Here is a 115,343-nt window from a genome sequence, read left to right as displayed (position 1 = left end):
GGCGCCTTCGTGGCAGCAGCTACCCCGGCTCCCAAGCCGGCCGCCGCACCCGCTGCGGACGCTCCTGCCCCGGTGGCCGGCGGTTCAGGTTCCACCGCCACCACGAAAGCGGACGTGCTCCCGGCCAGCGTGAAATAGACCTGCCCTGAATTAGCACACGACGGCGGCTGTCCCTTTTGGGGATGGCCGCCGTTCGCGTTTTTCCAGAAGACGTCAGCACTGCCGCCGGCATCGGCCTTCTAGACTGGGCAGCATGACTGGCGAGAAGAACCTACAGGCCCTGCTGGCAGGGATGCGCCCGGTCCGGCGCGCGGGTGAGTACGTGTACGTCCTGTGGCCGCACGGGCGGCCTTTGACGTCGGGCATCGAAGCTGCCGTACGGGAACCTGAGGGCCTCACTGTGGTCCTGCCCCGTTCGCAGGCTGACAAGGAAGGATTGTCCTACGACTTCGTGGGCGCCTGGATTACCTTGCAGATCCACTCCGCCTTGGAAGCCGTGGGACTCACCGCCGCCGTCAGCAAGGCACTCACGGATGCCAGGATCAGCTGCAATGTCCTTGCCGGGTTCCACCACGACCACCTCCTGGTGCCAGTGGCCGACGCCCCCCGCGCCCTCGAGGTGCTGGCAGAACTCGCGGCGCAGAATGCGCCTGGGCAGGGCCGCGGGCAGGTGCCCCGGCCTGAACTCCTGCTGCGCGAGGAGACCCGCGAGGACCGGGATGCGATCCTCGCCCTGACAGCGGAGGCATTCGCCATCTCGCCGGCCACCGGTCTTCCGGCGGACGGGGAGCCGGTGGAGGTCAACGTGCTCCGGGAGCTCTTTGACGCCCAGGAGTACCTCCCCGGTTTCAGCTTGGTCGCGGTCCTGGACGGCGAGCTGGTGGGGCATGTGATCAGCACGCGCGGATGGGTGGGCGGACAGGAACTGCTGGGCCTCGGCCCCATTGGTGTCACCCCGCGGCTCCAGAGGCACGGCATTGGTTCTGCATTGATGAAGGAGAGCATTGCCAGGGCAAACGATGCGGGGGAGATCGGTATCGCCCTGCTCGGCAGCCCCGATTACTACTCCCGCTTTGGCTTTGTCCCGGCCGCAACGTTGGGCGTGCTTCCGCCCGAGGCCGAATGGGGCGATTATTTTCAGTTGTTGCCGCTTGCCCTGTGGCCTGGCGGCATCCGTGGCACGTTCCGGTATGCCGAACCGTTCTCACGCCTTTGACGGGATACCATTGAGCCGTTGCCCCAGTAGCCCAATTGGCAGAGGCAGCGGACTTAAAATCCGCGTGTTGTGGGTTCGAGTCCCACCTGGGGTACGTGGCAGAACCGGCCGCCAGGGGCCGCCGAAAGAGGAAGCCGTCCGCACCGCGGGCGGCTTTCCTGCGTTTGATTCCACATATGCAACGACTGTTATGTAAGTGTGACCTCTCTCACTTATCTTCCCCGGGCATATGCATTAGCTTGAAAGCTAAATCAGGAACACCTGATTTTTCGTGTCAAAGGCCGTTCGCACCTTTAGATCGAGGAGCTCGTAAATGACTTTATTCCCCCAGGCGGGAACCCGCGTTGCCAAGCTGACAGTGCTTGGCATCGGCGTCGCCTTTATGGCAACGGCTTGCGGCGGTTCGTCCACACCCACGGCGTCCGAAACCGCCACCGGGTCAGCGGCAGGCATCGCCTGCCCGGCGCCCGGCACCACCAGTAGCAGCGCACCGGCTGCTGACGCGGGCGGCGCAGTCCCTCCGTCCAAGGGCACAACCAAGACTCCGCTGAAGCTCGGCTCTCTCCTGCCCACCACCGGTTCGCTGGCCTACCTGGGCCCACCGGAAATTGCCGGCGTCAACCTTGGTGTTAAGGAAGTCAACGATGCCGGCGGCGTCCTCGGCAAGCCTGTTCAGGTGGTCCACCGCGACTCGGGCGACACCAAGACGGACATCGCAACCCAGTCCACCTCTGCTTTGCTCGGCCAGGGGGTCAACGCCATCATCGGCGCAGCCTCCTCCGGCGTTTCCAAGACGGTCATCAACCAGATCACGGGCGCCGGTGTACTGCAGTTCTCGCCCGCCAACACCTCGCCGGACTTCACCACGTGGGACGACAAAGGCCTGTACTGGCGTACGGCGCCCTCCGACGTTCTCCAGGGCAAGGTCCTGGGTAACTACATGGTCACCTGCGGTGCCCAAACCGTCGGCATGATCGTCCTGAACGATGCCTACGGCACGGGGCTGGCCACCAACATCAAGGCAGCGTTTGAGTCAGCCGGCGGCAAGGTGGTGGCTGAGGAGCTCTTCAACGAGGGCGACACCCAGTTCAGCAGCCAGGTGGACAAGGTTATTGCAGCCAAGCCCGATGCAATCGCCCTGATCACCTTTGACCAGGCCAAGAGCATCGTGCCGCTGATGACCGGCAAGGGTGTGAAGGCCAGCCAGATGTTCCTGGTGGACGGCAACACGTCGGATTACAGCAAGGACTTCCAAGCGGGCACGATGGAAGGAGCCCATGGTACCTTCCCGGGAACCTTCGCCAACGAATCCTTCACCAAGAAGCTTCTTGAAGTGGACCCGGCACTGAAGGACTTCACCTACGGCGGCGAATCCTACGATGCCGTGAACCTGATTGCACTGGCATCCGAGGCCGCCGGCAGCACCAGTGGAGTTGAAATCGCCAAGCAGCTCAAGGGAGTTTCGGAAGCCGGCGAGAAGTGCACCAGCTTCCCCTCCTGCGTCACCCTGCTGCGTGAGGGCAAGGACATCGACTATGACGGCCAGTCCGGCCCTGTAACCTTCTCCGACGCCGGTGACCCGACAGAGGCCTACATTGGCATCTACGAATACACCAACGACAACAAGCTCAAGCCCCTCCAGTCGGAGTTCGGCAAGCTGTAACGCCACCCGCAACACCAAAGAGCCCCTGTCCAACCGGACAGGGGCTCTTTGTGTGGCGTTTGCCTTTACTCGACAGTGTCGGCCAGCGTGCCAAGATACAGCTGAATGACCTTGGGGTCCTTCATCAGTTCACGGCCGGTGCCCGTGTACGCATCCCGGCCCTGATCCAGGACGTAGCCGCGGTCGCAGATCTGCAGGCAACGCCTGGCGTTTTGTTCCACCATGATCACCGAGACGCCCGCGCGGTTGATCTCATGCACGCGCAGGAAGGTTTCGTCCTGCTTGACGGGGGAGAGGCCCGCGGACGGCTCGTCGAGCAACAGCACTGCCGGATCCATCATCAACGCCCGTCCCATCGCCACCATCTGGCGCTCGCCGCCTGAGAGGGAGCCGGCGCGCTGGGCCCGGCGCTTGCCGAGTTCAGGAAACAGGCTGGTGACGAAGTCGAACCGTTCGGCGAAGTCCTTGGGACGCTGGAACATGCCCATCTGCAGGTTTTCCTCGATGGTCAGGGTGGCGAAAACGTTGTTGGTCTGGGGGACGAAACCTACGCCCCGGCTTACCAGCTTGTTCGCCTTCAGGCCTGTAATGTCCTGCCCGCGCACCACCACTGTTCCGGAATGGACCTTGACGAGGCCGAACATTGCCTTCAACAGGGTCGACTTGCCGGCTCCGTTGGGCCCGATGATGCCGATCAGTTCGCCTTTGCGGGCCTCGATGCTGCAGCCGTTCAGGATGTTGACGCCGGGAAGGTAACCGGCCACCAGATCGGTGACCTTGACCACCGAGTCGCCGTCGCTGACGGGCTGGGCGGCGGGTGCTGCGCTGGTGCTGCTCATTGACTGTCCTTCTCTGTGGTGCCGGTCTCCGTGCTTCCGTGACGGCCGCGCGGTTGGTCGCGCTGAGGCTGGCCTTCCCCGGTGTGAACGGGGCTGTCGCCCTCTCCGGCCACGACGTCGACGGCGATGATGCCCGCATTCTCTGTTCCGACGATGGATTCTTCGTCAGCCACCAGTTCTGCTGCAAGTTCCTTGATGCCCTCGGAGTCGCCGAGGTCCACGTCATGGTGGGCGCCCAGGTAGGCGTCGATGACAGCGGGGTTCTTCATGACCTCCCCCGGGGGACCTTCCGCAACCACCTTGCCCTCGGCCATCACCACCACCCAATCGGCGATGTGCCGGACCATGTGCATATCGTGTTCGACGAAGAGAACCGTCATGCCTTCGGCTTTGAGGTTCTTGATGTGATCGAGCAGGGACTGCGTCAACGCAGGGTTGACTCCTGCCATGGGTTCATCAAGCATCACCAGCTTGGGCCGCACCATGAGGGAACGGGCCATTTCCAGGAGCTTGCGCTGGCCGCCGGAAAGGGACGCTGCATAGTCGTCCTTTTTCGCGTCCAGCTTGAACTTCTCCAGCAGGACATCGGCCTCGGCGGTAATCTGCTTCTCCCGGCCGCCCCAGATGCCCTTGAAGAGTGCCTTGGCGAGGCTCTCACCGGGTTGGTTCGCAGCGCCGAGGCGCATGTTTTCCATCACGGTGAGCTTGCCCATGACCTTGGTGAGCTGGAACGTGCGGACCATTCCCATCCGGGCCACCTTGTATGGGGACACCCCTGCCAGGCTCTGGCCTTCGAACTGCCACTTGCCGCTGTTCGGCGTATCAAAACCGGTCAGCAGGTTGAACAAGGTTGTTTTGCCGGCTCCGTTGGGGCCGATCAAAGCGGTGATTTTGTGCCGGGGAATTTCCAGGTAGTCGACGTCCACCGCATTGATGCCGCCGAAGCTTCGCGTGACGTTTTCGGCCACCACGATGGGGTCCCGCTTCTTGCACCCGGGGCCGGTTTCGCCGGCGGCTATGGGACGGATGTCCGTCATGTAGTCCGTTTCCCCGGCCTGTGTGGTGGGGGATTCTTCGCTGTGCTTGCTCATGCGAACGCCAGCTCCTTCTTGTTTCCGAAGACGCCCTGCGGCCTGAAGATCATCAGCAGCATGAGGGCGACGCCTACCAGGATGTACCGCAGCTGCCCGGCCTGGACCGTGTTGAGCCACGTGATGGCACCTGATTCGATCAGGCCGTAGAGGATCCCCTGGGTCAGGGAGAGGACCACCCAGAAGATCATGGCGCCGATGACCGGTCCGAGGACCGTGGCCATGCCACCGAGCAGGAGGCAGGTGTAGAGGAAGAACGTGAGTTCCGTTCCGTAGTTTGCCGGCTGCACCGATCCTCGGGGAAGGGTAAAGACCATGCCGGCGAGGGCGCCCAGCACTCCGCCGATGATGAGGGCCTGCATCTTGTAGGCATAGACGTTCTTGCCCAGTGACCGTACGGCGTTCTCGTCTTCGCGGATGCCTTTGAGCACCCGGCCCCAGGGGCTGCGCATCAGCAGCCACACGAGCGTGCAGCAGAGTGCCACCAGGGCCCATCCCACCACGCGGATGAAGAAGTCACGGTTATTCATGCCGAAGTAGTCGCCTTCCGGGAACGGGTTCATGGAGTAGAACCCGCCTTCGAAAGCCGCCAGGCCGTTGGCTGATCCCGTGACCGAGGTGAGCTGGTTCGTGGTGACGATATACCGCACGATTTCCGCTGCCGCAATGGTGACGATGGCGAGGTAGTCCGCGCGGAGCCTCAGGGTGGGAATGCCAAGCAGCAGCGCGAAAATGGCCGAGGCAATGACGGCGATCAGCAGACCCACGAAGAACGGGACGCCGAAACTGAGGGTGGAGATGGCGAAGCCGTAGGCACCCACGGCCATGAAGCCCGCCTGGCCGAAGTTGAGCAGCCCCGAGTAACCGAAATGTACCGCGAGGCCGAGTGCGGCCAAGGCGTAGGCGGCCGTCGTCGGGCTGAAAATCTCAGCGGCGGCGCTGGCAAGAATGAATCCAAAGTCCACGGCTGTCTCCTAACCCACGCGCTCGCGTCGGCCCAGGATTCCCTGCGGCCGGAACAAGAGGACAACGATCATGATGAACAGGGCTCCCACGTATTTGAGGTCGGCAGCGAGGCCGAACACGGTGGTCAGCTCCACAAAGATGCCGACGATGATTGATCCGATCAGGGCGCCGAACACGGTGCCGAGCCCGCCGAGGGTGACGCCGGCAAAGATCAGCAGCAGGATGGCGGAACCCATGTCGAACGTGACGCCGGGACGGTAATAGGCCCAGAGAATGCCACCGAGCGACGCCAGCATGCCACCGGTGATCCAGACAAGCCGGATCACGCCGTCGACGTCGATTCCCGACGCCGCCGCGAGGGCGGGGTTGTCCGCCACTGCGCGGGTTGCTTTGCCCAGCCTGGTTTTCAGCAGCACGATGCCGATCAGGGCGATGACTACCGCGCTGATGCCCAGGGACCAGAGGTTGTTGGGTGAGATGGATACCGGGCCGAGCTGAATCTCAGGGCTTTGGGCGAACGGCAACTGCTGGGTGGCGCCGCCGAAGAAGAACTGGATGACATACCGGACGGCAAGGGCAAGGCCGATGCTGACGATCATCATGGGCACCAGGCTGGTGCCGCGGCGCCGCAGGGGCCGCCACAGCCCCCTGTCCTGGACGTAGCCGAACAACCCGCCGCCCAGCAGGGAGAGGATGATGGCCAGCCAGAACGGAAGGCCGATTGCATTGAAGGCAAACACCAGCACGGCGCCGAGGGTGACCATCTCACCGTGGGCAAAGTTGGTCAGTCCCGTAGTACCGAAGATCAGCGAGAGGCCTACGGAGGCCAGCGCCAGCAGCAGCCCAAAACTCAATCCGGCCACCAGGCGGTTGAGCAGGTTCTGGCCGAAGTCCTGCTGCTGGACCACGATGCCTTTGCCGAAGGCGAAGATGACAGACAGGTTGGACGTCTGGCTGAACGTCACCTCACGGGGATTCTCCTGGCCCTCGGCCAAGGTTATGCCCTCAGGCAGGGTTGATTCGTCCAGCTCCACCGTGTAGGTCCCCTGCTCGGGCACACCGATACTCCAGGACCCGTTCGCGGACGACTTGGCGGTGCCCGTGAAGTCGCCGCTCCTGGCGGTGATGGTCACGTCCGCCAGAGGTGCACGGGTATCGTCGCGGAGGAATCCGCTGATGTTGTTCTGGAAGGTTTGGTTCGACGGGGATGGTGTCGGTGACGGGGAAGTGGCCTGGGATGCCGGGGCCACCACGAGGAGGATTGCCAGGATGGATGCGCTGATGGCTCCCAACAGTCTTAGCAACCCGCGGCGTCCTCCGGCCGGCAGGCCTTGGGATGTACTTCTCAAATTGAAAACCTCCACTTGGGGGGCGGTCTCGGCTGCTCCATTGCAGCCGCTGCGAACGGATGCAGGGCTGGGATGATGCCATAACGCCCTGCACCCGTCACGCATGTGAGTTCCGTCACCCTGCTTGGCTTATGCTACAGCCCGGAAGAACCGATAAATGCCGCGATTGGGGGCGTCAGGATAGCGATCAGGTAACAACTGGGCGGCGCCGGGAGCCCGAACCGCAGGGAAAGCCGGAGGAAACCTTTGTTGATTCATGGTGCTTCCTGCCGGCTGCCACCCTGCTGGAGTCCGTCATGAAACCGCGTGGCCCGCTTCAACACGTCACGGTTGGGTTGCACCCGCCTGCGGCGGGGAACTTTTAGCGGTGCAAGGACGTGAAAATTGGTAGCGTAAACCATAAGGTTCACAACACATCCCCTATTGGAGGAATCCCGCAATGGCACTTGGCGGCAACCCGATCTTCAACGGAAGAAGCTTCCGTGGAGCCACCCAGGCACCGCCTGTCCCGCAGGCTCCGTACGGCCAGCAGCCGTACGGCCAGGCTCCCTATGGCCAGCAGCCGTACGGCCAGGCTCCCTACGGCCAGGCTCCGTACGGCCAGCAGGGCTACGGACAGCAGCCCATGACCGACGAGCAGCTGCAGCAGATGTACAACCAGCCTGCAGCCGGCCCCGCAGACACCGGCCGGATGACGTTCGACGACGTTATCGTCAAAACGACCCTCTGCCTCGGCGCCGTCATCGTTGGCGCCGCCGTCACGCTGACCGTTGGCTTGGGCCTTGCCTCGCTGCTGATGATTGTGGGCGCCCTTGGCGGCTTCGTGCTGGCGCTGGTCAACACGTTCAAGAAGCAGCCCTCCCCGGCGCTCATTCTTGCCTATGCCGCACTGGAAGGCCTCTTCCTCGGCGGCCTGACCCGCATTCTGGACACCCAGTACCCGGGTGTCGGCCTGCAGGCAGTGGTGGGTACTCTCTCCGTGTTTGCAGTGACGCTGCTGCTCTTCAAGAGCGGCAAGGTCCGCGCCACGCCCAAGGCAATGCGCTTCTTTATGATCGCGATCGCAGGCTACGCCCTGTTCTCCGTGGTCAACCTCATCATGATGCTCACCGGAGTAACGCAGGAGCCGTTCGGCCTGCGCAGCGGCATCATCGGCGTCCTCATCGGCGTCTTCGCCATCGGTCTGGCTGCCTTCTCGCTGATCATGGACTTCACCAGCATCGAAGCAGGCGTCCGCAGCGGCGCCCCGCAGCGCTTCTCCTGGACCGCCGCCTTCGGCCTCACCGTCACCCTCGTGTGGCTCTATGTGGAGATCATCCGCCTGCTGGCGATCCTCCGCGGGGACGACTAACCCCCACAGCGGCCTCCCGCCGTCGGACGCAAAGCAGTAGCCAGCTAAAAGCTGAGGGCCCCACCGAATGGTGGGGCCCTCAGCTGTTTTGGGGAACTAGGCAATCCGCATGGCGCCGGCTGCCGGAGTCACGGTGAAGATATCCGGCGCAGTGAAACCGGCAGCAGCGAAAGCCTTGGCGACGGCGTCGCGCACCTTTTGCTCCGAGCCCACCGGTGTGAGCGCGATGGCCGCGCCGCCAAACCCGCCACCTGTCATCCGGGCGCCGATGGCGCCGTTGGCACGGGAGGCCTCCACCGCCAAGTCGAGTTCCGGGCACGAGATTTCAAAGTCGTCGCGCATGGACGCGTGGCTCGCGTCCAGGAGTGGGCCGATTGACGCCGGCCCCTCAGCCGCGAGGAGGTCCACACTCTGGAGGACGCGGTCGTTCTCGGTGACCACATGGCGCACCCGGCGGAACGTCACTTCGTCCAGCAGCCCCGAGGCTTCCTCCAGTTCACCTACCTGGACATCCCGCAGTGCCCTAACGCCCAGCACCTCAGCGCCCAGCTCGCAGGATGCGCGCCGGGACGCGTACCCGCCGTCGGCATGGGAGTGGGACACCTTGGTGTCGATGACCAGCATCACCAGGCCTGCCGGCTCCGTTTCGAACGGAACCAGGCTGACGTTCTGGTCCCTGCAGTCCAGGAAGACGGCGTGGCCCTTGGAGCCGCGTAACGAGGCGGATTGATCCATTATCCCTGTGGGCGCCCCCACGAAATCGTTTTCGGCCTGCTGCGTGGCCAGGACCATGTCCTCCGCCTGCAGCCCGGCGCCGGTCAGTTCATTCAGTGCCGAGATGACGGCGCATTCGATGGCATGGGAGGAGGAGAGCCCCGCGCCGAGCGGGACGTTCGAGTCCAGCAGCAGGTCAACGCCCGGCACCTCGATGCCCTTCTGGCGAAGCGCCCACATGACACCCAGCGGATACTTCGTCCAGCCTTTCGCCGAGCCGGGCTGCAGGGAATCCAGCGTGGTGGTCACCACGCCCTGGTCCCCGTACGTGGACAACAGCCGCACGGAGTTATCAGGGCGCACTGCTACTGCCACGCGTGCTGTCCGGTCAATCGCGAAGGGCAGGACAAACCCCTCGTTGTAGTCCGTATGCTCACCGATCAGGTTCACGCGGCCCGGCGCCTGCCAGATGCCGGCGGGAACCCCGCCGAACTCCCGGGTGAACCGGGCGGCCAGGTCCTCGGTACAGGTGCCTTCCGGTACGGTCAGCGGGTCAGATGCGGCACTCACGCGGAAGCTCCTTGGGGCAGGGCTGCCCGGAGGGCAGCGCTGGATGGTGTTGAAGCCGGAACGGTGACGCTGCGCAGGCGCTCGGCCACGCTTTCCGGGGTGGTGTCATTAATGAAGGCGCCCATCGCAGCCTCGGAACCGGCGAGGAACTTCAGCTTGTCGGCAGCCCGCCGCGGGGAGGTCAGCTGGAGGTGGAGGTAGCTTGCGGGACGTAGCAGGTCGTCCAGCGGGGCCTGGTGCCACGCGGAGATGTACGGCGTTGGCGTGGGGTAGAGCGCGTCCAATCGTTTGAGCAGGTCAAGGTAGACATGCGCCAGTTCATCCTTCTCCTTCCCGCTCAACCCTGCCAGATCGGAAACCTGGCGGTGGGGAACCAGATGGATCTCCAGTGGCCAGCGGGCAGCAAACGGAACGTAGGCGCTGAAGTTTTCGCCCTCCAAGACCATCCGGCTGCCGTCTTCGCGTTCGGAGCGCAGCAGCGAGCCCGTGAGGGTCTCCCGGCCGTCCTCAGCATCGTAGAACTTCCGGGCAGCGGCGCCCAGGACACCTGCGCGCGGAGTCACGTAGGGGTAGGCATAAATTTGGCCGTGGGGATGGTGGAGAGTTACGCCGATATCCGCGCCGCGGTTCTCGAAGGGGAAGACCTGTTTGATTCCGGGGAGCGCGCTCAGGGCTTCGGTGCGCTGCGCCCATGCCTCAATCACTGTGCGGGAGCGGGCTTCGCTGAGTCCGCTGAAGGATCCGGTATGGGCCGGGGTGAACGCCACCACTTCGCAGCGGCCGTAGGCGGGTCCCGTTGTTCCCCAGGCCGCTACCGCAGGGACCGTGCCCAGAGCCGGGCCAAGCGACGGGAAGCGGTTCTCGAATACCACAACGTCGTAGTCGTCAGCCGGTATCTCTGAAGGATTGCCGGCGGTAGTGGGGCAAATGGGACACTGGTCCGCCGGCGGCAGATGGGTGCGGCTTTGGCGGTGGGCTGCTACCGCCACCCATTCGTCGGTGAGGGCATCGAAACGGACTTCGCCCGGCTCGCCCCTGGGGGCCAGGCCGCGGTGGTCCGTGGTGGTGTCCGCCGTCCGCGCTTTGGGGGCGTGGGCGTCGTCAAAATAAATCAGCTCCCTGCCGTCAGAGAGCCTGGTGCTGGTGATTCCCGTCATGAACCGTCCTTTGGGTGTTGCTGCAACTTAACAATATTGTGTCACAGGTCGCCCAAAAGGGAATAGAAGCAAACAAAACAGAACAAATGCCGGGTGCGCGGGCAATGGCAGCGCTGTACGGTATTGCTCATGACTTCCGATTCACCCCTCGAAACCAGCGTCGCTTCAGGCTACCGGGCATACGCCACCGGCCGGCAGTATGAACTCCGGCGGGGAGACGCCCTGGCAGTGGTCACCGAACTGGCTGCCGGACTCCGCTTGTTCAGCCGGGCGGGCGTCCAGCTCACTGAAACTTACGGCGACGACCAGATCCCGCCGGGCGGGTGCGGTATTACCCTCGCCCCGTGGGCCAACCGGGTGGAAGACGGGCAGTGGTTCCTGGACGGCAAGAAGCAGCAGCTGGCCATCACGGAGGTGGCGCGCCACAACGCCAGCCACGGACTCCTCCGCAACGCCTCCTACACGCTGGTGGACGAGTCCGAGCATTCTGTGACGCTCGAGGCCACCATTTTTCCGCAGCATGGTTACCCGTTCCTGGCACGACACCGTGTGCAGTACCTCCTCACCGAAGACCTCGGCCTGGTGGTCCGGCAGACGCTGGCCAACCATGCCAAGGCGCCGGCGCCGTTCGTCCTTGGGGCACACCCGTATCTGCGACTGGGGGACGCCGCCATCGAGGACCTGGTGTTGACTGTTGCTGCCGACACCCAATTGCTTGCTGACGAGCGCCTCATTCCGCGCAGCAGCGCTCCAGTCCAGGGTGACACCGACTTCCGGGCAGGGCTGCGCATCGCGCCGCTAAGCGTCGACGTCGCCCTGACCGGCCTGCAGTTCGAGGACGGCAAGGCCCGGCACACTTTGGCGGCACCGGATGGCCGGCAGGTGAGCCTTTGGCAGGACGAATCCTGCCAGTACGTCCACGTTTACGTCAGTACCCAGTACCCGGGGCGCAGCCGCGCTGTGGCTGTTGAACCCATGACCGGTCCCGCCAATGCGTTCAACTCCGGCGACGGCCTTCGCTGGCTGCAGCCGGGTGAGTCCTTCACCATGTCATGGGGGATCGATTACCGCACAGGGGACGCCGGCTAGCAGTTTCCCATTAGGCCACGGCTGGGGAATTATTAGGCTATGACGCCAGCCGAGGATCCCGTTTCGCCCGACCCTCAAACCCCAGTACGGCAACCATCCGCTGCACCGGCAACAGGAACTGCACCGGCAACAGGAACTGCGCCGCTCCGGGTTCTGACAGACCGTGAACTGGACAAGGACATTCCCTACGGGGTGCGCATCGCCGCGTCCTGGGCCTGGCGCCTGGGGCTCATCCTCCTTGTGGGCGGTGCACTGGTGTGGCTGCTGAGGGGGATCAGTTTCCTGATCATTCCGGTGATGGTTGCGGCCCTTTTGGCCGGGCTCCTGAGTCCGGTGGTGAGCTGGCTGAAACGGGGCAGGGTGCCCGGCGGGGCGGCTGTGGCCATCACCGTGGTGGGTTTCCTGGGCCTGATCGGCGGATCACTGGCGCTGGTGGGCAGGCAGCTCGTCGCCGGATTCGGGGAGCTCTGGTCTGAGGCGCTGACCGGCATACGCCAAATACAGGACTGGTTGTCCGAGGGGCCCCTCCACCTGACGGCCGACCAGATTGACAGGTACCTGCAGGAAGCCACTACGGCACTGCAGGACAACACCAGCAGTATCCTCAGCGGTGCGCTGTCCTTCGGCAGCACCGCGGGGCATTTCGCGGCGGGACTGGTACTCGCGCTCTTCGTCCTCATCTTTTTCCTGCTGGAAGGCGACCGGATTTGGGCTTTCCTCGTCCGGCTGCTGCCCCGGAAGGCACGCGCGGCGACGTTCGGCGCAGGGCGTAAGGGCTGGGCATCAATGGTGAGCTATGCGCGCATCCAGATGTTCGTCGCATTTGTCGATGCCGTGGGCATCGGCGTGGGCGCGGCGATTATCGGCGTCCCGCTGGCGCTGCCACTGAGCGTGCTGGTGTTCATCGGTTCGTTCATCCCCATTGTTGGTGCACTGGTGACCGGCGCCATAGCAGTACTGCTTGCATTAGTGGCTAATGGCCCCATCAACGCCTTGATCATGCTCGGCATAGTGCTGCTGGTGCAGCAGTTGGAAAGTCACATCCTTCAGCCCCTCGTGATGGGCAAGGCCGTAGCTTTGCATCCCGTGGCTGTGATCCTGTCGGTAGCGGCCGGATCCTACCTGGCCGGGATTCCCGGCGCGTTGTTCTCGGTGCCCATCCTCGCCGTCGCAAACTCGGCCGTTCGCTACATCGCCGCCAGAACGTGGGAACATGAACAGGTGCTGGCAACGCCTGCAGGCCCGGTGGCTGCCGGGGCTGGCCCGGACAACACTATTACGCGTGTTGACCCGCCGGACGCCCTCAAGGGCGGCAAGGACGCCGCAGCCAGCACCGACGCAGAACAACCTGACGCCCGTTCCGAGGACGCGGCGCCGGGGCCAAAATCCAGAGGAGATTAGTCCGTGAACATCCTTGAAACCCTTCCCGTCACGCTGGACGATGTCCTGGAGGCGCAGAAGCTGCTCGACGGGATTATTGCGCGGACCCCCGTGGAGTCATCCCGGGCCCTGGGCGCGCTCGTCGGCGGCGACGTTTACCTCAAGTGTGAAAACCTCCAGCGGGCGGGATCATTCAAGGTCCGCGGCGCGTACGTGCGGATGGCGCGGCTGTCCCCGGAAGAAAAGAAGCGCGGGGTGGTGGCCGCGTCCGCAGGCAACCACGCCCAAGGTGTTGCCGTGGCCGCCAAGAGCCTGGGCATCAAAGCCCGGATTTACATGCCGCTGGGGGTGGCCCTTCCCAAACTTGCTGCGACCCGCGGCCACGGCGCGGAAGTCATCCTGCACGGGCACAATGTCGACGAGGCGCTCGCCGAGGCGCAGCGGTACAGCAATGAAACCGGTACAGTCTTCGTCCACCCCTTCGACAACGTGGACGTCGTCGCAGGGCAGGGCACGCTGGGGCTCGAAATACTGGAACAGGTGCCCAACGTTGACACCGTCCTCATGGGCGTGGGGGGTGGCGGGCTCCTGGCGGGCGTCGCCGTCGCCATCAAAGCACGGGCGAAGGAACTGGGCCGGGAAATCCGCATCATCGGCGTGCAGGCGGAGAACGCCGCGGCATATCCGCCCTCGCTCGCTGCTGATGCACTCGTGCCCCTGAAAAAGGTGTCCACCATGGCAGACGGTATCGCCGTCGGGCGCCCGGGGCAGCTTCCCTTCAGCATCATCCGCGAGCTGGTGGACGACGTCGTCACGGTCAGCGAAGATTCCCTGGCGCGGGCGCTCATTTTCCTGCTGGAGCGGGCGAAGATGGTGGTTGAGCCCGCCGGCGCCGTGGGCGTGGCCGCCCTCATGGACGGCAAGATCGAGAATCCGGGAACCACGGCCGTGGTCCTCTCGGGCGGCAACATCGATCCGATGCTGATGCTGAAAGTCATCCAGCGGGGCCTCTCCGCCGCGGGGCGCTACATGACGGTCCGCATGATGCTGGATGACCGTCCGGGTTCGCTGGCCACCATCGCCCGGATCATCGCCGAGAATGACGCCAACGTCACCGGCCTGGACCACACGCGGGTGGGCGGGTCCATCAGCATGGGTGACGTCTCCATTACCGTCAACCTGGAAACCAAGGGCCACGAGCACGGCGAGCAGGTCCTCAGCGCGCTCCGCGCGGAGGGTTTCCAGCCCATCGTGGTGCACTAGGAGGGACAATGGCCGGACTGATGGGCAGCGGGGGTCCTGGGGAGCGGCAAACCATTGCTGCCCGGGCAAAGGGCGGATTGCTGGTGCTGGGCGGCTTTGTGGCGCTGCTGTTCGCCATCGAACTGTTCAATGCGCTGATGCTCCGCTCTCTGAACCGGACGTTCGGACTGAGGCCCAGGAGCGCCGACGGGCTGCTGGATATCCTTACGTTCCCGCTCCTGCATGCCAACCTGAACCACTTGCTGTCCAACAGCCTGCCGCTGATAATTTTCGGCTTCCTGGTCTTTTTGTCCGGACTGCGGGTATTCCTGACGGCACTGGCTTTCAGCTGGCTCGGTTCCGGGCTGACCGTGTGGCTGATCGGGAACGGCGGCATCACGGTGGGGGCTTCCGGGCTGGTCTTCGGGCTGTTCGCTTTCCTGCTGGTCCGCGGCTTTTTCAACCACAGCTGGCGGCAGATTCTGCTGGCGGTTGTCCTGTTTATGGGCTACGGCAGCATTCTGCTGGGCATCCTGCCCCTCGTGGCCGGGTATGTCTCCTGGCAGGCGCATCTTGGCGGCGCGGCCGGAGGGGTGGTGGCAGCGCTGCTCCTGAGGCCCCGCACAGCCACGGGCTCGAGGTCCTGAATTCGTTCGCTTAAAGCAAAACGCTGGCCGCCCCGGAGGGACGGCCAGCGTTGCAGTTAAGGCTTACGACTATGCGGCGTACGGCTTGGCTGAAAGGATCTCGACTTTGATGTCCTTGCCGTTGGGGGCGGTGTAGCTCAAGGCGTCGCCTTCCTTGTGGCCAAGGATGGCTGCGCCCAGCGGTGACTTCTCGCTGAACACGTCGAGATCGGAATCGCCCGCGATTTCGCGGGAACCGAGCAGGAAGGTCTCTTCGTCGCCGGCGATCCTGGCGACCACGATCATGCCGGGCTCAACGATTCCGTCATCTGCCGGAGACTCGCCCACGTGGGCGTCACGAAGCAGGGCAGTGAGCTGGCGGATGCGGGCCTCGATCTTGCCTTGCTCCTCCTTGGCCGCGTGGTAGCCACCGTTTTCCTTGAGGTCACCCTCTTGCCGGGCTGCTTCAATCTTCTGGACGATCTCTGCCCGGCCAGCGCCGGAAAGGTGGTCCAGCTCTGCCTTCAGGCGGTCAAAAGCTTCCTGGGTAAGCCAGGCTGCAGCTGCGCTGTTGGTGGTAGACACGGACTTCTCCTTCAATGGTCCTACATGCAAAAGACCCCGCCACGGTGGCCACTTGTGGAACAGCAACCAGCTCAGCGGGGTAAAGGTATTGCTCCATTGTAGTCAATCCTGTGGATTAAACCCAACAAGGAAGCGGCGCGCATCACACCTTGCGGACCTGCCTCAACCTGGTCGCCGGGAATCCAGCAGCTGTCCACCACGCCGGACACGGACAGTGACTCGGTCCTGACCGGGACCCGCTGTGAAACGGAACGCCCGCCGTCGGCTGTTCCATCTGCCTCCGACGGAGGAATGTCCACAACTTTCCATCCCACTACAGCGAACTTTGAATCCAAGGCCTTGACGGCACATTTCACGGAGGTTCCGGGTTCCCTGGTCACCTGGAAGTCCACCTCCGCCAGCGTGGCGTCAGTGGTGACATAGCCGATGTCCTTGAAGCTCACGTTGTTCAGGGAATTCGACGTGGAAACCCAAGCCATAAAACCAATGCCTGCGGCAAGGGCGACGCCTGCGATGGTGCGCTTGGCGGCAGGGGAGAGCCGGCGCTTTTTAGCGCCATAACGATTGGCTAGGCTAGTGTTCGCGGGCTCGGAGTCGGCCGACTGTTCCGGGGAAGTCACCAAACCAGTTTAGTGCCCCTTCCGTCGGAGCTTTCCCGGCCGGCGGCGCAGCAGGCCTTGAAGCAAGCCCGCCCGTTCAGCGAACCGTTCAGCAGCCATCAAGCCGCAAGAAAGAATAAGGAGCCGTCCTTCCATGACAGCGTCCAGCAACTCCCACGCACCGCTCCGGCTGCTCGCCGTCCACGCCCACCCCGACGACGAGTCCAGCAAGGGTGCCGCCACGATGGCCATGTACGCCGCGTCCGGGGTGTGGACGTTATGGTGGCCACCTGCACGGATGGCTCCCGGGGGGACATCCAGAACCCGGCAGTGGAAGGCGAACCCCATCCCAAACGGGACATGGCCGGCGCCCGCCGCCTGGAGATGGAACGGGCAGCCCGGATTTTGGGCATCAAGCAGCGGTGGCTGGGCTTTGTTGATTCGGGCCTGCCCGAAGGGGACCCGCTTCCGCCGCTGCCCGCCGGCTCCTTCGCCACCCTGCCGCTTCACCACGCGGCAGCCCCGTTGGTCCGGCTGGTCCGCTCCTTCAAGCCGCATGTCATCCTTAGCTACGACGAAAATGGCGGCTATCCTCACCCGGACCACATCATGGCCCACCGGGTAGCTGTTGAGGCCTTCGACGCTGCCGGCGATCCGGCGCGGTATCCGGATGCGGGTGAACCCTGGGAACCGGGCAAGCTGTACTACGACCGGGCCTTCAGCCCGGAGCGGTTCCGTGCACTGCATTTCGCGCTGGAGGAAGCGGGACTCCAGTCCCCGTACGCCGAGCGGCTGGCCGCGTGGCTGGAGTCCGACGCCGAGGGCCACACTCCGCCGCCCGCGCCCCACCCCACGACTACGCAGGTGGACTGCGGGGACTTCTTTGAGGTGCGCGACGACGCCTTGCGGGCACACCGCACGCAGGTGGATCCGCTGGGGTTTTTCTTTGCCGTATCCCCGGAAATGCAGCGCCGGGCGTGGCCTTGGGAAGATTACTCCCTGATCCAGTCCAGGGTGCCCTCAGAGCTCCCGGAGAAGGACCTGTTCGCGGGGCTAAGATAGAAACGGCAGGCAATTTCTATGCCGCGTAGAAGAGGTGCCCGGAACCGGGGCGCCGGATCTGCTGCCTGCTGACACCCGTTCCATAGAAGGTATTCAACGTGCATCGTCTGCTTCTCAACCTGGCTACCACCCCGTCCCCCCTGCCCACACCCTCGCTGCGGGAGGGGATCTCCGAGGACCAGGTAACACCGGGCCTGTTGGGATTCATCATGACGGCATTTTTTGTGGTGGCCACTGCCCTGCTGATTGTGGACATGGTGCGCCGGATCCGGCGGGTCCGCTACCGAGCCCAGGTGGAGGAAGACCGCATTGCAGCAGCTTCTGCGGCCGACGTCGAAGCGGCGGAAGCCGCGGAGGCAGGCTCGGCACCGGCTGGCTCGGGAGCGGCAGGCCCTGCCGCCGGTTCAGCGTCCGGAGATTCCTACCAGGGTCCTTCCGACGGCGCAGCGGACGCGGATCCAGGAAACCGCCGGCACTAGAGCCATGAGGGTTCCCCTTCTTGTCCCCTAGCCACGGCCCCGCGCCCTGGTGCCGCACGGCAGCCAGGACGGGACCTGCGGTCCTAGCTGTACACCTAGCTCAGCACCGCCAGAGCTATTGCTGTGAAATGCGCAGCGAAAGCCACCACGGTCAAGGCATGGAACAGTTCGTGAAAGCCAAAGTGGTGGTAGCTGAAGTTGGGCTTTTTCAGGGCGTAAAACACGGCACCGGTTATGTAGAGCACGCCGCCCACGCAGATGAGGACGGCGGCGGGGACGCTGGCCTGGAAGAACTGCGGCAGGTAGAAGAGCGCGCCGCAACCCAGGGCGATGTAGATCGGAACGTAGAGCCAGCGGGGCGCATCGGTCCAGAGCAGCCGGAACAGCACGCCCAGAATGGCGCCGGACCAAATGACCCACAGCAACAGGACAGCCTGGGGCCGTTCCAGCAGGGTCCAGGCGAGGGGGGTGTAGCTGCCGGCGATGACGAGCATGATGTTTGTATGGTCCAGCCGCTTGAGCACCATCTTCACGCCCGGTGACCAATTGCCCCGGTGGTACACGGCGCTGACTCCGAACAGCAGCACCCCAGTGGCCGCGTAGATGGCCGACGTAATCTTGCGGTCGGTGGTGGGGGCCAGCAGCACCAGGACAATTCCCGCCGCGAGTGCCAGCGGCGCTGTAACAGTGTGGATCCAGCCGCGCCACTTCGGTTTGATCATCAGGAGCCCGGCCAGCCGCTCGGCTGCCTCGTCCACGGCGTTTGTGTTGGCGTTCGTTTCCGCGCTGGCCTCGGCGCCTGTGTTGGCCTTCGGCTGCGGCGTCCGGGGACCCTCCGGGGTGTCGCTGTTCATGGCTCCAGAATAACTTACGGGCCGGTAAGTTACTGCTCAGTAACTATTGGTCAGCCCGTGCCAGGGGAGGGGAGGGGCGTCCCTTTCCCCGGCGGACGGTAGCCTAGGATGTGCAAAGCCGAACGTACAGCAAGGAAGTCAGGTGAGAGACCGCGTGGAGTTGCCCGGGTTCCTCTACGGCTTTTACGAGCGCCGGCTGCTTAAGGATCTTGCGCGCGACCGCATCCCCCGGCACATCGGCGTCATGGTGGACGGCAACCGGCGTTGGGCCAAACAATTCAACGCGCCCACCAGCCAGGGCCACCAGGCGGGTGCAGACAAGATTCATGAATTCCTCGGCTGGTGCCAGGAACTCGGAGTCAAGGTGGTGACGCTCTACATGCTGTCCACGGACAACATGAACAGGTCCAGCGAAGAACTCGACCTCCTGATGGGCATTATTGCCAACACGTTGGACCGGCTGGATGAGGACGCCAACATCTCGGTGCACGCCATGGGTGCTCCCGAGCTGCTGCCGGACTATCTCGCGGAGCGGCTGAACAAGCTCACGGCCCGCACGCCGGTCCGCGAAAAGATCCACGTCAATGTGGCCGTGGGGTACGGCGGACGCCGGGAGATCGTTGACGCCGTGCGCGAACTCCTGCACGACGCCGTCGCAAAGGGCACGGACATCGGCAAGCTCGCGGACGACCTCTGCGTGGACGATATATCCCGGTTCCTCTACACGCGGGGCCAGCCGGATCCGGACCTGGTGATCCGCACCTCGGGTGAACAGCGGCTCTCCGGGTTCCTGATGTGGCAGAGCGCCTACAGCGAGTTCTACTTTTGTGAAGCCTTATGGCCAGCCTTCCGCAAAGTGGACTTCCTGCGCGCCCTCCGCGATTACGCCGGCCGGCAGCGGCGCTTCGGCTCCTGACATTCCGGGTTCACCGACAGTTCACACGGCTGCAACAGGAATCGCCGCGTAATGGTTGTGGAAATTACTTCCGATGGATTTACGTTGTATCCATCAGCAGGCAAACCGCCGGCTGAACGGGGAGGCCAGTACATGGAGCGGAACATCGCGCCGGTTGTATGGGAGGCCGGACCCGGCCTCGTGGCCGAGCCGCCTCACCACTAACAATTCCGGGCATGCGCCCGGGGCTGGAGTCGATGTGGCTACTTCTGAACAACTGCCCGCGGTCCTTTCCGACCAGGGACAGAAAGCTACCTCTCGCGCCACGCGAGCCACCTCAGAGACCGGCACGGCAGAAGATGCTGCGGCCGGTTTTGCTGTCTCCGGAAGGGAAGCCACCATCCACACGTTCGTGATCGACACCTCCGTCCTGTTGTCCGACCCGCGTGCGCTGCTGCGCTTTGCGGAACACGAGGTGATCGTGCCGGTGGTGGTCATCACCGAGCTCGAGGCTAAGCGGCACGACCCCGAACTTGGCTACTTCGCCCGCAAGGCGCTCCGGCTCCTCGATGATCTTCGGGTCAAACACGGCGGCCTGAGCCAGCCGATCCCCATCGGCGACGACGGCGGCAGCCTTATGGTGGAACTGAACCACATCTCCGCCGAGGTGCTGCCGCTGGGATTCCGCAGCGGTGACAACGACAGCCGCATCCTCGCGGTTGCGAAGAACCTCGCCAACGAGGGCCGGGACGTTACCGTGGTGTCCAAGGACCTGCCCATGCGGGTCAAGGCGTCGGCCATGGGGCTCACTGCGGACGAGTACCGCAACGAACTGGTGAAGGACTCCGGCTGGACAGGCGTTGCGGAGGTGGAAGCCACTGAGCAGGAGGTTGCCACCCTGTACGGGCACGAACCAGTATTCATCCCGGCGGCAGCGGAAATGCCGGTCAACACGGGCCTGGTCCTGCTGTCCAACCGCGGCTCCGCACTCGGCCGGGTCGGGGCCGACAAGCAGGTCCGCCTGGTGAAGGGCGACCGTGACGTGTTCGGCCTGCACGGACGGTCCGCGGAGCAGCGGCTCGCCATCGACATGCTCATGGATCCCGCCGTCGGCATCGTCTCCATCGGCGGCCGGGCAGGCACCGGCAAGTCGGCCCTGGCCTTGTGCGCGGGCCTGGAAGCGGTGCTGGAGCGCCGCGAGCACCGCAAGGTGATCGTTTTCCGGCCTCTTTACGCAGTGGGCGGGCAGGAACTGGGCTACCTGCCCGGATCCGAATCCGAGAAGATGAACCCCTGGGCGCAGGCAGTCTTCGACACCCTCGGGGCACTGGTCAGCCAGGAAGTGGTGGAGGAGGTCATGGACCGCGGCATGCTCGAGGTCATGCCCCTCACCCACATCCGCGGACGCTCCCTCCACGACGCCTTCGTCATCGTTGACGAGGCCCAGTCACTCGAGAAGAACGTCCTGCTGACCGTCATGAGCCGCATCGGCCAGAACTCGAAGATCGTCCTGACCCACGACGTCGCCCAGCGCGACAACCTCCGCGTCGGACGCCATGACGGAATCGCCGCCGTCGTCGAAACCCTGAAAGGGCACCCGCTCTTTGGCCATATCACCCTCACCCGGTCAGAGCGTTCCCCGATAGCAGCATTGGTCACGGAACTCCTCGAAGGCTAAAGGCACCTAACCCGGGGCCGTGGCCGGGTTCGCCGGGCCACGCCCTTCTTCGTCGCTTAGACACGTCGCATAGGGGCTCCTGCGGTCGCTGAGCGACCTCCGGACCCCGATGCGCCCGCGATGCGCTCCTACGAGAAGGACCGTAACCCGGCTTGTGGTCAGGTCACCTTGAGGAACTTCGCTGCTGCTTCGTGGCCTTCTACCTCGAGGGTCCAATCGGGGCGTTTGAAGGTTTCGGGGGTGAGCCGGACGTGCTGGACTGTTTCGACTTTGGTGCCCCAGGCATTCCTGGTGATGCCGTTCAGCTCGTAGCCGAGGGAGCGGGAGACGCCGAGGGAGGCGTCGTTCCAGCTGGCGGCTTCGGACTCGGCCACTTCCGCGCCCAGCCAGTCGAAGGCGTAGAGTGCGACGGCGGCGCGCATCTCCTTGCCCAGGCCGCGGCCCTGCATGGACTGGGTGAGCCAGGATCCAGTGGTGACGGTCTTGAGCGTGGCGAAGTCCTTGGCACCAACGTCCTGGCAACCGATAAAGCTGCCTTCGTGCCAGATGCCCAGGAGCAGGGTCCAGGATTCGGTGGAGCACTCCGCGCGGCAGCGCCAGTACCAGCGGGCCATGTTGGGCCCCAGCTCGTCCGCGGCAAGCTCGGTCCACGGGGTGCTGAACGGACTCCTGCCGGCTTCGTGGATTCCGCTATGCGCGGCGGCGACAGCCGCGGGGATGTCCTGATCCGAAATGGGGCGGAGTTCCAGCCGGGGCGTGGCCAGCCGGAGACCGAAAAGTGGCCAAACGTCGTTCAGTGAGGTCATCCGCGAAGCCTAGCGGATGAGCAAGTCCGGGTCTTGTCACAGTCAGGCCGGGACGTCCCACGGTATGTGCTGCCGGACGTCAGTGAGGCTCATCGATTGGGCCAGGAACAGGTCATCCAGCATGTACTCGTCCACGGCGATGATGCGCAGCCAGTGACCGTACTCTTCCGTCCCCGGATCCAGGGACTGGCTCGCGACGCACACGCCGGTGCCGAGGTCCACCCGGATCCGGGACCTGCCGGGAAGGCACAGCGGCGCGGCAGGATGGGCCGGATGGTAGGCGGCCGTGGGCCGCACCACTGCTTCGAGGACGGGGCGTCCCTCGTGCTCGTGCTGCCTGACCTCCTGGACTTCCACGGTGTTGCTGCCGGGAAATTCGAGGGGTACGGGGGCGTTTCCGGCCAGCTCCACCGGGTCCAGGGCTGCGGAGAACCGCCCGTTGCCGAACCCGGGCTCGCCATAGGCTGCTTCAGGCCGCCGGCGCACCAGTCCATGGGTCGTCATACACGGGGGTCACAAGATGCGGCGGCAGGAGCCACGACTTCCGCGTGGCGCTGACATACAGGCCGTCCTTGGAATCGTTGATCCCGGTTGTGCTGTGCAGGACAAGTCCGTCTGCGGTTTCAAGACGCAAAGCCCCCGGACGGCGCAGCCACGCCCGGACCAGGGGCGCCGCAGGATCGGGCGCGTCTGCGAAGGGCTCATCCCAATACTCGAAGCGCAGGGACTGCCATTTCCAGGGCGAGGACCGGCACAGGTTTCGGAATATCGCCGGGTCCGCGGCGGCTGAAGTCCTGTCCGGATCCATTCGGTGCCGGGAGTCCCACGTCGCCATATCCACAGTTTACGCGCGGGCGGTGCGCCGTCGAGCGGAAATCCAGTAGCATCCGAGGGTGATCCAACGACTGGGCGAACTATGGCCGCACACCCCGCTGGCCTTCTGGCTGGTGCTTGCTGCTTGCGCCTACTTCGCGGTGATGGCCGTCCGCCTGACGGTGATCGACGTCCGGCACCACCTCCTGCCCAACCGGATCGTCTTCCCCTCCTACGCTGTGGCCGGTGTCCTGCTCCTCACGGCTGCTGCCTTTGCCGGAGCCGGTGCCGGCGCGGACCCGGGTCCTGCTGGTCTGCCCGCCGGGCTGATGGCTGTGCCGGCGCTGCGTGTAGTGGCCGGAGCCGCAATCCTGTGGCTCTTTTACTTCATACTGCGGTTTGCGTACCCGCCGGGCATGGGGTTCGGGGACGTGAAACTCGCCGGGGTCCTGGGCATGTACCTCGGCTACCTGGGGTGGGGACACCTGTTCGCCGGCACTTTCCTGGCCTTCCTTTTGGGCGGCCTCTGGTCCATCGCGCTCCTGGCCGCCCGCAGGGGGACACTGAAATCGTCAATTCCCTTTGGTCCGTTTATGCTCGCCGGGGCAGCGGCTGCGATGCTCCTTCCAACCTGAACTAAAGGTGCCCGGGCGGACGGGAGCCCGGTCGTTCTAAGGCAGGAAAGCAGTTCGGTAGGCTGGCGGAATGCCTGCGCCTGACTACATCCTGAAACTTCGCAAGAAAATCGGTAACGATCCGCTCTGGGTCCCCGGCGTCCGGGGTGTGGTGGTTGATGATTCGGGGAGGGTGCTGCTCGCCCAGCGTGCCGACAACAAACAGTGGGCGCTGGTCAGCGGGATGCTTGAGCCGGGGGAGCAGCCTGCCCGTGGGCTGGTGCGGGAGATTTTTGAGGAAACGGCAGTAGTGGCCGAACCGGAGCGCGTGGTGTCTGTGGGGGCAGTGGGTCCGTTCACGTATCCCAACGGCGACGTGTGCGAGTTCCTGGACGTGGTGTTCCTTTGCCGCTATGTCTCCGGGGCGGCCCGGGTGAACGACGACGAATCGCTGGCTGTCGGCTGGTTCGGCATGGATGAACTCCCTGAACTGATGCCCGGGCACCTCACCAGCATCCACCGCGCCCTGGCTCCGGCCGACGCCGCCCACTTCGAACCCTGACCGGCGCCTCACAGGCAGCTCCGGGAGGAGACAGCGCAGGGGCGCCGCATCCCCCAAGATTGCGGCGCCCCTGCGGGCTTAGCCCGCAGCGTTGTCATGCAGGCAGTACGACGGCGGTCAGTGGCGCTGGGAGACCAGCCAGCCGTCGTCGTCCTTGACGCTGTCCCGCTGCTCCGCGGCTTCCGCCGTTGCCTCCACCGCTGGGTTGGGCAGCCCGGCGGCGAGGCGCTCCGCCTCCTCGCCGCCCACTGCTTCGCCCCGCGCCAGCATGCCGGCGGTGTCCGACAGCGGGATTTGCTTCAGCGTGACGGCCAGGACCAGCGCCACCGCGATGAACGGGATGAGGTACCAGAACACCGGGGCCAGGGACTCGGCGTAGGCGTTGACAATCGACTCACGCAGCTGCTCCGGAAGTTGGCTCAGGGCCTGCGGATCCAGGGTGCTGGTGGACTGCGCTGCCTGGTCCGCCGAGGCGCCAGCGCCGGTGAAGGCGGTGGTCAGGGACTCGGAAAGCCTGTTGGCGAAGATCGCACCAAAGATCGCGACGCCCATGGCCGCACCAACCTCGCGGAAGTAGTTGTTGGTGCTGGTGGCCGTGCCGATCTGGTCCGCGGGGACGGCGTTCTGCACCACAAGGACCACCACCTGCATGATCAGGCCGAGGCCTGCGCCGAAGATGAACAGCTGGACGCAGATGGCCCAGATGGGGGTGCTGGCCGCGAGGGTGGTCATCCAGAGCATGGCGGCCATGGTGAGGGCCGCTCCGAGGATGGGGTACATCTTGTACAGGCCGGTCTTGGAAATCCGGATGCCGGAGTAGATGGACGTGCCCATCAGGCCTGCCATCATGGGCAGCATCAGCAGGCCTGACTCCGCCGCGGAAGTGCCGGAGGACATCTGCAGGAACGTGGGAACGAAGGCGATGGCGGAGAACATGCCCAGGCCCAGGGTGAAGCCGATGGCGGTGGCGTTGACGAAGATCCGGTTGCGGAACAGGGTGAGCGGAATGATGGGATCCTCGGCGCGGCGCTCCACCATCACAAACGCGGTAGCGGAAAGGACCATACCGGCACCAAAGGCCCAGGTGAGGGGGGAGTCCCAGCCTTCGTCTTTTTTGCCGCCGAAATCGGTGAAGAAGATAAGGCACGTGGTGGCGGCGGACAGCAGCACAACACCCAGGATGTCGATCCGCTTTTCGGCTTTCTTATTGGAAGAGTCAGCGTGAACCAGGCGATGGCGAAGGCGGCGATGCCGATGGGAATGTTGATGTAAAAGGCCCACTCCCAGGTCAGGTGGTCCACGAAGAAGCCGCCGAGCAGAGGGCCGGCCACTGCGGAGAGGCCGAAGATCGCGCCCAGCGGACCCATGTATTTGCCGCGGTCCTTGGCCGGGACAATGTCCGCGATGATGGCCTGGGACAGGATCATCAGTCCGCCGCCGCCGAGGCCCTGGATGGCCCGGAAGATCACGAAACCCCAGAAATCGGTGGCCAGGGCGCAGCCCACCGAGGCCAGCGTGAACAGGGCGATGGCAATCAGGAACAGGTTGCGCCGTCCGAGGACGTCACCGAACTTGCCGTATATGGGCATCACGATGGTGGTGGCCAGCAGGTAGGCCGTGGTGATCCAGGCCTGGTGTTCCACGCCGCCCAGCTTGCCCACGATGGTGGGCATGGCGGTGGAAACGATGGTCTGGTCGAGGCTGGAGAGCAGCATGCCGGCGATCAGCGCGGAGAAGATGATCCAGATGCGTTTTTGGGTGAGCAGCAGTGGGCCCGCTGGCGGTTTATCGGTGGTACTCATTGGTGTCCTTCTGCGGCTGTGGTTTCCGGGTTGTCGAAAGTCTGTGAGAAAAGGGTGCTGGCGGCCGCGATGTTCTCCATCAGCAGCTCGCGGTAGGAGCGGGTGTTTCCGTCTGAGAAATAGGCAATGCTGCTCTTGCGGGCGATAGTGCTCAGCAGCACCACTGCCATCTGGACTACCGGATGCTCGGGGGGAACGCCCTCGCGCCCTGGCGACGTCCCGGGCGAACTGCGCCTCGCGCTGTTCCGTGGCGCCGATGAGCTTCAGGATCAGCTGCGGTTCCTTATGGACCACGCCTGTCAGTTGCCGGGTTTCCTCTTCGGACGAGGCCATGCGCTCGGACAGCTTCAGGGACAGCCTAACGAGGTCCCGGAACAGGGTGGGGGAGATGTCGCCGGCAGGGGATGAGGCGCCACCGGCGATGAAGTCATCGAGGACGTCAGCGGGGACATCGTCGTCGGAATGGCCGATGATGGCGTCTTCCTTTGTGGGGAAGTAGTTGAAGAAGGTACGGCGCGAAATTCCGGCGGCTTCGCACACTTCCTCGACCGTGTAACCGTTGAGTCCTCGCTCGGCGGTCAGGGTCCGTGCGGTCCCGGTGATGGCACTGCGGGTGGCTGCCCGTTTCCGCTCCCGGAGCCCTGTCTCTGAACTTGCACTATGCATCACAAAGTAAAGTTTTGCACCAACGCAGGAGTAGTGCAACTGTTGAGTCGCGGCGGTGGCACTGCTGCTTAACGACGCCGGCCGCCCGCCTTCGCTGGGAAGGTGGGCGGCCGGCGTCGTGAGGTAGTGGTGGGAACTTAAGCCTTGTGCGGCGGGCGCGTCATGGACATAACGTCCAGGGCGGTGTCCAGCTGCTCCTCGGTGACCTCGCCGCGCTCCAGGAAGCCCATGGCGACGACGGTCTCACGAATGGTGAGCCCTTCCGCAACGGCCTTCTTGGCGATCTTGGCGGCGTTTTCGTAGCCGATGTACTTGTTCAGCGGCGTCACGATGGACGGCGACGCTTCGGCCAGGAAGCGGGCACGCTCCACGTTGGCTGTGATGCCGTCGATCATCTTGTCCGCCATCACGCGGCTGGTGTTCGCCAGCAGGCGGACGGACTCGAGCAGGTTGGCGGCCATCACGGGGATGCCGACGTTCAGCTCGAACGCGCCGTTGGTGCCGGACCAGGCGATGGCGGTGTCGTTGCCGATGACCTGCGCTGGCCACCATGATGGACGCTTCGCAGATGACCGGGTTGACCTTGCCGGGCATGATCGAGGAGCCGGGCTGCAGGTCCGGGATCGCGATTTCGCCGAGGCCCGTGTTGGGGCCTGAGCCCATCCAGCGGAGGTCGTTGTTGATCTTCATGAACGAGATGGCGATGTTGCGCAGCTGGCTGGACGCCTCGATGAGCCCGTCACGGTTGGCCTGGGCCTCGAAGTGGTCGCGGGCCTCGGTGAGGGGAAGCCCGGTGTCGGTGGCCAGCAGTTCGATAACGCGCTCCGGGAAGCCGGCCGGAGTGTTGATGCCGGTGCCCACAGCAGTGCCGCCGAGGGGTACTTCGGCGACGCGGGGGAGGGAGGCGTTGATGCGCTCGATGCCGTAGCGGACCTGCGCTGCGTAGCCGCCGAACTCCTGGCCGAGGGTGACCGGGGTGGCGTCCATGAGGTGCGTGCGGCCGGACTTGACCACGTCCTTGAACTCCACTGCCTTGCGCTCCAGGGACTCGGCGAGGTAGCCGAGTGCCGGGATGAGGTCGTTAATCAGGGCCGACGTGGCGGCAACATGCACGGACGTGGGGAAGACGTCGTTGGAGGACTGCGAGGCGTTGACGTGGTCGTTCGGGTGGACCACCTTGTCGCTGCCGGCGGCCTTCAGGGCGCGCGAGGCAAGCTCGGCGATGACCTCGTTGGTGTTCATGTTCGAGGACGTGCCGGAGCCGGTCTGGAAGACGTCGATGGGGAAGTCGCCGTCGTACTTGCCGGCGGCCACCTCATCCGCTGCGTCTGCGATGGCCTTGGCAAGCTCGCCGTCGAGCACACCCAGTTCAGCGTTGGCCTGGGCGGCTGCCTTCTTGACCCGGGCCAGCGCCTCAATGTGCGCACGTTCCAGGGTCTTGCCGGAAATGGGGAAGTTCTCCACTGCCCGCTGCGTCTGCGCGCGGTACAGTGCGTTCACGGGGACGCGGACTTCGCCCATCGTGTCATGTTCAATACGGAACTCTTCAGTGGAAGTCATGGGGCTAGCTTAGGGCGATCCGGCACCCCATCGAAAACCGTGAAGAGCATGCTACGGGCGGGTTTTCACACCCGCCTTAGAGCTCACCGATCCCGGAAACAACGTTGGCGCGGCCCTCGGCCAGGCTATACGAGAGACCGATGACGGCGGTGCGTCCGCTTTCAACTGCGTCGGAAATCACACGCGAGCTGTCCACCAGCCGCTGGGCGGTCTGCTTGACGTGCTCCACCACCATGTCGTTGACCTCGTGCTTGTCCTGGCGCATGGAGGTCAGCACCGAGGGCGTGATGCGCTCCACCAGGTCGCGGATGAAGCCCGCCGGCATATCGCCGGTGTCCACGGCGGCCTTGGTGGCGCTGACGGCGCCGCAGCTGTCGTGCCCCAGGATGGCAATCAGCGGTACCCCGAGCACACCGACGCTGTACTCCAGCGAGCCGAGGACGGCATCGTCGATGACCTGTCCCGCGGTGCGCACCACAAAAACGTCGCCCAGTCCGACGTCGAAGATGATTTCGGCGGCGAGCCGTGAGTCGGAGCAACCGAAAATCACGGCGAAGGGGTGCTGGTTCTCCACCAGTGAGGACCTGCGGGACGAGTCCTGGTTCGGGTGGGATGATTCGCCGGCGACGAAGCGCTCATTTCCTTCACGCATCCGGCGCCAGGCGAGGGCAGGGGTCAGGTAGGTAGTCACCCGCCTTACCTTACGGTGCGGTACTGGCTGCAGGTGAAACTGTGACGGCAGGGTTGCTGTCCAGGGATTTCACGACGGCGTCCGCCAAAGTGGCGAACTCGTCCAGTTGGGCGGCACCCGCCAGGATGACGGTGGTCCCGCGGTACTCAAGCACCATCGACTTCCCGCCCTTGCCGGTATCGCGCAGCTGCCACTCCCTGCCGCCTGCGTTCCGCGAGCCGGTGACCGGAGCGTTCTGTACCTGCTGGAGGAGCCAGGTGGGGTTGGCGCTGCGGGTCTGGACCAGCCCGATGAAGGACTCCTTGGGCGTGATGTAGCCCACCTCCCATGCCGGCACGCCGCTGCCCGTTCCGGCTTCCCACCGCGCGTAGTTCGCCCTGAAGGAGTTGCCGGTGTCCGGCGCTACGGGTGTGAATCCTGCCACGTCGGTCGCATTCCGGGCCGCGGCGCTCACATCGATGTTCGGGCGGTAGCCGTCAGTCTTGGGAGAGGGGTTCATCAGGACGATGGGGAGGAAGGCTGCGATGCTCACCGCCAGGGCAATGATCATGCCGATCACCGACGCGTTGGCCCGCTTGGCTGCTGCCGCGGGAATGACAGGCTTAACCGGGCCCTGCCCTCCGGCCCCGCTGGATCCGTTGTTGCTTCCGGATCCTGCCGGTTCGGGGGAAGGACTGGTCTTTTCCTGCATCTCATTCACCTCTCTATAGTCGCCCATTCCGGTGTGCAACTCACACTCGGGGCGCCCGCAGCGGGCCCGCCGGCCACCCCAGCCTCCGCGTACATTGCGCGGCCGCGTCATCCCGCCGCCGGAACCCGGTGCCGCGACTATGATCGATATCAGAGGAATCACCGCCCGGCTGTTCCGGCTGGGCGGGTTCAATGATCGCCACTCGAAGAAGAGGTTAACGTGTCACCAGCGTCCATGACCCAGAAGTACTCCACGATCTCCCCGTCACTGGCGGTGGGCAACGATGAGCCGGACCGCAACCTTGCCCTCGAGCTCGTCCGCGTTACCGAAGCGGCAGCCATCGCCGGCGGACACTGGGTAGGTTTCGGCGACAAGAACACCGCCGACGGCGCCGCCGTCGACGCCATGCGCTCCTTCCTCCAGACCGTCCACTTCAATGGCGTAGTGGTCATCGGCGAAGGCGAAAAAGACGAAGCCCCCATGCTGTTCAACGGCGAACGCGTCGGCGACGGCACCGGCCCGGAGTGCGATGTGGCAGTTGACCCCATCGATGGAACCCGGCTCACCGCATTGGGCATTAACAACGCCCTGGCCGTCCTGGCTGTGGCCGAGCGCGGGTCCATGTTCGACCCCTCCGCCGTGTTCTACATGGAAAAGCTCGTCACCGGACCGGAAGCTGCGGACATGGTGGACCTCCGCCTCCCCGTAAAGCAGAACCTGCACCTGATCGCCAAGGCCAAGGGCGTCAAGGTCAACCAGCTCAACGTCATGATCCTGGACCGTGACCGCCACCGCCCGCTGGTGGAGGAGATCCGCGAAGCAGGCGCCCGCACCAAGTTCATCATGGACGGCGACGTTGCCGGCGCCATCGCCGCTGCCCGTTCCGGTACCGGCGTGGACGCACTGATGGGCATCGGCGGTACCCCGGAAGGCATCGTTGCTGCCTGCGCCATCAAGTCCCTGGGCGGCGTTATCCAGGGCCGGCTGTGGCCCACCAGCGACGAGGAGAAGCAAAAGGCCCTCGACGCCGGACACGACCTGGACCGGGTCCTCTCCACCAACGACCTCGTCTCCAGCGACAACTGCTACTTTGCCGCCACCGGCATCACGGACGGCGACCTGCTCAAGGGCGTCCGGTACTCCAAGGACAAGGTCCTCACCCAGTCCATCGTGATGCGCTCCAAGTCCGGAACCATCCGTTTTGTGGACGGCGAGCACCAGGCCAGCAAGTGGGAAGGGTACGCCCGCAAGAGCTGACTCCGGCCGCGGGCTGCACAGATCCCCGGAGCGCCGCAGGGTGCTCCGGGGATCTGCCGTTTGAGGCCTTGGTATAGGGTTGAAGCCATGATTCCTGCTGTTGTGCCCTGTACTGACCGCGCCCTTTGGGACGAACACGTTGACCGGTTCAAGGGACATCCGCAGCAGCTTTGGGGCTGGGGCGAGACCAAAGCCATGCATGGCTGGTCAGTGGACCGGGTGCTGCTTAACGACGGCGACAACACGGTAGGCTGCGCGCAGCTGCTGGTCCGCCGGCTTCCGTTCCCCTTCCGTGCCCTGGTCTACATTCCCCGGGGACCGATGTGTTCGGTGGAAAACGCCCCTGCCGTCCTTGGCAGCCTGGCAGACCATGCCGCCGTCCGCCACCGCGGCGTGGCCCTGAGCATCGAACCGGACTGGGACCAGGACTCGGACTTCGCGGGCGCCGTAGCGTCGGCAGGCTTCCGGGCAACCACCAATACTGTCCTCATTCCGCGCACGCTCATCCTGGACCTCACCTGGACTGACGACGAGCTGATGGCTGAGATGTCCAAGTCCACCCGGGCAAACATCCGCAAGGCCATGCGCAGCGACGTGGAGTTCCGCAAGGTCAAGAACGACGCCGAGCTGGAGCAGGTGCTCGGGATTTACCACGAGACCGCTGAGCGCGCCGGTTTCGGCATCCATGAGGACCGGTACTACCGGGACATTTTCAAGAACATGGGGGACGGGTCACCGATCATCGCAGCTTTCGACGGCGAGCAGATGCTGGCCTTCGTCTGGCTGGCCAGGAGCGGTTCCACCGCCTTCGAGCTGTATGGCGGCGTCTCCTCCGAAGGGCAAAAAACAGCGCGTCAATTATGGCGTGAAGTGGGCAGCCCTGCGGGCCATGCGGGAAGACGGGTGCGTGCGTTACGACTTCAACGGCCTCCTCAACGACGGTATCTCCGACTTCAAAAAGCAGTTCGCGAAGCACGAAAACATGCTCCTGGGCACCTGGGAAAAACCGCTCTCGCCGTTCTACCCCGCTTACTCGCAGGCCATGCCGCTGGCCCGCCGCGGACTTCAAACGGCGCGGCGCCTGCTGAAGGGCGCGGCCGGCCGGGTCCGATCGGTGCTTAGGCGCGGCTAGAGTCCGGTGGTCACGGCGAACGCCAGCGCAGGTTCGGTGCTGCCGGCCACGGGATGAACGTTGACGGGAGCCTCGGCGGCAGCCAGGAAGGCGCTGCCGCCCCGGGAGAGCTGCAGGTCGCCCTTGGGTGAATCCAGGTAGACATCCCCGGCAACCACAATCACCACCGCCGCACCCGACTGTGCCAGCGGTACGGGCCCGGCGTCGGGTGAGAGTTCGATGCGCTGCAGCTGGAACTCGGCGAAAGGCGGGCGGAAGAGCTCCTGGTCCATCACCGTCCGCTCAGCCTCAAGCATCGGCACCGCGACCGGCTGGAAGTCGATGGTCCGCAGCAGTTCGGGGACGTCAACGAACTTCGGGGTGAGTCCGCCGCGCAGGACGTTGTCCGAGGACGCCATGACCTCAACGCCCAAGCCATGCAGGTAGGCGTGGACGTTCCCGGCGGGCAGGTAGACGGCCTCGCCCGGCTCAAGCGAGATACGGTTCAGCAGCAGCGAGATCAGGACTCCGGGATCGCCGGGATACTTCTCATGGAGGCTGATCGCTGTCGACAGTTCGGCGTCAAAGGGAGCCAGGGGAGCTCCGGCAAGCAATGCGCCCACCACCAGGGACGTGTCCTCAGCTACGGCCTGGCCGCCGGCGATCAGGCGCTCGAAGGCTTTCCGCAGGCCGGCACTTTCGTCGCTGTCCTCAAGATCCGCCAGCAGGGCGCTGACCAGTGCGGGCGCCGCGCCCTCGGTGGCACGGAAGGCTCCTTCAATGTGCTGCAGGATTTCCCGGGTCTGCGCCGCCGGCCGGAAACCGCACAGCGCCTCAAACGGCGTCAAGGCAAGGATCATCTCGGGCTTGTGGTTGTCGTCCCGGTAATTCCTGTTGGGGGCATCCGCGGCCAGGCCCTCGGCATTCTCCCGCGCAAAACCTGTCTTTGCCTGTTCCAGGCTCGGGTGGACCTGCAGGGACAGCGGCTGGGCAGCCGCCAGGATCTTGGCGAGGAAGGGCAGCCGGGGACCGAAACGCGCCACGGAGTCCGCGCCGAGGAAATGCTCCGGGTCGCCGGCGATCAAGGCGTCCAAGGCGGCAGTGGACCCGTCCTCGGGCAGGCGGGCGACGGACGGTGAGTCAGGGTGCGCACCGATCCACAACTCTGCTTCCGGACCGCCCGACTCCGGACGTCCCAGCAAGGCGGCGATCGCCGTCGTGGATCCCCAGGCATAGTCCCGGAGGACATTGTCAATCTCGTACAAGGCGGTGTCCGTTCCGTAGTTAGGTGTGGTGGCGGTGCTGGCTACAACGGGGCGCACTGGCCGTTGGTTGCCACGAGTTCCCGGATTGCCTGCTCGTTGCCCTGGCTCTTGAGCTCGTTAAGCATCGCTTCGGTGATCGGCTCACCGTCAGGGGTGGTGGTCACAGGCGTGAAGTCCGACGCCGGCGCGGGGGGAGACTGCTGCGCGGGGGGAGACTGCTGCGCCGGCGTCCCGCCCGCCGGCAGCGGTGCTGCCGGATAGCGGACCGGTGCAGCCTGCAGATGCCCGCCGCCCGCGCTCGGCACCACCATCGCGTCATCCGGCAACCCCGCGGACTCGGCTTCCGACGCCGAGGCCAACAGCTGGTCCACCCGGGTGTGGATGACGTCGAAGTTGGGCACCGTGGAGAAGGAGGCGTCAAAGTCCGGCGGGCCGATGGTGAGGCGCTTGATGTCCTGGCCCTTAGCCTTCATGGCCAGGTCCACGAAGCTTCCCAGCTGGGAGGAAGAGATATTGGAGTCCACCACCTTGGTACCGGCGTTGGCGATCTCCTCGAACTTGGCCAGCAGCGTGCCGGGGTCCAGCTGCTTGAGCATTGCCTGCTGCACGCACTGCTGGCGCTGGATGCGGGCGTAGTCGTCCACGAATTCCCGCGACCGCCCGTACCAGAGCGCAGTGTAGCCATCCAGCGTCTGGTCGCCCGCGGGGATCCAGCCCAGGGGCATGCCGTGGATGCCGTTGGCCTCATCGATGGTTTCCCCGCTGATGGGCACCCAGCCCCCGGCCTTGATCCGGATGCCGCCCATCGCGTCAATGAGCTTGGAGAAGCCCTCCATGTCCACCAGCACATACGCCTGGACTGTGATTCCCAGCGTCCCGGAGACGGCCTCAAGCGTGGCCTGGGCGCCGGGATCTGGAACGCCGGGATAGAGGTCGGCGTGCTCGTTGGTCACTTCGGTGTTGATGGCGTTGATCAGGCACGCGTCACCGCAGTCGTAGCCGTCAGGGTAGATGGCCCGCATGGGGGAGTCCTCGCTGAACTGGGCGTTCTGAAGGTTCCGGGGGACGGAGATGATGGCGGTTTGGCCGGTCTCGGCATCGACGCTCAGGACCGAGAGGCTGTCTGTGCGCCTGCCGGTACGGTCGTCACCGGCATCTCCGCCCATCATTAGGAAGTTGTAGCGGCCCTCTACGGGGTCGATCGCGGGCCCTGCCGAGAAGATGCTGCCGATGGCGTTGCGTCCCACGTTGAGCAGGTAGGCAGCGTAACCGAGCGTTCCGCTGCCCAGGACCATCGCCAATACCAGCGAAATCACGACGACGGGACGTGCGGGCGGGGCCAGCAGGACCGGGCGGATGAGCCGCAGGGTATTGATAAAAAGAATTGCCCAGCCGGCAGCGAGTGCCACCAGCAGAATGACGATGACGAGCGAGGCAAGGGAGTTGGTGATGATGTTAATGAGGAGCGGCCGGTTGAGCAGCAGCAGGAGTACGGCAAGCACCAGGGCCGCCCACACGCAGAGCGTCACCCTGAGGGCCGCGCGCCCGAGCTTGCGGTTACCAGCCACAAGTTGCGCGCTGCCCGGCACCAGGAGTGTCAGGAGCACAAGCACGAAGCCGCGTTTGGTCCGGACCGGAGAGGAAGCGCTGACCGGGTAGCGGACCGGGTCGGTGAGCGCTGCCTCCGAAGCGGACTGCGGGAGCTTGCTGCTGGCCATGGCCGCCTTCCTAACGGCTGCCCCGGAGCGGGCCGTTGCCTTCGGCGAAGACCTCACTGACCTTTTGCCGCAGGTTTGCCCCCTTGCGGGAGGCTACGGCATTCAGGTCCGCGGCGAACTCAAGGAGGTCGGCGCGCAGCGATGCTGCAAGCTCATCCGTGCCTGCTGCAAGCATCCGTACCGCCAGGAGTCCGGCGTTGCGCGCTCCCGCGATCGAAACGGTGGCCACGGGGACACCGGCAGGCATCTGCACGATGGAGAGCAGGGAGTCCATGCCGTCCAGGGTCTTCAGCGGGACCGGAACCCCAATCACAGGAAGCGGAGTGACGCTGGCGAGCATCCCCGGCAGGTGTGCGGCGCCGCCGGCACCGGCGATGATTACCCTCAGCCCGCGCTCGTGGGCTGTTTGGCCATAGCGGATCATTTCGATGGGCATCCGGTGGGCGGACACAACGTCGGCTTCGAAGGCGATGCCAAACTCTGCAAGGGCGTCAGCCGCGGCTTCCATGACCGGCCAGTCTGAATCCGAACCCATCACCAGGCCTACCAGCGGGTTGCCGGCGGAACCGGCGGCATGGGTGGCTTCGGCGTTCATGCTTTCTCCTCAAAAATTGCCTGCGGTTCTTCGGCGGGTACCCGCCCGTCCCGGATGATGCCCGCCACGGTTCCTGCACGGCGTCGGACGTCGTCAACCTCTGCAGTGGATGACCCCACCAGGTTTACATGGCCAATCTTCCGGCCCGGCCGTACCGACTTGCCGTAGCAGTGCACTTTGGCAGCCGGCTCGCTGGCCAGCGCCAGGGGGAAGGCGGAAAACAGGTCCTGGTTGTCGCCGCCCAGGAAGTTCTTCATCACCACTACCGGAGCCAGAACATCAGTGGCGCCGAGCGGGAGGTTCAGGACCGCCCGAAGGTGCTGTTCAAACTGGCTGGTGACCGACCCGTCCTGCGTCCAGTGGCCGGTGTTGTGGGGGCGCATGGCCAGTTCGTTAATGAGGAACCCTGCGCCGGTACCCGGGGTTTCGAAGAGCTCCACGGCGAGGACCCCTGTCACTCCCAGTTCATGGGCTATACGCAAAGCGGCGTCCTCGGCTGCGGCCGCAACTTCCACCGGAATGTCCAGGGCGGGGGCAATGACCTCATCACACACCCCGTCCACCTGGATGGTGTGTACCACGGGCCAGGCCCGGGCTTCGCCGTCCGGCGTCCGTGCGACCAGGGCGGAAAGTTCGCGGGTGAATTCGACTTTTGCCTCTGCCAGGAGGGGGCTCATGGCCTCAAACCATTCGAAGGTGTCGGCGGCCTCCTCCGCAGAGGAGATGATCCGTACGCCCTTGCCGTCGTAACCGCCGCGGGGCGTTTTCAAAACCACAGGCCATCCGGTGTCCTCGCCGAAGCTGACGAGTGCGGCCACGTCCGCCACCGACGCCCACACCGGGTTGGGAAGCTCCAGCCGGTCGATTGCGGCCCGCATCACCAGCTTGTCCTGCGCATGCACGAGGGCGTCGGGGCCGGGCTGGACGTTGACGCCGGCTTCCTGCAGCGCCCGGAGATGTGCCGTGGGGACATGCTCGTGGTCAAAGGTCATGACGTCAAGGCCCTTGGAAAACTCCAAAAGAGTCTGCAGGTCCTTGTAGTCGCCCACCGGAGAGGAGGCCACTGCCGGGACGGCGGAAACGTCCTCGCCCTCGGCCAGGACACGGAGTTCAAAGCCGAGTGCAGTCGCGGCTGGGGCCATCATTCGCGCGAGCTGGCCGCCGCCAACCACACCTATTACTGGAAAAGTCACATGGGCCAGCCTACCGAAGACCGCCCGGTATCCCGCTTTTGGGACGCGGCGGGGGAGGAGTTTTCCCACTGCCGGCCCCCTCCTGCCGAGCCTTAGGGGGCTGCCCCTCAGCTTCGGGGGCTAAAATAGGCCTCTGGCCGAGTGGCCCATAGTTCCAACGGCCATGGAGGGTCATGTTTAACACACTTGCAGATCGCGTCCGGGGGCTCGCCTCGCTTTTCTGGCGTGAGGTAGCCAAGTTTGGGGCCGTGGGCGGTGTGGCATTCGTCATCGACAACGGCCTTACTTATTACCTTATGCACGGTCCAATGACGGACAGCGAGGCCAAGGCCCGCTTTGTCGGCGCTTCGGTGGCCACCATCTTTTCCTGGATTGCCAACCGCCTCTGGACCTTCCGGCACCGCCGCCAGGACAACGTACTCCGCGAATTCCTGATGTTCATCCTGATCAACGGAATCGGAATCGGCATCTCCACCGGCTTCACTGCCCTCGCAAAGTACGGGCTTGGCATCACCGACAAGAACATGCTCTTCTTCGCGGGAGTGGCAGGCATCCTGGTAGCCACGGTGGTCCGGTTCTTCGCCTACCGGTTCCTGGTGTTCAACAAGGAACTGGACCAGGACCCCGAGTTCTCGCACGACCACGAGCTCATTGAACTCCACCACCATGCCAAGGACACCGGTGTCGGCACGGGTCTGGCAGAGCGTGAGCCCTTTACGGAAGACCCCGCCCAGCCCACAAAGTAAGGGCAAAGCGGCAAGGGCAGCCCCTCAGCTGCCGTGGATCCGTTCGGCGGCGAGCAGCTTCTCCGTGGGCTCAACATCGGGGTGCGTCATCACCACTGAGCCCCCGAGCCGCCATGCGCCCAGCGCATTGGCCAACGCCGCCTCCAGTCCGTCCTTTCCCGGTATGTGCAGCCGAACGGCCTCTTCGTGGGGCACTGCGAAGGCGTCAAGCAGGTCCTGGTGGGAGTGCCGGCGGCCGTCGTGCGCAACGATTGCGCAGGACGAGGGGTCGGCCTCGGTGTGCTGCATAAATACATCTCCGTGGGAGCGCACTTCCGCCGCGTAATCCAGGCAACCGGCCGGCAGTTCGCCGGCCCAGCGCATGGCGAGGGCCGGCAGCGCAACGGCTATGACGGCGTCGTACTTACCTGCAGCCGGCTCCGGCCGGGCCGTGGCCAGGAAGTCCGCTTCACCGCCGTTCAGGACTGTCTCAAGGCCAAGCTGCCAGGCGGCCAGCGCCCAGACCAGTCCTTTCCAGTGCGCGGGCAGGTCCAGCGCCAGCCGCATACCGGGTTCGGCATCCAGTTCGTCCTGAAGGAGGTTGCTGGTTTTAGCCACCCAGTTGTCCAGCACCTTTCCGGACAGCTCCACGCGCTCCGAATCCGGTCCATACCAGGTGAGGCGGGGGGCTGTGGAGTTGCCTGAACGAAGGCTGGTCATCAAATCGATTGCCGGGGTAGTCATGGCTCAATCCTGCCATTGCCGAGGGGCGCGGTCACTGGGCCGGGCAGTGGTTTGAAGAGGACCATCGGTGTGACCTTCGTCGCAGAAAAAGAGGTGCAATCTTCCGCGCTGTGCCCTTCGGGCCGCTAAAGTCCTGTGTTTTGGAAGCTGACACCCTGCATAAGCAGTCCGTCGATGGGTAACTGGGGCAAAAGTCCGGGCGTGGCGTGCACCATTTTGAGGGCCCTTGGTGATTATTATCCGGGCAGCGGCTTGACTCACCCTAGTTACACGCGTGTAATTAGATAACTAAAGGCACCTGCGTAAATACCGGCACACAACCGAGTGTCCACGTATCCAGGCAGAAGCTGCAACATCAGGAGGGGCGCCGTGGGGCAAGCAGAGCGTATCCAGGAAGATGCCGTCGTGGCCGGCCAGGCAACGGCAAGATACCGTGCACGGGGGGTACCCAGCGATTGGTACGTCGACCCGGCCGATCCTGACGCTGCGGAGCGGTACAACACCAACAAGGACTTCCTGCAGGACCAGGCAACAGCTTTCCTTGCTGCGCACGAAGCACTGCTGGACGGCGGGCAGGACCCCGAAGACGAGCTCGATCCGCCCATGGAGCTGGCGGCCGGAACAGCACAGCCTGTTTGGATCGGACTGCCCTTCCAGCAGGACTTTGATGATGAAGGCGAGCTCGGCTGGCAGACGGATGCGCTGTGCGCCCAGACCGATCCCGAGGCGTTCTTCCCCGAAAAGGGCGGCTCCACCCGTGACGCCAAGAAGGTCTGTGGTGCCTGCAACGTGCGGTCCCAGTGCCTTGAATACGCCCTGGCAAATGACGAGCGGTTCGGCATCTGGGGAGGCCTTTCCGAGCGTGAGCGCCGGCGGCTAAGGAAGCGAGCAATCTAATTCATCAGGATGTTCACGTCACTGCCGTTGTGGTCGCCCACAACGGCAGTGCCTATCTCCCCAAAACCCTGGCAGCTTTGGCGGACCAGACTCGGCCGGCGGATTTCGTCATCGGCGTTGACACCGGGTCCCGCGATGATTCCAAGGCCCTCCTTGAGCAGTCCCTGGGCGGGGCGCAGGTAGTAAGCCACCGCGGAAAGAGCGGCATGGGCGCTGCGGTCAGCGCCGGCCTTGCCGAACTCGCCCCGTGGCGGGGAGACCACGGCAACGGCAGTTCAAGGTGGATCTGGCTGCTTCACGATGACGCCGCGCCGGCTCCTGAGGCCCTGGCGGAACTTCTCCTCGCGGTCGAACGCGCGCCCTCCGTAACAGTTGCCGGCTGCAAGCAGCTGGACTGGCACGCCGGACGCAAGCTGGTGGACGTTGGCCTTTCCACCAGCCGCTGGGCCGAGCGGTTGACGCTCATTGACGCTGACGAACTCGATCAGGGGCAATACGACGGCCGCAGTGACACTTTTGCCGTGAATTCCGCCGGCATGCTGGTCCGCCGGGACGTCTGGGAACACCTTGGCGGCTTCGATCCCGCCCTTCCCGGCAGCGGGGATGACGTGGACTTCTGCTGGCGCAACCGCCTGGCGGGACACCGTGTGGTGGTTGTCCCCGCGGCGAGGATGTTCCACGTAGCCCACCGCCCCCATGCATCGGGCAACGCCGCCGCGGCCCGAAAAGCGCAAGTCCACTTGCGGCTGAAGCACGCACCACCGTGGATGGTTCCCGTCCATGGCGCGGCAGCCCTTCTCGGCAGCATTTTCAAACTGGTGTTGAGCATCGCCGTGAAGGATCCCGGGCACGGCATCACACAGCTGGCAGCAACGTTTGCAGCGCTGGGACGCCCCCGGGCCGTTATGAGGGCAAGGGCGAACGCCAGGAAGACACGCCGGATCCGCCGGTCCGTCATCCGGAAACTTCAGACTCCCCGCCGTGAGGTATGGAGCCACCGGCGCTCCCTCATGGAGGCCCTGGGTTCAGACGGCAGCGCCGGGGACCACCTCGAACAGGACCCGTTGGCCAACCAGCCCACCGGCGACGCAGCCGATGACTTCGCGGCGCTTGCCACCAGCAAGCGCGGCTGGGTGGGCAACGGTGCCCTGGCCGCCGTCATCATTGCGTCTGTTACCTCCCTGCTGGGCTTGGCCGGACTTTTTGGTGCCCCCGCAGTGTCCGGCGGCGCACTCATCCCGGTCGCAACCGGCCTGGGCGACATCTGGCACCATGCGTCCAGCTGGTGGATCTCGCTGGGTGCCGGGCTTCCCGGCCGCGGTGATCCCTTCGGATATGTCCTCTGGATCCTGGGTGTGCTGGGCGGCGGTGACGCCAATGCCGCCATGGCCTGGCTCCTGCTGCTCGGTACGCCACTCTCCGGCCTTACCGCCTGGTTCGCCGCGGGCGGCCTCACCGTACGCCGCCGCCTCCGCCTGGCTGCAGCACTTTTCTGGGCCGCTGCCCCAGCCCTCCAGGTAGCCCTCAACCAAGGCCGGGCCGGATCCCTTATTGCGCACATCATGATTCCGCTGCTGGCCCTTGCCCTGTTGCGGGCAACCGGCTCCGCAGTGGGACAAGGACGCTTCCAGCTGCCGGCCCCCGGTGACCGCCGGTTCACCGACAGGCCACCGGCCAAACCCGGGATCAACGGAATGCCCTCCTGGACGGCTGCGGCGGCGGCCGGCCTGGCGCTGGCTGTTGTAACCGCGTCCGCGCCGTCCCTGCTGGTACCTGCCACGGTGGTGATAGTTCTCTGCGGGCTCCTGCTCGGGAGCCGCGGGCGGACGGTGTGGTGGGCACTGCTGCCCACCGCGGCCCTTTTTATCCCGTTCGGCCTCTCAGCCCTGGACAGGCCCCGGGCCCTGCTGGCTGATCCCGGCGTGCCGCTGGGCTTCGACGCCGCTCCTCTGTGGCAGCAACTGCTCGGCCAGCCGCTGGAATTCGGCGCCAACAGCGGGCTGGCGGGATTGCCGTACTTCGCCGACAGTACTGTGCCGTGGGCCCTGTTGTTGGCCCTCCTCATTGCCGTCCCCGTTCTGCTCCTGGCCGTGGCCGCCGTTAGCCTGCCCGGCAACCGGGCCGGGATTGCCAGGTCCCTGTGGGTCGTTGCCACTATTGCGCTGGCCGGAGGCTGGCTTGCAGGGCACGTCGCCACCAGCATGAATGCCCACACCATGGTTGCGCCCTTCTCAGGACCCGCGGTTTCTGCAGCAGCGTTCGCCCTGCTGGGTGCCGGGATACTGGGAGCAGAACGTCTGCTGGACATGGCGGACCGGGATGCGGGCACTGACAAACACAAGAGGGCACTGCAGTCAGCGGCCGCGTGCGGCATGGTGCTCCTGCTGGTGGGACCGCTGGCAGGAATGGCTGCCTGGTCGGCGCAGAACATCCTCCGTCCATCAGTTGTTACCGCCCATAAGCCCACCGCTCTGGGCACGCCCAGGCTCGTCGAGGCAGCCGGCGCGCGCACCCTCCCGGCCACGGCCATCGATCGCGGGACCGGGCCCGAACAGACGCGTACACTCCTGATCAGCACCGGCGAGAACGGCACGTATGACGCTTCCCTCATGAGGGGCGCGGGCACAACACTGGACAGCCTTTCCGCCATCGCCTCGGTGCGGAATATCCTGGGCTCGCCGGGGTCAGAAACGGTGCGTGATGACGATGACGTCACCGGGGCGGTCCGCCGCGTGGTGGCAACCCTGGTGGCCGGCCAGGGCGTAGACCCCCGGAACGATCTTGAACAGCTCGGGGCCGGCTTTGTGGTTCTCCGGGCAGCAGACACCGCAGCCCAGCTAACTGCCAGCAGGATGGACGCGGTACCCGGACTTATTGCGGTGGGGCAGACCGACGTCGGCTGGCTGTGGCGCATCACCCCACTGAACCAGCCAGTCCTCCAGGCCGCAGACGTTGCCCACCGGGTGCGGGTTGTTGACGCAGACGGCTCCGCGATTGCGCTGGTCCCGTCAGGGTATGACGACGTCGACGCTGCCGTTCCCGAGGGGCCGGAGGGCCGCCTGGTGGTGCTCGCGGAACGGGCAGATCCCGGCTGGAGTGCATGGTTGGACGGCCGCCGGCTGACGTCGACTACTTCCGGATGGTCCCAGGCCTTCACCCTCCCGGCTTCGGCGGGCCACCTGACGGTACGGTACGAGAATCCGTGGGCCCTGTGGTCCGGCATCGCCCAGTTCACCGTCTTTGGGCTCACGGTAATGCTCGCCATCCCGATGCCTGCCCGGCGCCAGAGGACAGGTATTTCACGGGACGAAGGCTCGCTGCGTAAGGAACACCAGAATGCGTAACACTTCCACGTCCGCGGAAGCATCAGAGGCAGGCGGTTCCACCGCTGTCGAACCCCCGGAAAGCCCCGCGCCTGCCAAGCGCCCAGCTGCCCAAGGGCGGAAGGCGCTGCTCTCCGGCCTTGCGTCTGCCGCCGTCGTCATCGCCGGTGCGGGTGCCATGGTGGCAGCCGGGTCAGCCCTCCCGCAGCCCGTATCCAGCCGTGCCGTGCCCGCAGGGGAGTCGGCAGTTCCTGCCGGATCCAGCGTTGGGGTCTGCCCTGGGCCCGCCCGGCTGCTGGAAGGCACTGAAGCGGGCACTGACCCGCAATTCAGCCCGGAGTCCGAAACTGCCGCAAGCTCGGTAACCGGGGCAGTACTCAGCGCAGGAGGCGTGCTGCCGGCCAGCCGGCTGTCCGACCTCAGCGGAACGACCACCGTCGAGATCGCGAAGGAGCAGGCACGGTCCGGTGTCGCCGGAGGTCCCCAGGAGCTTCTCGCGGGAGTGGTTGCGGGCCGTTCCGTGGATCAGGTCAGCGTCCTCAGCGCCGATGCCCTGGCAAACCAGAAGGCCTCTGCGGCTGCCGCCATGAAGTTCACGGCAACGGACGGCGACCTGCAGGGGACTGCTGCGGCCAACTGCCTGCAGCCTGCCAACGATCAGTGGCTGGTGGGTGCCAGCACCACCGTGGGCCGTACGTCAGTGCTGGTGCTGACCAACGCGTCCACCACGCCGGCCACCGTCAGCCTCGAGCTTTTCGGGTCCGCGGGGCAGATCCAGGCACCCGGCAGCCGGGGGCTGCTGGTGGCGCCCGGCTCGTCTCGGCCGGTGGTGCTCGCCGGCCTGGCCCCGGGGGAGGGGCAGCTCAGCGTGCACGTGCGCAGCGCCGGCGGCCCTGTCGCAGCCTTCATCCAGCAGAGTGTCCTCCGCGGGCTCACCCCGGGCGGCGTGGACTTTATCGCGCCCGGAGCGGCTCCGGCCGTCCGGCAGGTGATGACCGGCGTTGATATCCAGGACCCCGGCCAGGTAGCTGCGGTCACCGGAAGGTCCGGTTACGAGGACGCCGGCCCCGCCCTGCAACTCACCGTCCCCGGCCCTTCAGACGCAGTGGTGGAGGTCAAGCTCTACGGGCGTGACGGCCAGAAGGCACTGCCCAACGGGGGAGTCATCACCGCCAAAGCGGGGACCGCCACGGAAATCCCGCTCGCCGGCGTCCCGGCAGGTCATTACACGGTGGTTGCATCATCCGATGTCACCTTCGTCGCCGCCACCCGGGTTACCCGGGGCCTCCAGGACAACAGGGCGGCCGACGTCGCCTGGGCGGCGTCGGGAGCGAGGCTCGGCAGCCAGCACGTGGTGCCCGTTCCACAGGGGGGCCAGCGGCACTTCGTTTTCGGTGCCCTCGACAGCCGGGCCACCATCACGTATTCCGCCATCACTGCCGACGGCAAGGTCCGGGCGGCCTCCACCGCCGACATCGCCGGCGGAACCACGGCGTCCATCGCCATTCCTGACAAGGCCGAGGATTCCGACGTCGTGGGCTACGTGGTGTCAGCCTCAGGCGATGCCGCCTACGGAGCCCTGCTGCTGCAGCAGGACGGGAGGGATGACGTCTCGTCACTGGCCTTCCTGTCCGCGGCGGCAGGACAGGAGACAGTGCCCGTTACCTTGAGTTACTGAATTAGAGGTGTCGGGTACTGGCCGCAGGCTGATGCAGCGGGATCAGTACCGGCGGCGGTACACGGGATCCAGGGTCTCCGGTGCAACACCCAGCATTTCAGCCGTGTGCTCCACCACCACGTCATGGACCAGGTCATGGAGTTCGTCCACGCTGCCGCACGCCTGTTCAACCACCCGCCGGTACACAGTAATCATCGGCCCGTCCTCGCCCGCCCCAGGGGTATAGGAACCCATGGGGGGAGTGGTGGCATTCGCCGCCAATTGCTCCAGGTCCGGCGGGATTTCATCTACGCCGAAACGGACGCCGTCGAGGGTTTTGCCCCAGATATCGTGCAGTCGTTGCGCGGAGTCCAGCACCATGTCATCGAAGCGGTCAGAACGCGTGCGGTAACCGGGATGGGTGGGGAGCATCACCTCGCCGCGAAGGCCGCGGCCGTGGCGGTTGCGGCGGCGCATCATAAAGCTCTTGCCCGGCGATGCGGTGCCCGGGTCCCTGCGGGCATCCGGGTCAGCCAACCGGACCGAAAAGCCTGATTCATGGTTCGATGACTGCATACATCGACTGTAAACCCGGGCGGGGATTTACGCGACACATGGGCTCCACCCGCCAAGGCGCGTCGACCCGGGCGGCAATACCGTGTTTTGCCGCCTGCACGGAGTAGTCTGTGATGTCGTGGGAGCTATCCGTCAGTGTTCAAGATCTGCGTGCCGCCAGTCAGCGGTAGCTACTCTTACGTACGTCTACGCGGATTCCACAGCGGTCCTTGGTCCGTTGGCCACGTACGCGGAGCCCCATTGTTACGATCTCTGCGAGCAGCACGCTGATTCCCTCACCGTCCCCCGTGGCTGGGAAGTTCTCCGCTTGGCCATGCCCTCCACGCCGCAGCAGCCGGGCCCGGACGACCTCCTGGCACTGGCCAATGCAGTCCGCGATGCTGCTGCCTTGCCCGCCCAGGCGGCGCCGCCGTCCGGAAAACGCGGCCCCCATTCGGCTCTCGAAGCACCAGCCGGAGCCGAAGGGACCCGAAGGGGCCACCTCCGCGTCCTGCGGGAACCGTCCTGAGGCGCATCTGGCGGTAGGCTGGAAGCTGCAATTTTGTCCGATACCGCGCCAGCGCGCCCGCCAGGGAGCATGAATAATGCCAAAGATCAGTCCTGAACTCCTGTCCGTCCTGCGTTGCCCCGTGACAGGGTCGTCCCTGGTGCAGGAAGGCGAGGAACTTGTTGCAGCCGTCGCGGGCGAAGCCGGAGTGAAGCCCCGCTACGCCATCGAGGACGGAATTCCCCTCCTCCTTCCGCCTGACCTGCTGGCAGCAGCGGCTGCGGCCGGGTCCGACCAGCACGATTCGGACCGGCAAGGTGCAGCCGCCGTCTCACCCCAGGCTGTTTAGCCCTTCATCCGCCAGCACAGACCACAGGCGCCCACGCTGCAGTTCCCGGACCGGGCGCCGGAAGCAGTACCCGGCCCTACCGCCGGACAAAGTAAAGGATTCATCCATGGCTTTTGATTACAAGGTTGCCGACATCTCGCTGGCCGAGGCCGGCCGGCACCAGATCCGCCTGGCAGAGCACGAAATGCCCGGCCTGATGTCCCTCCGCGAGGAATTCGGACCCACCCAGCCGCTGAAGGGTGCGCGGATCGCGGGATCGCTGCATATGACCGTGCAGACCGCGGTGCTGATTGAAACCCTCACCGCGCTGGGCGCCGAGGTCCGCTGGGCTTCCTGCAACATCTTCTCCACCCAGGATGAAGCCGCCGCTGCCGTGGTGGTGGGGAAGGGCACCGTAGAGGACCCGCAGGGTGTTCCGGTGTTCGCGTGGAAGGGCGAAACGCTCGAGGAATACTGGTGGACCGCCGAGCAGATCCTCACCTGGCCCGGTGCGGAGACCAACCCGGAGCTCGGCCCCAACATGATCCTTGACGACGGCGGCGACGCCACCATGCTGGTGCACAAGGGCGCCGAGTTCGAGGCAGTGGGCATCGTCCCGTCCGCCGACCCGACGGATTCCGAAGAGTACGGCATCTTCCTTGACGTCCTCCGCCGGTCCCTTGCAGCCGACCCGCACAAGTGGACCCGCACGGCCGCCACCATCAAGGGTGTCAGCGAAGAAACCACTACCGGTGTCCACCGCCTGTACCAGCTGGCTGAACAGGGCAAGCTGCTCTTCCCCGCGATCAATGTCAACGACTCCGTCACCAAGAGCAAGTTCGACAACAAGTATGGGATCCGGCACTCGCTTCCGGACGGAATCAACCGTGCCACCGACGTGCTGATGGGCGGCAAGGTCGCCGTCGTCTGCGGGTATGGTGACGTCGGCAAGGGTGCCGCGGAGGCACTGCGCGGCCAGGGTTCACGCGTGATCGTCACCGAAATCGACCCCATCTGCGCCCTTCAGGCGGCCATGGACGGTTACCAGGTGGCCAAGCTGGAGTCCGTCCTGGCCCAGGGCGATATCTTCATCACCACCACTGGCAACAAGGACGTCATCATGGCTGAGCACATGGCGGGCATGAAGAACAAGGCCATTGTGGGCAACATTGGCCACTTCGATAACGAGATCGACATGGCCGGACTCGCCAAAATCCCCGGCATCAAGAAGGTGGAAATCAAGCCGCAGGTCCACGAATGGGTTTTCGAGGCCGGCACCGGGGCTGAGCGTTCCATCATCGTCCTCTCCGAAGGCCGCCTGCTCAACCTTGGCAACGCCACGGGCCACCCGTCCTTCGTGATGAGCAACTCGTTCGCCAACCAGACCATCGCCCAGATCGAGCTGTGGACCAAGAAGGACCAGCCCGAGGGGGAGCGCGAGTACGAGAACCAGGTCTACGTCCTGCCTAAGGTCCTGGACGAAAAGGTGGCCCGCCTGCACCTGGATGCCCTGGGAGTGGAGCTGACCGAACTGAGCAAGGACCAGGCTGAGTACCTGGATCTGGACGTCGCAGGCCCGTACAAGCCCGAGCACTATCGTTACTAAGAAGTAGAGTGCCCGGGCGCCCAGAGTGCCCGGGCTGTTACTTTCTGCGCCTAGGATCAAAATATGGAGCCCGAAGTCCAATCCCGCCGGGCGGGTCGTGTGAAAAAAATACTTGTGGTGGTGGCTGTGTGCCTCCTCGCCGCTGTGGGCGGCGTGTTCGCTGCAGTGGCACCGGGCATGGCCCGCGAGGCCATCGAATCCGAGGCAGGGTCCGCGGCCAGGACCTCGCCCGGCATCGCTGTGCCCGTGATTGCCCCGGTCAAGCTCGACGCCGCCCCGGCCAACGGTGCCAAGCAGGTAAACCCGGCCGCCCCGGTGTCATTGAAGGTGGCCGACGGGACCATTGAACGCGTCACCCTCACCAGCACTTCCGGCGAGACGGTGGAGGGCAGCATCGACGCCGCGGGGACAGGCTGGACGGCTTCCGGCCCGCTGAAGTTCAACACTGACTACAGCTACACCTACGTGGTGAAGGATGGAGCCGGACGCGAGACCAGCACCACGCAGTCCTTCAGCACGGTTTCCAGTTCCCACGAGGCGGATGCAGCCATTTACCCGCTGGACGGCATGAAGGTGGGTGTCGGGCAGCCGCTGCAGGTGATCTTCAGTGAACCTGTGGTCAACCGTGAGGCCGTGGAAAAGGCCATTAAAATCACCAGCAGCGCCGGCCAGGCGGGCGCGTTCCATTGGCACAGCGACACCATGGTCCGATACCGGGCGGAAAACTTCTGGGCGGCAAACTCCACCATCACCATGGACATGCAGCTGTTCGGCGTGGACCTGGGCAACGGTCAGATCGCCAACTTCAACAAGAAGGTGAACGTCTCCATCGGCGACAAAAAGGTAGCGGTGGCGGACGCGGCAGCCCACACCTTCACCCTCCGCGTCAACGACCGGGTGGTCAAGACGCTGCCGGTGAGCATGGGGGACAAACGGTTCCCGTCCGCCCGCGGCTACGGCGTGCTGATGGAGAAGAAACGCTACGACCACTTCCGGGCCTCGAGCATCGGGCTGAAGCCCGGCGATCCGGCCTACTACGGGAACGTCGACGTGGAATACACCATCCGGCTCACCCTCAGCGGCGCCTACATCCACCAGGCCCTGCCGTCCGCCTTCCCTTTCATCGGCAACACCAACGTCTCACACGGCTGCATCGGATTCGCCCCCGACGGCGCTGCCTGGGTCTTTGACAACATGGGCACCGGAGACGTTGTCCAGATCGTCAATACTGAAGGCGACTACGCAGCCCACGACGACGGGTTCGGCGACTGGAACATCCCGTGGAGCGAATACGCCAACTAGCGCTCAGCTGCCGAAAGGCAGCCGGTGCAGCCGCTCACCGGTCTCAGCGCTCCGGCGTCGTGCCTGGGACAACCGGGCGAGCTCCCTGTTCCGCCGCTCCGCCACGACGGCGGCCAGGTAGTCATCGGGGCTGGTCCCGGCAGGCGGCGGCGGGGCCACGTGGGCGGAGAGCTCAGTTGCGATCGACGCCGCCATGCCTGCCCTGGACAGTGGCGCCATCCGGCCGGCCTGGCGGATGAACTGGGATGCCCGGCGCGCCGTCGCATCCGGAATCCGGCCGATATCCGCCGCCGATGCCCAGGACCGGAGCCGGGCCGGAACAAGCACCGGCGGATATTCTTCAACCGGGACACGGCTGCGGATGGCGTAGGTCCCCGCCATCAGGTCGCCCAGCCGGCGCGACCTGTCATTGAACAGGGCCACAGCGATGGCCAGCCCACCGAAGGTCAGGTAAATCTCGAGAAAACCGGTCAGCCCGCGGATGAGTGCGTGGCGGAACCGGATGGCGCCGCCGTCCTCCCGCACAACCCGGAGGCCTGCTGCGAGCTTGCCCAGCGAGAGCCCGCGGCTCAGGGTCTCCACCGCCACTGGCACAATCACCAGGCAGAAAACCACGCTGGCCACCACGAGGGCCCGCATCGCCGCGTCGTCGAGGTCTTCACCCGCGGCCGCCAGTCCAAACAGGATCACCACCAGCAAAATGATGCTCAAGGCCATGTCCAAAAGCAGGCCCAGCGCGCGGGCTGCAAAGGATGCGGGGCGCAGTTCCAGGACCACGGCCTCGCCGGTGATTATCGAACTCACACTGTTCCTGTTCCTCGCGGCTGATGGGACGCTCATAGTCTATGGCGGGCCGCTAGGCTGGTGCCGTGGATATGGACGCGTTCTCCGCCGTCAACGCGGACAAGTGGTCCCGGCTGCACGAGCTTGCCTACAAAGGCAGGCTCAGCGGGCCGGAAGCAGATGAACTGCTGACGCTGTACCAGTCCACGTCCTCCCACCTTTCCCTTATCCGGTCGCTGGCGCCGGAGAGCGGCCTGTCCGCCTCCCTGTCCGCGACGCTTGCCCAGGCCCGGACCCGTTTCACCGGTGCGAGGTCCAACGTGATGGAGGACCTGGCGCGGTTTTTTGTGGTGGCCCTTCCTGCCGCCTTCTACCGGCTCACCTGGCTCACCCTGGCCTGCGGGGCGGTCTTTGTCCTCATCGGGGCGGCCTACGCTCTCTGGATCGGCACGTCCCCTGAGGCTCTGCGCGCGGTGGCGTCCGAGGCGGCGGCCAGGCAGTACGTCGAGGAGGACTTCATCAACTATTACTCGGAGAACCCCGCGGCCTCCTTTGCCGGCGCCGTCTGGACCAACAACGCCTGGATCAGCGCGCAGGCCGTGGCCCTGGGGATCACGGGAGTGTGGGTACCGATGATCCTGTTCAGCAACGCCCAAGGAGTTGGTATAGCCGCCGGCATGTTCGCGGCCGCCGGAAAGTCCGACGTCTTCTACAGCTACATCCTGCCGCACGGCCTGATGGAACTCACCGCAGTGTTCATTGCCTGCGCTGCAGGACTCCGGATTTTCTGGGCGATGGTGTCGCCGGGCCCGCGCACCCGCGGCCGGGCCGTGGCCGAGGAGGGCAGGTCCCTGATCACGGTAGCCCTGGGACTGGTCCTGGTGCTGTTCGTCTCCGGCCTGGTGGAAGGGTTCGTCACCCCCAGTGGACTGCCGGTCTGGGCAAAGATCACCATCGGAGCCGCGGTGCTGGCCGCCTACTGGCTGTATGTCCTCGCCTGCGGACGGCCAGCCTACCTCGCGGGCGAACGCGCGGCGACCTGCGCCGCGAGGACGCGGGCTATTCGGAAATCGCTGCGTGAAGCGTTGCTCGAATCGTTGTAATCCCGCCGGGGTGGTTCCTCGCCCAGCCGGAAGCCCGGACGGTAGGCTCGTCAACAGATAAAGCGCGCCGGCGGACCCAGAACCTGGCGCGGAATCCCAACGGAAGTGACGCTGCTGTGAAAGACGAAACTCCTGCCCGCGCCAGGCGCGCCGAGCCGCAGCCGGAACCGGTCCTGGACACGTCAGGGGACTCTGACGAGCCGGCGTTTTCCTGGATGACTCCCGCCGGTACGGGCACCGGGACTCCTGCAGCCGACAGTTTCGATGAGCCGGCCGCAGAAGCGCCGGGGGAATCCGCCGGGGACAGGAAAGCATCGACGCCGGTAAACACCGGGACCGCGGCCGCCGGCTCAACCGTCACGGCTCCGGAGACCCGCAAGGCCGCCCAGCCGGAGAGCCGGGCTGACCGGAAAGCCGCAGAGGCCGCCGTCGCAGATGGGGAACCCGAGTCCGGACATGGCAGCTCGCCTATTTTCAAGGAACCGCTCCCCACCTCCGCGTTGCAGGTCCGTCCGCCCGAGGAAGAGGTGGAGCGCCGCAAAGCGCAGCGGGAGAGCGCGGCCAACGCCAAGCCGGTAGCCCCGCGGGTGATGCAGGTCCTGCTTGCCATCTTCTTCCCACTGATCCTGCTCATCCTTGCGGTACGTGCAGTGACCAGCCCGCTGTTCCTCTGGGTGGAGTACAACCGGCCCGGATTTCCCGGCGACGGCTACGGATTCAGCACCGACGACAGGATGACCTACGGCTCGTACGCCGTCGATTACCTCAGCAACTGGTCCGGCCCGCGCTACCTGGGGGACCTGGTGCACCGCGGCGGCGACAAGCTGTTCAAGGACGGCGAAGTCAGCCACATGGCGGACGTCAAGCTGGTGATCCTCTCCACCTTTGGTGCCGGCGTGTTGCTGGTCCTGGTGAGTATCATCGCTGTCCTCTACCTGCGCAAGCGAAGCACCGGGGGAGTCCGCAGGGGCCTGTTCGCCGGCTCGATCATCACGCTGGTCCTGATCCTGGGGCTGGGTTCGCTGGCCGTGCTGGGCTGGCAGCAGTTCTTTACTGAGTTCCACCGGATCTTCTTCGCCGATGGTTCCTGGACTTTCAGCCTGGATGACACCCTGATCCGGCTGTTCCCCGGCCAGTTCTGGATCGACGCCGGGATCGTGATCGCGGGCCTGGTGCTGTTGACCGCACTCGTCACGCTGATCCTTACTTGGCCCACCCGCCGGCGCCGCGGCCTCGTTAAGGACCACCAACCCGCTGGAGGAGATCAGTCAGCAGATCAGTCAGCAAATCAGGCAGCAGGTCAGTCAGCGGGTAAGTCAGTGGATCAGGAGTAAAGCGTGGCGATTTCGCCTTCGTAGTCATGCACGACGGCGGACCGCTTCAGTTTGAGGGAGGGCGTCAGGTGTCCTGACTCGACCGTGAACTGGGCGTCCAGCACACTGAACCTGCGGATCGATTCTGCCTTGGACACCAGCTGGTTCGCCTGGTCCACAGCCTCCTGTATCGCTCCAGCCACCTGTGGGTCCGTGACGGCGTCCCGGACGGCAAGGGGTGGCAGTCCCTGCTCGGAGCGCCAGTTCGCCAGGCCTTCCGGGTCCAGGCTCACCAGCGCCGAGACAAACGGCTTTCCGTCACCCACTACCACCGCGTGGGCCACCAGCTGATGGGCGCGGATCCGTTCCTCCAACGGCCCGGGGGCAACGTTTTTGCCGCCGGCGGTCACCAGCAGGTCCTTCTTCCTGCCCGTGATGGTCAGGAACCCCTGGGAGTCAAGGTGCCCGAGGTCGCCCGTGCGGAAGAAGCCGTCCACAAAAGCCTCTGCGTTCGCGGCCTGGTTGGCGTGGTAACCCCGGAAGACGCCGATTCCCTTGACCAGGATTTCGCCGTCCTCCGCTACCCGTACGGTAGTGCCGGGGATGGGGATCCCCACTGAACCCACCCGGGTGCGGGAGGGCGTGTTGACGGTGCACGGCGCGGTGGTCTCGGTCAGGCCGTAGCCTTCCAGTACGGGAATGCCCGCGCCGCGGAAGAAATGGGCGTCCTCGGCTGCCAAGGCACTGGCCCCGGACACGGTGTATCCCACGTGGCCGCCGAAGGCCTGCCGGAGCCGGGGGTAGAGCAGCCTGTCATAGATTCCGTGGCGGATCCGGCAAAGCAGCCCGGGACCGTTGCCCTCGCCCCGGCTGCGCTTGTCTTCCTCCTGCGAGTACTCAATGGCAGTTGCCGAGGCGGCTCTGAAAAGCTGGGCCTTGCCGCTCACTGCTGCTTTGTGCCCCGCGGTGGCACGGACCTTCTCGAAAATCCGCGGAACCACCAGAAGGAACGTTGGCCGGAACGATGCCAGGTCCTCGAGGAGCCGGGCCGCCCCCGTGTGCCCGAGCGTGGCACCGGCCGAGAGGCAGACTACCTGGACCGCCCGGGCAAGGACGTGTGCGAGCGGCAGGAACATCAGCGTGCGGGCTTGGTCCTGGAGCAGCAGTTCCGGGAGGAAAGCGACGATGTTCCGGGCCACCAGGGCGAAGTTGCCGTGGGTGATTTCGCAGCCTTTGGGTTTGCCGGTGGTGCCCGACGTGTATACCAGGGAAGCGACGTCGTTCAGCCCTGCCCGGCTCCGGTGCCGTTCCAGCTCAGCGTCGGTGACACCGGTTCCGGCGGCGGCCAGGCTCGCGAGGTTCGGGGCTTCGCCCTCGAAGTCCATGCGGACAACGTTGATGAGCCGGTCGCGGAGGAGTTCGGAACCGGCCAGGACAGCGGCCACCAGCTTCACCTTGGCACGGTCCTCGGCGAAGACACGCCGCACGCCGGCGTCATGGAGGATCCACTCCACCTGGCTGGCCGAGGACGTTTCGTAGATGGGAACGGTGACGCCGCCGGCAAACCAGATGGCGAAATCCACCAGCGTCCATTCGTAGGAGGTGGCGGACATAACCGCCACGGTGTCGCCGGGTTCGAGGCCGCCCGCGATCAGGCCCTTGGCAAGGGCACTGACATCCTGCAGGAACTTCTGCGCGGTCACGTCAAACCAGCCGTTGGGCCCCTTGCGTCGGTAGAGGGCGTGGGCAGGATTGACGGCCTGCTGCTCGAGCAATAGATCCGTGACGTTGCTGGCGGCATCAAGCTCAACCAGCAGTTCGGTGCTCGCTTCCCTCACAGCAGGTCTCCGTTCCGCTGCCATGCCGCGGCAGCGGCTCCGTCAAGGTCTCCTGCCATCCTGCCCTAGATCCAGGAAGGCATCCACATCCGGAGCCGCCACTCCTGGTACGGGATGACCTCGGCGGCCCAGACGGGATAGAAGTAGGCTGCCAGCAGGACTGCGGCGGCCACGAACAGGGCCACCAGGTACAGGCCGGACCGGCGGCGCCACCGCGGATCCGTCGTCCTCCCCAGCACCAGACCCAGGCAGTACACGAGGGCCAGCACCAGGAACGGTTCGAAGGACACCGCATAGAAGTAGAACATGGTGCGCTCCGGGTACATGAACCACGGAAGGTACCCGGCGGCCACCCCGGCAAGCACTGCTCCGGCCCGCCAGTCGCGGCGTCCTGCCCACCAGAACAGGAGAACCACCAGTGATATGGCTGCCGCCCACCAGATCAGGGGATTTCCCACGGACAGGATGGCGGACGTGCACTTGTCCACGTCGCAGCCCGGAGTGCCGCGTTCCGGTGACTCGTAGAAGAACGACGTCGGCCTGCCCATCACCAGCCAGCTCCAGGCGCTTGCCTCATACGGATGCTCGGAGCCCAGGCCCTGGTGGAACTTATAGGCTTCCAGATGGTAGTGCGCCAGGGACCGGACCGAATCCGGCAGCCAGCCCCACTCAGCGGACGGATTGCTCTGCGCCCAGCGGCGGAAGTACGCGTTGTCTGAGCGGAACCAGCCGGTCCAGGTGGCGGTATAGACAAGAGCGGCAACCGGAACCATGCTCAGGAACGCCGGGATGCCGTCCTTGATGACCCCGCCGCTGATCCAGCCGCGGATCCCCGCCACCCGCCGGGCGCTGAGGTCCCACAGGACGGTCAGGATGCCAAAACCGGCCAGGAAAAACAAGCCGGACCATTTGGTTCCCACGGCAAGGCCCAGGAAGATACCTGCTGCGACCCGCCACCAGCGGATGCCCAGCCAGGGTCCGGACAGCAGCTGGGCGGTGGTGGGAAGTCCCCCGTTGGCGGCGGCAACCTTGCCCAGCCGGGCAGCCAGCCGCCGTCGGCCGTCATCCCGGTCCATCAGCAAGGCCCCAAACGCTGCAAGGATCCAGAACATCAGGAAGATATCCAGCAGCGATGTCCGCGACATCACCAGGTGGTGGCCATCCACGGCCAGGAGAAGCCCGGCGGCACCTGCCAGGGGAAGTGAACGGAAGAGTTTCAGCGCTATCAGGGACAGGAGCAGGATGGACAGGGTCCCGGTCAGTGCTGCGGCGAAACGCCAGCCGAAGGAGTTGTCGGCGCCGAAGACCGACATGCCGGCGGCAATCATCCACTTTCCCACCGGGGGGTGGACCACGTACTCGGGAGAATCCAGGAGGATGCCGGGGTTCCCGGCGTTGAAGGAGTCATTGGCCTTGTCCGGCCAGCTGCGCTCATAACCGCTGATCAGGTACGAGTAGGCGTCCTTGACGTAATAGGTTTCGTCAAAGACCAGCTTGTGCGGCGTCTCCAGCCGGACGAACCGCAGGACGCCCCCGGCTGCCGCAGTCAGGACAGGAACCAGCAAAAACCAAAGCCGCAGCGACGGCGGGTAGTCCCTCCAGCTTTGGACAGGCCCGAGCAGCCGGGTGCGCAGGGACCCCGCAGTGAAGGCCTCAGCTGGACGCTTGACCCAGGGCCGGGCAGGGCGGGCCGCGGGCTGGCTTCCAGCTTCGGAGGAAGAGCTGCTGGACGCCGGGGATGTGGCGTATTCGGCCCCGGCCGGCCGCGTCGAGGTCTGCGTCACGAGCCCCATGCTACCTTTTGCGGCTGGCCGCGCCCCGCAGCAGTAGGCTGGTGGCGTGGACCCTAACCCCAGCCCCTTCCCTGAATCCGGCACCGCCATCACCGACGAGGAAGCCGGAGGGCAGCCGTCAGAGGCGCCGGAGGCAGCCGCGGTGCCAACGCCGGCCGGCGGGCGGATCGTGCTGGCGGCCACCCCGATCGGCAACACGGGCGACGCTTCTGCCCGCTTGGTGGAGCTGCTGGGCACGGCGGACATTGTTGCCGCTGAGGACACCCGGCGCCTGCACCGGCTGGTGCAAAGCCTGGGCGTCACTGTGGCCGGGCGGGTGATCAGCTACCACGAGCACAACGAAGCAACAAAGACTGCGGAGCTGCTGGAACAGGTACGGGCCGGCAAGACGCTGGTGATGGTCACCGACGCGGGGATGCCCTCGGTGTCCGATCCCGGGTTCCGGCTGGTGGAGGGCGCCGTGGCAGGCGGGCTCAAGGTCACCGCCGTACCCGGACCATCGGCCGTACTGACGGCGCTGGCTTTGTCCGGCCTGCCCACAGACCGCTTCTGCTTCGAAGGATTCCTGCCACGGAAGGCAGGCGAACGTGCGTCACGCCTGGCGGACCTTGCGGGGGAGCGCCGGACGATGGTGTTCTTCGAAGCGCCGCACCGGCTTGAGGTGATGCTGCGGGCGCTGCGCGAACGCTTCGGGCCCGACCGCCGCGTGGCCGTGTGCCGGGAACTGACCAAAACTTACGAGGAAGTGATCCGAGGCTCGCTCAGCGAGCTCCTGCAATGGGCTGAAACCACCGAAGTCCGTGGTGAGATTGCCGTTGTCCTGGCCGGCGCGCCTGAACAGGAGCCAGGAACACCCGAGGACCACGTGGCTGCTGTCAACGCGCTGGTGGCCCAGGGGATCCGCCTCAAGGAGGCTGTCGCCGCCGTGGCCGAAGACGTCCGGGTGAGCAAACGGGAGCTCTACTCAGCTGTTCTGGCCGCCCGGTAGCCGGGCAGCCAGAGGGCCGGGAAGGGCTGTGCAGGTGCACAGCCCTTCCGTGTTTCGGTAGTGCGTGAAGGCGTAGACCCACCGCGGGCGCAGCAGTAGTCTGGCAACTAATCAGCCAGGACGACGGCGGCTACTCCGGCCGCCGCCGGGGCTGCAACAACCCTACTGACAAGGGAGTCATCGTGACTGTCACTGCACAGCCGGCCGTTTCCGCAGAACGCGAAAGCGCCCTTCTGGCCTCTGTTCCCACTGGCCTGCTTATCAATGGTGAGTGGCGCGCCGCCGCCTCGGGCAAAACGTTCGACGTCGAGGACCCGGCCACCGGCAAGGTGCTGTTGAGCATTGCCGACGCCGGCGCTGAGGATGGTGCCGCTGCACTGGACGCCGCCGTCGCCGCCCAGGACTCCTGGGCCAAGGTCCCGCCGCGTGAGCGCGGCGAAATCCTGCGGCGCGCGTTTGAGCTCGTGACTGAGCGGGCCGAGGACTTTGCGCTGCTGATGACCATGGAGATGGGCAAGCCCCTGGCGGAAGCCCGGGGCGAAGTCACGTACGGCGCGGAGTTCCTGCGCTGGTTCTCGGAGGAAGCCGTCCGCGCCTTCGGCCGCTACTCCGTCTCCCCGGACGGCAAGTCCCGGCTGCTGGTCACCAAGAAGCCGGTGGGTCCCTGCCTGCTGATCACGCCGTGGAACTTCCCGCTGGCCATGGCCACCCGCAAGATCGCCCCCGCCGTGGCTGCGGGCTGCACCATGGTGCTGAAGTCCGCTAACCTGACCCCGTTGACCTCCCAGCTGTTCGCCGCCGTCATGATGGAAGCCGGCCTGCCCGCCGGGGTCCTGAACGTCATCCCCACGTCCACGGCCGGTGCCACCACGGGCCCGCTGATCAAGGACTCCCGGCTCCGCAAGCTGTCCTTCACCGGCTCCACCGAGGTTGGACGCCGCCTGCTCGCCGATGCCTCCGAAACTGTCCTGCGCACGTCCATGGAGCTCGGCGGCAACGGCCCCGTTCGTGGTCTTCGAGGACGCCGACCTTGATGCCGCCGTCGCCGGGGCCATGCTTGCCAAGCTGCGGAACATGGGCGAGGCCTGCACCGCTGCCAACCGCTTCATAGTGCACGAGTCTGTTGCCGCAGAGTTCGCGGAGAAGTTCGCCGCGAAGATGAAGGAAATGACCACCGCCCGCGGCACCGAGCCGGAGTCCAAGGTGGGCCCGTTGATTGATGCCAAGAGCCGGGACAAGGTCCACGAACTGGTGTCCGACGCCGTTTCCGCCGGCGCGAAGGCAGTCCTGGGCGGGGGACCGGTGGAAGGGCCGGGTTACTTCTACCAGCCCACAATCCTCTCCGGCGTCACCGAAGGCACCCGGATCCTGTCCGAGGAAATCTTCGGACCCGTCGCCCCGATCATCACCTTCAGCAGCGAAGATGACGCGGTGCGGCTGGCCAACAACACCGAATACGGGCTCGTTGCCTACGTCTTCACCAAGGACCTCAACCGTGGCATCCGGATGGGTGAGCGGCTGGAGACCGGCATGCTGGGCCTGAACGCAGGCGTCATCTCCAATGCTGCGGCACCGTTCGGCGGCGTCAAGCAGTCCGGACTGGGACGCGAAGGCGGCCTCGAAGGCATCGAGGAATACCTCTACACCCAGTACATCGGCATCGCAGACCCCTACGCCGGGTAGTCCCCTCCCTCGGGGGGCGAATCCCTCGGGCGGCAATCGCTCGGGCGGCAAAGCCGCCGCATGCTTGTTATTAGGAGCGCGCAGACCAGCGCGCTGACCAGAAGCGTGCGGCGGCTTTTGCTGCCTGGACCATGGCTGCTCCGGCAGCCCGGAACGGTGCCGCCAGCAGGCGTCCCAGCCGTCCAATGACCGACGGCGGCACCCACAAGGCACGCAACCGCCGCAGTGCGGGGGCATGGGCGCGCAAAGCCGTCTCAAGTGCTGCGATCCGGGCGCCGGTCACCTCCTGGTCCGCGCCCGCGGCCCGGGTGCGTCCGGTGCGCTCCTCCGGCGCCTCCGCCCCTTCCGGCGGCCTGCCGTATTCGCGCCGTTCGAAGTCTGAGGTCAACGCAGTCGCCGCCCGGTGGGCAGCATCATCCATCCCTCCCGGTTCACCCAGCAGGGATGAGTCGCGAAGGCGCAAGCTGTAGGCGCGCGGGGTCTCGCTGGACTTTGGAGGCAGGCCATAGTCGGTCCCCAAGTCCACCATTTCATTCCAGGCCAGCACTGCGGCCGTGCCGGCATCTGCCGGTCGAAGCCGCCGTGCCCTGATGCCTGTCCTGGCCAGGCGCGGGGCGGCGGCCAGAAGGGCAACCCCCAGGATTCCGCCCAGGCCCAGCAACAGGGGCAGGAGCTGCACGCCGGCATCAGTGCCTTCGCCTCCACCCGGCGCGGGCAGGGGAGCGGCGCTTGGTGCCGGGGCAGGAGCCGGGGTGGCATCCGGGACCAGGTCGTCATTGTTCTCGAGGGCACCCGGGGCTGAAGGAGCCGATGCTTCTGAAGCATAGTCAGGCACTACCCCGCGGGACGGCGTGGGCTCAAATGGCACCCAGCCCAACCCTTGGAAGTACAGTTCCGGCCAGGCGTGGGCGTCCCTGGCGTCCACCTCGTATTCGGGCAGTGCGCCCTCGCCTGCCACGGAGACGGTGGCGCCCGTCAACCTGCCCGGGGCATAGCCCACTGCGATCCGGCTGGGGATCCCTTCGAGCCTGGCCATCACGGCCATGGCTGACGCGTAGTGGATGCAGTACCCGCTTTTCTGGTCCAGGAAATCAGCAAGGACCGAGAGGCCGTTTCCGTCGTAGCCGCCCTGCACCGGAGATTGCAGGGAGTAAGTGAACTCCGCGGAGCGGAGGTACTTCTGGATGGCCATGGCCTTCTCGTAGGGCGTGGCGCTGGAACCGGCCACGGCGCTGGCCGTCGTCCGGACAATCTCGGGAACGTTGCCCGGAATCCTGGTGAAGTCCTCCGGGATGCCCTGCACGCCTGCCGAAGACCGGGCCAACTGCCCCGCCGTCAGTTTTGGAACCGAAGACCGGACCAGGTACTCCTGCCGCCGGGAGGTGGCGTCCGTACCCTTAATGCTCAGGGTGGCCGGATCCCAGGTCCACCGGCCGTCAAGGCCCCGCACGGATTCCGGCGGGTACGGGGCCGGCAGGTAGGGATTGGTGAAGGTTCCGGCATCGATTGCCGTCACCACGGGCTGCTGTTCGTCCGCCAAGACGGTATAGCCGGGGTCAATCCGGCTGCCAAGGGAGCGCCGGGAGGCGTTGCGGTCATCCGGGCCCCATGAGTCTCCGTCGAAATGGTCCACGGTGACTGACCGCAGGTACAGCGGTGCTGTCGAATTCGTGGCGTAGGTGATGCGTCCGGTGCCGGCAGGCGTTCGCAGGCTGTTGCCCAAGGTGATCATCGGATTGAGGCCCGTGGATGCGCCCCACGGGTTGAGGCGGGAACCCTGCGGGAAGGTGCCCTGGTCGAAGCCAGGGACTGCCAGCGGCACCAGCAAGGTGGCTACCAGCGCCACGGAGCCTGTCAGAACGGCCCGCCGGACCTGGCCCGGGCTGCGGGCGGAATCGGCGGGGGTCCGGGCGTCCGGAACAAACCACTGGCTGCAGGCGAGGATCATCAGGTACCCCGCCACAGCCGCGGTGAATCCCCAGAAGCCCACGCTCTGTGGCTTGATCATGGCTGGCACCACGAGGATGGCCAGCAGCCCCGCACCGGTGGCGGCTGGCATGCCCAGCGGCACCGCGAGCGCGTCCACAAGGATGACAGCCAGGCCCAGGACGGCGCAGACCACCATCACGATGCCCACATTGGGGGCGACGGGTGCGGTTTCGGACAGTACGGTTTCGCTGGCGCGGCGGATTAGCCGGTCCAGCTCAGCCAGGGTTGCTCCCGTGGGGATGATGCCGGCAACGCTGGAGCCGCGGAAGAACGTCAGGGTCAGGGCGGCGCCCAGGGCAAGGAACCCGCCGGCTGTCACCAGCAGGGGCTTGGCCCTCACTGCACGCAGGGCGGCGAGGGTGAAGCAGACCACCAGCACGGTGGTGAAAACGGGCCAGTACCAGCCCCAGCCCCTCAGGACTCCGTTCAGGGACAGGGCGGCTCCGGCCACTCCCACGGCGATGGAGGCTGCCATCGCCCACGGGTAGGGGCCAATCCGGGTACGCCCTGCCGCGTTCCCGGCGGACGGTGCAGGGTGCTGGTCCGTTCCGGTATTCCGGGGCGGCGCAATGGTCATCCTGCCACCTCCGCTCCGCGCCGGACCTCCGTCGCCGGGGTTTCCGGCAAGGCGACGTCCTGGTCGAACTGGTTCCAGGCACCTGCGACGGATACCGACGGCGGCACGGCGGCGGCACGCCAACCTCCCTGCCGGAGCTTCTCGAGAGCGTCCTCGAACTCCGCGGGCCGGTCTGTGACAACGATGGCGAAGGCGTTGGTGCCGTACCCGGCGGCCGGGGCGAGTGACAAGGCTTCCATCGACGAGATCCTTCCCAGGACTGCGATCAGGGGTCCCCGCATCCTGTGCGCCGACAACTTGTCCATCAGGCTGTCATCAAAGGGCGGCGGTCCGGATTCCTGGTAGCCGTGGGATTCCCGGAATCCGAAAATGTCCCTTCGACCTGAATCGCGGCGGGCGTGCGGCCCTGTGAGCTGGATTGCCGCGAGGCTTTCAGCGATGGACTGGAGCCCGGAGGCTCCGGTGTACTCCTCAACCTCAGGTTCGGGGGCTGAGGTTGAACGGAGGAATGCCGGTTCGCCCCGGGCGTCCAGCAGCCGCAGGCCATAATTGCGCTCGGCGAGGTGTGCGCTGATGGACATGGCGGCAACTACGGCCCACTCGAACGTTTCGCTGCTGATCATGGAGTGCCCATCCTGGGCTGTGCTTCCTGGCGGTACCGTCCCGGAGTTGCCGGAGAACGCGGCGAATCTCTGGTCCAGAATGATCGTGGCCTCCGGCGTCGTGACGGATTCCTCCTGCCGCACCATCAGGGAACCGTGGCGGGCGGTAGCGGTCCAGTGCACCCGGCGCATCGGGTCCCCATGGCGGTATTCGCGCGTCATGACGTCGTCGTCACTGGGGTTGGCCCGGATCCTGGTGGCCGTGACGCCGTCGTTGCCCCGGGCGCCGGCCAGCCCGGTCAAAGGAAGCACGACGGCGGCGGGCGTCACGGTGAGGGTGTCGCCATCGTCAATTGCCTGCCGGTGCAGGGACAGCCCAAACGGATCGGTGAACTCGGCGGTCACGGGTCCGATAAGGAACTGGCCGCGCTGGGCGGAGCGCAGGTGGTACTCGTACCTGCTGGTGCCGCCGGTGGCCGAACGGGACGGAAACCGGAAGGCAGGCGACTCACCGAACCGGGAAGGCAGCCTTTCCTCCATGGTGGCCCTGCCGCTGGCTGCCCCGGTACGGGCTACCGCAAGCCGCACGGTGGCAGGGGCCGAAGTCTCCACCGGTGACGGGTTGAATTCGCGGTACACCTGGAAGCGGGGCTTCACCAGCCGGATCCCCGCCAGGGAAACCATTGGAAGGACGAGCAGCAGTACAGCCAGGCTCAGCAGGTCCCTGCGGCCCATCACCTGCGCTGCGGCAAGTGCCGCGGCCCCGGCTGCCAGCATTCCCCAGCCCCGCCGGGTGAAGAGGTGTCGGGGCAGTCTGTCCAGCAGCGCCATGGGAAACCGCCTAGTGGTTCCGGCTCATGCCTGCGACAGGGGTGGTCCTGTTCGTGGACCCGGGAGCCCTGTTCCCTGGATCGGCAGGCCGGTGCGGGACCGGCAGCCGGGACAGGATGCCGCGGAGGACGCTGTGCGGGGTTTCACCGGCGCCGGCGGCCTTCCGGTCCAGGATGATCCGGTGGGCCAGGACAGCTTCCGCCACATGCACGACGTCGTCAGGCAGCACAAAGTCGCGTCCGTCCAGGGCCGCCGTTGCCTTGGCAGCGCGCAGCAGCTGCAGCATGGACCGGGGGCTCGCGCCCAAACGGAGCAGCGGGCTTTCCCGGGTGGCCCTGCCCACGGACACCGTGTACTCCTTGACTGCCTGCGAGACATAGACCTGCTGTACCGTCGCGATCATGGCCGCCACCTCGGCAGTGGTGACTACTGCCGACACCCGGGCTAGAGGGGACGTTGCCTGATGGGTCTCAAGCATCTCAATCTCGGAGTCCTTGTCCGGGTAGCCCATCGAGATGCGTGCCATAAAGCGGTCCCGCTGGGCTTCAGGCAACGGATACGTGCCCTCCATCTCGATCGGATTCTGTGTTGCCACCACCATGAAGGGTTCGTCCAGCCGGTACGAATTGCCGTCCACTGTCACCTGGTGCTCTTCCATGCACTCGAGCAGGGCTGACTGGGTTTTGGCCGAGGCGCGGTTGATCTCATCGCCGATCACGATGTTGGCGAACACGGCACCGGGCCGGAACTCAAAGAGCCGGGAGGCCTGGTTGTAAATGGAAACGCCGGTGACGTCGGAGGGCAGCAAGTCCGGGGTGAACTGGATCCGGTTGACCGTACAGTCGATGGTCCTCGCGAGCGTTTTGGCCAAAAGTGTCTTTCCCACACCCGGCACATCTTCCAGGAGCAGATGCCCCTGGGCGAGCAGGACGGTCAGGGCCAGCTTCGCGGCGTCGGACTTTCCGTCGATCACCGTGTTGATGGTCGTCAGGATCCGTTCGCTGGCCGCGTGGAATGACGCGCCGTCCATGGGGGTGGGCCGGTGCCCGTTGAGATGGCTGACGGGGTCTGCGACCCCCGCCAAACTGCGGTTCGCAGCGCTCACATCGTTGGCAGTGCGTCGGTGGGATTCCATCGGCAACCTTTCAGCCAGGGGTTCACCTGGACGGGACAGCAAGCCCTGCCTTCGCCCATTGGTGGGCGTCCGCATCTGTTCGTACCAGACTACTAACACAACTGCTTCGGCTGACAGAGAGTTCCAATAAATGTGGGCGACCGATCCCGGTTAGGGTGGATAAATGTGCAATCCGCTGATCCCTGCCGCCTACCGAGCTTCTGTCCCCGGCGGCGGCCAGGAATCCGGAACCTCCCCGAAGCGTGGGTTTCCCCCTGCCCCGGAGCCTTTACCGGTGCCGGTTATGGACAACCACACGCACTTGGATTTCCCGGACGGGGAAGCGCCGGTGGGTATCAAGGAGGCGCTCGATGCCGCCGAGGCGGTGGGCGTCCGGGGCGCGGTCCAGGTGGGTTGCGATCTGGAATCCTCGCGGTTCACGGTCAAGGCGCTGGACCTTGACGAGCGCCTCCTTGGCGCGGTGGCGCTGCACCCCAACGACGCTCCGCGCTATGCCGAACGCGGCGAGCTGGAAGAGGCGCTGGCGGAAATCGAGCGGTTGGCGGCCCATCCCCGGGTAAGGGCCATCGGCGAGACCGGGCTGGACTTTTTCCGCACCGAAGGGGCGGGCCTGGCCCACCAGCGCCATTCCTTCCGCCGCCATATAGACATTGCCAAGCGGCTGGACCTGACGCTGCAGATTCACGACCGGGATGCCCACAGCGACGTAGTGCAGGTGCTGAAGGAAGAAGGGGCTCCGGACCGCGTGGTTTTCCACTGCTTTTCCGGGGATGAGGAGCTGGCTGCCATCTGTAATAAGGAGGGCTGGTGGATGTCCTTCGCCGGCACGCTGACGTTCAAGAACGCAACCAACCTGCGGGCTGCGCTCGCCGTGGCTGATCCCGACCTGGTACTGGTGGAAACTGACGCTCCGTTCCTGACGCCGCATCCTCATCGGGGCCGCCCGAACGCCAGTTACATGGTCCCGTACACCGTCCGTTCGATGGCGGAATTGACAGGCACTGACCTCGCGGAGCTGTGCACGGGAATCCAGGAGAATACCGTGCGCGCGTACGGATCCTGGGATTAAGACCACGTAGCGCCGGGGCCCGCTGGGCGATACCGGGTATGCATAAATGTTGGCCGCTTTATAACGCTACGGTTACAGTAGGAATCAATTAGCCGGGGTCGGGGAAGGCCACCAGGCAAATTCACTTCATTTCTGCAGCAGGATCTGCTGGGCCTGGTTCCAGCCTGCCTGCTGCGCAGTGTGGCGGTGCGATGATGCCCGGACCAGCCCTTTCGAGGCGGTGCCGGGTATTTTATTGCGCTATCCCCGTGCCCGGAAGGACCTAAAGTTACGGGCAATCGTGGTCAAGTTCTTCACAACGGACGGCAAGTTCAGCTTTATCAAGGTTGGAACCCAGCTCCTGGTTCTGTGCGCGCTGGTGGTGGGCCTCGTAGCCTTCGTCGGCAATAACAAAACCATTACGCTGAACGTCGACGGCAAGGTAACGTCCGTTCAAACCTTCGGGGGGACGGTGGGGCAGGTCGTCAAGAGCGCCAACGTCGAGCTGAAGCCGGCGGACCGGGTTTCCCCGTCCGTTGATGCCACGGTCCAGAACGGCACGGTCATCAACGTCAACATGGCCAAGGCCGTCAAGGTCAGCCTGGACGGCTCCGAAAAGACGGTGAACACCACCGCCCAGGACGTTGCCGGACTGGTGACCGAACTCGGCGTCGCAAGTGCATCGCTGGTCTCCGTCCCCAAGGACGCCCAGCTCTCGGTCGCAGGGTCCTTCGTCTCCATCTCCACTCCCAAGTCCGTGAGTATTGTTGCTGACGGCAAAGTGGACACCGCCACCACAACTGCCGCCACGGTGGGCAAGGTACTGGAAGATGCAGGCCTTACCCTTGGCGCCAAAGACCGGACTTCCCAGCCGGCAAACGCCCACGTGGTGAACAACATGGTTATCAAGGTGTCCCGCGTGAAGGCAAAGACCGCGGTGACAGCGGAGGAGGTCCCGTTCAAGTCGGAGACCAAGGAGAGCGCTGAGCTGCTGAAGGGTGAAAAGGAAGTCACCCAGGCAGGCGCCGCCGGCAAGGTGGAAAAAACCTTCAAGCTGGTGCTGGTTGATGGCCGCGAAGCATCACGCACCCTCGTGTCCGAAGCGGTCACCGCGCAGCCTGTGACCGAGATAATCACGGTGGGCACCAAGGCCAAGCCCGTGGCTCCGGCCGCCCCGGCTCCGGCGGCCCCTGCCCGGGCAGCCAGTGCCGGCGCCAATACGGGTGCTGCCGCCCCTGCCATGATGAACGAGGCCATGTGGGACAAGATCGCCCAGTGTGAAGCAGGCGGAAACTGGTCGATCAACACCGGCAACGGCTACTACGGCGGACTGCAGTTCGACATCCAGACCTGGCTCGGATCCGGCGGCGGCGCGTACGCTCCCAACGCCAGCCTTGCCACCAAGGCCCAGCAGATCGATATCGCCAACCGCGTTTACGCCCAGCGCGGCCTGCAGCCGTGGGGCTGCGGCTGGGCTGCCACCAGCTGACGCAACCTGGCTCAAGCCCCCACCGGGGCATTGCGGCCGGACCCGGATCTTCCGGGTCCGGCCGCGGCATTTAACCAGGCCGGCCGCAAGTGGCGCGCGGGATAGGATACCTAGGTGACTGAACCGATCCCCGCCGCGCCCGCACCGCTGTTTGGTGCTTCCGACATACGCCGGCTGGCGGAAGAGATAGGTGTCCGGCCCACCAAGACGCTCGGCCAGAACTTCGTCATTGATGGCAATACGATCCGCAGGATTGTGGCGGCGGCGGGCGTTGGTGCGGACGAGACCGTCTTGGAAGTAGGCCCAGGCCTTGGATCGCTGACCCTCGGTCTGCTGGATGCTGCGGCGTCCGTAGTCGCGGTGGAGATCGATCCCGTCCTTGCCGCAAAACTTCCTGCCACGGTCAAGGAATGGCGCCCGGCCGCAGCAGGAACGTTCCATCTGGTGCAGGCAGACGCCATGAAGGTCACTGAACTTCCGGTTCAGCCCACCGCCCTCGTGGCCAACCTGCCCTATAACGTGGCCGTGCCCGTGGTGCTGCATCTGCTGCAGCACTTCCCGAGCCTGCAGCACGGCCTGGTGATGGTCCAGGACGAGGTGGCGGACCGCCTCGCTGCCGGCCCGGGATCCAAAACCTACGGCGTGCCGTCCGTCAAGGCTGCCTGGTACAGCCGCATGCGCAAAGCCGGTGTCATCGGCATGAACGTTTTCTGGCCAGCCCCCAAGATCCACTCCGGACTGGTGTCCTTCACCCGCCACGAGCCCCCTGCCACCACCGCCAGCCGTGAGCAGGTCTTCGCCGTGGTGGACGCAGCCTTCGCGCAGCGGCGCAAGACGCTCCGCGCAGCCCTCGCGGGCTGGGCCGGAAGCGCGGCGGAAGCCGAACGCTGCCTGGTGGCCGCCGGGGTCGACCCCACAGCGAGGGGCGAAGTGATCGACATCGCCGCCTTCGCGAAGATTGCGGAAGCCCGTGAGGCCCGGCCGTGAACGCCCTGGCAGGACGGTTTGCCCCCCGCACCGTCCGCGCGAAAGCGCCGGGCAAGGTCAACGTATCCCTGGACGTCGGACCGCTCCGGCCCGACGGCTACCACTCCGTAGCCAGCGTCTACCTTGCCGTATCCCTGTACGAGGAAGTTGCGGCCACCAGCACTGATGCCCCCGGCATCACGGTGAGCCTCAGCCCGGACAGCACGCTGGACCTGGACGACGTCGATATTCCACTGGACGGGAACAACCTGGCGTACAAGGCTGCAGCCATCATGGCGGACGTGTCCGAGCACGCCACCGGCGTCCACCTGGAAATCACGAAACGCGTGCCCGTGGCGGGCGGCATGGGCGGCGGGTCCGCTGACGCTGCCGCTACGCTCCTGGCCTGCGACGCACTCTGGAACAGCGGGCTGTCCCGTGAAGAACTGGCGCACCTTGCCGCCGAGCTTGGCGCCGACGTCCCCTTTTCCCTGCTCGGCGGAACAGCGGTGGGCTTGGGCCTCGGCGACGAGCTGTCCCCGGCACTGGCCAAGGCCCAGACCGACTGGGTCCTGGTCACGGCGGATTACGGACTGCCCACGCCCGAGGTGTACAGGACGCTGGACCGGATGCGGGCGGCAGAGGGCATCGAGGTGGCCGAGCCAACAGGAGTGGACCCGCAGATTCTCACCGCCCTGCGCAGCGGGGACGCCGAAGCCCTGAGCCGCGTCCTGGTCAACGACCTCCAGCGGGCATCCATCGAACTGTCGCCTTCACTGCGCGATACGCTGGGAATAGGTGAAGCACACGGAGCCGTTGCAGGCATCGTCTCTGGTTCCGGTCCAACCGTCGCGCTGTTGGCCGATGATCCCGTAGCCGCCGAAGGCCTCGCGGAGAACCTGCGGCGTTACGGCCTGACCGCCCTCGCCGTCCACGGCCCGGTTCCGGGGGCCCGCATCATGTCCGACATCCTTCTGTAAGACGTTCAGTTCCTACCTCAGCAGCAGAAAGCAGTTCCCTTTGGCACACCTTCTTGGCGGCGAGAACCTGACGGTCTCCTACGCAACCCGCACCGTCCTGGACGGCATCACCCTCGGACTTGAAGAGGGCGACCGGATCGGCATGGTTGGCCGGAACGGTGACGGAAAGTCCACACTGATGCGCCTGCTGGCGCTGCGGTCCACCCCCGATTCCGGACGCGTCACCAAGCGCGGCGACGTAAACGTCGGCTACCTGGACCAAAGCGACGTGCTCGACGGCGACCTGACGGTCGGCGCGGCGATCGTGGGGGACCAGGCGGATTATGAGTGGGCACGGAACCCGCAGATCCGCGAAATCATGGGCGGACTGGTATCCGACGTCGACTGGCACGCCAACGTCCACGCCCTGTCCGGCGGGCAGAAGCGGCGAGTGGCCCTGGCCAAGCTGCTTATCGAGGACCACGACGTCATTATGCTCGACGAGCCCACGAACCACCTGGACGTGGAGGGCGTCGCCTGGCTGTCCCGGCACCTGAAAACGCGCTGGCGTGCCAACCAGGGCGCTTTCCTGGTGGTCACCCACGACCGCTGGTTCCTGGACGAGGTCTGCAACAAGACCTGGGAAGTCCACGACGGCATCGTGGACCCCTTCGAAGGCGGTTACGCCGCGTACGTGCTGGCCCGGGCGGAACGGGACCGCTCGGCGGCGGTCATGGAGGGCAAGCGCCAGCAGCTGGTCAAAAAGGAACTGGCCTGGCTCCGCCGCGGCGCGCCGGCACGCACGGCCAAGCCAAAGTTCCGGATCGAGGCGGCCAACGCCCTCATTGCCGATGTGCCCGAGCCCCGGGATTCCACCGCACTGAGCAAAATGGCCACGGCACGCCTGGGCAAGGACGTGCTGGACCTGGAAAACGTCTCGCTGGACTTCCTCGGCGGCGACGAAGGGCAGAAACTCTTCGACAACATCACCCTTCGCCTCGCGCCCGGCGAGCGGCTGGGACTGGTGGGCGTCAACGGCGCCGGCAAGACGACACTGCTGAAACTGCTCAACGGCCAGATTGAACCCACATCCGGCAAGCTCAAGCGCGGCAAGACCGTGGTCACCGCCGTGCTGACCCAGGAGGTCAAAGAGCTCGACGACGTCTCGGACCTGCGTGTCATCGAAGTGATCGAGCGTGAGAAGCGTTCCTTCAACGTGGGCGGCAAGGAGTTTACGGCGGGCCAGCTGGTGGAGCAGCTCGGCTTCACCAACGAGAAGCAGTGGACGCCGGTCAAGGATCTGTCCGGCGGTGAGCGCCGCCGCCTCCAGCTGTTGCGCCTGCTCGTGGGGGAGCCGAACGTGCTGATGCTCGATGAGCCCACCAACGACCTCGACACCGATACCCTCGCCGCAGTCGAGGATGTCCTCGATGGCTGGCCGGGGACGCTCGTTGTGGTCAGCCACGACCGCTACCTGCTGGAACGCGTCACCGACCACCAGATGGCACTCTTGGGCGATGGAAAGATCCGTGCCCTGCCGCGCGGCGTGGACCAGTACCTGGAACTCCGGGAATCCGCCCTGGCCGGTTCCACCATCACTGGTGGCGGCAACCCCGTCACCAGTGGTGCTTCAGCGTCCGCTGCCACGGCTCCCACAGGCCCGTCCGAAGCGGAAAAGCGGGACGCCCGCAAAGCCAAGAACCGCATCGAACGCCAGCTCGGCAAACTCGAACAGCAGGAAAAGAAGCTCCACGACCACATGGTCAAGAGCACAGCCGACAACGACTTCGACGCCCTGGCCGAACAAAACAAAAAGCTCAAGGACCTCGCCGGCGAACGCGAAGCCCTCGAACTCGAATGGTTAGAGGCCCTGGAGGTCCTCGGCGAGTAACCTTGGGTGCCGGCCCGTGGCCCTTCCGCGTCGCTTAGACACAGCGCATAGGTGACGCTGCGGTCGCTGGGCGACCTCCACGTCACGATGCGCCGCGATGCGCTCCTTTCGGAAGGACCGCGGCCCGGCGTGTTGAGGGCGCCTCACGAGCGGGAAAGGGGGTTATCCGGCAGCATGCGTCAAAGGCGAGGAACGAGCCAGCATGCAGAGGATGGCCCCCTTCCCCGCGGACGGAACCCGGCACTCACCCCTCCGACTGGAGTTCGGGTTCCTTCTGAAGGCCGGTCAAGCCGTTCCAGGCGAGGTTTACCAGGTGTGCCGCAACGGTGTGTTTGTCGGGCTCGCGGCTGTCCTGCCACCATTGGCCGGTCATGGCGACCATGCCGACGAGCATCTGGGCGTACATGGCGCCGTCCCGGGCGCTGAAGCCGCGGCGGTCGAATTCGTCGGAGAGGATGTGCTCGACTTTGGCGGTGACGTGGGAGAGCAGGGTGGAAAAGGCGCCCTCGGGCTGCGACGGCGGGGCGTCCCGCATCAGGATCCGGAACCCTTCGGTGCGGTCCTCGATGTAGGTCAGCAGTGCCAGGGCGGCCCGTTCCACGAGGACGCGCGGCTTCGCCTCCTCGGTAAGGGCGGCGCTGATGGCCTCCAGGAGGATGCGGAACTCGAAGTCCACTACCTGGGTATAGAGCCCTTCCTTGGATCCGAAGTGTTCGTAGATGACCGGCTTGGATACTCCCGCGGAGGCTGCGATTTCCTCGATGGTGGTGCCGTCAAGTCCGCGGACTGCGAAGAGGCCCCGTCCGACGTCGATCAGCTGGCTCCGCCGCTGAAGGCCGGTCATCCTTGTCCGCGGAGGGTTGTTGCTCACATTTCCATCATGCACTACCCGTTGCCGGCGGAATCGCAGCCGCCCTGCGGTGCAGAACACAGTGCCGTGACAGGGGCAGGGACGGGGCAGAAACGTGGCGGGACCGGGGCCTGAACGGCCTGTGTCGCGCAGCGCCCCGAACCCGTGGCAAAATAACTACTTGTGCCCAGGCGAAGCGCCTCGGCACGGTCCGCTCTGGTGTAATGGCAGCACCCCGGCCTTTGGAGCCGTGGAGTATAGGTTCGAATCCTATGGGCGGAACTGCTGTGCGAGGAGCGTTCAGTAGGATGTCATTCGGTGCCGGGACGGCTTCAGGCCGCGCGGGCACCGCACAACGCCAGCGTCATTTAGCAAGGAGAGCCCGTACGTGATCCCCGAGAATACCGGCCCGGCCGCGGTCATCGTTCTGGCGGCAGGCGCCGGTACGCGGATGAAATCGCGCACTCCCAAGATTCTTCATGAAATTGGCGGCAGGTCCATGGTGGGCCACGCCCTGTTGGCCGCACGCAGTATCAATCCCCGGCAGCTCGCCATCGTGGTCCGCCACGAACGTGACCTGGTGGCACGCCACCTTTCCGGGCTGGACCCTGCTGCCGTCATCGTTGACCAGGACGCCGTCCCGGGCACCGGTCGTGCAGTGGAGGTCGCCCTCGAAACCCTGGACGCTGACCAGCACCTCACCGGAACCGTTGTGGTGACCTACGGCGACGTGCCCCTCCTTTCCGGAGACCTGTTGGCCGAGCTCGTGGCCACGCACGAACGCGAATCCAACGCGGTCACCGTCCTCACGGCTGTCCTCGACGACGCCACCGGCTACGGCCGCATCCTGCGCGGCGACGACGGGACCGTCACCGGCATCGTCGAAGACAAGGACGCCTCCGACGCCGAGCGGCTCATCCGCGAGGTCAACTCCGGCATCTACGCCTTTGACGCTGCCGCCCTCCGCGACGCACTGTCCCACGTCACCAGCGACAACTCCCAGGGCGAGAAGTACCTCACCGATGTCCTCGGACTGGCCCGGCAGGCAGGTGGCCGCGTAGCCGCCGTCGTCACTGCCGACCGCTGGCAGGTTGAAGGCGCCAACGACCGCGTCCAGCTTGCCGCCCTGGGCGCCGAGCTGAACCGGCGGGTTGTGGAGGCCTGGATGCGTGCCGGCGTCACGGTGGTAGACCCGGCAACCACCTGGATCGACTCTTCCGTGACCCTCGACGAGGACGTCCGGATCCTGCCCAACACCCAGCTGCATGGCGCCACGACCGTGGCGAGGGATGCCGTCATCGGCCCCGACACGACTCTCACGGACGTCACCATTGGTGAGGGCGCCAAGGTGGTACGCACCCACGGTTCAGGGGCGGTCATCGGCCGGCACGCCGCCGTCGGACCCTTTACATACCTGCGCCCCGGCACCGTCCTGGGCGAAAGCGGCAAGATTGGCGCGTTCTACGAAACAAAGAACGTCACCATCGGCCGTGGCTCCAAGCTGTCCCACCTCGGCTATGCCGGCGATGCTGAAATTGGTGAGGATACCAACATCGGCTGCGGAAATATCACGGCCAATTACGACGGCGAGAAGAAGCACCGCACGGTGATCGGCTCCGGCGTCAGGACCGGCTCCAACACAGTGTTCGTTGCCCCGGTCACCGTGGGGGACGGTGCCTACAGCGGTGCCGGCGCGGTGATCCGCAAGGACGTCCCGGCGGGCGCACTCGTGCTGACGGTTGCCGCCCAGCGCAACACGGAGGGCTGGGTGGCCGCGAACCGCCCCGGCACCCGCTCCGCTGAACTGGCCCAGGCAGCCACCCCAGATACCTCAAGTACCCCGGCATCTACAGAAGAGGGCAAGCAATAATGAGCGAAATTACGGCGCGCGGCGAAAAGAAGCTGGTGCTGGCCACAGGCCGCGCCCACCCCGAGCTGGCCCGGGAGATCGCCAAGGAGCTCGGCACCGACCTCCTCCCGCGTAGACGCCTACGACTTCGCCAACGGTGAGATCTACGTCCGTGCCGGCGAGAGCGTCCGCGGAACCGACGCTTTTGTCATCCAGGCGCACCCCGCGCCGCTGAACAACTGGCTGATGGAACAGCTGATCATGATCGATTCGCTGAAGCGCGCCTCGGCCAAGCGCATCACTGTGGTTTCTCCCTTCTACCCGTATGCCCGGCAGGACAAAAAAGGCCGCGGCCGCGAACCCATCTCGGCCCGCCTGGTGGCAGACCTATACAAGACCGCCGGCGCCGACCGCATCATGAGTGTGGACCTGCACACCTCGCAGATCCAGGGCTTCTTCGACGGCCCGGTGGACCACCTGATGGCCATCCCGCTGCTCGCTGACTACATCCGCACCCGGGTGGACGCCGAGAACATCACCGTGGTCTCGCCAGACACGGGCCGCGTCCGCGTCGCTGAGCAGTGGGCAGAACGCCTGGGCGGCGCCCCGCTGGCGTTTGTGCACAAGAGCCGCGACCTCACCGTCCCCAACCAGGCTGTTTCAAAGACTGTCGTGGGCCAGATCGAGGGACGGACCTGCGTCCTGATCGACGACATGATCGACACCGGCGGAACCATCTCCGGTGCCGTCAACGTGCTGAAGAACGCCGGGGCCAAGGACGTTATTATCGCAGCCACGCATGCGGTCTTCTCCGAGCCGGCCGCCCAGCGCCTCTCCGAGTCCGGCGCCCGTGAAGTGGTGGTCACCAACACGCTCCCGCTCACCGCGTCACAGCGGTTCCCGCAGCTGACCGTGCTGTCCATCGCTCCGCTGATCGCCCGTGCCATCCGGGAAGTGTTCGACGACGGCTCGGTCACCAGCCTGTTCGACGGTAAGGCCTAGCGGTTCAGGAGGTTACGCCCCGCGCGCGGCGGCTGAGTTGATCTGCCGCCGGGGGCGGGGCCCGTTTTCAGTATTTGGGTCCGCCGCTGGTAGACTTTCCAGCGATACCTTGGCGAGGGAGAGCGCCGGTACCCCCTGCGGGAGCCGGTCTGCAGTCTCCGTTATCGACTGGGTCTGAATCTCCCTTCGAAGATGGTCCGGCCACGGCCGCCCGGCGTTGAAGGTCGCGACAGACCTCCGCCCTTGCTGAACACCGTTTTAGTTTTCAAGGAGATATCCATGTCTGAGCAGAAGCTCGCAGCAGAACTGCGCACCGAATTCGGCAAGGGCTACGCCCGCCGCGCCCGGATGGCCAACCTGATCCCCGCCGTCATCTACGGCCACGGCGCAGAGCCCATCCACATCACCCTCCCGGCCAAGGCAACCACCCTCGCCGTCCGCACCGCCAACGCCCTGCTGTCCCTGGACATCAACGGCGAAGGCCACCTGGCCCTGGTCAAGGACGTCCAGCGTGACCCGATCAAGCAGATCATCGAGCACATCGACCTCCTCACCGTCCGCCAGGGCGAAAAGGTGACCGTTGACATTCCGGTCCACGTCGTCGGCGAGCTTGCTCCGGGCAACGCCTTCAACCAGGAACTCACCGTCATCTCCCTTGAGGCCGAGGCAACCCACCTGCCCACCGCCGTCGAGGTCAGCATTGAAGGCCGCAGCGCAGGCGAGCACATTCACGCGTCTGACCTGGTCCTGCCGAAGGGTGCAGTCCTGCTGGCGGACGCCGATGCCCTCGTGGTGAACATCTCCGAGGCCACCGAGTCCGGCGACGAAGAAGGCACGGAGGAAGCTGCCGGCGCCGCTTCCGAGGCCGCAGCCGAGTAATCAGCCTGCACCTTTCAGCGGTGGCCGGATCCCCCTAGGGTCCGGCCACTGCCATGTCTGCTACCCGCAGCCCGCACCAAAGCCCCTGCGCGCCCCCTTTAGGATTGATTCATGACTGACACCTGGTTGATCGTTGGCCTCGGAAACCCGGGCGTGCAGTACCAGGGCAACAGGCACAACGTCGGACAGATGGTCCTTGACGAACTCGCCGGACGCGTGGGAGCCGGCTTCAAGACCCACAAGGCACGCGCGCAGGTGGTGGAGGGCCGCCTCGGCATCGGTGGTCCCCGCGTGGTGCTGGCCAAACCCATGAGCTACATGAACGTTTCCGGCGGACCCGTTTCGGCGCTGGCAAGCTTTTACGGCATTACGCCGGATCACGTGGTGGCGGTGCACGACGAGATCGATATTCCCTTCAACACTGTGAAACTCAAGACCGGCGGGGGAGAAGGCGGCCACAACGGACTGCGCGATATCTCCAAAGCGCTTGGCACGAAGGACTATCTCCGCGTCCGCGTGGGGGTCGGAAGGCCGCCCGGCCGGATGGACACAGCCGACTACGTGCTGCGCGATTTCGGCTCGGGCGAACTCAAGGAGCTGCCTTTCCTGCTGGACGAGGCAGCCGATGCGGTGGAGCTGCTCCTGCGCGAGGGGCTCACGTCCGCCCAGCAGAAATTCCATCCGGCGAAGTCCGAGCGCTAGCAACAAAAAAACTTAAAGTCCCCGGTACCTGTTTCCTTGTCTGTGCCACAAGGTAGTCTTTTTCGTAGGCGGGGGAGCAATGGGGCTACATCCCGCTATCGCGGGATGTAGGGGATTAGTTCATGTCAATCGAGCCACTTAGCTGGGGACGTGGGTCAACATCTCACGACGTTGGGCTGCACACCGAAAACGCCGGCGCGCCCGGGGCGCAACAGTGGTCTGCGCCTGCCCGCAGCGCCAACCTTGAAGCGGTCCGCGCTGCCCTGACCAGCGATAACTCTCTGGGCGCAGTCATCACGGGAGGGCGGGGCGTAGGAAAGTCGTCGCTCGCCCGTGCCGCAGTTTCCGATCTTGGTGCGGACGTCTGGTCCCTGCAGCTTCGGAGCGGGCCCGCCGGCGCCAACACTCCCTACGGCTGCCTCTCCTTCCTGCTCGCGCGCCTGCCGCAGGCCTACATGGGTTCTCCCACCGCGATTCTCCGCGGGATCACGTCTCTGATCCGGAGCGACGCCGCCGGACGGCGCTGCGTCATTACCCTGGACACGTCCGGCAGCATTGACGAAATGAGCGCGGGAGTGCTGCTGAATGTACTCCTGACGGGCACGGCCAAAATTATCGCCGTTGCACCAAAGATCAGTGACCTTCCCGCCGACTTCCACTGGCTGCTCACGGACCGGCGCCTGACCGAGGTCCGGCTCAGCAACCTCAATGAACTGCAGACCCGCCAGGTCCTGTTGTCCCTGCTCGGCCACCGGGTCTCAGCGTCGCTGGTCACCACCTATCACCAGATGGTGGGCGGAAACCCGCTGCTGCTGAAAGCGCTTGTTACCGAACAGCGGCTCTCGGGCAACCTCGTTCTGTCGGACTCCGTCTGGACCCTCCGCGACAAAGTGGTGCTCGACGGCGCCGCCAGCCTTGACGACATCGTGCGGTCACGCTGGTCGCGGGAGACGCCCGAAACCAGGGAAGTCATCGAGATGCTTTCCTGCGCCAGGCGGGTGGAGCTCTCCAGGCTCACGGCGGTGTACCACGCCGAGGTAGTGGCGGACATGGAGGATGCCGGCTTACTGGAGATTGACGACTCGGACCACCGGTGGGTGTCCCTGCGGGAAAAGTACATTGGCGACGTCGTTCGGTCATGGATAAGCATTGCCCGGCGCCGGGAACTGCGGAGCGCACTTCTGGGCGGTACCGAACCGGACCCCGCGGACATGACCGTCGAGGAGCTGATGGCCTTCGCCGCGTGGACGCACGAGTGTGAGGCCGAGCTGAGCCCGGCCCTGGCCCTGGCAGCTGCCGAAGCCGCCGTCCAGCTGTTTGACCCCCGCTTCGCCCTGGCTTACGCGGACATGCTGGAGCGGACGGACAAGGAGTGGGTTCCCGCCCAGCGCCAGAAGGCGGGCGCTTATCTTCAGCTGGACCTGCCGGTCCAGGCCCTCGCTGCCCTGGACGATATTTCCCAGCCGGAACTGGACAATGTTGGTGTCGAAGAATACGCCCGTGTCATAGCGGCGAAGGCCCGGGTGATGTTGTGGCATCCGGAACAGGCAGCCAAAGTCCCGACCCTTCTTGCTGAAGCCCGTGAACGGCTGGAGGGCGCGGCAGAACAGGCAGCCTGGCCGCACCCTGCCGTGGCAGCCGCGAACCAGGTCGCGCTCAGCGGGTTCGAGTACCGCGCATTCGTCGGCGACTATGCGGCCATGATCCCAGACCTCGAGGCTGCGGCAGATCCGGCACGGAACCCGGACACCGGCTACCGGATGCAGTCCGCCGTCATCCTGATGACGGCGCTGGCCTTGACCGGGCGGGAAATGGATGCGCTGGGCCTGATGCGTCAGCTTGGCGGCCAAATAACCGACGCCTCCCACGTGGTCGGTTTACGCGAGCAGTACACCAGGGAGGCCTACCTGGTGCTGCTGATTGCCGGGCAGTGGCGTCGCTGCATCGATCTCCTGGGCCCGCACGGCAGCGGGGAATACGACCGCCTGCCGTACCGGAGCGCCGCTACCGAACTTGCTGCCGGACTCGCCTATGTCTACTCCGGCCGGGGCGGGGTTGCCCTGGACCCGCTGATTTCTGCGGTGGCGCAGCTGGAACTTCAACCGCTCCAGAGTGCCCTCCGCTGTGCCTACGCCGCGACAGCACTCGCCCACGCACAGACGGGCAACGCTGCCCAGGCGCGCAAATTCCTGGCCAAACTCCAGCGAACGCCGGGCAAGTCCAGTTTCACCACGGAGAGCATTATCGAGTTCTGCGCGCTGGTGGCGGGACGATGGCTGGGCGACGCCGAAGCCGCTGCCGGCCTGAAGCAGTCAGCCCGGCGGTACATGGGGGCAGGCCTTTACACCGTCGCCGGGATCAGTCTGCTGGCTGCTACCGTCAACGGCAGCGACGCTGACTTCCGCCTGCTGGAGGAGATCGCGGACCACCGGCAGGGCCCCCTTGCGGAGATCGCCCGGCTTGTCGCAGTGGGGAGCCGGACCAAGGATGCCAAGACCCTGCTTGCCGCGGGGGAAATCGCGGCCACCCTCGAACTGGACGCCGTGGAGGCCCGCTGCATGGCGCTGGCAGTGGATTTCGCGCGGCAGGACGGGGATTCCATTTCCGCCCGGACCGCCCAAGCGCGTCTGGACATCCTGGCTGCCACCGTGGCGAACCTTCCCATCGTGCCCAGCAGTGGCAGCCCGTTGCTGACCGCGCGGGAGCGCCAGATCGCTCGGCTGGCCGGCCGCGGAGCATCGAACCGTGACATCGCCCTGGAAATGGGTGTGTCCGTCCGCACGGTGGAAGGCCACCTCTACCAGGTCTTCACAAAGCTGGGCGTAACTTCCAGGGGTGATCTGACTGGACTCGTCTAACGGCCACAAACCGGCACCCGCCCAGCGCCCTGTCACCGGCCGGCGCGAACCCCTGGACCGGATCTGCAACATCGTCCGGAACGGGACCAGCCAGGCTGTATTTGTGATGGCCGGGCCCGGAATCGGCAAGACGTCCCTCACGGAGGCCATCGCAGAGCGGCTCTCCGGAGATCTGAACATCCTGCAGATTCATGGGAGTTCTGCATTGGCCTCCGTACCTTTCGGCGTCCTGACTCCCTATACAGGTGAGCTGACCGCGGAAGAGTCGGTTTCGCCGGTGGCGGTATTGCGCTCCATGTGGACGTACTTCGAGAAGCTGAAGGCAGGCAGGGGCGCCCCTGTCCTTTTGATAGTGGACGATGCCCACCACTTGGACGACGCCTCGGCCGGGGTAGTGGCGGACCTCATCTCCGCAGGGTGGGCAACAGTGGTGGCGGCTGCCAGGCCACGGCCCGGGCTGCCGCAGCCGCTGGACCAGCTCTGGTACGACGGCCTTGCCGAACGGGTGGACCTTCGGCCCCTCAACCGGGAACAGATTGAAGAAGTTCTGGCCAATGTCCTCGATGGAACCGTGCCGGCCGCAACAGTCGACTCCGTATGGATTGCGTCCGGCGGTAATCCCCGCATTCTCGATGCCCTGCTGCACGACGCTGCCGAAAGCGGTGTCCTGGCCAAGCGGAACGGCATCTGGATGTTGCTCGGCCCTGTGCCCGCCGACGGCGCCCAGCTCACGGCGGTGGTGACAAAGGACCACATCCGGCGCGGGCCGGAGGAGCAGGAAGCCCTGAAGCTCATCGCGCTTGCCGGCCCGGTGGGCCGCAAGGTGATTGAGGACATCAGCGGAGCCGCCGTGGTCCGGGCGCTCCTTGACCAGCAGATGATTATTGAGACCCCTGGAGTCCCGGCCGAACTCTCCCTGTGGAATGCCCTTTTCGCCAACGCCATCCGAAGCACACTCTCCGTGTCGCGCAGCCTGCAGCTGCTGGAAAAGATCCGGGCACACCAAAACGGCACGGTTTTGCGCGGGGAGGGCATGCTTCGGTCCGTGGAGTGGGCCTTTGAATGTGGACTGCGCACATCGGACCCGGAAATGCTCGACGCCGCCCGCGAGGCCCTAAGGCGGTTCCGCAACCCAAGCGCCCGCACCATAGCCGCCAAGATCCAGGATCCTTTGCTGATGCCGTTGGCCACCGCCATCCAGGCACGGGCCCTCTACAACGAGGGCGCGTACAGCCAGGCCGCCCACCTGCTGGATAGCTGTTGGCGCCAGCTTTCCGATCAACCTGACGGTCCTGCCGTCCTTTTGCTCCGGGCAGCGGCCCACCAGGCCACCGGCCAGTCATTGGACGCCTTGGCCGAGGACGTACGGGAACACGCCCGGGAGCATGCCGAAGGGGACCGTCAACCCCAGGCCCAGCTCCTGCAGGTCATGCGCTTCCTGCAACTTGGGGCAGCGGTGGATGCCGGGGCGCTGGCCACTGAGGTCCGGGACATCCGGAGCATCGCCTCCACGGAGCCCGGAGGCGAATCGGTCAGGGTGCTGGGTGAAGCGCTGCTGGCCCACGCCCTTGCTGCCGCCGGCCGCGCCGGCGAGGGACTGGATTCCGCCCTCCTGGCCGCCTCGGACCTGCCGCCGCTGGAAGACAGCCTGTTCTTCTTCACCGAGTTCGTGCTGGGACGGCTCGTGACCGGCTACCTGGCGATGGGTGAATGGGAATCGGCCGAGCGGGAACTGAACAATTACGCGGCCGGACACGCGGCTGGAGCTGCCACGTTCAACGGAAGCCTGCAGGTGCTCCAGGGCTACTCGCTTCTTCGGCAAGGCCGCATGGAACGGGCGTACCAGGTGCTGCTGCCGGCCGTTGAGGCGCTGAGGCTGAATGATCCGCTGCAGCTGTTCCGCTTCGGGTCCTCCCTGGGCTTCTACGTGGCCGCCAGGCTGGGGGATGCAGCGCAGGCAAAACGGCTTGAACAGGACTTCACCGACGCAATGGCGGGAGGCCCAGCCCACGAGCTGCTGGCTGCCGCCTACGGCGCCGCAGCCTCCGAATATTTGTCCCGGGACGGCAAAGGTCTGGCGACGCTCCATACTTTGGCCACCACGCAGGGCGCCACCGCCAGGGCCGGCACCCTGCTCGAAATCCTGGCCATCTGCTGGGACCTCGGTGATCCTTCCGTTATCCCCATGGTGCAGTCAGTGGCGAAGACGGTGGAAGGCCGATGGGCCCAGGCGATGCTGACACTGGCTGCCGGCTGGGAAGCAGCTGACGGGGATGACCTGATGGGCACGGCAGCCTCACTGGAGGAAGCGGGGTTCGTGAATCTCGCCCGCGAGGCCTATGCCCGTGCCAGTACCGTCCTGGAGCAGGCCGGAGAACGCCGGCGGTCAAGGCAGGCGGTGGCACTCCGCGAGAAGTGCGACCACGAACTGGGGGAGCGGTTCAGGGAAGGCCGGTTTATTGCTGCCGCTCCCGCCGTCCACCTCACCCGCCGGGAGCAGGACATCGTAGGGTTGGCCGTGCAGGGCCTCACGGACCGCGAAATCGCCCAGCGGCTGATGGTCTCTGTGCGTACCGTCGAAGGGCATCTGTACCGCACGTACGTGAAGCTGGGTGTGCGCAGCCGCGACGAGCTGGAGTCAGCCCTCCCGAAATAAGGTTTGAATAGCCGGTCCAACGAACTACCGTTTTTGGCTCTCCTTTTGCCTGCCCAAAAACGGGCGGCGCACGCCCGTGGCCCTTGGTATAGCTGCCCATTGGGGCGATGCGGGTACTGCAGGCAGTCCCCGTAGTGCGCCGACGCTGAATTCGAGTACACCCTACTCGTGCGCAGAGTGGTTCCGAGGGATTTACTTAAGGAGGCAAAAGGAACCGGCCGAAAGAAGCCGCAAGAGTTGCCCGCAGCAGAACAAGTCTTTCCCGTCCTGACAATCTTCCGGCCCTTAGGGGCCGGGCTGGGCGGGGCCGGCAACGTCAGAGTCTTCTGAGACCGAGGCTCTCCCCCCAGCCGTTGCCGGCCCTCCATTCCGCGGGGCTGAAGCCCGGAGCGGCTGTGGCGGCTGCCCCTCGGGCGGCCGCCACAGCCGTGCTGTGGGACAATTGAGTGTCATCCGTTGGCATCTCAAGGAGTTAGTTTTGGCCGTAGTATCAACGCCAGCCACACTGGAACGTGCCTTGCCGGTCATGGATAACGCCGAAGTGCAGCGCATCCGGAACGACTTCCCGGTCCTGGACCAACAGGTCAACGGACGCCCCCTGGTTTATCTGGACTCCGGAGCCACGTCCCAGAATCCGCTGAGCGTCATCGAAGCCGAGCAGGAATTCTATGAGCAGCGCAATGCTGCCGTGCACCGCGGGGCCCACCATCTCGCGGTCGAGGCCACCGAAGCGTTCGAGGACGCCCGGCAGACCGTGGCCGACTTCGTCAGCGCTGACTTCTCCGAGATCATCTGGACGTCCAACGCAACGGAGGGCCTCAACCTGCTCAGTTACGCGCTGTCCAACGCCGGCCTATGGGCGGCACAGGGGCGGGGCGACGCCCGGTTGAAGGACCTTGCGCTAAACCCGGGTGATGAGATCGTGGTGACGGAAATGGAGCACCACGCGAACCTCATACCCTGGCAGGAACTTGCCTTCCGCACCGGGGCAAGCCTTCGCTACATACCCGTGGACGACGCCGGCAGCCTCCGCCTGGACCTGGCCGGCGGCATCGTCAACGCGAGGACGAAAGTGCTGGCTTTCACCCACGCCTCCAACGTCCTGGGCACCATCAACCCCGTCCGCGAACTTACCGCCCTGGGCCGGAACGCCGGCGCCCTGGTGGTCCTGGACGCCTGCCAGTCCGCCCCGCATATGCCTTTGGACGTCAAAGAGCTGGACGTTGACTTCGCAGTCTTTTCCGGACACAAAATGCTGGCCCCCACGGGAATCGGGGTGCTCTATGGCAAGCAGGAGATCCTGGACATCCTGCCGCCGTTCCTGACCGGTGGGTCAATGATCACCACTGTGACCATGGAGCGCGCTGAGTACCTCCCCGCGCCCCAGCGCTTTGAAGCCGGGACCCAGCGGATCTCCCAGGCGGTAGCCTTGGCTGCTGCTGCCAACTACCTGACGGAAACAGGGCTGGACCGGATCCACCGCTGGGAGGCTGAGCTTGGCCAGCGCATGATCACCGGGCTGGAATCCCTTCCGGGAATTCGGGTGCTCGGTCCCGCCGCGGGCCAGGACCGGATAGGGCTCGCCGCGTTCGACGTTGAGGGAGTGCACGCCCATGACGTGGGCCAATTCCTTGATTCGCGGGGAATCGCCGTGCGAGTTGGACACCACTGCGCCCAGCCGCTGCACCGCCGGCTCGGGTTGACGGCCACCACCAGGGCAAGCGCGTACCTGTACAACACCACCGACGACGTGGACCAGTTCCTGGATGCCGTCGCGGGTGTGCGGGCCTACTTCCGCGCCTAAGACACCAACACTTTGAAGGTATGACATGAGCCTTGACCACCTGTACCAGCAGATCATCCTTGACCATTCCAAGGCCCGCCACGGCAGCGGACTGGCCGGGACACAGGCGCCGGAGGGCGCCACGACGGGGCAGTCGCACCAGCTCAACCCCGTCTGCGGTGACGAAGTAACCCTGCGCCTCGCCGTAACCGACGGCAAAGTTGCGCAAATCGCCTGGGACGGCGCGGGCTGCTCCATCTCCATGGCGTCAGCCTCCGTCCTCACGGACCTGGCTGAAGGAATGACTGTGGCTGAGCTGCACGAGGTGATTGACAGCTTCCGCGAGGTCCTCCGGTCCCGGGGCAAAATAACCGCGGATCCGGAACTCCTGGGCGATGCGGCAGCGTTCGAGGGAGTCGCCCGCTACGCGGCCCGCGTGAAGTGCGCCATGATTTCCTGGGTAGCGGCGGAGGACGCGCTCAACCAGGCAGCCTGACAGCACAAACCTGACCAAGCAGCCTGACGGCAAAAAGTACGGGCCTCCTTCCCGCAGGAAGGAGGCCCGGACTTCATAGTGGAACCTGGTTAGAACAGCGACATGATGCCGATGATGGCGGTGGCCGCCCCCAGCACCATGGAGATGCTCACCAGGACCACGTGAACGGTAAGGAACTTCGTGGCCTTGCCGGCGGCGTCGCGGGCCCGGGGATCCTTCATGACCCGGCGCAGGAACTGCGGCCAAACCACCAGGGACCAGACGCCGGCGATGATCAGGACCAGCGCGGCGAAGACGGGCAGCTCCACGACTTAGTGGCTTTCCAGCCAGGCCTGGGCCTGCTTGGCCTGCAGGTTCAGCGCCTTGGCAACCATGGGCTCGGCGGCGTCGGCAATTTTCCCGCCGAGGAACGGAACCGAGGACTTGACGGCACCCTCGAGCTCGACGCGCGTGCCGCCGTCGGCAGCTATCAGCCGCTGCACGGCGGTGACGTCCACGGGAGCGCCGGCGACCTTCAGCGAGATGTTGCTCTGGCGGGAGCCGTCCGCCGCGGGGGCATCCCAACTTTCCACCTGCGTTACCTTCAGGTGCTCACCGACGAACTTGCGGGCAAACTCGGGAAGCCGGGTGGTGGGAAGGGTCCGTACGGACGTGGCGCTGAACGCGCCGGCGACGTCGCCGTCAACGGTGAAGGATTCGAGGCTGCCGCCCACCAGCTGGCTGACGTGGCGCTGGAAATCCTCATTCACCAGGACAGCTGCAACGCTGGGTACGGAGTGCGGAAGGGTGGTGGTTGCGCTCAGGGCCATGGGTCCTCCTGGGACGTGGGGAACGGATTAAGCTCCAAACATCCTACGGGGTCCTCGCTGTCCGCTCCGCATCCACGAGCTTCCGTGCCGCTCCGGTGATGTTCCTCGCCATGGCCGGAAAGATCAGGCTGTGGAACGGAAGGACCGCCAGCCAGTAAAGCCGCCCGCTCAGGCCTTTGGGGAAGAAGATGGCCCGCTGCCGGTACCTGCTGCCGTTTGCGTCCGGTTCCACGGACAGTTCAAGCCATGCCCGGCCCGGTGCCCGCATCTCGGCGCGGAGCCGCAGCAGTTTGCCGTGGTCAATCCGTTCCACCCGCCACCAGTCCACCACTTCGCCGGCGGCGAGAGTATGCGGATGCCTGCGCCCGCGCAGCAGGCCGGCGCCGCCCGTCAGCTTGTCCAGCCAGCCGCGGACCTGCCAGGCCAAAGGCAGGGAGTACCAGCCGTTCCGCCCGCCGATGCCCTCGATGACGGTCCACACGCGGGCGGGATCAACGTCGCCGTGGAAGGTCCGTTCGTCGATGTAGACCTTGTGCCCCGCCCAGTCGGGGTCGCTGGGCAGGGGATCGGCAGCCACCCCGGCGTTCGCCCAGGTGGTCTCCACCTGCCCGTCGCGTTCCTTGCCGAGGGCCAGGGCGACGGCGGTGCGGTAGGCTGTAAGGCCGCCGTCGGGCTGCGGAATGTACCGGTCGATGTCGTGCTCATTGGACACGGCGTCGTGCTGGAGGGACTGGACCAGTGGCACGGCCATGGACAGCGGGATGGGTGTGGTCAGGGCAACCCACATGCCGGCGAGTTTGGGCGCAGGGACGGGCAGTGCAAGCACCACCCGGTAGGGCAGCCCGGCTTCGGCGGCGTACTCCTTCATCATCCCGGCGTAGGTGAGCACCTGGCGGCAGCCGACGTCGAACGTGCGGTTGATCGGGCCGTCCAGGGAAGCCGCGGACACCAGGTAGTAGAGGACATCCCGCACCGCGATGGCCTCGATGCGGTTGCGGACCCAACTGGGCGCCGGCATCAGCGGCAGCGTCTCGGAAAGGTGCCGGATCATCTCGAAGGAGGCCGAGCCGGAGCCGATCACCACGCCCGCCTGGAACACGATGGCGTCCACCGGACTGTCGAGGAACACTTTGCCTACGGCCTCGCGGGAGCGCATGTGGGTGGACAGTTCCACGCCTTGGGGATGGAGGCCGCCCAGGTAGATGATTCGGCCCACCCCCGCCGCCGCAGCAGCATCAGCGGCCGCCCGCGCCATCGCCTGTTCCTTGGCTTCGAACCCCGCCCCGGCTGCCATCGAGTGCACGAGGTAGTAGAAGACGTCGACGCCGGCCAGCGCCGCCCGCAACGCGTCGCCGTCGTCCAGGCTGCTCTCCATGACCTCCACCCTGTCCCGCCATGGCGCGCCCGCGATTTTGTTGGGGGATCGCACCAGGACTTTGACGCTGTGACCCTCCTCCAGGAGCTTCGGCACCAGCCGGCCGCCGATGTAACCTGTGGACCCGGTGACCAGGACGGTCTTGGGTGAACGCTCGGTGCTGCTGGTTCCGGTCATGCTGTCTCCTCTTCGTCTCTAAGCTGTTCGGAGCCGCAGCGCGCCTGGACGGCCGCCTGCCTGCCTGGTGTGTGGTTGCCAGCCTAGCTGCACGCATCCACCCGGCATGTCGGTGGGGAGGGGTAGGCTGGGTTTACCCGGGATTCGACGCGAATTTCGGGTTTTCGCGTTGCGCTTTTTCGTTGAACACCACAGGAGCTTCTGCCATGAGCCTTCCCGGCCCCTCCACCGCCGGCCATTCCAGCGCGGGCCCGTCGCTGGATGGACTGCGCCGAGCCCTCGGCCCGGACAAGACCTTCGCCCGTGTCCGGGCCGAGGCTGCCCGCGGCTTCGACGTCCGGGGCCAGGACTACCAGATCAGCGCGCCTGCCGGACTGCGGCCGGTGCTTCTTGCCGAGATGGCGGATGGCATATCGGCCACTGCCACGGCAGGCGGAGGGTCCGACGGTGCGCGGCCGGCTGTCGTGCTCGCAGTCACCGCTACCGGCCGGGAGGCAGAGGACCTGACGGCCGCGCTGCGGGCCTACCTCCCCGCGGACGCCGTGGCTGGGTTCCCCAGCTGGGAAACCCTCCCGCACGAACGGCTCTCCCCGCGCTCAGACACCGTGGGCCGGCGACTCTCCGTGCTGCGCAGGCTGGCGCACCCGGAAAGCTCGACGGCGGGACCGCTCCGTGTGGTGGTGGCGCCGGTCCGCGCCGTGGTCCAGCCGGTGGTGGCCGGCCTGGGCGAGCTGGTTCCGGTCACGTTGAAGGTTGGCCAGGACGTTCCGTTTACCGACGTGGTGCGGCGGCTGGCGGATGCGGCGTACGCCCGGGTGGACATGGTGACGCACCGCGGTGAGTTCGCTGTCCGCGGCGGCATCATCGACGTTTTTCCCCCCACCGAGGACCACCCCATCCGGGTGGAGTTCTTCGGTGACGAGGTGGACCAGATGCGCTGGTTCGCCGTGGCCGACCAGCGCTCGCTGTCCTCGCCCGGGCTCCACCACCCCACGGAGCTGCACGCCCCGCCATGCCGGGAAATCCTGATTACTCCGTCCGTGATGTCCCGTGCGGCCACCCTGAAGTCCCAGCTTCCGGCTGCAGCGGACATGCTGGAAAAGATTGCCGGCGGCATCGCCGTGGAGGGGATGGAATCCCTGGCGCCGGTGCTGGTGGATGCCATGGTCCCGTTTGTGGAGCAGCTGCCTGCGGGTTCCATTTCGGTGATTATCGAACCCGAGAAGGTCCGTACCCGCGCCCACGACCTGGCCGCCACCAACGAAGAGTTCCTGGAAGCGGCCTGGTCCACGGCCTCCGACGGCGGGACCGCCCCGCTGGACCTCAGCTCGCAGGCAAGCGCTGCCCTCCATTCAGCCAGCTTCCGTTCGCTGACCGAAACGCGGACTTCATCCCTGGAGCACGGTGTGTCCTGGTGGTCCATCACCTCGCTGGCACAGGACGAGGACCTGCTGCCCGACGTCGACGTGCTGAACCTGCACGCACGTGAACCCCGCGGCTACCAGGGCGACGTGGCCGAAATGATGGACTTCATCGGTTCCCGCGTCCGGGACCAGTGGCGGATCGTTGTGGCCACGGAGGGTCCCGGGCCGGCGCAGCGCCTCGCGGAACTCTTCCACGACAGCGACATCCCCTGTGCCCGGGTGGACAGCCTGGACCACGAGCCCCAGGCGGGCATCATCGAGGTGACCACTGCCGCCGTCGGACGCGGTTTCGTCCTGGACGGCCTCAAGCTCGGCCTGCTCACCGAAGCCGACCTGCTGGGCCGGACGTCCGCCGGATCCACGAAGGACATGCGGCGCATGCCGTCCAAGCGCCGCAACGCGGTGGACCCGCTGCAGCTGGTGGAGGGGGACCACGTGGTGCATGAACAGCACGGCATCGGGCGCTTTGTGGAGTTGATCCAGCGCAAAGTTGCTGGAGGCGGTGACGGCGTGCGCGAATATCTGGTCCTGGAGTATGCGCCGTCCAAGCGGGGCGCACCGGGGGACCGGTTGTTTGTGCCCACCGACCAGCTGGACCAGGTGACGCGTTATGTTGGCGGCGACACTCCCGTCCTGAGCAAGATGGGCGGCGCGGACTGGGCAAGCACCAAGTCCAAGGCCCGCAAAGCCGTCAAGGAGATCGCCGGCGAGCTGATCCGGTTGTACTCCGCCCGGATGGCCTCGCGAGGACACGCCTTCGGTCCGGACACCCCGTGGCAGCGCGAACTTGAGGAAGCCTTCCCGTACGTGGAGACGCCGGACCAGCTGACCACCATCAACGAGGTGAAGGCGGACATGGAGCGCGAAATTCCCATGGACCGGCTGGTCTCCGGCGACGTGGGCTACGGCAAAACGGAAATTGCCGTGCGCGCGGCCTTCAAGGCGGTGCAGGACGGCAAACAGGTGGCCGTGCTGGTGCCCACCACCCTGCTGGCCCAGCAGCACCACGAAACCTTCACCGAGCGGTTCTCCGGTTTTCCCCTGCGGGTCAAGGCCCTGTCCCGGTTCCAGGGGACCAAGGAAACCAAAGAAACCGTAGAGGGCGTCAAGAGCGGCTCAGTGGACGTCGTCATCGGTACCCACCGGCTGCTGTCCAAGGACTTTGAGTTCAAGGACCTGGGTCTCGTAATTGTGGACGAAGAGCAGCGCTTCGGGGTGGAGCACAAGGAAGCGCTTAAGAAGATGCGCACCAACGTGGACGTGCTGGCCATGAGTGCAACCCCCATTCCGCGCACCCTGGAAATGTCCCTCACCGGCATCCGGGAAACGTCCACCCTGGCCACGCCGCCGGAGGAACGCCACCCCGTCCTGACGTACGTTGGCCCCTACACGGACAAGCAGACCTCGGCTGCCATCCGGCGCGAACTGATGCGCGAGGGCCAGGTGTTCCTGGTCCACAACCGGGTGTCCACCATCGAGCGCACCGCCGCCAAGATCCGTGAACTGGTACCGGAAGCCCGGGTTGAGGTGGCCCACGGCCAGATGTCCGAAAGCCGGCTGGAACAGATCATCGTTGACTTCTGGGAGAAGCGCTTTGACGTGCTGGTGTGCACCACCATCATCGAAACCGGCCTGGACATCTCCAACGCCAACACCCTGATCGTGGACGGGGCGGACAAGTACGGCCTGTCCCAGCTGCACCAGCTCCGCGGCCGGGTGGGCCGCGGCCGTGAGCGTGCCTACGCCTACTTCCTCTACCCGTCAGAGAAACCGCTTGGCGAGGTGGCGCTGGAACGGCTGAAGGCCGTGGCCGCGCACAATGAGCTTGGCGCTGGCATGCAGCTGGCCATGAAGGACCTCGAGATCCGCGGCGCCGGCAACCTGCTGGGCGGCGAACAGTCAGGCCATATCCAGGGCGTCGGCTTCGACCTCTACATCCGCCTGGTAGGGGAGGCGGTGGCGGACTTCCGCGGCGAGGCCGAGGAGAAGGCAGCTGAGATGAAGATCGAATTGCCGGTCAACGCGCACCTTCCGCACGACTACGTGCCGGGGGAGCGGCTGCGCCTGGAGGCCTACCGCAAGCTGGCCTCCGCACTCACGAATGAGGCCATCGACGAAGTCCTGGCCGAGCTTGTGGACAGGTACGGCGAGCCGCCGTTGCCGGCCCAGAACCTGGTGTCAGTGGCGCGCTTCCGGGTGGGTGCCCGGGAAGCGGGGTTGTCCGATGTGGCGTTGCAGGGCAACTTCATCAAGTTCTCGCCCGCCACGCTTCCGGAGTCCAAGGTTATGCGCCTGAACCGGATGTACCCGGGGTCCCAGTCCAAGCCGGCCCTGGATGCCGTGCTGATCCCCAAGCCGAAAACAGCAAAGATCGGCGGGCGGGACCTGCAGGACGCGGAAATCCTGGAATGGGCCAACGGCGTCATTCGGAACATCTTCTCGGACGCCCCACTGGCGGTGAGTTAGGACTTGATGGGAGGACACCACGCCGCGTCGGGAGCCGCGGCGTGGGTAGCTATTGCCTCCACGGGGCCGTACACGCTGGGCTGGTACCCGCTGGACGCTACCGGGATCCTGATCGGCGGGATGGCGACTGCGGGAACAGCCCTGGTGTGCGACTGGGACCACCGGCACAGCACGGTGGCGAATTCCCTGTCGCCGCTGTCCAACGTGATCGCCGTCGGAATTGAAAACGCCAGCGGCGGGCACCGGCAGGGCACGCACTCCGTGCTTGGGGCGGCATTCTTTGTGCTGCTGGCCACCCTGGCCGGGCAGGTCCAGGTGCAGACGGACTGGGGACTGCTGTCCGTGGGTGCGGGGCTGCTGTGCATGTTTATGATCAACATCGCCGCGAAGGCCCTGAAGCTGTTCCCCAAGGCGGGCTTCATCAGCAACTGGATCTTCGCGCTCACCATGGCCGGGCTGGTCACCTGGTATGCGCCGGACCAATGGACCTGGCTCCCCGTCTCGATGCTGACGGGCGTGGTGGTGCACATCGTGGGGGACCTGATCACCACGGGAGGCGTGCCCCTGCTGTGGCCGGTCGTTATCCGGCCGCCCAAGCTCATGCGCAAGGTACCGCTGCTGCGCCAGGTCTGGCGGCCGAACGGCGCCCTGTCCCTGCCGTTGCTGGGGCGTGCCGGGTCGAAGCGCGAGTGGCTGCTGCTGATCCCGGTGAGCGCCTACGCGATGGTGGGGCTGTGCGTGGCGGGCTGGTCCTTACTCGATGGCCAATGGCCAAGGGTGGCCGCCGTCGCTGAGGCCTGGACCAGAACCTGGTTCTGACACCCGGGTCTGGTCCCCAGGCCCGGCTCTGGTTCTCGAAAGCCGGGCCTAGGGAGCAAGAGACCCCCTGGACGGTGTCCAGGGGGTCTCTCCGCGTTTGGGTCAAACGAAGTAGCGTTAAGTTTCGTTTTGAGCCGTCAAGCTTTGAGCCTTCAAAACGACACTTAGTGCGACCTGCTTGGGCTTAGTGCTCGCCGGCGGAGTCCGATCGGCCGAGGATGGTCTGCGGGATCCAGTAAGCCAGGGCGAACAGCACCAGGCAGGCTGCCATCGGCCAGGGGTTGCCCAGCGTCAGGAACGACAGTGAGTAGATGGCGCCGAGGAACAGGGCCATGCAGACCACGAAGAGAAGAATGCTCGTGCCAAGCTTGTTCTCGTTCTGGGGCGTCTGCAGGTTGCCCTGGTCAGACGAAGAGCCCTGGTTGGAAGCCGTGATACTGCTGGACATTCGTTCCTCCTTGGCCCGCGGGCCTCAATCTGTGGCGGCTCCGGGTGCCCTCAGTACGAGGACGAACCCTGTTCACCCTTGACGATGGCAATGCCGGAGCTGGCACCAATACGTGTTGCACCTGCTGCAATCATAGCCTGCGCGTCTTCGAGGGACCGCACTCCGCCGGAGGCCTTCACGCCAAGGCCGGGGCCCACCGTTTTCCGCATCAGGGCGATATCCTCCGCCGTGGCACCTCCTCCGTTGAAGCCTGTTGAGGTCTTGACGAAATCGGCACCGGCTTCCACAGCGGCCTCACAGGCGAGAACCTTCTGGGCATCATCCAGCAGCGCTGTTTCAATGATGACCTTCAGGATGGCCCCACCGGCGTGGACAGCCTCTGCCACGGCAGTGATGTCCTCAACCAGCGCACCCTTGTCCCCGGACCTGGCGGCCGCGATGTTGATCACCATGTCCACCTCGTCGGCGCCGTCCAGCACCGCACCGCGGGATTCAAAGGCCTTGACGTCAGTGGGGGTGGCGCCCAGCGGGAAGCCCACCACGGAACAGGTCAGGACACCGGAGCCTTTGAGGGCCTTCTTGACGGTCTTCACCCAAATGGGGTTAACGCACACCGACTTGAAGTGGTACTCCACGGCTTCGGCGCACACCTTGAGGACGTCAGCTTCGCCCGCTTCGGGCTTCAGCAGGGTGTGGTCGATGAAGGATGCGATGTTGCCGGATCCGGCAGCTGCGGTTTGCACGGAAGGGGTGGCTTCGTTGCTCATGATGGTCCTCTCCAGGGGCCCGTGGGCCGGGCGCGGTAACGCCCATGACTCGTTTCGGGAACCATCTTGCCACAGCCGGAGCGGCTTACATCGGGGCGGCAGCCGAGGCCGCGGTCAGGCAGCCGCGGGCAAGGCAGCAGGAGCAGAAGCGGTCAGCAGCTGGGTGGCGCAGGCGCCTGCCGCGGAAGCGGCAGCAACCAGCAGACCCAGCCGGACGCCGTCGAACGCTGCGGCGTCACCGATAGCCCAGATCCCCGGGACTGACGTCCGGAAGTCCTCGCTGATGACTATCCCACCGGTGGCCGCCGTCCGCAGTCCTGCGCTGGCGGCGAGCCCGTCCCGGGACACCCGCTCTTCGGCAAGGACAACCAGGTCGCCGTACATGCTGCTGCCGTCCTCGAAGATCACACCGGAGGCGGCGAAAGCTGACGCTGATGCACCGGGCATGACGGTGGCCGGCCTGGCGGTGGTGCGGATGGGGCGTACACCCCGGGCCCGGAGCACTGCTTCCGCCTGGCCCGCGGCGGCGCCGGTGCCCACCAGGATCCCCAGCGGACGCCGGCCGAGTTCCCTCGTGACTTCGTTGACGGCCTCGCCGACGCGGGCGGCGTCGTCAATGGTGGAGTAGCTCAGGCAGCGGCCGGCGCCCTCCACCGGGCTGGCCACCGGTGCCGAGCCGGTGGCGATGACCAGCTGGTCGTAGCTGAATTCCATGCCGTCCGCCGTCGCGACAGTCCGGTTTTCCGCATCGATGTGGCTGGCCGGCTGGCCGAAGCGGACAGAGACCCGGGGGAGCAGCGCCAACTCCACCAGTTCCGCCGGGGTATCGTCCCGGTTGCTCAGTACGGTGATAGTGCCAGTGAACCGGGCGCGGCCAAGCTGGCTGACGAGGGCCTGGGCAGCTGGGCCCGCCCCTGCGATGACAATGCGGGTGGCGGAAGCGGTGGATGTGGAGGGTGCCGGAGCGGACATGTGCTGGCCCTTTCGCTGGCGGCCGGGAACGGCCGGAACTTCGTGATGAACCCAGCGTAGGCCCGTGCTTTTTCCGGGGTGTTTCCCCACAGTTGCCGTTAATCAACGGCACGTTCGCCAGTGTTTACCGGCCGGTAACAGAACCCGTGACGTGGCTCTCATTCCTCTGCCAGTGGACACATTCGGCACCCCGTCCACGCAGCTAGACCCGGATGCGGTAGCCCCGTTTCACCACGGTCTCCACCAGCCGGCCGTCGGGCAGTGAGGAACGGAGCCGGCTGACGGTCATGTCCAGGGCGTGCACCGAACCGCGGAGTTCCAGCAGTTCTGACAGGGATTCGCGGGACAGGACAGCGCCGCCGGCCCCCAGGAGGGCGCGAAGGAGCAGCAGCGGGGCCGGGGCCAGTTCCACGGGCTGGCCGTCAATGCGCAGGCTGCGTCCCCGCAATTCGATGTTGCCGGACCGGGTGTCCAGCCGCCGGACGTGGTTCAAAGCGAGGTGCTCGCATACCAGCCTGATGAGCGCACCCATCCGGAACCGCTCCGGAACCAGGGGCGTCACGCCGGCGTCAAGCAGGGGCTGCGCCGTGACGGGGCCCACCACCGCGGTGGTGACGTTGGTCTTCAGGCTTTCGATCAGCTGTTTGTAGACACCCATCTCGTGGGCGGTGCTCCACATGGCGTCCACCGCAGGCGCGCTGGTGAACGTGAGGACGTCCAGGTTTCCGCTGCACGCGGCCTCGATGAGGCGGGGCAGCCGGTCCGCGCCGTCGGGCTTCACCCAGCGGTAAGGCGTCACGGTCAGGACCGTGGCGCCGGACATGCGCAGGCGCTCCAGCTGCCGGACATCGGTGTAGCCGTGCAGCTGCACGGCGACGGTCTTGCCCCGGACACCCTCGGTGAGCAGCATGTCCACCAGCGTCGCGGTGGTTTCGTCGCTGCTGATTCCGACGTCGGCAAGTCCGGCCGCGCGCACGGCACCCCGGGCTTTGGGTCCCCGGACGAACATCCGGCAGGCACCCAGGGTCTCCAGGAGCTCGTCGCCGATCCCGAAGGAGTCCGCGGCTTCACACCAGCGGCGCATGCCGTAGGCGGTGGTGGCGATGCAGAGGTCAGGCTGGGCCGCGATGATGGCCCGGGTGTCCTCGATGAGGCGCATGTCCTCCTGCACGGGAGCGATTTTCAGGGCGGGCGCGTGTAGCACCTCCGCACCACGGCGTTCCAGGGCCTCGATCAGGTCCTGGGACCGCCGGTGCGAGGTGACACCGATGCGGAAACCCTCCAGCGGGGCTTCGGCAGCATCGGGTGTTTCTTCGACCTGCGGAGTTTCGGCCGGTGCAAGTGCAGTCATGGAGGTCAATCCTTTCACGAGCCCAGCAGCGAGGCCGCCAGCCTGTCCAGATCGGCAGCGGCCTCAGCATGCCCGCGGTTGGCCTCAGCCACCCGAACCACCTCGCCGATTACCAGTACAGCCGGGTTGCTGCAACCGGCCGCTGCACTGGTGATAGTGCCGAGATCGGCGATGGTGGTGCGCTGCCCGGGCCGGTAGCCGCGCTCCACGACGGCCATGGGCATATCGGCCCGCATCCCGGCCCTGCGGAGTCCGGCGGCGAGCTGGTGGAGGGTGCCGATGCCCATCAGGACAACGATGGTCCCGCCCAGGCCGGCCAGGTGGTGGTGCTCCTTTTCGGTCAGCGGCGCGTGCCCGGAGACCACGGTGAACATGTGGCTGACTTCACGGTGGGTCACCGGGATGCCGGCCGCCGCTGGAACGGAGATGGCGCTGGTGACGCCTGAGATGACGCGGACCGGCACACGGGCTGCCACGCAGGAGGCAACTTCCTCGCCGCCGCGGCCAAACACGTACGGATCACCGCCCTTGAGCCGGACCACATTGTTGCCTGCGAGGGCACTTTCCACCATCAGCTTCTCGATGTCGCCCTGGCTCACTTTGTGGTGGCCGGGCTTCTTGCCGACGTCCACCAGTTCAGCGGAAGTCAGGGACGCCAGGTCCTGGCACGGGGCCAGGCGGTCGTAAAACACGACGTCGGCGTCCCGGAGAGCCTTGACGGCGCCGACCGTGAGCAGTTCAGTTGTTCCGGGGCCGCCACCCACAAGGGTGACGTGGCCAGCGGGTCCGGCTGCCGGTTCGGCGGCCACGGGAATGCCGGCCGTGCGGCAACGGTCCAGCAGGGATTCCCAGCCGGGCTGGCCGTCGTCCACCGCGGCAACAAGGAAGGGACGTTCGGGCAGCGGGCCGTCATGGCCGCCCCCCTGGGGCGTGCTGAGGCGGGAGACGGCGGCGCCGGCGGCTTCGTAGCGGCGGACCGCCTGACGCGCGGCGTGGTCCGAGCCGGTGACCAGGACCTCGCGGCCGGTGAGATCAATGCTGAGCTGCATGCCTATACCTCGTTCTCGCTGGTGGGGCGGACCGCGATGGACGCTCCGAGCAGGACCTTGCCCTTTTCCTCCTGGGTGGCGGGGCGCATCTGGCCGCGCTGGTCCGGGACGAAGGTGATGGAGTCGTCCTTCTGGTCAGGGGCGTTGACGAAGGAGCGGAACCGGCGGAGGCGCTCGGGGTCCTTGAGGGTGTCCGCCCATTCGTCCTGGTAGGTGTCCACGTGCTTGGCCATGGCCGCCTCGAGGTCCGCGGCGATGCCCAGGGTGTCCTTCACCACCACGTCCTCAACGTGCTTGATGCCGCCGTCGAGCTCTTCCTGCCAGCGCGCGGTGCGCTGCAGGCGGTCCGCGGTACGGATGTAGTACATGAAGTAACGGTCGATGTACTTGATCAGCGTTTCGTCATCGAGGTCCTTGGCCAGCAGCTGGGCGTGCGCCGGGGTGGCGCCACCGTTGCCGCCCACGTACAGGTTCCAGCCGTCGGCCGTGGCGATCACGCCAACGTCCTTGCCGCGGGCCTCGGCGCATTCGCGGGCACAGCCGGAGACGCCCATCTTGAGCTTGTGCGGGCTCCGGAGGCCGCGGTAGCGGAGCTCCAGCTGGATGGCCATGGCCACCGAGTCCTGGACGCCGAAGCGGCACCAAGTGGACCCGACGCAGGACTTCACCGTGCGCAGGCTCTTGCCGTAGGCCTGGCCGGATTCAAAGCCCGCGTCCACGAGCTCCTTCCAGATCTCCGGGAGCTCCTCCAGGCGGGCCCCGAACATGTCGATCCGCTGGCCGCCGGTGATCTTGGTGTAAAGGTTGTATTTCTCGGCCACCGCTGCGATCACGCCCAGCTTCTTCGGGGTGATTTCGCCGCCGGCGATGCGGGGAACCACCGAATAGGTGCCGTCCTTCTGCATGTTGGCGAGGGCGCGGTCGTTGGTGTCCTGCAGGGTGCCGCGGCCGGCGTCCAGGACGTAGGCGCTGTTCTGGCTGGCCAGGATGTTCGCGATGGTGGGCTTGCAGATGTCGCAGCCTGCGCCGGTGCCGTACTTGGCCATGATCTCTTCGAAGGAGGTGAGTTCCAGGACGCGGATGGCGTCGAACAGTTCCTGGCGGGACAGTTCGATGTGTTCGCAGAGGGCCTTGGAAACCTCGACGCCGGACTTGGTGAGCTCCGTTTCCAGCAGCTTCTTGAGCATGGGGACACAGGAGCCGCACTGGGTGCCGGCGCGGGTGCAGCCCTTCAGCTCACCCAGTTCCTGGACGGGGGCGTTGCCCTCACAGGCGCCGCAGCCGTTGATGGCGTCACGGATGCTGCCGGCAGTGACGTTATTGCAGGAGCAGAGGGTGGCGTCGTCCGGCAGTTCGGTTTCCGGGGCTTCGCCGCCGCCGGCCGCGCTGAGGAACGCGCCCGGTTCGGCGGGAAGTTCGCGGCCCAGGAGCGGACGCAGGCTCATGTACGGTGAGGCGTCGCCCACGAAGATGCCGCCCAGCAGGGTCTTGGCGTCGTCGGTGGTGACGATCTTCTGGTAGACGCCGCGGGCGGGGTCCGCGTAGACGATTTCGAGGGCGTGCTCGGTCTTGGCGAACGCGTCACCAAAGCTCGCGACGTCGACGCCGGAGAGCTTGAGTTTGGTGGCGGTGTCGAAGCCGGGGAAGGTGGCATCCCCGCCGTGCAGGCGGTCGGCGACAATTTCCGCCATGGTGTTGGCGGGAGCAACCAGGCCCAGGCACATGCCGCCGAAGTTGGCCACTTCGCCGATGGCCCAGATTCCGTCCACTTCTGTGGCGCAGTAGTCATTGATGACCACTCCGCCCCGCTGGCCCAGTGAGAAGACCTGCTCCTCGCCCTCGGCTGCGCGGAAGAGTTCGTCGCGCGGCCGGACGCCGATAGCGACGATCACAAGATCGGCATCGATGATGCGGCCGTCAGCCATCAGGACGCCGGTGACCTGGCCGTCGTCGTCGGACAGTACCTCCGAGGGGAAGACGCCACCATGGACCTCGAAGCCCTTGGATTTGATGAGCCGGCCCATTGCCTGGCCCGCGCCTTCATCCAGCTGCGTGGCCATCAGCCACTGCGAACCATCGATGACGATCGGGGCGGCACCTAGCTGCTCGGTGCCGGCTGCCGATTCGAGTCCGAGGAGACCGCCACCGATGGTGACGGCGTTGACCTTGCGGCCCAGCTTTTCGGTGAGTTCGGCGATGGCCTTGTTGATGGCCCAGACGTCTTCGAGCGTGCGGTAGACGTGCGTGTGCTCGGCGCCGGGGATCGGAAGGCGGGCGGCATTCGAACCTGTGGCCACCACGAGTTCGTCGTATTCGAAGAGGTTGCCGGCGGCGGTCTCCACCGTCTTGGCTCCGTGGTTGATTTTGACGACGCGCTCACCGGTCTTCAGCGAGAGTGCCTCGTGGTCCCACATGGAGGCCTCGCCCAGGGTGAGGTCGTAGTCCATTTCGGTCAGGGCTTTGGAGAGCGCCACGCGGTCGTAGGGGAGGTGGGCTTCCTCAGTGAGGACCGTGACATGCCAGCCTTCGAGGCCACGGGCATGCATTGCGTCCGCAAAACGGTGGGCCGCCGGGCCGCCGCCGGCGACGACGATGCGGCGCGGAGTCTCTGTGCTGGAAGTCTGTTCGGTCACTGTGGGCCTTTCGCATGGGCGGCAGACGGTTCTCTGCAGCCTTTTCAGTCGAGCTGTCCATCCAGACTAGGAAGCCGCAGTTTCGCTTCAGTTTCCCGATTGTTTCGTCAACTTAACTTCTGCATCACGAACGCGTTTCCGGCTGAGTGAGGTGTCTTTTACGCGCCGGACACATTCACTGCACCCCTTTGAAACACCTGCGGCCTAGCGTGGAACACGGCTGCAGAGGCGGCCGAACGTAAGGACTATAGGCACAGGGAGAGGAGCCGACATGACGGCAACACTGGAACTTGGGGCACTCGCAGCCGGCATCGGTGAGACCGCAGCCGGCATCACCGCCGGCTGGCACCGCGTCTGCCTGGTGAATGATCTGGAACCCGCCTGGGGTGAAGCAGCCCTCGTCGCGGGGCGCCAGGTCGCGCTCTTCCGCACCGGCCCCGGCGAAGTTTTGGCGGTGGCCCACGAGGACCCGGCCACCGGAGCACACGTTATGGCCCGGGGGATCCTCGGATCGCGGGGCGCCTGTCCAACCATCGCTTCCCCGTTGCACAAAGAGGTCTATGACCTTGAAACCGGCGAGTGCTTCAGCACCCCGGGGCTGCGCCTTGCGACGTTCAGTACCCGCATTATCGACGGTTTCGTCGAGATCGAGCTCTAGCGGGTTTCAGCGCCGGGGCCTGGGCTACTAAAGCCCCAGTGCCTCGCTGACGTCCTGCAGCACCTCGTCAAGGGCCGCCCGCGCTGCCTGCCGGGCCTCCGGCAGTTCTGCCGCGGTGCCTACGTGGTGAATGACTTCCAGGTAGCACTTGAGCTTGGGCTCGGTGCCGCTGGGCCGGATGATCACCCGGGTGAGGTCCCTTGTGAGGTAGAGGAGCCCGTCGGTGGGAGGAAGCTGCTCGGTGCCCTCGGCCAAGTCCGTGAAAAGTTCCACCGCGGAGGACCCGAAGGACTCCGGCGGGTTGACCCGGAGCCGGTTCATCATGGCGTCCAGGAGGCCCAGGTCCGCCACCCGGATGCTGAGCTGGTCGCTGGCGTGCAGGCCGTGCTGCAGGTACAGCTCGTCCAGGGTGTCAAAAACGGTCTTTCCGTCTGCCTTTGCGGCTGCAGCGAGTTCCGCGATCAATACCGCTGCGGAGATCCCGTCCTTGTCCTTCACCACCCCGGGCGCCACACAGTAACCCAGGGCTTCCTCATAGCCGTACAGCAGACCTGGCACCCGGGAAATCCACTTGAACCCGGTCAGTGTCTCCTCGTGCGCGTAGCCGGCGGCCGTGGCGATCCGTGCCAAAAGCCTTGAGGACACGATCGAATTCGCGAACACGCCCTGGCGGCCGCTGTCGCCGTCGTTCCCGTCAGCTGCCGCCAGTCTCGTTGCGATGTGGGCACCCAGCAACGCGCCAACCTCGTCGCCGCGGAGCATCCGCCAGGCACCGGTGTCCGGGTCCTTGGCCGCAACTGCCGCCCTGTCGGCATCGGGATCATTGGCGATCACGATGTCAGCATCCAGCCGTTCAGCCGTTTCCAGGGCCAGGTCCAACGCTCCGGGTTCCTCCGGGTTGGGGAAGCTGACGGTGGGGAAGTCCGGGTCCGGTTCGGCCTGCTCGGCCACAAGGGTGACGTCAGTGAACCCGGCAGCCTTCAGCACGATCTGCGCGGTTTCGCCGCCCACGCCGTGCATCGGGGTGAGAACGATGCGCAGGTCCCGGGCAGGGAAGCGGTCCGGCAGAGCCAGGGCCGCCGTGGCCTGCTCGTAGCCCTTGGCCAGGGCGCTGTCGAGCACTGTCCAGCCGCCGGGGGCAAGAACAATGGATTCCAGTGGGCCCACGGCGTCGATACGGGCGGCGATCTCCGCGTCGTAGGGCGCTACGATCTGGGCGCCATTGCCGCTTTCCGGAACGGTATGGCGGCCCAGGTAGACCTTGTAACCGTTGTCCTGCGGCGGATTGTGGCTGGCGGTAACCATCACGCCGCCGTCGCATTCCAGTGCCCGCACGGCGTAAGCCAGCAGGGGAGTGGGCAGCGCCGCCGGCAGGAGGAAGGTTTCTATCCCCGCTGCCGTGAAGATGGCGGCGGTTTCTTCCGCGAAGATGTCGGAGTTGTACCGGGCATCATAGCCGACGACGGCGCGGGGCCGGGTTCCCGGTGACGTCCTGCCTACTGCTCCGAGCAGGAAGTCCGCCAGCCCTGCCGCGGCCCGGCGCACCACCACCCGGTTCATCCGGTTGGGTCCGGGACCCAGGGCCGCCCGCAGGCCTGCTGTACCGAACTGCAGTGTCCCGCGGAAACTGTCTTCGAGCTCCTGCCGGGCGGCCGGAGCCCCCTCCTCAACAAGCCGGACAAGTTCCAGCAGCGAAGCCGAAGTCTGGGGGTCCGGGTCCTTGGCGGCCCATTCGCGGGCCTCGTTGAGCAGGCGGAAATCGGCATCGGAAGACGTCATGGGCCTAACCTATCGTCATTGGGCACCGAACTCTTCCTGCCCGTCGGGGAAATGGAGAAATCCCTATTCTTAGAGCCTGCCGATGATTTCGGCGAGCAGCTTTGAAATCCGGGGGCCCGCGGCCTGTCCTGACTCGAGAACTTCCTGGTGGCTGAGGGGGTGGGGGCTGATGCCCGCGGCAAGGTTGGTGACCAGTGAGATTCCGAATACTTCCATCCCGGCGTGGCGTCCGGCGATGGCTTCCAGCGCGGTGGACATTCCCACCAGGTCGGCACCTATGCGCTTGGCGTACTGCACCTCTGCGGGGGTCTCGTAGTGCGGGCCGGGGAACTGGGCGTAGACGCCTTCGTCCAGGGTTGCGTCCACTTCGCGGGCGAGCCCGCGGATGCGGGCGGAGTAGAGATCTGTCAGGTCCACGAACGTGGCGCCCTCCAGCGGTGAGGCGGCGGTGAGGTTGATGTGATCGCTGATCAGCACAGGCGTGCCGGGTGCCCAGTTTTCATTCAGCCCGCCGCAGCCGTTGGTGAGGACCAGGGTGCTGCAGCCTGCTGCCGCCGCCGTCCTGATCCCGTGGACTACGGAGCGGACACCCTTGCCTTCGTAGTAGTGGGTGCGGGCGCCCAGGACCAGGGCCCGCTTGCCCTCCTTGGTGAGCACCGAGCGGATGGTGCCCACGTGCCCCACAACCGCAGGAGCGTGGAAGCCGGGAACTTCTTCAGCGGACAGGGTGGCGGTGGTTTCGCCGATGAGGTCGGCTGCCTCGCCCCAGCCGGAGCCCAGGACCAGGGCGACGTCGTGGCTGTCCACGCCCGTTTCCTCGGCAATGTACTCGGCAGCGGCACGCGCGGCAGCGAAGGGATCGGTGTTCAGGAAGTCTGTTGTACTCACTGGTACAAGTTATCCTGCCGCTCCGCCTGCGCCCACCCTTGGCCCGCTTTCGTGAGAGACCGTTTTCTTTGGTGGTCAGGGGAGGATGCAGGACAATGATTGATTGTGACTACGCATCCAGATTTCAGCTCACCCCGGATCGCAATCCTGGGAGGTGGTCCCGGCGGATACGAAGCTGCCATGGTGGCCGCCTCGCTCGGAGCGCAGGTCACGATCATCGAACGGGCGGGGCTGGGCGGCTCGGCCGTACTCACCGACGTCGTCCCCTCCAAGACGCTGATTGCCACGGCGGACCTGATGACCCGCGTCGCCGAGGCGGGGGAGCTGGGTGTAAAGTTCGACGTCGACGGCGGCGACTTTGTGCCGGTGATGCGTGCGGACCTGAAGCACATCAACGACCGCCTCCTCAACCTGGCGCGCAGCCAGTCCAAGGACATCCATGACGGCCTGGCCAACCAGGGCGTCCGCATCCTGACCGGCTCCGGCCGGCTCGTGGACGACCACACCATTGAGGTCCTCACGGCGGAGGGGACGGAAACCGTGGAGGCGGACACCATCCTGCTCGCGGTGGGCGCCCATCCGCGTGAGCTTGCCACGGCCCGGCCGGACGGCGAGCGAATCCTCAACTGGACGCAGATTTACGATCTCGATGAACTGCCCGAGGACCTGATCGTTGTGGGTTCCGGTGTGACGGGAGCCGAGTTCGCCTCCGCCTACAACGGCTTGGGTTCCAAGGTCACGCTGATTTCCAGCCGCGACCGCGTTCTTCCCGGATCCGATGTGGATGCAGCAGTGGTGCTGGAGGAAGTGTTCGAGCGCCGCGGCGTCCGCGTCCTGTCCCGCTCCCGCGCCGAGTCCGTGGAACGGACCGAGGACGGCGTTGTGGTCACCCTCAGCGACGGGTCCAAGGTAACCGGCAGCCACTGCCTCCTCTGCCTGGGCTCCATCCCCAACACCGCAGGCATCGGTTTGGAAGAAGCCGGCGTGGCGGTCAGCGAGAGCGGCCACATCAAGGTGGACGGCGTCTCCCGGACCACCGCTCCTAACATTTACGCCGCGGGTGACTGCACCGGGGTGCTGCCGCTTGCCTCGGTGGCCGCCATGCAGGGCCGCATCGCCGTGGCCCACTTTATGGGCGACAGTGTCACCCCGCTCAAGCTGCACCAGGTTGCCTCCAACATCTTCACCTCGCCCGAAATCGCTAACGTGGGCGTTTCCGAGGCAGAGATTGACTCCGGCAAGTACCAGGGTGACGTGGTCAAGCTTTCGCTGCGCAGCAACGCGCGCGCGAAGATGCGAAACCATAAGGACGGCTTCGTGAAGATCTTCGCCCGCAAGGGCTCCGGAACGGTGATCGGCGGTGTGGTGGTGGGGCCGAACGCCTCCGAGTTGATCTTCCCCATCTCCATCGCGGTTAAGCAGAAACTGCACGTGGATGACGTGGCCAGCACCTTCACCGTCTACCCGTCATTGACCGGGTCCATCTCGGAAGCGGCGCGCCGGCTGCACGTGCACCTGTAGCTTGGGTGATCGAGGCCAGGGAGCGGCTGGGAGGAAAACCCAGGCTCCAATCGCCTCATTTTCGTGTAGCGTGGCGGCATGACAACAGCCCTTGTCCGTCCCCGCAGCGGCAAAATCATCGGCGGTGTTTGCGCAGCCCTGGCCACCCGGTTCGGGCTCCCGAAATTCCTGGTCCGGCTGGGCTTCGTGATCTTCGGCCTGGTGGGGATCGGCGAACTGGTGTACATCGCGCTCTGGATCATGATTCCCAAAGCACCGGTGTAAGAGCACAGGGTCCGGCAGGCTCAACCTCCGGCGGGAACCGCCTGGGGCCACGGCCGCCGGCTTCCCTGAACGAGCTTGCGAGGGCAGGGGCCGGGGTGGCCTTGCGAGGTCAGGGCGCGGCTGGGGAAAAGTGTTTTTCGATCAGTCCCTTGATGTCCTCGTGGCAGCCGCCGCAGCCGGTGCCGGCCCGGGTTGCCTTGGACACGTCGGCCACCGTTGAGCAGCCTTCCTCCACGGCGCCCGCGATGGCCGCTCCGCTGACACCCGCACACCTGCAGACCGTTCCCTGCGGGTCGGCAGAAGCGCCCGGAAGCTGGTCCGGCCCGTCGAGGCGCAGGAGCAGGGACCTGTCGGCCGGCAGTTCCGCACCGCGTTCAAACAGCCCCACCAGTTCCGCGGCCGTGCGCGGCATTCCAACGGCCACCAGGCCCTCCAGCACACCGCCGCGGGTGGTCATCTTCACATAGCGGCCGTGTTCAGGATCGGCCCACTGTGCGATTTGCAGGCGAGGGCGGCCGTTGACTGCACCGGCAGTGAGGACTTCCTCGTCCCAGGGTTCGGCAGCGTTGTCCCCGGCAACTGCCATGTTCATGCCCCGGGCCTTCAGGACAATGACGCCTGCCTGCTCGGGCGGCAATTCCGGCAGCAGGTCCGCGTCAACGGCCGCGGCGGACGCCAACAGGGTCAGGTATTCCGCAAGCCACTCCGCCTGCCGCCACCCGGGCCCGACAAGCCCGGACGGGCCCTTGGCGTTCCGGCACTGCGCGCAGTCCGGATCGGGGCAACGGACTTCAGCGCAGTCACCAATGGCAAAGATGTGCGGCTCGTGGTGGGCCCGGAGGCGGTGGTCCACCAGGATCCCTGCGGACGTGGAGAGCCCGCAGCCCTCTGCCAGTTCCGTGCGGGGACGGACACCGCACGAGAGGACCAGGAGGTCGCCGTCGATTGCCGACCCGTCGTCCAGCAGCAGGGCCGAGAACCCGCCGTCGGGCGCGTTGTGCTCCACGCCGGTGGACCGCGCATTGCCGGCCATCCGGACGCCGCAGCGCCGCAGGCTGGCCGCCAGGACTGCGCCGCCGCCGCGGTCAATGTTGCGGCCCAGCGGATGGGGTCCGTTGTGGACCACGGTGACGGTGGCGCCTTCTTCCGCTGCGGCCAGGGCCGTCTCCAGCCCCAGGACGCCGCCGCCGAGCACCACTACCCGTTTGCCGCCGTCCACCGCCTGGCGCAGCACCTCCGCGTCACGAAGGTTGCGCAGCGCGGTAACACCCGCCGGGAGGACCGGCGCGGCGGGGTCCGGGTTGATGCCGGTCAGGTTGGGGATCACCGGGCGGGACCCGGTAGCGAAGACCAGGCGGTCGTAATGTGCTGCCCCGCCGTCGGTCAGGAGGACCTGCTGGCGTGCGCGGTCCACGCGGCGGACGCGGACGCCAAGGCGGACGTCCACACCTTCCGCGGCCAGGGCGGCGGCGTCGGAAAGTGCCAGGACATCGGCGGTGGTCCGCCCTACGCCGAGGTCGGCAACCAACACGCGGTTGTACGCAGCTTCCGCTTCCGCGCCCACCACAGTGAGGTTCAGATGGCCGCTGCGGACGGCAGGCAGGAGCTCATCAACCAGCCGCGCCGCCACCGGCCCGAACCCTACAATGACAACTTCCTCGCTCATGAGGCCTCCATCGTTTGAAGCACGTTGGTTGAAACCGGCGCGGCAACCGGCCGCACCCACACCGTGTTGAACTTGAATTCGGGCATCCCGGAGATCGGGTCCGTAGCGGCCTCCGTGAGGCGGTTGGCGCTCTCGAGCTCGGGGAAGTGGAAGGGCAGGAAGACCGTGTCCGGGCGGATGGCGGGGCTCAGTTCAGCCCGGCACAGCACCTCGCCGCGCTCATTCGCCACCGAGACGAACGCGCCCTCGGTGATGCCCATCGACGCCGCGGCCGCGGGGTGGAGCTGCAGCTTCGCTTCGGGCCGGGCCTCCAGCAGCTCGGATACCCGGCGGGTCTGCGCGCCGGACTGGTAGTGCTCCAGGAGGCGGCCGGTGATGAGGGTCATGGTTTTCGCAGCCGGATCCGGGTTAGCGCCGGGAGTACGACGACGGCGGGGCGTCACCGGGGTCATCACGGCTTTGCCGTCTGAGTGCGCGAACTTCTCCCGGAACAGCCGCGGGGTCCCGTTGCTGCCGGCGGGGTAGGGCCAGTAGGCGGCTTCGCCGCGGTCGAGCATGGCGTAGTTGATGCCGGAATAGTCGGCGAGCCCCCCGGCCGAGGCGAGCCGGAGTTCCTCAAACACAGTTTCCGGGTCTTCGCTGTAGGTGGACGGGGCGTCGAGGGCCTGCGCCAGCCGTGCCATGATCCAGAGCTCGCTGCGGGCTCCGGCCGGGGGAGTCAGGGCCCGGCGGCGGCGCAGCACGCGGCCTTCGAGGTTGGTCAGCGTGCCTTCCTCTTCCGCCCATTGGAGAACGGGGAGGATGAGGTCCGCCTCAGCCGCGGTCTCGGACATAAAGAAATCGCAGACCACCAGGAAGTCCAGGCTGCGCAGGCCGTTGATGACCGCGTTGGCGTCGGGGGAAGCCACGGCGATGTTGGAGGCGTGGACAAAAAGGCAACGGACGCCGTCGGGCTGTCCCAGTGACTGCAGCAGTTGGACGGCCGGCAGGCCCGGCCCGGGAATAAGGTCCTCCGGGACGCCCCAGACGCCGGCTACGTGCGCGCGGGCGGCGGGGTCGGTGATCTTGCGGTAGCCGGGGAGCTGGTCGGCCTTCTGGCCGTGCTCGCGCCCGCCCTGGCCGTTGCCCTGGCCGGTGAGGGTGCCGTAGCCGCTGCTGGCCGAACCGGGCAGTCCGAGCAGGAGGCTGAGGTTGATGGCTGCCGTGGCGGTATCCGTGCCGTCGACATGTTGCTCCACGCCACGGCCGGTGAGGATGTAGCTGCCGCCCTTGCGTGCGCCTTCCGCGAGCCGGCGTGCGGTCTCCCGGATCAGTTCCGCCGGGACGCCGGTGATGGACTGCACCCGTTCAGGCCAGAAGGAGTTCACGCTGCGGACCACGGCGCTGTAGCCCGAGGTGCGTTCCTCGATGTAGGGGGTGTCCACCAGGTTTTCGTGGATGACCACGTGGGAGATGCCCAGCAGGAGGGCAAGGTCGGTGCCCGGCAGGGGCTGGAGGTGGAGACCGCCGCCGTCGGCCGTAAAAGCAGCCGTGGGTGAACGGCGGGGATCCACCACAATCAGCCCGCCGGCGTCGCGCGTTCCCTTCAGGTGCTGCACGAAGGGCGGCATGGTTTCGGCCACGTTGGAACCAAGCATCAGGATGGTGCTGGCGGTGTCCAGGGCTTCGAGCGGGAACGGCAGGCCGCGGTCCACGCCGAAGGCCCGCATCCCTGCGGCCGCAGCGGAGGACATGCAGAAACGGCCGTTGTAATCGATCCGGGAAGTCCCCAAGGCGAGCCGGGCAAACTTTCCCAGCATGTAGGCCTTCTCATTGGTGAGGCCGCCGCCGCCGAACACGCCCACCGAGTCCCGGCCGTAGCGGGCGCGGGCGTCCTTCACGGCGCCTACTGCGAGTTCAAGCGCCTGGTCCCAGCTGATGGGGCGGTGGACGCCGTCGGCGCCCTTCAGGAGGGGCTCGGTGATCCGGCCCGGATGGTTCAGGAGCGAGGTGGAGGTCCAGCCTTTGCGGCAGAGGCCGCCGCGGTTGGTGGGAAAGTCCCGGCCGCTGACTTGAAGGACTGGCGCGTTTTTGGCCGCAGACGCCGGGAGGGGCAGGACAGTCACGGGGACTGGCCCCGGCTGGGAAGCCGGGGCCAGCCCCGCTGGAGACGTGAGCGTCATGGCGCACTGCAGGGCGCAGTAAGGGCAGTGCGTGTCGGCGCTTTTGGTCATGTTAGACGTGTCCCATCGCATTTCGGTTGGCATTGCGGATGTAGTAGGCCCAGCAGACAACCAGCATCAGGACGTAAGCCCCGACGAAGCCGTAGAAGGCGGGTGTGTACGATCCGCTGGCGGTGTTGGAGGCGTTCAGTACCTGCGGGATGACAAACCCGCCGTAGGCGCCGATGGCGGAGATCAGGCCGAGCGCCGACGACGCGAGGCGCTGGGTTGCCACTGAGCTTGCCCCGTTCCGGGCTGCCCGGCTGGAGGTGGCGAAGATGACCGGGATCATCCGGTAGGTGGCGCCGTTTCCGAAGCCGCTGGCGGTGAAGAGCATCAGGAAGAGGACCAGGAAGAGCCAGAAGTTCTTCAGCGGCAGGGTCCAGATCATGGTGAGCGTGATGACGGCCATGGAAGCGAAAGCAGCCACGGTCATCCGGGCGCCGCCCATGCGGTCGGCCATGCGTCCGCCGTACGGACGGGCCAGGGAGCCCACCAGCGGTCCGAGGAACGCCAGCGAGAGTGCTACCGTGCCCACTCCGATGGAGGAGAAGGCCGGGAAATAGTCCTTGATCAGCTTGGGGAACACACCCGCGAAGCCGATGAAGGAGCCGAAGGTACCGATGTACAGCAAGGCCATGATCCACAGGTGCGGTTCCTTCAGTGCTGCCACCGAACCTGCGATGTCCCCCTTGGCGCTGGTGAGGTTGTCCATGAACTTCCAGGCGCCAAAGGCCGCAACCAGGATGAACGGCACCCACATCCAGCCGGCCATGGGCAGGTTGACCGTGCCCACGGCGAGCAGGGTGATCACGATCGGGACAGCGAGCTGTGCGACGGCGGCGCCCATGTTGCCGCCGGCGGCGTTCAGGCCCAGCGCCCAGCCCTTTTCCCGGGCCGGGTAGAAGAAGGTGATGTTGGCCATGGAGCTGGCAAAGTTTCCGCCGCCGAAGCCGGCGAGGGCTGCCACGAGCAGCATGACACCGAACGGGGTTTCCGGGTTGGAGACGCACAGGGCCAGGCCGATGGAGGGAATCAGGAGCAACAGGGCGGACACGATGGTCCAGTTGCGGCCGCCGAAGCGCGGAACCATAAAGGTGTAGGGGATGCGCAGGGTTGCGCCCACCAGGCTGGGCATGGAGATTAGCCAGAAGATTTCGGAAGTGGAGAAGTTGAAGCCGGCGGCGGGCAGCTGGACCACCACGATGGACCAGAGCTGCCATACAACGAAACCGAGGAACTCGGCGAAGATTGACCAGTTGAGGTTGCGGCGGGCAATGGAGCGGCCGGCGGATTCCCACTGTTCCTTATTCTCGGCATCCCAGTTGGCGATCCAGCGGCCGGGGCGGAATTCAAGGACGGGGGCTTCTGAAGTGCGGATAGAGCCGGGCTGTGCGCTGGCGGATGCGGCGGTTCCGGGCCTTGCGGCTTCGTCCAGATCCAGGGAATTGCCGGGGCCGGCATCAGCGGTGCGGTCAACAGTCACGGGGTACCTCCTTTTGGGGGGATGTTGTTCCTCCAAGGTAGGGATGCCGCGTTTCGCGGACCGACGATGTTTGTTAACGCGCTGTGACATTTGCCTATCGGTGGCCGTTGGCGAACGTGAGGCATAGGCTGGGGCCACAAAGTGAGACGTACGGCACAGGTCCGAATAGTGGACCTTTCGTCCATTGACTGGACCGCCGGAACTAATATTGAACTCTAACTATTTCGAGCCGGGCCTTTACGCACGGCCTGGCCGGTTCTCATGAAAGCGTTTACCTATGTCATCCACCGATACCTCCACGGTGCCCGGATCCCCGCAGCCGGTGAACTCACGCGGCCGCGTGATCGTCGCCAGCCTGATCGGCACCACGGTTGAGTTTTACGACTTCTACGTCTATGCCACCGCGGCCGTCCTGGTTTTCCCGCAGCTGTTCTTCCCCAACCAGAACGAAACCACGCAGCTGCTGAGCTCCTTTGCCGTATTTGGCGTCGCGTTTGTCGCCCGACCGCTCGGCTCCATTGTCTTTGGCCACTTCGGCGACAAGTTCGGCCGCAAGGGCACCCTGGTGGCATCACTGCTGACTATGGGCATTGCCACGTTCCTGATCGGCTGCCTGCCCACCGCGCTGGTTCCCGGCTGGGGTTTCTGGGCTCCGGCCCTGCTGGTGGTTATGCGTTTCGCCCAGGGCCTGGCCCTGGGTGGCGAATGGAGCGGCGCTGCGCTGCTGGCCACGGAGAATGCTCCGGCCAACAAGCGGGCCATCTACGGCACCTTCCCCCAGCTGGGCGCCCCCATCGGCTTCATCATCGCCAACGTGATCTTCCTGGTCTTCAGCTATTCACTGTCCCCGGCCGACTTCCAGTCCTGGGGCTGGCGCGTGCCCTTCCTGCTCAGCGCCGTGATGGTCATCATCGGCCTCTACGTCCGCCTGAAACTGATCGAAACCCCGGCCTTCACCAAGGTGATTGAGTCCAACGAAGTGGCCAAGCTGCCACTGGGCCGGGTATTCAAGACCAGCTGGCGCCAGCTGATCCTCGGTACGTTCATCATGCTTGCCACCTACGTGCTCTTCTACCTGATGACCACGTTCACCCTGACCTACGGCACGCGCCCCGCCAGCCTCGAGGCAGCCCGGGCCGCCGCAGAAAAGGCCGGGAAACCGATGACCGAGGCCGCCGCGGCAGCCTTCGTTCCGGGCCTGGGCTTCACCCGCAACGACTTCCTCTGGATGCTGATCGCCGGCGTCGTCTTCTTCGGCATCTTCACCCTGGTCTCCGGACCGCTGGCCGAAAAGTACGGGCGCCGCAAGATGCTGCTTGCGGTCACCGGCGGCATCTTCGTTTTCGGCCTGCTTTTTGTCCCGCTGTTCAGCGGCGGGTTCGTTGGCACCATGGCCCTGCTGGTCATCGGCTTCTCCCTGATGGGCCTGACCTTCGGGCCGATGGGGGCGCTGCTGCCGGAGCTGTTCCCCACGAACGTCCGCTACACAGGATCGGCCGTGAGCTACAACTTCTCCAGCATCCTGGGCGCAGCGGTGGCTCCGTTCATCGCCGTTGCCCTGTGGGAACTGGCGGACGGCAGCCCGGTACTGGTGGGTGTCTACCTGACCGCCATGTCCGTGCTGACCCTCATCGCCTTGTTCGTCAGCAAGGAAACCCGCGACGTGGACTACGAGAACAACGTGGCCTGATAACGCCGCCGTTGTAACAAGCGGAATGCCCGGCTGGTCTGTGGACCAGCCGGGCATTTTTATGTGCCCGAGGCGTAGCGGGCCACAAAGTTCTTCAGGATGTTCATGGGTTCGGTGACCGTGAATTGCCGGGCGTCGTCCATCAGCTGCTCGGCCGATTCCGGCGGAAAGTAGCCCGCATGCCGGTAGATGTCGATGCGGGTGCAGAGGCCTTCGGCGTCGAGCTCGGGGTGGAACTGGGTGGCGTAGAGGTTGGTGCGGATGCGGAACATCTGGACCGGGCACGCGGCAGACCTCGCCAGCAGCACGGCGTGCGCGGGCAGGACGGTGCAGGCTTCCTTGTGCCCCGTGAAGGCGGTGAACGTCCTGGGCATGCCGCTGAGCACCGGATCCGTCAGGCCGGCGTCCGTCAGCTCAATCCCGGCGGCGCCGAGTGGTTCGCCGAAGGTCCTGTCGATCACGGCGCCCTGGTGCCTCCCGAGGGTGCCGACGCCGTAGCAGGCACCGAGGAACGGGAAGTCCCGGGCCACCAGCTGGTCCAGGAGCCCGGACAGTTCGCGCTCCACACGGTGCTGCGCGGGAGTCTTGTGTTCGGGCGGGTCGCTGGACGTGAACGGGCTGCCGCCCACGATCACGCCCGAGTAGCTGTCAAGGTCCAGTTCGGGCAGGGGAGCGGCCTCCAGCCGGATGCGCAGCAGCTCGGAGGGTTCCAATCCGCCGTACCGGAGGTAGGCGGCGTACTCGTCCTCGGCAGCTGCGTCTTCGGCCCTTGACGCCAGGAGCAGGAAAGGCAACATCTGCTTAGTGTGCCTTTTCCGGCGGAACCTGTCAGCTTGTCAGCCGGTCAGTTGGCGGCGGGCTGGCTGAGGGACCGGCGGGACTGCGGCCGGGCAGCCGGGTCGGCGTGGCGGTGCAGCAGCTTCCAGTACCCTTCCTCACGGCGGAAGACGCTGGTCACCCGAAGCGCGAACTCCTCGGCGACGGCGGCGCCGTCCAGCCGTGCACGGAAATGTTCCGTCTCCACCAGGAAGGCAGTGTCACGGGCGGTGTAGGACGTGATGGTGTCGAATCCGAGCATTTCACCGTCCTGGAACTGCCGGGCCGCCTGGTCCAGCCGGGCTTCCACCTGGGCCCAGCCGCGGGCGATGCCGCCGAATGGGTTCGCCAGCGTGACGTCGTCGAGGCGGGAGTACAGCTCCTTGATGGGTCCCGGGTCTCCCCGGGTGATTTCGGGGACGGCGAGGTGGTAGCGGTCCACTTCTTCTTCAAAGCTGGGCGCGAGCATGGGGGCCTCCGGCGCTTGCTAGTCTTCGATGGTGGCGATGACGGCGCCGGCTGACACTGTTTCGCCGGGTGCGGCGGTCAGGCCGGTGATGGTTCCGGAGCGGTGCGCGGTAAGCGGCTGCTCCATCTTCATCGCCTCAAGGACCACTACGAGGTCGCCCTCGGCCACCACGTCACCGTCGGAAACGGCGACCTTGACGATGGTGCCCTGCATGGGGGAGGTCAGCGCGTTGCCGGTGGCTGCAGCCGTGCCTCCCGAGCGGACGCGCTTCTTCGACTTGCCGGGCTTCGCTGCGGCGCCGGCGGTGCCGGTTCCCACCGTCCCGAGCGAGGCCGGGAGGACTACCTCGAGGCGTTTGCCGCCAACTTCAACCACCACGCGCTGCCGCTCCTCGGCGTCAGCCTCGGTGCCGGCGCCGCCGTCGGGGGTCCATGCCGGGAGGTTGTTGACGAATTCAGTCTCAATCCAGCGGGTGTGGATGCTGAAGGGGCCCTCGGCCGGCGCGAATGCGGGGTCCGAAACCACGGCGAGGTCGAACGGAATCACCGTTGGGATGCCTTCCACCACCATTTCCGCCAGGGCGCGGCGGGCGCGCTGGAGGGCCTGCGGCCTGCTCGCCCCCGTCACGATCAGCTTGGAAAGCATGGAATCGAAGTTGCCGCTGATTACATCGCCCTCCTCTACGCCGGAGTCGATGCGGATGCCGGGGCCCGTGGGGTTCTTCAGGACCCGGAGTGTGCCCGGGGCCGGCAGGAAGTTCCGGCCCGGGTCTTCGCCGGTGATGCGGAATTCGAAGGAGTGGCCGCGGACCTCGGGATCGCCGTAGCCAAGTTCCTCGCCGCGGGCCAGGCGAAACTGCTCGCGCACCAGGTCGATGCCGGTGACTTCCTCGGAAACGCAGTGCTCCACCTGCAGGCGGGTGTTCACCTCAAGGAAGGAGATGGTGCCGTCCTGGCCCACCAGGAATTCGCAGGTGCCGGCGCCAAGGTAGCCGGCCTCCTTCAGGATGGCTTTGGAGGACTCGTACAGGCGGCGGTTCTGTTCCTCGGTAAGGAACGGAGCCGGGGCTTCCTCCACAAGCTTCTGGTTGCGGCGCTGCAGCGAGCAGTCGCGCGTGGAAACCACCACCACGTTGCCGTGGGCGTCCGCCAGGCACTGGGTCTCGACGTGGCGGGGTGCGTCCAGGAAGCGCTCGATGAAGCACTCACCGCGGCCGAAGGCTGCGGTGGCTTCGCGGACAGCGGATTCAAAAAGTTCGGGAATCTCGTCGCGGCTGCGGGCAACCTTGATGCCGCGGCCGCCGCCGCCGAAAGCGGCCTTGATGGCCACGGGGAACCCGTACTGGTCCACGAAGTCAAGGATTTCCTCGGCGGACTGGACCGGGTCTGCGGTGCCTGGAACCTGGGGTGCGCCCACCTTCTCGGCGATGTGCCGGGCCTGGACCTTGTCGCCGAGGGCGGAGATGGCCTCGGGCGAGGGACCGATCCAGGTGATGCCTGCCTCGATCACGCGGGCAGCGAACTGCGCGTTTTCGGCCAGGAAGCCGTAGCCGGGGTGGATGGCGTCCGCACCGGACTGGCGGGCGGCGTCGATGATTTTGTCCATCACCAGGTAGGATTCGGCGGCGGTGCTGCCGCCCAGCGCGTAGGCCTCGTCAGCAAGGCGGACGTGCAGGGCGTCACGGTCTGCGTCCGCGTAGACGGCAACGGAGGCGATGCCTTCATCACGGGCGGCGCGGATGATGCGCACCGCGATTTCACCGCGGTTGGCGATCAGCACCTTTGTGAGGGTCGACTGTGCGGGACGTGCGGACTGCTCCAAATTTGCTGACAAGGCGTCTCCTTCTTTCCTTCAGGGAGCCTAGCGCGGTTTTGAGGGTTCCGCCGATATTACTTGCGGATTCCGCGTGTAAAGAGCCCAGGCTTTGTAGGGAAGCTACAAGACTCCCGGAAATCGCGTACCTTTACGCCGCGGGCCACAGGTCGGTGATGCGCACCTGTGCCTGGGCCAGCAAACCGCGGAGCGTGGAGACGGACAGGCCGACGACGGCGTGCGGGTCGCCGTCGACCTTTCGAATGAATGCCCCGCCCAGCCCGTCGATGGTGAAGGACCCGGCGCAGTGCAGCGGCTCGCCGGTGGCGATGTAGGCGTCAATCTCGGCCGCATCCATCTCAAGGAAGGAAACCTCCGCGGAAGCCACGGTCCCGAGGGTGGCGCCCGTGCCCGGGGCAGCGCCGTCGTCGGGGTCCGTCTCCCTGCAGTCCACTAGCCAATGTCCCGTGTGCAGCACGCCGGCGTTGCCGCTCATCCGCAGCATGCGCTCCCGGGCGACGGCGGCGGTGTACGGTTTGCCGTGCGCCTCGCCGTCGAACTCGAAGACGGAGTCGCACCCGAGTACCAGCGCCCCTTCCGCTTCCGGCAGCGCCGCCACCGCCTCCGCTTTGGCCCTGGCCAGCAGCAGGGCGGTATCGTGCGGGTCGGTGACGCCGTAGCGTGCCTGGACGGCATCCTCGTCAACGTCAGAGACCAGTATCGAATGGCGGATGCCGGCCTCGTTGAGGAGCTTGGTGCGGGCGGGGGACTGGGAGGCAAGAATCAGGCGGACCACGGCCCCAGCCTAATTGATCAGCGCCGGCCTGGTGGACCGGCGTCCCTAGTGGACTAGCGCATTTGGTGCCGGTGCTGCCTCGGGCTTGCTGAGCTTGGCGCCCTCTACATCGACGTCAGGCAGGATGCGGTCCAGCCAGCGGGGGAGCCACCAGGACTTCTCGCCGAGCAGGTACATCACGGCCGGAACAATGGTCATGCGCACCACGAACGCATCCAGCAGGACACCGAAGGCCATGGCGAAGCCGAGGGGCCGCACCATGGTGAGGTGGCTGAAGATGAAGCCGGCAAAGACGCTGACCATGATGATCGCCGCGGCCGTCACCACGGCGGCAGCGTGGCGGAAGCCCACCCGGACCGCCTGCTTGGCCGAGGATCCGTGCATGTAGGCCTCGCGCATTCCGGAGGCGATGAACACCTGGTAGTCCATGGCGAGCCCGAAGAGCACCCCGATGAGGATGATCGGCAGGAAGCTGACGACTGCGCCGGGGTTGGCGACGTCGAACACGCCGCCCAGCCAGCCCCACTGGTACACGGCCACCACGGCGCCGAACGCCGCGGCGAGGGAGAGCAGGAATCCTCCCGTGGCGAGCAGCGGCACCACGATGGAGCGGAACACCAGCAGCAGCAGGATCAGGGAAAGTCCGACGACGATCGCCAGGTAGGGCGGCAGGGCGTCACCGAGCTTCGTGGAGACGTCCACGTTGCCGGCGGTCTGGCCCGTCAGTCCCATTGCTACATCGAATTCGGACTGGATGTCGTCGTTGAGGCCCCGGAGTTCGGAGACCACCTGCACGGTGCTGGCGCTGGCGGGGCCTTCCTTGGGGATCACCTGGAAGACGGCGGTCCGGCGGTCCTCGCTGAGGGCAACGGGCACGGCGGCCACCACGTTGTCCACGGCCCGGAGCTTGTCCGCGACGTCGTACTGCAGCGTCTGTGCCTGGGCTTCGTCCAGGTTTGCGGGGAATTCGCCCACGGCCACGATGGGGCCGGTGACGCCCTCGCCGAAGCTCCGGGCGGTGAGGTCGTAGGCCTGGTAGGCCTCGGAATCCACCGGTTCGGAGCCGCCGTCGGGCAGTGCAAGCTGCAGCTGGGTGGCGGGCAGCGCGAGGGTGACCAGGAGGAGTACGCCGGCCAGGAGTGCCAGCACGGGGTGCCGGGTGACGAGGCCGCCCCATCCGTGGGTGCTGCGCTCACGGTCCTGGGCTTCGTCGGTTGCTTCGTGGCCGGGTTCGGCGTTATGGGCCTCGGCTTTGGCCCAGGCCCGCCGGGAGATGATGCGACGGCCGATCAGGGAGAGCATGGCCGGGGTGAGGGTGATGGCCACGAGGACTGCTACTGCCACGGTTCCGGCCGCGGCCAGGCCCATGACGGCGAGGAAAGGCAGTCCCGGCACGACGAGTGCGGCGAGGGCGATGATCACGGTAAGGCCGGCGAAGACCACAGCGTTGCCGGAGGTGCCGGTGGCGCGGGCCACCGATTCCTCCTGGTCCATGCCCGCAAGGAGCTGCGTCCGGTGCCGGTTGACGATGAACAGGGAGTAGTCGATCCCCACGGCCAGGCCCAGCATCAGGGCAAGCATGGGGGAGATGGAGCTCATGTCGAACAGGCCGGATAGGGCGAAGGTGATGCCCACGCCCACGCCGACACCGATCACCGCCATGAGCAGCGGCAGTCCGGCGGCGATGAGCGTTCCCAGCATGAGGATCAGGACGAGGGCGGCGACGGCGATGCCGATGATCTCGGCGGCGCCGAAGAGTTCGGAGATGTCCTCGGTGATTTCCTTGCTCGCGTAGGCGGTGACGCCGGCGGCTGAGGTTTCATGCGCGATGTCCTGGACCTGCTGGCGGACCTCTGGGCTCAGCCCGTTAATGGAGGTGCTGAACTGAACCTGTGCGACGGCGGCGCGGCCGTCTTCGGAGACAAAGCGGATGGCAGAGGAAGCGTCTGCCTGGCGCTTGCCCAGTTCAAGCTTGGCCTTGCTGGCTTCGAGCTCCCGGGTGCCGGCGTCGAGCCTTGCCTGACCCTCCGCGAGGGCGGCCTGTTGCTGGCCAAGCCGTTCCTCGATCAGGGCGGCGGGGGCGCCGGCCGCTGCGAGCTGCTGTTCGGCTTCATCGAGCTGGGCTTTGCCGGCCTCGAGCTCTGTGCGGGAGGCGTCAAGTTGTGCCTGGCCCGCGGCAAGCTGCTGCTCGCCGTCGGTGATGGCCTGCCCGGCCTGGTCCACCTGTGCCTGGGTGGCGAATGGATCTATGGTGCCGCGGACATCGGGCACTGACTTCAGCTTTGCCAGCGCCTCGGTGACGGCGGTGCGGCTCTCGGCCGTGAAGCCGCCGTCGGGCGCCTCAAACACGATGGTGGCGCTGCCGCCGGACGCTGAAGGAAGCTCTTCCTTCAGTTTGTCGGCGATGCGCTGGGTTTCAGTGCCGGGGATCTGGAAGTTGTTGGACAGCGTGCCATGGAAAACGGCAGCCGAACCGCCCACGGCCACCAGGGCAGCCAGCCACAGCGAGATGACCAGCCAGCGCCGGCGGTAGGAAAACTTGCCCAGGCG

Annotated in this window: 86 protein-coding genes, 2 tRNA genes and 9 pseudogenes (2 of these 97 running past the window's edge); 49 read left to right on the top strand and 48 right to left on the bottom strand. The window is 65.9% G+C overall.

What is annotated here, in order from left to right:
• The 4 genes and pseudogenes from QFZ70_RS12375 to QFZ70_RS12360 all read left to right on the top strand — a co-directional run.
• Positions 1-138 (top strand): annotated as a pseudogene (locus QFZ70_RS12375) (NAD(P)/FAD-dependent oxidoreductase) (it extends 1,339 nt beyond the left edge of the window).
• A 115-nt stretch (positions 139-253) separates the two neighbouring features.
• Positions 254-1,216 (top strand): N-acetyltransferase, encoded by a 963-nt coding sequence (locus QFZ70_RS12370; protein ID WP_307095949.1) that lies wholly within the window; start codon positions 254-256, stop codon positions 1,214-1,216.
• A 20-nt stretch (positions 1,217-1,236) separates the two neighbouring features.
• Positions 1,237-1,310, top strand: a tRNA-Leu gene (locus tag QFZ70_RS12365).
• A gap of 219 nt (positions 1,311-1,529) precedes the next feature.
• The gene (locus QFZ70_RS12360; RefSeq protein ID WP_307095948.1) at positions 1,530-2,879 is read left to right on the top strand and encodes an ABC transporter substrate-binding protein; all 1,350 of its coding nucleotides are present in this window, start codon (positions 1,530-1,532) and stop codon (positions 2,877-2,879) included.
• Positions 2,880-2,944: 65 nt separating this feature from the next.
• On the opposite strand, the gene QFZ70_RS12355 is transcribed toward QFZ70_RS12360, so the two are convergent.
• Genes QFZ70_RS12355 through QFZ70_RS12340 form a run of 4 tightly spaced genes read right to left on the bottom strand, consistent with a single transcriptional unit; the run spans position 2,945 to position 7,079 of the window.
• The gene (locus tag QFZ70_RS12355; RefSeq protein ID WP_307095947.1) at positions 2,945-3,718 is read right to left on the bottom strand and encodes an ABC transporter ATP-binding protein; all 774 of its coding nucleotides are present in this window, start codon (positions 3,716-3,718) and stop codon (positions 2,945-2,947) included.
• The gene (locus tag QFZ70_RS12350; protein WP_307095945.1) at positions 3,715-4,809 is read right to left on the bottom strand and encodes an ABC transporter ATP-binding protein; all 1,095 of its coding nucleotides are present in this window, start codon (positions 4,807-4,809) and stop codon (positions 3,715-3,717) included. The genes QFZ70_RS12355 and QFZ70_RS12350 overlap by 4 nt, the downstream gene beginning before the upstream one ends.
• Positions 4,806-5,774: a branched-chain amino acid ABC transporter permease gene (locus QFZ70_RS12345; RefSeq protein WP_307095944.1), complete on the bottom strand. Its 969-nt coding sequence runs from the start codon at positions 5,772-5,774 to the stop codon at positions 4,806-4,808. The genes QFZ70_RS12350 and QFZ70_RS12345 overlap by 4 nt, the downstream gene beginning before the upstream one ends.
• Before the next feature lie 9 nt (positions 5,775-5,783).
• Positions 5,784-7,079 (bottom strand): branched-chain amino acid ABC transporter permease, encoded by a 1,296-nt coding sequence (locus QFZ70_RS12340; RefSeq protein ID WP_373461681.1) that lies wholly within the window; start codon positions 7,077-7,079, stop codon positions 5,784-5,786.
• A gap of 484 nt (positions 7,080-7,563) precedes the next feature.
• Here QFZ70_RS12340 and QFZ70_RS12335 point away from each other — a divergent pair, with 484 nt between their 5' ends.
• On the top strand, positions 7,564-8,475 hold the full coding sequence (locus tag QFZ70_RS12335; protein ID WP_307095941.1) for a Bax inhibitor-1/YccA family protein: 912 nt from the start codon (positions 7,564-7,566) through the stop codon (positions 8,473-8,475).
• A 96-nt stretch (positions 8,476-8,571) separates the two neighbouring features.
• On the opposite strand, the gene galK is transcribed toward QFZ70_RS12335, so the two are convergent.
• Together galK and galT are read right to left on the bottom strand one after the other, a co-directional pair.
• The gene (gene galK / locus QFZ70_RS12330; protein WP_373461586.1) at positions 8,572-9,759 is read right to left on the bottom strand and encodes a galactokinase; all 1,188 of its coding nucleotides are present in this window, start codon (positions 9,757-9,759) and stop codon (positions 8,572-8,574) included.
• Entirely contained in the window at positions 9,756-10,916 is a 1,161-nt protein-coding gene (gene galT, locus QFZ70_RS12325) for a galactose-1-phosphate uridylyltransferase (protein WP_307095939.1), read from the bottom strand. Before galT ends, galK begins: the two co-directional genes overlap by 4 nt.
• Before the next feature lie 129 nt (positions 10,917-11,045).
• Between galT and QFZ70_RS12320 the strand changes: the two genes are divergently transcribed.
• Genes QFZ70_RS12320 through QFZ70_RS12305 form a run of 4 tightly spaced genes read left to right on the top strand, consistent with a single transcriptional unit; the run spans position 11,046 to position 15,274 of the window.
• The gene (locus QFZ70_RS12320; protein ID WP_307095938.1) at positions 11,046-12,005 is read left to right on the top strand and encodes an aldose 1-epimerase family protein; all 960 of its coding nucleotides are present in this window, start codon (positions 11,046-11,048) and stop codon (positions 12,003-12,005) included.
• A 39-nt stretch (positions 12,006-12,044) separates the two neighbouring features.
• Positions 12,045-13,406, top strand: a complete 1,362-nt coding sequence (locus QFZ70_RS12315; RefSeq protein ID WP_307095937.1) for an AI-2E family transporter — start codon at positions 12,045-12,047, stop codon at positions 13,404-13,406.
• 3 nt (positions 13,407-13,409) lie between these two features.
• Positions 13,410-14,648, top strand: coding sequence for a threonine ammonia-lyase (gene ilvA / locus QFZ70_RS12310; RefSeq protein WP_307095936.1), 1,239 nt, complete (start codon positions 13,410-13,412; stop codon positions 14,646-14,648).
• A gap of 8 nt (positions 14,649-14,656) precedes the next feature.
• The gene (locus tag QFZ70_RS12305) at positions 14,657-15,274 is read left to right on the top strand and encodes a rhomboid family intramembrane serine protease (RefSeq protein ID WP_307095935.1); all 618 of its coding nucleotides are present in this window, start codon (positions 14,657-14,659) and stop codon (positions 15,272-15,274) included.
• Between the two features lie 69 nt (positions 15,275-15,343).
• Here the strand turns inward: QFZ70_RS12305 and greA are convergent, their stop codons facing one another.
• Both greA and QFZ70_RS12295 read right to left on the bottom strand, forming a co-directional pair.
• Complete coding sequence (gene greA / locus QFZ70_RS12300) at positions 15,344-15,838, bottom strand: transcription elongation factor GreA (RefSeq protein WP_104042988.1); 495 nt, start codon at positions 15,836-15,838, stop codon at positions 15,344-15,346.
• Between the two features lie 71 nt (positions 15,839-15,909).
• A complete protein-coding gene (locus tag QFZ70_RS12295) occupies positions 15,910-16,458 on the bottom strand; it encodes a DUF4307 domain-containing protein (protein ID WP_307095932.1) in 549 nt (182 codons plus the stop codon).
• Between the two features lie 133 nt (positions 16,459-16,591).
• Between QFZ70_RS12295 and mca the strand changes: the two are divergent.
• Both mca and QFZ70_RS12285 read left to right on the top strand, forming a co-directional pair.
• Positions 16,592-17,499 (top strand): annotated as a pseudogene (gene mca, locus QFZ70_RS12290) (mycothiol conjugate amidase Mca).
• A 98-nt stretch (positions 17,500-17,597) separates the two neighbouring features.
• On the top strand, positions 17,598-17,978 hold the full coding sequence (locus QFZ70_RS12285) for a hypothetical protein (RefSeq protein ID WP_307095931.1): 381 nt from the start codon (positions 17,598-17,600) through the stop codon (positions 17,976-17,978).
• Positions 17,979-18,073: 95 nt separating this feature from the next.
• On the opposite strand, the gene QFZ70_RS12280 is transcribed toward QFZ70_RS12285, so the two are convergent.
• Positions 18,074-18,715 carry a hemolysin III family protein gene (locus tag QFZ70_RS12280; protein WP_307097873.1) on the bottom strand — a complete coding sequence of 214 codons (642 nt, stop codon included), beginning with the start codon at positions 18,713-18,715 and terminating at the stop codon, positions 18,074-18,076.
• Between the two features lie 271 nt (positions 18,716-18,986).
• Here QFZ70_RS12280 and QFZ70_RS12275 point away from each other — a divergent pair, with 271 nt between their 5' ends.
• Positions 18,987-19,748, top strand: a complete 762-nt coding sequence (locus QFZ70_RS12275; RefSeq protein WP_307097872.1) for an isoprenyl transferase — start codon at positions 18,987-18,989, stop codon at positions 19,746-19,748.
• 238 nt (positions 19,749-19,986) lie between these two features.
• A complete protein-coding gene (locus tag QFZ70_RS12270) occupies positions 19,987-21,405 on the top strand; it encodes a PhoH family protein (protein WP_307095929.1) in 1,419 nt (472 codons plus the stop codon).
• Between the two features lie 158 nt (positions 21,406-21,563).
• Here the strand turns inward: QFZ70_RS12270 and QFZ70_RS12265 are convergent, their stop codons facing one another.
• Both QFZ70_RS12265 and QFZ70_RS12260 read right to left on the bottom strand, forming a co-directional pair.
• Positions 21,564-22,211 (bottom strand): GNAT family N-acetyltransferase, encoded by a 648-nt coding sequence (locus QFZ70_RS12265; RefSeq protein WP_307095927.1) that lies wholly within the window; start codon positions 22,209-22,211, stop codon positions 21,564-21,566.
• 42 nt (positions 22,212-22,253) lie between these two features.
• Positions 22,254-23,046 (bottom strand): annotated as a pseudogene (locus tag QFZ70_RS12260) (hypothetical protein).
• A gap of 58 nt (positions 23,047-23,104) precedes the next feature.
• Between QFZ70_RS12260 and QFZ70_RS12255 the strand changes: the two are divergent.
• Both QFZ70_RS12255 and QFZ70_RS12250 read left to right on the top strand, forming a co-directional pair.
• A complete protein-coding gene (locus QFZ70_RS12255; RefSeq protein WP_307095926.1) occupies positions 23,105-23,659 on the top strand; it encodes an A24 family peptidase in 555 nt (184 codons plus the stop codon).
• 70 nt (positions 23,660-23,729) lie between these two features.
• On the top strand, positions 23,730-24,200 hold the full coding sequence (locus QFZ70_RS12250; protein WP_307095925.1) for an NUDIX domain-containing protein: 471 nt from the start codon (positions 23,730-23,732) through the stop codon (positions 24,198-24,200).
• 117 nt (positions 24,201-24,317) lie between these two features.
• On the opposite strand, the pseudogene QFZ70_RS12245 reads toward QFZ70_RS12250, so the two are convergent.
• The 5 genes and pseudogenes from QFZ70_RS12245 to QFZ70_RS12225 all read right to left on the bottom strand — a co-directional run bounded on the left by QFZ70_RS12245 (position 24,318) and on the right by QFZ70_RS12225 (position 29,610).
• Positions 24,318-26,002: pseudogene (locus QFZ70_RS12245) on the bottom strand (MDR family MFS transporter).
• 534 nt (positions 26,003-26,536) lie between these two features.
• Positions 26,537-26,668, bottom strand: a pseudogene (locus QFZ70_RS12240) (TetR family transcriptional regulator); the annotation flags it as partial.
• A 137-nt stretch (positions 26,669-26,805) separates the two neighbouring features.
• Positions 26,806-28,228, bottom strand: a pseudogene (locus QFZ70_RS12235) (class II fumarate hydratase).
• Positions 28,229-28,304: 76 nt separating this feature from the next.
• A complete protein-coding gene (locus tag QFZ70_RS12230) occupies positions 28,305-28,919 on the bottom strand; it encodes a carbonic anhydrase (RefSeq protein ID WP_307095924.1) in 615 nt (204 codons plus the stop codon).
• Positions 28,920-28,929: 10 nt separating this feature from the next.
• Positions 28,930-29,610 (bottom strand): DUF4245 domain-containing protein, encoded by a 681-nt coding sequence (locus QFZ70_RS12225; RefSeq protein WP_307095922.1) that lies wholly within the window; start codon positions 29,608-29,610, stop codon positions 28,930-28,932.
• A 234-nt stretch (positions 29,611-29,844) separates the two neighbouring features.
• On the opposite strand from QFZ70_RS12225, the gene glpX reads away from it, so the two are divergent.
• Positions 29,845-30,867, top strand: coding sequence for a class II fructose-bisphosphatase (glpX, locus tag QFZ70_RS12220; RefSeq protein WP_307095921.1), 1,023 nt, complete (start codon positions 29,845-29,847; stop codon positions 30,865-30,867).
• Positions 30,868-30,954: 87 nt separating this feature from the next.
• Positions 30,955-31,989: a peptidoglycan bridge formation glycyltransferase FemA/FemB family protein gene (locus tag QFZ70_RS12215; protein WP_307095919.1), complete on the top strand. Its 1,035-nt coding sequence runs from the start codon at positions 30,955-30,957 to the stop codon at positions 31,987-31,989.
• Positions 31,990-31,995: 6 nt separating this feature from the next.
• On the opposite strand, the gene manA is transcribed toward QFZ70_RS12215, so the two are convergent.
• From manA to QFZ70_RS12195, 4 genes are read right to left on the bottom strand one after another with little or no spacing between them, the layout of a single operon-like run.
• Positions 31,996-33,243 (bottom strand): mannose-6-phosphate isomerase, class I, encoded by a 1,248-nt coding sequence (manA, locus tag QFZ70_RS12210; protein ID WP_307097871.1) that lies wholly within the window; start codon positions 33,241-33,243, stop codon positions 31,996-31,998.
• Positions 33,244-33,284: 41 nt separating this feature from the next.
• A complete protein-coding gene (locus QFZ70_RS12205) occupies positions 33,285-34,961 on the bottom strand; it encodes an LCP family protein (RefSeq protein ID WP_307095918.1) in 1,677 nt (558 codons plus the stop codon).
• A 10-nt stretch (positions 34,962-34,971) separates the two neighbouring features.
• The gene (gene purE / locus QFZ70_RS12200) at positions 34,972-35,556 is read right to left on the bottom strand and encodes a 5-(carboxyamino)imidazole ribonucleotide mutase (protein WP_307095917.1); all 585 of its coding nucleotides are present in this window, start codon (positions 35,554-35,556) and stop codon (positions 34,972-34,974) included.
• Positions 35,553-36,749 carry a 5-(carboxyamino)imidazole ribonucleotide synthase gene (locus QFZ70_RS12195; RefSeq protein WP_307095915.1) on the bottom strand — a complete coding sequence of 399 codons (1,197 nt, stop codon included), beginning with the start codon at positions 36,747-36,749 and terminating at the stop codon, positions 35,553-35,555. Before QFZ70_RS12195 ends, purE begins: the two co-directional genes overlap by 4 nt.
• Positions 36,750-36,922: 173 nt before the next feature.
• Here QFZ70_RS12195 and QFZ70_RS12190 point away from each other — a divergent pair, with 173 nt between their 5' ends.
• On the top strand, positions 36,923-37,495 hold the full coding sequence (locus QFZ70_RS12190; RefSeq protein ID WP_307095913.1) for a GtrA family protein: 573 nt from the start codon (positions 36,923-36,925) through the stop codon (positions 37,493-37,495).
• A gap of 24 nt (positions 37,496-37,519) precedes the next feature.
• On the opposite strand, the gene QFZ70_RS12185 is transcribed toward QFZ70_RS12190, so the two are convergent.
• Positions 37,520-38,218 (bottom strand): TIGR03089 family protein, encoded by a 699-nt coding sequence (locus QFZ70_RS12185; protein WP_307095911.1) that lies wholly within the window; start codon positions 38,216-38,218, stop codon positions 37,520-37,522.
• A gap of 369 nt (positions 38,219-38,587) precedes the next feature.
• On the opposite strand from QFZ70_RS12185, the gene QFZ70_RS12180 reads away from it, so the two are divergent.
• Genes QFZ70_RS12180 through QFZ70_RS12170 form a run of 3 tightly spaced genes read left to right on the top strand, consistent with a single transcriptional unit; the run spans position 38,588 to position 44,116 of the window.
• Entirely contained in the window at positions 38,588-39,115 is a 528-nt protein-coding gene (locus tag QFZ70_RS12180; protein WP_307095910.1) for a WhiB family transcriptional regulator, read from the top strand.
• A 29-nt stretch (positions 39,116-39,144) separates the two neighbouring features.
• Positions 39,145-42,459 (top strand): glycosyltransferase family 2 protein, encoded by a 3,315-nt coding sequence (locus QFZ70_RS12175; protein WP_373461585.1) that lies wholly within the window; start codon positions 39,145-39,147, stop codon positions 42,457-42,459.
• Positions 42,452-44,116, top strand: coding sequence for a DUF5719 family protein (locus QFZ70_RS12170; protein ID WP_307095908.1), 1,665 nt, complete (start codon positions 42,452-42,454; stop codon positions 44,114-44,116). Before QFZ70_RS12175 ends, QFZ70_RS12170 begins: the two co-directional genes overlap by 8 nt.
• Positions 44,117-44,158: 42 nt before the next feature.
• Here QFZ70_RS12170 and QFZ70_RS12165 read toward each other — a convergent pair whose 3' ends face one another.
• Positions 44,159-44,671 carry a metallopeptidase family protein gene (locus QFZ70_RS12165; protein WP_307095906.1) on the bottom strand — a complete coding sequence of 171 codons (513 nt, stop codon included), beginning with the start codon at positions 44,669-44,671 and terminating at the stop codon, positions 44,159-44,161.
• Between the two features lie 118 nt (positions 44,672-44,789).
• Between QFZ70_RS12165 and QFZ70_RS12160 the strand changes: the two genes are divergently transcribed.
• The 4 genes from QFZ70_RS12160 to QFZ70_RS12145 all read left to right on the top strand — a co-directional run bounded on the left by QFZ70_RS12160 (position 44,790) and on the right by QFZ70_RS12145 (position 48,394).
• On the top strand, positions 44,790-45,179 hold the full coding sequence (locus QFZ70_RS12160) for a DUF3499 domain-containing protein (RefSeq protein ID WP_307095904.1): 390 nt from the start codon (positions 44,790-44,792) through the stop codon (positions 45,177-45,179).
• A 76-nt stretch (positions 45,180-45,255) separates the two neighbouring features.
• Entirely contained in the window at positions 45,256-45,507 is a 252-nt protein-coding gene (locus QFZ70_RS12155; RefSeq protein WP_307095902.1) for a Trm112 family protein, read from the top strand.
• 106 nt (positions 45,508-45,613) lie between these two features.
• Positions 45,614-47,092, top strand: a complete 1,479-nt coding sequence (gene ahcY / locus QFZ70_RS12150; RefSeq protein ID WP_307095900.1) for an adenosylhomocysteinase — start codon at positions 45,614-45,616, stop codon at positions 47,090-47,092.
• A 63-nt stretch (positions 47,093-47,155) separates the two neighbouring features.
• Positions 47,156-48,394, top strand: a complete 1,239-nt coding sequence (locus QFZ70_RS12145) for an Ig-like domain-containing protein (protein WP_307095899.1) — start codon at positions 47,156-47,158, stop codon at positions 48,392-48,394.
• 3 nt (positions 48,395-48,397) lie between these two features.
• Here the strand turns inward: QFZ70_RS12145 and QFZ70_RS12140 are convergent, their stop codons facing one another.
• A complete protein-coding gene (locus QFZ70_RS12140) occupies positions 48,398-49,198 on the bottom strand; it encodes an RDD family protein (protein ID WP_307095897.1) in 801 nt (266 codons plus the stop codon).
• A gap of 65 nt (positions 49,199-49,263) precedes the next feature.
• Here QFZ70_RS12140 and QFZ70_RS12135 point away from each other — a divergent pair.
• Both QFZ70_RS12135 and QFZ70_RS12130 read left to right on the top strand, forming a co-directional pair.
• Positions 49,264-50,258: pseudogene (locus QFZ70_RS12135) on the top strand (stage II sporulation protein M).
• A gap of 138 nt (positions 50,259-50,396) precedes the next feature.
• Positions 50,397-51,614, top strand: coding sequence for a TIGR01906 family membrane protein (locus QFZ70_RS12130; RefSeq protein ID WP_307095894.1), 1,218 nt, complete (start codon positions 50,397-50,399; stop codon positions 51,612-51,614).
• Here QFZ70_RS12130 and QFZ70_RS12125 read toward each other — a convergent pair.
• Both QFZ70_RS12125 and QFZ70_RS12120 read right to left on the bottom strand, forming a co-directional pair.
• A complete protein-coding gene (locus QFZ70_RS12125) occupies positions 51,605-53,431 on the bottom strand; it encodes a long-chain fatty acid--CoA ligase (protein WP_307095892.1) in 1,827 nt (608 codons plus the stop codon). The two genes, QFZ70_RS12130 and QFZ70_RS12125, sit on opposite strands and share 10 nt — an antisense overlap.
• Before the next feature lie 65 nt (positions 53,432-53,496).
• Positions 53,497-55,224, bottom strand: a complete 1,728-nt coding sequence (locus tag QFZ70_RS12120; protein WP_307095890.1) for a dolichyl-phosphate-mannose--protein mannosyltransferase — start codon at positions 55,222-55,224, stop codon at positions 53,497-53,499.
• Between the two features lie 46 nt (positions 55,225-55,270).
• Between QFZ70_RS12120 and rsmI the strand changes: the two genes are divergently transcribed.
• Together rsmI and QFZ70_RS12110 are read left to right on the top strand one after the other, a co-directional pair.
• The gene (rsmI, locus tag QFZ70_RS12115) at positions 55,271-56,212 is read left to right on the top strand and encodes a 16S rRNA (cytidine(1402)-2'-O)-methyltransferase (protein ID WP_307095888.1); all 942 of its coding nucleotides are present in this window, start codon (positions 55,271-55,273) and stop codon (positions 56,210-56,212) included.
• 182 nt (positions 56,213-56,394) lie between these two features.
• Positions 56,395-57,895 (top strand): annotated as a pseudogene (locus QFZ70_RS12110) (NAD-dependent succinate-semialdehyde dehydrogenase).
• Between the two features lie 70 nt (positions 57,896-57,965).
• Here QFZ70_RS12110 and QFZ70_RS12105 read toward each other — a convergent pair.
• The 3 genes from QFZ70_RS12105 to QFZ70_RS12095 are packed head-to-tail and all read right to left on the bottom strand — an operon-like array spanning position 57,966 to position 63,029.
• A complete protein-coding gene (locus QFZ70_RS12105) occupies positions 57,966-60,461 on the bottom strand; it encodes a DUF3488 and transglutaminase-like domain-containing protein (RefSeq protein ID WP_307095886.1) in 2,496 nt (831 codons plus the stop codon).
• A complete protein-coding gene (locus QFZ70_RS12100; protein WP_307095884.1) occupies positions 60,458-61,894 on the bottom strand; it encodes a DUF58 domain-containing protein in 1,437 nt (478 codons plus the stop codon). The genes QFZ70_RS12105 and QFZ70_RS12100 overlap by 4 nt, the downstream gene beginning before the upstream one ends.
• A 10-nt stretch (positions 61,895-61,904) precedes the next feature.
• Positions 61,905-63,029 carry a MoxR family ATPase gene (locus QFZ70_RS12095; protein ID WP_307095881.1) on the bottom strand — a complete coding sequence of 375 codons (1,125 nt, stop codon included), beginning with the start codon at positions 63,027-63,029 and terminating at the stop codon, positions 61,905-61,907.
• 163 nt (positions 63,030-63,192) lie between these two features.
• Between QFZ70_RS12095 and QFZ70_RS12090 the strand changes: the two genes are divergently transcribed.
• The 5 genes from QFZ70_RS12090 to QFZ70_RS12070 all read left to right on the top strand — a co-directional run bounded on the left by QFZ70_RS12090 (position 63,193) and on the right by QFZ70_RS12070 (position 69,382).
• Complete coding sequence (locus QFZ70_RS12090; RefSeq protein ID WP_307095879.1) at positions 63,193-64,098, top strand: TatD family hydrolase; 906 nt, start codon at positions 63,193-63,195, stop codon at positions 64,096-64,098.
• Between the two features lie 280 nt (positions 64,099-64,378).
• Positions 64,379-65,566: a resuscitation-promoting factor gene (locus tag QFZ70_RS12085; protein WP_307095877.1), complete on the top strand. Its 1,188-nt coding sequence runs from the start codon at positions 64,379-64,381 to the stop codon at positions 65,564-65,566.
• A gap of 114 nt (positions 65,567-65,680) precedes the next feature.
• Entirely contained in the window at positions 65,681-66,553 is an 873-nt protein-coding gene (gene rsmA / locus QFZ70_RS12080; RefSeq protein ID WP_307095875.1) for a 16S rRNA (adenine(1518)-N(6)/adenine(1519)-N(6))-dimethyltransferase RsmA, read from the top strand.
• The gene (locus QFZ70_RS12075) at positions 66,550-67,512 is read left to right on the top strand and encodes a 4-(cytidine 5'-diphospho)-2-C-methyl-D-erythritol kinase (protein ID WP_307095873.1); all 963 of its coding nucleotides are present in this window, start codon (positions 66,550-66,552) and stop codon (positions 67,510-67,512) included. The genes rsmA and QFZ70_RS12075 overlap by 4 nt, the downstream gene beginning before the upstream one ends.
• Before the next feature lie 40 nt (positions 67,513-67,552).
• Positions 67,553-69,382, top strand: coding sequence for an ABC-F family ATP-binding cassette domain-containing protein (locus QFZ70_RS12070; protein WP_307095871.1), 1,830 nt, complete (start codon positions 67,553-67,555; stop codon positions 69,380-69,382).
• Between the two features lie 244 nt (positions 69,383-69,626).
• On the opposite strand, the gene QFZ70_RS12065 is transcribed toward QFZ70_RS12070, so the two are convergent.
• Complete coding sequence (locus QFZ70_RS12065) at positions 69,627-70,253, bottom strand: TetR/AcrR family transcriptional regulator (protein WP_307095869.1); 627 nt, start codon at positions 70,251-70,253, stop codon at positions 69,627-69,629.
• A gap of 189 nt (positions 70,254-70,442) precedes the next feature.
• Between QFZ70_RS12065 and QFZ70_RS12060 the strand changes: the two genes are divergently transcribed.
• From QFZ70_RS12060 to sufU, 9 genes and pseudogenes are all read left to right on the top strand, one after another.
• Positions 70,443-70,514 (top strand) — tRNA-Gln (locus tag QFZ70_RS12060).
• 106 nt (positions 70,515-70,620) lie between these two features.
• On the top strand, positions 70,621-72,102 hold the full coding sequence (gene glmU / locus QFZ70_RS12055) for a bifunctional UDP-N-acetylglucosamine diphosphorylase/glucosamine-1-phosphate N-acetyltransferase GlmU (RefSeq protein WP_307095867.1): 1,482 nt from the start codon (positions 70,621-70,623) through the stop codon (positions 72,100-72,102).
• Positions 72,102-73,083 (top strand): annotated as a pseudogene (locus QFZ70_RS12050) (ribose-phosphate diphosphokinase). Before glmU ends, QFZ70_RS12050 begins: the two are co-directional and overlap by 1 nt.
• 279 nt (positions 73,084-73,362) lie before the next feature.
• Positions 73,363-73,962 carry a 50S ribosomal protein L25/general stress protein Ctc gene (locus tag QFZ70_RS12045; protein WP_307095865.1) on the top strand — a complete coding sequence of 200 codons (600 nt, stop codon included), beginning with the start codon at positions 73,363-73,365 and terminating at the stop codon, positions 73,960-73,962.
• 111 nt (positions 73,963-74,073) lie between these two features.
• Positions 74,074-74,664, top strand: a complete 591-nt coding sequence (pth, locus tag QFZ70_RS12040) for an aminoacyl-tRNA hydrolase (protein WP_307095864.1) — start codon at positions 74,074-74,076, stop codon at positions 74,662-74,664.
• A gap of 122 nt (positions 74,665-74,786) precedes the next feature.
• Positions 74,787-77,522 (top strand): LuxR family transcriptional regulator, encoded by a 2,736-nt coding sequence (locus QFZ70_RS12035; protein WP_307095861.1) that lies wholly within the window; start codon positions 74,787-74,789, stop codon positions 77,520-77,522.
• A gap of 52 nt (positions 77,523-77,574) precedes the next feature.
• A complete protein-coding gene (locus QFZ70_RS12030; RefSeq protein WP_373461680.1) occupies positions 77,575-80,178 on the top strand; it encodes a LuxR C-terminal-related transcriptional regulator in 2,604 nt (867 codons plus the stop codon).
• A 478-nt stretch (positions 80,179-80,656) separates the two neighbouring features.
• The gene (locus QFZ70_RS12025) at positions 80,657-81,982 is read left to right on the top strand and encodes a SufS family cysteine desulfurase (protein WP_307095860.1); all 1,326 of its coding nucleotides are present in this window, start codon (positions 80,657-80,659) and stop codon (positions 81,980-81,982) included.
• 25 nt (positions 81,983-82,007) lie between these two features.
• On the top strand, positions 82,008-82,457 hold the full coding sequence (sufU, locus tag QFZ70_RS12020; RefSeq protein WP_307095858.1) for a Fe-S cluster assembly sulfur transfer protein SufU: 450 nt from the start codon (positions 82,008-82,010) through the stop codon (positions 82,455-82,457).
• Between the two features lie 89 nt (positions 82,458-82,546).
• On the opposite strand, the gene QFZ70_RS12015 is transcribed toward sufU, so the two are convergent.
• Genes QFZ70_RS12015 through QFZ70_RS12005 form a run of 3 tightly spaced genes read right to left on the bottom strand, consistent with a single transcriptional unit; the run spans position 82,547 to position 84,818 of the window.
• A complete protein-coding gene (locus QFZ70_RS12015) occupies positions 82,547-82,765 on the bottom strand; it encodes an SCO4848 family membrane protein (protein ID WP_307095856.1) in 219 nt (72 codons plus the stop codon).
• Positions 82,766-82,768: 3 nt separating this feature from the next.
• Complete coding sequence (locus QFZ70_RS12010) at positions 82,769-83,266, bottom strand: DUF2505 domain-containing protein (protein WP_307095854.1); 498 nt, start codon at positions 83,264-83,266, stop codon at positions 82,769-82,771.
• A gap of 43 nt (positions 83,267-83,309) precedes the next feature.
• Positions 83,310-84,818, bottom strand: coding sequence for an SDR family oxidoreductase (locus QFZ70_RS12005; protein WP_307095852.1), 1,509 nt, complete (start codon positions 84,816-84,818; stop codon positions 83,310-83,312).
• A gap of 206 nt (positions 84,819-85,024) precedes the next feature.
• On the opposite strand from QFZ70_RS12005, the gene mfd reads away from it, so the two are divergent.
• Together mfd and QFZ70_RS11995 are read left to right on the top strand one after the other, a co-directional pair.
• Positions 85,025-88,708: a transcription-repair coupling factor gene (mfd, locus tag QFZ70_RS12000; protein ID WP_307095850.1), complete on the top strand. Its 3,684-nt coding sequence runs from the start codon at positions 85,025-85,027 to the stop codon at positions 88,706-88,708.
• A 6-nt stretch (positions 88,709-88,714) separates the two neighbouring features.
• Complete coding sequence (locus tag QFZ70_RS11995; protein WP_307095849.1) at positions 88,715-89,527, top strand: metal-dependent hydrolase; 813 nt, start codon at positions 88,715-88,717, stop codon at positions 89,525-89,527.
• A 184-nt stretch (positions 89,528-89,711) separates the two neighbouring features.
• On the opposite strand, the gene QFZ70_RS11990 is transcribed toward QFZ70_RS11995, so the two are convergent.
• The 6 genes from QFZ70_RS11990 to nirB all read right to left on the bottom strand — a co-directional run bounded on the left by QFZ70_RS11990 (position 89,712) and on the right by nirB (position 96,747).
• Positions 89,712-89,975 (bottom strand): hypothetical protein, encoded by a 264-nt coding sequence (locus tag QFZ70_RS11990; protein ID WP_307095847.1) that lies wholly within the window; start codon positions 89,973-89,975, stop codon positions 89,712-89,714.
• 50 nt (positions 89,976-90,025) lie between these two features.
• The gene (deoC, locus tag QFZ70_RS11985; RefSeq protein WP_307095845.1) at positions 90,026-90,742 is read right to left on the bottom strand and encodes a deoxyribose-phosphate aldolase; all 717 of its coding nucleotides are present in this window, start codon (positions 90,740-90,742) and stop codon (positions 90,026-90,028) included.
• A 114-nt stretch (positions 90,743-90,856) separates the two neighbouring features.
• Positions 90,857-91,714, bottom strand: coding sequence for an FAD-dependent oxidoreductase (locus QFZ70_RS11980; protein WP_307095844.1), 858 nt, complete (start codon positions 91,712-91,714; stop codon positions 90,857-90,859).
• A gap of 202 nt (positions 91,715-91,916) precedes the next feature.
• The gene (locus QFZ70_RS11975) at positions 91,917-93,065 is read right to left on the bottom strand and encodes a uroporphyrinogen-III synthase (RefSeq protein ID WP_307095842.1); all 1,149 of its coding nucleotides are present in this window, start codon (positions 93,063-93,065) and stop codon (positions 91,917-91,919) included.
• Positions 93,066-93,079: 14 nt separating this feature from the next.
• Complete coding sequence (gene cobA, locus QFZ70_RS11970; RefSeq protein WP_307095840.1) at positions 93,080-94,114, bottom strand: uroporphyrinogen-III C-methyltransferase; 1,035 nt, start codon at positions 94,112-94,114, stop codon at positions 93,080-93,082.
• Positions 94,115-94,116: 2 nt separating this feature from the next.
• Positions 94,117-96,747 (bottom strand): nitrite reductase large subunit NirB, encoded by a 2,631-nt coding sequence (gene nirB / locus QFZ70_RS11965; protein ID WP_307095838.1) that lies wholly within the window; start codon positions 96,745-96,747, stop codon positions 94,117-94,119.
• 271 nt (positions 96,748-97,018) lie between these two features.
• Between nirB and nirD the strand changes: the two genes are divergently transcribed.
• Positions 97,019-97,405 (top strand): nitrite reductase small subunit NirD, encoded by a 387-nt coding sequence (gene nirD / locus QFZ70_RS11960; protein ID WP_307095836.1) that lies wholly within the window; start codon positions 97,019-97,021, stop codon positions 97,403-97,405.
• A gap of 27 nt (positions 97,406-97,432) precedes the next feature.
• Here nirD and QFZ70_RS11955 read toward each other — a convergent pair whose 3' ends face one another.
• Entirely contained in the window at positions 97,433-99,184 is a 1,752-nt protein-coding gene (locus QFZ70_RS11955) for a phospho-sugar mutase (RefSeq protein WP_307095834.1), read from the bottom strand.
• A gap of 69 nt (positions 99,185-99,253) precedes the next feature.
• Positions 99,254-100,072, bottom strand: a complete 819-nt coding sequence (locus QFZ70_RS11950; RefSeq protein WP_307095832.1) for a purine-nucleoside phosphorylase — start codon at positions 100,070-100,072, stop codon at positions 99,254-99,256.
• Between the two features lie 105 nt (positions 100,073-100,177).
• Between QFZ70_RS11950 and QFZ70_RS11945 the strand changes: the two genes are divergently transcribed.
• Both QFZ70_RS11945 and QFZ70_RS11940 read left to right on the top strand, forming a co-directional pair.
• Positions 100,178-101,593 carry an NAD(P)H-quinone dehydrogenase gene (locus tag QFZ70_RS11945; protein ID WP_307095830.1) on the top strand — a complete coding sequence of 472 codons (1,416 nt, stop codon included), beginning with the start codon at positions 100,178-100,180 and terminating at the stop codon, positions 101,591-101,593.
• Between the two features lie 78 nt (positions 101,594-101,671).
• The gene (locus tag QFZ70_RS11940; RefSeq protein WP_307095829.1) at positions 101,672-101,857 is read left to right on the top strand and encodes a PspC domain-containing protein; all 186 of its coding nucleotides are present in this window, start codon (positions 101,672-101,674) and stop codon (positions 101,855-101,857) included.
• Positions 101,858-101,966: 109 nt separating this feature from the next.
• On the opposite strand, the gene QFZ70_RS11935 is transcribed toward QFZ70_RS11940, so the two are convergent.
• From QFZ70_RS11935 to QFZ70_RS11925, 3 genes are read right to left on the bottom strand one after another with little or no spacing between them, the layout of a single operon-like run.
• Positions 101,967-103,523 (bottom strand): FAD-dependent oxidoreductase, encoded by a 1,557-nt coding sequence (locus QFZ70_RS11935; RefSeq protein ID WP_307095828.1) that lies wholly within the window; start codon positions 103,521-103,523, stop codon positions 101,967-101,969.
• Entirely contained in the window at positions 103,520-105,736 is a 2,217-nt protein-coding gene (locus QFZ70_RS11930; protein ID WP_307095826.1) for a molybdopterin oxidoreductase family protein, read from the bottom strand. Before QFZ70_RS11930 ends, QFZ70_RS11935 begins: the two co-directional genes overlap by 4 nt.
• Before the next feature lies 1 nt (position 105,737).
• Positions 105,738-107,210 (bottom strand): MFS transporter, encoded by a 1,473-nt coding sequence (locus QFZ70_RS11925; RefSeq protein ID WP_307095825.1) that lies wholly within the window; start codon positions 107,208-107,210, stop codon positions 105,738-105,740.
• A gap of 277 nt (positions 107,211-107,487) precedes the next feature.
• Here QFZ70_RS11925 and QFZ70_RS11920 point away from each other — a divergent pair, with 277 nt between their 5' ends.
• Positions 107,488-108,900: an MFS transporter gene (locus QFZ70_RS11920; RefSeq protein ID WP_307095823.1), complete on the top strand. Its 1,413-nt coding sequence runs from the start codon at positions 107,488-107,490 to the stop codon at positions 108,898-108,900.
• A 59-nt stretch (positions 108,901-108,959) separates the two neighbouring features.
• On the opposite strand, the gene QFZ70_RS11915 is transcribed toward QFZ70_RS11920, so the two are convergent.
• From QFZ70_RS11915 to QFZ70_RS11895, 5 genes are all read right to left on the bottom strand, one after another.
• A complete protein-coding gene (locus tag QFZ70_RS11915; protein ID WP_307095821.1) occupies positions 108,960-109,697 on the bottom strand; it encodes a glutamine amidotransferase in 738 nt (245 codons plus the stop codon).
• A 47-nt stretch (positions 109,698-109,744) separates the two neighbouring features.
• Entirely contained in the window at positions 109,745-110,185 is a 441-nt protein-coding gene (locus QFZ70_RS11910) for a nuclear transport factor 2 family protein (protein WP_307095819.1), read from the bottom strand.
• A gap of 18 nt (positions 110,186-110,203) precedes the next feature.
• Entirely contained in the window at positions 110,204-112,018 is a 1,815-nt protein-coding gene (locus QFZ70_RS11905) for a biotin carboxylase N-terminal domain-containing protein (protein WP_307095818.1), read from the bottom strand.
• A 130-nt stretch (positions 112,019-112,148) separates the two neighbouring features.
• Positions 112,149-112,793, bottom strand: coding sequence for a nucleoside triphosphate pyrophosphatase (locus tag QFZ70_RS11900; RefSeq protein ID WP_307095816.1), 645 nt, complete (start codon positions 112,791-112,793; stop codon positions 112,149-112,151).
• A 45-nt stretch (positions 112,794-112,838) separates the two neighbouring features.
• A protein-coding gene (locus QFZ70_RS11895; RefSeq protein ID WP_307095814.1) for an MMPL family transporter crosses the window boundary here: on the bottom strand, positions 112,839-115,343 show its 3' portion. It continues 18 nt past the right edge of the window; 2,505 of the gene's 2,523 nt are visible here — the last part of the coding sequence; its start codon lies beyond the right edge, outside the window; its stop codon occupies positions 112,839-112,841.

Source organism: Arthrobacter sp. V1I9 (genome assembly GCF_030817075.1).
In the GTDB taxonomy this organism is placed as follows: Bacteria; Actinomycetota; Actinomycetes; order Actinomycetales; family Micrococcaceae; genus Arthrobacter.
The sequence above is the reverse complement of the archived record's forward strand: the minus strand, read 5'-3'. Positions and strand labels throughout refer to the sequence as shown.

What these genes read in the sequence shown, in the direction of transcription:
- galT (WP_307095939.1), bottom strand. Translation starts at nt 10,916, where the DNA reads ATGACGGGAATCACCAGCACCAGGCTCTCTGACGGCAGGGAGCTGATT.
- QFZ70_RS11915 (WP_307095821.1), bottom strand. Translation starts at nt 109,697, where the DNA reads ATGTTGCCTTTCCTGCTCCTGGCGTCAAGGGCCGAAGACGCAGCTGCC.
- QFZ70_RS12155 (WP_307095902.1), top strand. Translation starts at nt 45,256, where the DNA reads ATGCCAAAGATCAGTCCTGAACTCCTGTCCGTCCTGCGTTGCCCCGTG.
- QFZ70_RS12215 (WP_307095919.1), top strand. Translation starts at nt 30,955, where the DNA reads ATGATTCCTGCTGTTGTGCCCTGTACTGACCGCGCCCTTTGGGACGAA.
- mfd (WP_307095850.1), top strand. Translation starts at nt 85,025, where the DNA reads ATGAGCCTTCCCGGCCCCTCCACCGCCGGCCATTCCAGCGCGGGCCCG.
- pth (WP_307095864.1), top strand. Translation starts at nt 74,074, where the DNA reads ATGACTGACACCTGGTTGATCGTTGGCCTCGGAAACCCGGGCGTGCAG.
- QFZ70_RS12250 (WP_307095925.1), top strand. Translation starts at nt 23,730, where the DNA reads ATGCCTGCGCCTGACTACATCCTGAAACTTCGCAAGAAAATCGGTAAC.
- QFZ70_RS11940 (WP_307095829.1), top strand. Translation starts at nt 101,672, where the DNA reads ATGACAACAGCCCTTGTCCGTCCCCGCAGCGGCAAAATCATCGGCGGT.
- sufU (WP_307095858.1), top strand. Translation starts at nt 82,008, where the DNA reads ATGAGCCTTGACCACCTGTACCAGCAGATCATCCTTGACCATTCCAAG.
- QFZ70_RS12035 (WP_307095861.1), top strand. Translation starts at nt 74,787, where the DNA reads ATGTCAATCGAGCCACTTAGCTGGGGACGTGGGTCAACATCTCACGAC.
- QFZ70_RS12095 (WP_307095881.1), bottom strand. Translation starts at nt 63,029, where the DNA reads ATGGAATCCCACCGACGCACTGCCAACGATGTGAGCGCTGCGAACCGC.
- QFZ70_RS11930 (WP_307095826.1), bottom strand. Translation starts at nt 105,736, where the DNA reads ATGACCAAAAGCGCCGACACGCACTGCCCTTACTGCGCCCTGCAGTGC.
- QFZ70_RS11910 (WP_307095819.1), bottom strand. Translation starts at nt 110,185, where the DNA reads ATGCTCGCGCCCAGCTTTGAAGAAGAAGTGGACCGCTACCACCTCGCC.
- cobA (WP_307095840.1), bottom strand. Translation starts at nt 94,114, where the DNA reads ATGCAGCTCAGCATTGATCTCACCGGCCGCGAGGTCCTGGTCACCGGC.
- QFZ70_RS12045 (WP_307095865.1), top strand. Translation starts at nt 73,363, where the DNA reads ATGTCTGAGCAGAAGCTCGCAGCAGAACTGCGCACCGAATTCGGCAAG.
- glpX (WP_307095921.1), top strand. Translation starts at nt 29,845, where the DNA reads ATGACCCAGAAGTACTCCACGATCTCCCCGTCACTGGCGGTGGGCAAC.
- deoC (WP_307095845.1), bottom strand. Translation starts at nt 90,742, where the DNA reads ATGAGCAACGAAGCCACCCCTTCCGTGCAAACCGCAGCTGCCGGATCC.
- QFZ70_RS12010 (WP_307095854.1), bottom strand. Translation starts at nt 83,266, where the DNA reads ATGGCCCTGAGCGCAACCACCACCCTTCCGCACTCCGTACCCAGCGTT.
- QFZ70_RS12360 (WP_307095948.1), top strand. Translation starts at nt 1,530, where the DNA reads ATGACTTTATTCCCCCAGGCGGGAACCCGCGTTGCCAAGCTGACAGTG.
- QFZ70_RS11955 (WP_307095834.1), bottom strand. Translation starts at nt 99,184, where the DNA reads ATGACGTCTTCCGATGCCGATTTCCGCCTGCTCAACGAGGCCCGCGAA.
- purE (WP_307095917.1), bottom strand. Translation starts at nt 35,556, where the DNA reads ATGAACGCCGAAGCCACCCATGCCGCCGGTTCCGCCGGCAACCCGCTG.
- QFZ70_RS12100 (WP_307095884.1), bottom strand. Translation starts at nt 61,894, where the DNA reads ATGGCGCTGCTGGACAGACTGCCCCGACACCTCTTCACCCGGCGGGGC.
- QFZ70_RS12355 (WP_307095947.1), bottom strand. Translation starts at nt 3,718, where the DNA reads ATGAGCAGCACCAGCGCAGCACCCGCCGCCCAGCCCGTCAGCGACGGC.
- QFZ70_RS12370 (WP_307095949.1), top strand. Translation starts at nt 254, where the DNA reads ATGACTGGCGAGAAGAACCTACAGGCCCTGCTGGCAGGGATGCGCCCG.
- QFZ70_RS12170 (WP_307095908.1), top strand. Translation starts at nt 42,452, where the DNA reads ATGCGTAACACTTCCACGTCCGCGGAAGCATCAGAGGCAGGCGGTTCC.
- QFZ70_RS11975 (WP_307095842.1), bottom strand. Translation starts at nt 93,065, where the DNA reads ATGACTGCACTTGCACCGGCCGAAACTCCGCAGGTCGAAGAAACACCC.
- QFZ70_RS12350 (WP_307095945.1), bottom strand. Translation starts at nt 4,809, where the DNA reads ATGAGCAAGCACAGCGAAGAATCCCCCACCACACAGGCCGGGGAAACG.
- QFZ70_RS12145 (WP_307095899.1), top strand. Translation starts at nt 47,156, where the DNA reads ATGGAGCCCGAAGTCCAATCCCGCCGGGCGGGTCGTGTGAAAAAAATA.
- QFZ70_RS12120 (WP_307095890.1), bottom strand. Translation starts at nt 55,224, where the DNA reads ATGGGGCTCGTGACGCAGACCTCGACGCGGCCGGCCGGGGCCGAATAC.
- QFZ70_RS12305 (WP_307095935.1), top strand. Translation starts at nt 14,657, where the DNA reads ATGGCCGGACTGATGGGCAGCGGGGGTCCTGGGGAGCGGCAAACCATT.
- QFZ70_RS12315 (WP_307095937.1), top strand. Translation starts at nt 12,045, where the DNA reads ATGACGCCAGCCGAGGATCCCGTTTCGCCCGACCCTCAAACCCCAGTA.
- QFZ70_RS12190 (WP_307095913.1), top strand. Translation starts at nt 36,923, where the DNA reads ATGTTTAACACACTTGCAGATCGCGTCCGGGGGCTCGCCTCGCTTTTC.
- QFZ70_RS11920 (WP_307095823.1), top strand. Translation starts at nt 107,488, where the DNA reads ATGTCATCCACCGATACCTCCACGGTGCCCGGATCCCCGCAGCCGGTG.
- QFZ70_RS12225 (WP_307095922.1), bottom strand. Translation starts at nt 29,610, where the DNA reads ATGCAGGAAAAGACCAGTCCTTCCCCCGAACCGGCAGGATCCGGAAGC.
- QFZ70_RS12265 (WP_307095927.1), bottom strand. Translation starts at nt 22,211, where the DNA reads ATGACCTCACTGAACGACGTTTGGCCACTTTTCGGTCTCCGGCTGGCC.
- QFZ70_RS11935 (WP_307095828.1), bottom strand. Translation starts at nt 103,523, where the DNA reads ATGAGCGAGGAAGTTGTCATTGTAGGGTTCGGGCCGGTGGCGGCGCGG.
- QFZ70_RS12105 (WP_307095886.1), bottom strand. Translation starts at nt 60,461, where the DNA reads ATGACCATTGCGCCGCCCCGGAATACCGGAACGGACCAGCACCCTGCA.
- nirD (WP_307095836.1), top strand. Translation starts at nt 97,019, where the DNA reads ATGACGGCAACACTGGAACTTGGGGCACTCGCAGCCGGCATCGGTGAG.
- QFZ70_RS11980 (WP_307095844.1), bottom strand. Translation starts at nt 91,714, where the DNA reads ATGTCCGCTCCGGCACCCTCCACATCCACCGCTTCCGCCACCCGCATT.
- QFZ70_RS12165 (WP_307095906.1), bottom strand. Translation starts at nt 44,671, where the DNA reads ATGCAGTCATCGAACCATGAATCAGGCTTTTCGGTCCGGTTGGCTGAC.
- QFZ70_RS12205 (WP_307095918.1), bottom strand. Translation starts at nt 34,961, where the DNA reads ATGGCCAGCAGCAAGCTCCCGCAGTCCGCTTCGGAGGCAGCGCTCACC.
- QFZ70_RS12335 (WP_307095941.1), top strand. Translation starts at nt 7,564, where the DNA reads ATGGCACTTGGCGGCAACCCGATCTTCAACGGAAGAAGCTTCCGTGGA.
- QFZ70_RS12090 (WP_307095879.1), top strand. Translation starts at nt 63,193, where the DNA reads ATGTGCAATCCGCTGATCCCTGCCGCCTACCGAGCTTCTGTCCCCGGC.
- QFZ70_RS11990 (WP_307095847.1), bottom strand. Translation starts at nt 89,975, where the DNA reads ATGTCCAGCAGTATCACGGCTTCCAACCAGGGCTCTTCGTCTGACCAG.
- QFZ70_RS11995 (WP_307095849.1), top strand. Translation starts at nt 88,715, where the DNA reads ATGGGAGGACACCACGCCGCGTCGGGAGCCGCGGCGTGGGTAGCTATT.
- ahcY (WP_307095900.1), top strand. Translation starts at nt 45,614, where the DNA reads ATGGCTTTTGATTACAAGGTTGCCGACATCTCGCTGGCCGAGGCCGGC.
- QFZ70_RS12005 (WP_307095852.1), bottom strand. Translation starts at nt 84,818, where the DNA reads ATGACCGGAACCAGCAGCACCGAGCGTTCACCCAAGACCGTCCTGGTC.
- QFZ70_RS12185 (WP_307095911.1), bottom strand. Translation starts at nt 38,218, where the DNA reads ATGACTACCCCGGCAATCGATTTGATGACCAGCCTTCGTTCAGGCAAC.
- QFZ70_RS12320 (WP_307095938.1), top strand. Translation starts at nt 11,046, where the DNA reads ATGACTTCCGATTCACCCCTCGAAACCAGCGTCGCTTCAGGCTACCGG.